The 92,610-nt window shown below is 44.2% G+C and carries 81 protein-coding genes, 5 pseudogenes and 1 riboswitch; of the genes and pseudogenes, 57 read left to right on the forward strand and 29 right to left on the reverse strand.

Translation table 11 applies throughout. The features are described 5' to 3' along the window. Positions 1 to 55 precede the first annotated feature (55 nt). The 3 genes from AB4307_RS19140 to AB4307_RS19150 form a co-directional block, all read right to left on the reverse strand. On the reverse strand, positions 56 to 790 hold the full coding sequence (locus AB4307_RS19140; RefSeq protein WP_102320729.1) for an RNA methyltransferase: 735 nt from the start codon (positions 788 to 790) through the stop codon (positions 56 to 58). Positions 791 to 965: 175 nt separating this feature from the next. Beyond that, on the reverse strand, positions 966 to 2,018 hold the full coding sequence (locus AB4307_RS19145) for an aldo/keto reductase (protein WP_032545660.1): 1,053 nt from the start codon (positions 2,016 to 2,018) through the stop codon (positions 966 to 968). A 372-nt stretch (positions 2,019 to 2,390) separates the two neighbouring features. Further along, complete coding sequence (locus AB4307_RS19150) at positions 2,391 to 2,537, reverse strand: hypothetical protein (RefSeq protein ID WP_017059486.1); 147 nt, start codon at positions 2,535 to 2,537, stop codon at positions 2,391 to 2,393. A gap of 348 nt (positions 2,538 to 2,885) precedes the next feature. Between AB4307_RS19150 and pepT the strand changes: the two genes are divergently transcribed. The 3 genes from pepT (at position 2,886) to AB4307_RS19165 (ending at position 5,625) form a co-directional block, all read left to right on the forward strand. Further along, on the forward strand, positions 2,886 to 4,118 hold the full coding sequence (pepT, locus tag AB4307_RS19155; protein WP_017059487.1) for a peptidase T: 1,233 nt from the start codon (positions 2,886 to 2,888) through the stop codon (positions 4,116 to 4,118). Between the two features lie 76 nt (positions 4,119 to 4,194). Beyond that, positions 4,195 to 4,662 carry a DM13 domain-containing protein gene (locus AB4307_RS19160; RefSeq protein ID WP_017064357.1) on the forward strand — a complete coding sequence of 156 codons (468 nt, stop codon included), beginning with the start codon at positions 4,195 to 4,197 and terminating at the stop codon, positions 4,660 to 4,662. A gap of 120 nt (positions 4,663 to 4,782) precedes the next feature. Continuing rightward, the gene (locus AB4307_RS19165) at positions 4,783 to 5,625 is read left to right on the forward strand and encodes a mechanosensitive ion channel family protein (protein ID WP_372133027.1); all 843 of its coding nucleotides are present in this window, start codon (positions 4,783 to 4,785) and stop codon (positions 5,623 to 5,625) included. 86 nt (positions 5,626 to 5,711) lie between these two features. On the opposite strand, the gene AB4307_RS19170 is transcribed toward AB4307_RS19165, so the two are convergent. Continuing rightward, positions 5,712 to 6,155, reverse strand: coding sequence for a dCMP deaminase family protein (locus AB4307_RS19170; protein WP_017059490.1), 444 nt, complete (start codon positions 6,153 to 6,155; stop codon positions 5,712 to 5,714). Positions 6,156 to 6,414: 259 nt separating this feature from the next. On the opposite strand from AB4307_RS19170, the gene AB4307_RS19175 reads away from it, so the two are divergent. The 3 genes from AB4307_RS19175 to AB4307_RS19185 all read left to right on the forward strand — a co-directional run bounded on the left by AB4307_RS19175 (position 6,415) and on the right by AB4307_RS19185 (position 11,736). Further along, the gene (locus tag AB4307_RS19175) at positions 6,415 to 7,551 is read left to right on the forward strand and encodes an efflux RND transporter periplasmic adaptor subunit (protein ID WP_372133030.1); all 1,137 of its coding nucleotides are present in this window, start codon (positions 6,415 to 6,417) and stop codon (positions 7,549 to 7,551) included. A gap of 11 nt (positions 7,552 to 7,562) precedes the next feature. Then, the gene (locus tag AB4307_RS19180; RefSeq protein ID WP_372058158.1) at positions 7,563 to 10,715 is read left to right on the forward strand and encodes an efflux RND transporter permease subunit; all 3,153 of its coding nucleotides are present in this window, start codon (positions 7,563 to 7,565) and stop codon (positions 10,713 to 10,715) included. A 334-nt stretch (positions 10,716 to 11,049) separates the two neighbouring features. Beyond that, positions 11,050 to 11,736 carry a MaoC family dehydratase gene (locus AB4307_RS19185; RefSeq protein WP_017059493.1) on the forward strand — a complete coding sequence of 229 codons (687 nt, stop codon included), beginning with the start codon at positions 11,050 to 11,052 and terminating at the stop codon, positions 11,734 to 11,736. A 91-nt stretch (positions 11,737 to 11,827) separates the two neighbouring features. Here AB4307_RS19185 and AB4307_RS19190 read toward each other — a convergent pair whose 3' ends face one another. Further along, complete coding sequence (locus AB4307_RS19190) at positions 11,828 to 12,643, reverse strand: phosphate ABC transporter substrate-binding protein (protein WP_017068410.1); 816 nt, start codon at positions 12,641 to 12,643, stop codon at positions 11,828 to 11,830. 253 nt (positions 12,644 to 12,896) lie between these two features. Between AB4307_RS19190 and AB4307_RS19195 the strand changes: the two genes are divergently transcribed. After that, entirely contained in the window at positions 12,897 to 13,259 is a 363-nt protein-coding gene (locus tag AB4307_RS19195) for a DUF3024 domain-containing protein (protein WP_017059495.1), read from the forward strand. 184 nt (positions 13,260 to 13,443) lie between these two features. Here the strand turns inward: AB4307_RS19195 and AB4307_RS19200 are convergent, their stop codons facing one another. Continuing rightward, entirely contained in the window at positions 13,444 to 14,274 is an 831-nt protein-coding gene (locus AB4307_RS19200) for a helix-turn-helix domain-containing protein (protein WP_017064362.1), read from the reverse strand. Between the two features lie 173 nt (positions 14,275 to 14,447). Then, the gene (gene rnb, locus AB4307_RS19205) at positions 14,448 to 16,454 is read right to left on the reverse strand and encodes an exoribonuclease II (protein ID WP_017059497.1); all 2,007 of its coding nucleotides are present in this window, start codon (positions 16,452 to 16,454) and stop codon (positions 14,448 to 14,450) included. A gap of 393 nt (positions 16,455 to 16,847) precedes the next feature. Between rnb and AB4307_RS19210 the strand changes: the two genes are divergently transcribed. Then, entirely contained in the window at positions 16,848 to 18,833 is a 1,986-nt protein-coding gene (locus AB4307_RS19210; RefSeq protein WP_017059498.1) for a DEAD/DEAH box helicase, read from the forward strand. A gap of 743 nt (positions 18,834 to 19,576) precedes the next feature. Next, positions 19,577 to 20,770: an acetate/propionate family kinase gene (locus tag AB4307_RS19215; RefSeq protein ID WP_104216294.1), complete on the forward strand. Its 1,194-nt coding sequence runs from the start codon at positions 19,577 to 19,579 to the stop codon at positions 20,768 to 20,770. Between the two features lie 181 nt (positions 20,771 to 20,951). Here AB4307_RS19215 and AB4307_RS19220 read toward each other — a convergent pair whose 3' ends face one another. Then, on the reverse strand, positions 20,952 to 21,119 hold the full coding sequence (locus AB4307_RS19220) for a hypothetical protein (RefSeq protein ID WP_017062447.1): 168 nt from the start codon (positions 21,117 to 21,119) through the stop codon (positions 20,952 to 20,954). A 217-nt stretch (positions 21,120 to 21,336) separates the two neighbouring features. On the opposite strand from AB4307_RS19220, the gene AB4307_RS19225 reads away from it, so the two are divergent. Continuing rightward, positions 21,337 to 22,386, forward strand: a complete 1,050-nt coding sequence (locus AB4307_RS19225) for a cysteine synthase A (protein ID WP_372113130.1) — start codon at positions 21,337 to 21,339, stop codon at positions 22,384 to 22,386. Between the two features lie 113 nt (positions 22,387 to 22,499). Here the strand turns inward: AB4307_RS19225 and AB4307_RS19230 are convergent, their stop codons facing one another. After that, on the reverse strand, positions 22,500 to 23,066 hold the full coding sequence (locus AB4307_RS19230; protein ID WP_372133033.1) for a helix-turn-helix domain-containing protein: 567 nt from the start codon (positions 23,064 to 23,066) through the stop codon (positions 22,500 to 22,502). 97 nt (positions 23,067 to 23,163) lie between these two features. Between AB4307_RS19230 and AB4307_RS19235 the strand changes: the two genes are divergently transcribed. Beyond that, on the forward strand, positions 23,164 to 24,357 hold the full coding sequence (locus AB4307_RS19235; protein ID WP_372133036.1) for a benzoate/H(+) symporter BenE family transporter: 1,194 nt from the start codon (positions 23,164 to 23,166) through the stop codon (positions 24,355 to 24,357). Positions 24,358 to 24,470: 113 nt separating this feature from the next. On the opposite strand, the gene AB4307_RS19240 is transcribed toward AB4307_RS19235, so the two are convergent. Then, a complete protein-coding gene (locus tag AB4307_RS19240; RefSeq protein WP_372133039.1) occupies positions 24,471 to 25,454 on the reverse strand; it encodes a hypothetical protein in 984 nt (327 codons plus the stop codon). 416 nt (positions 25,455 to 25,870) lie between these two features. Between AB4307_RS19240 and AB4307_RS19245 the strand changes: the two genes are divergently transcribed. Next, positions 25,871 to 26,257 (forward strand): hypothetical protein, encoded by a 387-nt coding sequence (locus tag AB4307_RS19245; RefSeq protein WP_102333936.1) that lies wholly within the window; start codon positions 25,871 to 25,873, stop codon positions 26,255 to 26,257. A gap of 147 nt (positions 26,258 to 26,404) precedes the next feature. Here the strand turns inward: AB4307_RS19245 and AB4307_RS19250 are convergent, their stop codons facing one another. Next, complete coding sequence (locus AB4307_RS19250) at positions 26,405 to 27,337, reverse strand: LysR family transcriptional regulator (protein WP_102428016.1); 933 nt, start codon at positions 27,335 to 27,337, stop codon at positions 26,405 to 26,407. A gap of 268 nt (positions 27,338 to 27,605) precedes the next feature. Between AB4307_RS19250 and AB4307_RS19255 the strand changes: the two genes are divergently transcribed. Together AB4307_RS19255 and AB4307_RS19260 are read left to right on the forward strand one after the other, a co-directional pair. Further along, positions 27,606 to 28,373 (forward strand): glycine betaine ABC transporter substrate-binding protein, encoded by a 768-nt coding sequence (locus tag AB4307_RS19255; RefSeq protein WP_372133082.1) that lies wholly within the window; start codon positions 27,606 to 27,608, stop codon positions 28,371 to 28,373. A gap of 155 nt (positions 28,374 to 28,528) precedes the next feature. Further along, the gene (locus AB4307_RS19260) at positions 28,529 to 29,554 is read left to right on the forward strand and encodes a zinc-binding alcohol dehydrogenase family protein (protein ID WP_102394463.1); all 1,026 of its coding nucleotides are present in this window, start codon (positions 28,529 to 28,531) and stop codon (positions 29,552 to 29,554) included. Between the two features lie 113 nt (positions 29,555 to 29,667). Here AB4307_RS19260 and AB4307_RS19265 read toward each other — a convergent pair whose 3' ends face one another. Further along, entirely contained in the window at positions 29,668 to 30,279 is a 612-nt protein-coding gene (locus AB4307_RS19265) for a CIA30 family protein (RefSeq protein ID WP_372133042.1), read from the reverse strand. A gap of 48 nt (positions 30,280 to 30,327) precedes the next feature. Beyond that, the gene (locus AB4307_RS19270) at positions 30,328 to 30,594 is read right to left on the reverse strand and encodes a DUF3081 domain-containing protein (protein ID WP_017068432.1); all 267 of its coding nucleotides are present in this window, start codon (positions 30,592 to 30,594) and stop codon (positions 30,328 to 30,330) included. A 345-nt stretch (positions 30,595 to 30,939) separates the two neighbouring features. On the opposite strand from AB4307_RS19270, the gene AB4307_RS19275 reads away from it, so the two are divergent. Then, positions 30,940 to 31,920, forward strand: coding sequence for a bile acid:sodium symporter family protein (locus tag AB4307_RS19275; protein WP_032545880.1), 981 nt, complete (start codon positions 30,940 to 30,942; stop codon positions 31,918 to 31,920). 71 nt (positions 31,921 to 31,991) lie between these two features. On the opposite strand, the gene AB4307_RS19280 is transcribed toward AB4307_RS19275, so the two are convergent. After that, on the reverse strand, positions 31,992 to 32,612 hold the full coding sequence (locus tag AB4307_RS19280) for a heme-binding beta-barrel domain-containing protein (RefSeq protein WP_017062436.1): 621 nt from the start codon (positions 32,610 to 32,612) through the stop codon (positions 31,992 to 31,994). Between the two features lie 299 nt (positions 32,613 to 32,911). Between AB4307_RS19280 and AB4307_RS19285 the strand changes: the two genes are divergently transcribed. Further along, positions 32,912 to 33,805: a DMT family transporter gene (locus AB4307_RS19285; RefSeq protein WP_372113140.1), complete on the forward strand. Its 894-nt coding sequence runs from the start codon at positions 32,912 to 32,914 to the stop codon at positions 33,803 to 33,805. A 205-nt stretch (positions 33,806 to 34,010) separates the two neighbouring features. After that, on the forward strand, positions 34,011 to 34,430 hold the full coding sequence (locus tag AB4307_RS19290) for a VOC family protein (protein WP_017065925.1): 420 nt from the start codon (positions 34,011 to 34,013) through the stop codon (positions 34,428 to 34,430). A gap of 158 nt (positions 34,431 to 34,588) precedes the next feature. On the opposite strand, the gene AB4307_RS19295 is transcribed toward AB4307_RS19290, so the two are convergent. Together AB4307_RS19295 and AB4307_RS19300 are read right to left on the reverse strand one after the other, a co-directional pair. Then, positions 34,589 to 35,488, reverse strand: coding sequence for a DMT family transporter (locus AB4307_RS19295; RefSeq protein ID WP_017068434.1), 900 nt, complete (start codon positions 35,486 to 35,488; stop codon positions 34,589 to 34,591). Between the two features lie 42 nt (positions 35,489 to 35,530). Beyond that, the gene (locus AB4307_RS19300; RefSeq protein WP_372113142.1) at positions 35,531 to 36,505 is read right to left on the reverse strand and encodes a LysR family transcriptional regulator; all 975 of its coding nucleotides are present in this window, start codon (positions 36,503 to 36,505) and stop codon (positions 35,531 to 35,533) included. Between the two features lie 100 nt (positions 36,506 to 36,605). Between AB4307_RS19300 and AB4307_RS19305 the strand changes: the two genes are divergently transcribed. The 7 genes and pseudogenes from AB4307_RS19305 (at position 36,606) to AB4307_RS19335 (ending at position 42,725) form a co-directional block, all read left to right on the forward strand. Then, positions 36,606 to 37,958 carry an MATE family efflux transporter gene (locus tag AB4307_RS19305; protein WP_372127552.1) on the forward strand — a complete coding sequence of 451 codons (1,353 nt, stop codon included), beginning with the start codon at positions 36,606 to 36,608 and terminating at the stop codon, positions 37,956 to 37,958. Between the two features lie 200 nt (positions 37,959 to 38,158). Further along, positions 38,159 to 38,404 carry a hypothetical protein gene (locus AB4307_RS19310; RefSeq protein ID WP_372133045.1) on the forward strand — a complete coding sequence of 82 codons (246 nt, stop codon included), beginning with the start codon at positions 38,159 to 38,161 and terminating at the stop codon, positions 38,402 to 38,404. 319 nt (positions 38,405 to 38,723) lie between these two features. Then, positions 38,724 to 39,728 carry a response regulator gene (locus AB4307_RS19315; RefSeq protein ID WP_372133048.1) on the forward strand — a complete coding sequence of 335 codons (1,005 nt, stop codon included), beginning with the start codon at positions 38,724 to 38,726 and terminating at the stop codon, positions 39,726 to 39,728. 1 nt (position 39,729) lies between these two features. Further along, complete coding sequence (locus tag AB4307_RS19320) at positions 39,730 to 40,170, forward strand: PAS domain-containing protein (RefSeq protein ID WP_017062430.1); 441 nt, start codon at positions 39,730 to 39,732, stop codon at positions 40,168 to 40,170. A gap of 778 nt (positions 40,171 to 40,948) precedes the next feature. Further along, complete coding sequence (locus tag AB4307_RS19325; RefSeq protein ID WP_372133085.1) at positions 40,949 to 41,992, forward strand: GMP reductase; 1,044 nt, start codon at positions 40,949 to 40,951, stop codon at positions 41,990 to 41,992. A 116-nt stretch (positions 41,993 to 42,108) separates the two neighbouring features. Next, positions 42,109 to 42,525, forward strand: a pseudogene (locus AB4307_RS19330) (hypothetical protein); the annotation flags it as partial. A 2-nt stretch (positions 42,526 to 42,527) separates the two neighbouring features. Continuing rightward, complete coding sequence (locus AB4307_RS19335) at positions 42,528 to 42,725, forward strand: hypothetical protein (protein ID WP_372133051.1); 198 nt, start codon at positions 42,528 to 42,530, stop codon at positions 42,723 to 42,725. Here AB4307_RS19335 and AB4307_RS19340 read toward each other — a convergent pair. Both AB4307_RS19340 and AB4307_RS19345 read right to left on the reverse strand, forming a co-directional pair. After that, the gene (locus AB4307_RS19340; RefSeq protein ID WP_372074275.1) at positions 42,718 to 43,917 is read right to left on the reverse strand and encodes a hypothetical protein; all 1,200 of its coding nucleotides are present in this window, start codon (positions 43,915 to 43,917) and stop codon (positions 42,718 to 42,720) included. The genes AB4307_RS19335 and AB4307_RS19340 overlap by 8 nt on opposite strands. 121 nt (positions 43,918 to 44,038) lie before the next feature. Then, complete coding sequence (locus tag AB4307_RS19345) at positions 44,039 to 44,476, reverse strand: hypothetical protein (protein ID WP_372074277.1); 438 nt, start codon at positions 44,474 to 44,476, stop codon at positions 44,039 to 44,041. A 177-nt stretch (positions 44,477 to 44,653) separates the two neighbouring features. Here AB4307_RS19345 and AB4307_RS19350 point away from each other — a divergent pair. Further along, positions 44,654 to 44,941, forward strand: a pseudogene (locus tag AB4307_RS19350) (KilA-N domain-containing protein); the annotation flags it as partial. Between the two features lie 169 nt (positions 44,942 to 45,110). Here the strand turns inward: AB4307_RS19350 and AB4307_RS19355 are convergent. Then, entirely contained in the window at positions 45,111 to 45,785 is a 675-nt protein-coding gene (locus AB4307_RS19355; protein WP_372133054.1) for a glutathione S-transferase family protein, read from the reverse strand. A gap of 496 nt (positions 45,786 to 46,281) precedes the next feature. Between AB4307_RS19355 and AB4307_RS19360 the strand changes: the two genes are divergently transcribed. The 11 genes and pseudogenes from AB4307_RS19360 to thiM all read left to right on the forward strand — a co-directional run bounded on the left by AB4307_RS19360 (position 46,282) and on the right by thiM (position 56,376). After that, positions 46,282 to 47,379 (forward strand): YdcF family protein, encoded by a 1,098-nt coding sequence (locus AB4307_RS19360; protein WP_132981824.1) that lies wholly within the window; start codon positions 46,282 to 46,284, stop codon positions 47,377 to 47,379. Between the two features lie 128 nt (positions 47,380 to 47,507). Next, positions 47,508 to 47,759 carry a DUF2999 family protein gene (locus AB4307_RS19365; protein ID WP_004731647.1) on the forward strand — a complete coding sequence of 84 codons (252 nt, stop codon included), beginning with the start codon at positions 47,508 to 47,510 and terminating at the stop codon, positions 47,757 to 47,759. A 421-nt stretch (positions 47,760 to 48,180) separates the two neighbouring features. Then, positions 48,181 to 49,206, forward strand: a complete 1,026-nt coding sequence (locus AB4307_RS19370) for a DUF4382 domain-containing protein (protein WP_372133057.1) — start codon at positions 48,181 to 48,183, stop codon at positions 49,204 to 49,206. Positions 49,207 to 49,379: 173 nt separating this feature from the next. Continuing rightward, entirely contained in the window at positions 49,380 to 50,120 is a 741-nt protein-coding gene (locus AB4307_RS19375) for a helix-turn-helix domain-containing protein (RefSeq protein WP_017061918.1), read from the forward strand. A 77-nt stretch (positions 50,121 to 50,197) separates the two neighbouring features. Next, entirely contained in the window at positions 50,198 to 51,115 is a 918-nt protein-coding gene (locus AB4307_RS19380) for a DMT family transporter (RefSeq protein WP_017061917.1), read from the forward strand. A gap of 98 nt (positions 51,116 to 51,213) precedes the next feature. After that, a riboswitch (TPP riboswitch) is annotated at positions 51,214 to 51,325 on the forward strand. A 98-nt stretch (positions 51,326 to 51,423) separates the two neighbouring features. Next, on the forward strand, positions 51,424 to 52,308 hold the full coding sequence (gene thiD, locus AB4307_RS19385) for a bifunctional hydroxymethylpyrimidine kinase/phosphomethylpyrimidine kinase (protein ID WP_017064402.1): 885 nt from the start codon (positions 51,424 to 51,426) through the stop codon (positions 52,306 to 52,308). Beyond that, a complete protein-coding gene (locus AB4307_RS19390; RefSeq protein ID WP_372133060.1) occupies positions 52,298 to 53,062 on the forward strand; it encodes an ABC transporter ATP-binding protein in 765 nt (254 codons plus the stop codon). Before thiD ends, AB4307_RS19390 begins: the two co-directional genes overlap by 11 nt. A gap of 73 nt (positions 53,063 to 53,135) precedes the next feature. Then, a pseudogene (locus AB4307_RS19395) lies at positions 53,136 to 53,870 on the forward strand (ABC transporter permease); the annotation flags it as partial. 46 nt (positions 53,871 to 53,916) lie between these two features. Further along, on the forward strand, positions 53,917 to 54,873 hold the full coding sequence (locus AB4307_RS19400) for an ABC transporter substrate-binding protein (protein ID WP_108203193.1): 957 nt from the start codon (positions 53,917 to 53,919) through the stop codon (positions 54,871 to 54,873). Positions 54,874 to 54,881: 8 nt separating this feature from the next. Further along, positions 54,882 to 55,562, forward strand: a complete 681-nt coding sequence (gene tenA / locus AB4307_RS19405; RefSeq protein ID WP_372133063.1) for a thiaminase II — start codon at positions 54,882 to 54,884, stop codon at positions 55,560 to 55,562. A gap of 28 nt (positions 55,563 to 55,590) precedes the next feature. Continuing rightward, complete coding sequence (gene thiM / locus AB4307_RS19410) at positions 55,591 to 56,376, forward strand: hydroxyethylthiazole kinase (protein WP_136982617.1); 786 nt, start codon at positions 55,591 to 55,593, stop codon at positions 56,374 to 56,376. Between the two features lie 129 nt (positions 56,377 to 56,505). Here the strand turns inward: thiM and AB4307_RS19415 are convergent, their stop codons facing one another. After that, on the reverse strand, positions 56,506 to 58,449 hold the full coding sequence (locus tag AB4307_RS19415; protein WP_102333923.1) for a methyl-accepting chemotaxis protein: 1,944 nt from the start codon (positions 58,447 to 58,449) through the stop codon (positions 56,506 to 56,508). Positions 58,450 to 58,710: 261 nt separating this feature from the next. Between AB4307_RS19415 and thiE the strand changes: the two genes are divergently transcribed. Further along, entirely contained in the window at positions 58,711 to 59,328 is a 618-nt protein-coding gene (gene thiE / locus AB4307_RS19420; protein WP_017061909.1) for a thiamine phosphate synthase, read from the forward strand. Between the two features lie 100 nt (positions 59,329 to 59,428). On the opposite strand, the gene AB4307_RS19425 is transcribed toward thiE, so the two are convergent. Both AB4307_RS19425 and AB4307_RS19430 read right to left on the reverse strand, forming a co-directional pair. After that, positions 59,429 to 59,773 (reverse strand): thiamine-phosphate diphosphorylase, encoded by a 345-nt coding sequence (locus AB4307_RS19425; RefSeq protein WP_372133088.1) that lies wholly within the window; start codon positions 59,771 to 59,773, stop codon positions 59,429 to 59,431. A 423-nt stretch (positions 59,774 to 60,196) separates the two neighbouring features. After that, entirely contained in the window at positions 60,197 to 61,099 is a 903-nt protein-coding gene (locus tag AB4307_RS19430; protein WP_372113161.1) for a LysR family transcriptional regulator, read from the reverse strand. A gap of 137 nt (positions 61,100 to 61,236) precedes the next feature. Between AB4307_RS19430 and AB4307_RS19435 the strand changes: the two genes are divergently transcribed. The 5 genes from AB4307_RS19435 (at position 61,237) to AB4307_RS19455 (ending at position 66,501) form a co-directional block, all read left to right on the forward strand. Then, the gene (locus AB4307_RS19435) at positions 61,237 to 61,665 is read left to right on the forward strand and encodes a PACE efflux transporter (RefSeq protein ID WP_372133066.1); all 429 of its coding nucleotides are present in this window, start codon (positions 61,237 to 61,239) and stop codon (positions 61,663 to 61,665) included. 182 nt (positions 61,666 to 61,847) lie between these two features. Beyond that, positions 61,848 to 62,828, forward strand: a complete 981-nt coding sequence (locus tag AB4307_RS19440; protein ID WP_372133090.1) for a helix-turn-helix domain-containing protein — start codon at positions 61,848 to 61,850, stop codon at positions 62,826 to 62,828. 237 nt (positions 62,829 to 63,065) lie between these two features. Beyond that, positions 63,066 to 64,445 carry a metal-dependent hydrolase family protein gene (locus AB4307_RS19445; protein ID WP_050619673.1) on the forward strand — a complete coding sequence of 460 codons (1,380 nt, stop codon included), beginning with the start codon at positions 63,066 to 63,068 and terminating at the stop codon, positions 64,443 to 64,445. Positions 64,446 to 64,526: 81 nt separating this feature from the next. Next, positions 64,527 to 65,186 carry a DUF3299 domain-containing protein gene (locus tag AB4307_RS19450; protein WP_102393604.1) on the forward strand — a complete coding sequence of 220 codons (660 nt, stop codon included), beginning with the start codon at positions 64,527 to 64,529 and terminating at the stop codon, positions 65,184 to 65,186. A gap of 115 nt (positions 65,187 to 65,301) precedes the next feature. Then, positions 65,302 to 66,501 carry a carbohydrate porin gene (locus AB4307_RS19455; protein WP_372133093.1) on the forward strand — a complete coding sequence of 400 codons (1,200 nt, stop codon included), beginning with the start codon at positions 65,302 to 65,304 and terminating at the stop codon, positions 66,499 to 66,501. 96 nt (positions 66,502 to 66,597) lie between these two features. On the opposite strand, the gene AB4307_RS19460 is transcribed toward AB4307_RS19455, so the two are convergent. Further along, complete coding sequence (locus AB4307_RS19460) at positions 66,598 to 67,065, reverse strand: hypothetical protein (protein ID WP_019821783.1); 468 nt, start codon at positions 67,063 to 67,065, stop codon at positions 66,598 to 66,600. Positions 67,066 to 67,408: 343 nt separating this feature from the next. Between AB4307_RS19460 and AB4307_RS19465 the strand changes: the two genes are divergently transcribed. Both AB4307_RS19465 and AB4307_RS19470 read left to right on the forward strand, forming a co-directional pair. Continuing rightward, entirely contained in the window at positions 67,409 to 68,413 is a 1,005-nt protein-coding gene (locus AB4307_RS19465) for a Solitary outer membrane autotransporter beta-barrel domain (protein WP_102393605.1), read from the forward strand. A gap of 118 nt (positions 68,414 to 68,531) precedes the next feature. Continuing rightward, on the forward strand, positions 68,532 to 69,593 hold the full coding sequence (locus AB4307_RS19470; protein ID WP_372133070.1) for a sensor domain-containing diguanylate cyclase: 1,062 nt from the start codon (positions 68,532 to 68,534) through the stop codon (positions 69,591 to 69,593). 36 nt (positions 69,594 to 69,629) lie between these two features. Here AB4307_RS19470 and AB4307_RS19475 read toward each other — a convergent pair whose 3' ends face one another. Beyond that, positions 69,630 to 70,625, reverse strand: coding sequence for a helix-turn-helix domain-containing protein (locus AB4307_RS19475; RefSeq protein WP_372133073.1), 996 nt, complete (start codon positions 70,623 to 70,625; stop codon positions 69,630 to 69,632). Positions 70,626 to 70,782: 157 nt separating this feature from the next. Between AB4307_RS19475 and AB4307_RS19480 the strand changes: the two genes are divergently transcribed. From AB4307_RS19480 to AB4307_RS19495, 4 genes are read left to right on the forward strand one after another with little or no spacing between them, the layout of a single operon-like run. After that, positions 70,783 to 71,904, forward strand: a complete 1,122-nt coding sequence (locus AB4307_RS19480; protein WP_372133076.1) for an HlyD family secretion protein — start codon at positions 70,783 to 70,785, stop codon at positions 71,902 to 71,904. Beyond that, positions 71,894 to 72,913 carry a DUF2955 domain-containing protein gene (locus tag AB4307_RS19485; RefSeq protein WP_048606138.1) on the forward strand — a complete coding sequence of 340 codons (1,020 nt, stop codon included), beginning with the start codon at positions 71,894 to 71,896 and terminating at the stop codon, positions 72,911 to 72,913. Before AB4307_RS19480 ends, AB4307_RS19485 begins: the two co-directional genes overlap by 11 nt. Before the next feature lie 22 nt (positions 72,914 to 72,935). Next, on the forward strand, positions 72,936 to 74,036 hold the full coding sequence (locus tag AB4307_RS19490; protein ID WP_017068458.1) for an AI-2E family transporter: 1,101 nt from the start codon (positions 72,936 to 72,938) through the stop codon (positions 74,034 to 74,036). Then, positions 74,037 to 74,696: a potassium channel family protein gene (locus AB4307_RS19495; protein ID WP_017061900.1), complete on the forward strand. Its 660-nt coding sequence runs from the start codon at positions 74,037 to 74,039 to the stop codon at positions 74,694 to 74,696. Positions 74,697 to 74,808: 112 nt separating this feature from the next. Here AB4307_RS19495 and AB4307_RS19500 read toward each other — a convergent pair whose 3' ends face one another. Next, a complete protein-coding gene (locus AB4307_RS19500) occupies positions 74,809 to 75,348 on the reverse strand; it encodes a DUF3332 domain-containing protein (protein ID WP_017061899.1) in 540 nt (179 codons plus the stop codon). 225 nt (positions 75,349 to 75,573) lie between these two features. Beyond that, positions 75,574 to 75,735, reverse strand: coding sequence for a hypothetical protein (locus AB4307_RS19505; RefSeq protein WP_170962358.1), 162 nt, complete (start codon positions 75,733 to 75,735; stop codon positions 75,574 to 75,576). Positions 75,736 to 76,000: 265 nt separating this feature from the next. On the opposite strand from AB4307_RS19505, the gene AB4307_RS19510 reads away from it, so the two are divergent. Next, positions 76,001 to 76,594 carry a hypothetical protein gene (locus AB4307_RS19510; RefSeq protein ID WP_017061898.1) on the forward strand — a complete coding sequence of 198 codons (594 nt, stop codon included), beginning with the start codon at positions 76,001 to 76,003 and terminating at the stop codon, positions 76,592 to 76,594. 230 nt (positions 76,595 to 76,824) lie between these two features. Here AB4307_RS19510 and AB4307_RS19515 read toward each other — a convergent pair whose 3' ends face one another. Next, the gene (locus AB4307_RS19515; protein WP_004731601.1) at positions 76,825 to 77,034 is read right to left on the reverse strand and encodes a hypothetical protein; all 210 of its coding nucleotides are present in this window, start codon (positions 77,032 to 77,034) and stop codon (positions 76,825 to 76,827) included. A gap of 928 nt (positions 77,035 to 77,962) precedes the next feature. Between AB4307_RS19515 and AB4307_RS19520 the strand changes: the two genes are divergently transcribed. The 6 genes from AB4307_RS19520 (at position 77,963) to AB4307_RS19545 (ending at position 87,971) form a co-directional block, all read left to right on the forward strand. Then, the gene (locus AB4307_RS19520; RefSeq protein ID WP_017061897.1) at positions 77,963 to 78,895 is read left to right on the forward strand and encodes a siderophore ABC transporter substrate-binding protein; all 933 of its coding nucleotides are present in this window, start codon (positions 77,963 to 77,965) and stop codon (positions 78,893 to 78,895) included. A 100-nt stretch (positions 78,896 to 78,995) separates the two neighbouring features. Continuing rightward, positions 78,996 to 79,949 (forward strand): ABC transporter permease, encoded by a 954-nt coding sequence (locus AB4307_RS19525; RefSeq protein ID WP_017061896.1) that lies wholly within the window; start codon positions 78,996 to 78,998, stop codon positions 79,947 to 79,949. Next, positions 79,942 to 80,892 (forward strand): iron chelate uptake ABC transporter family permease subunit, encoded by a 951-nt coding sequence (locus AB4307_RS19530; protein ID WP_017068462.1) that lies wholly within the window; start codon positions 79,942 to 79,944, stop codon positions 80,890 to 80,892. Before AB4307_RS19525 ends, AB4307_RS19530 begins: the two co-directional genes overlap by 8 nt. A 12-nt stretch (positions 80,893 to 80,904) precedes the next feature. Then, positions 80,905 to 81,669, forward strand: coding sequence for an iron ABC transporter ATP-binding protein (locus AB4307_RS19535; RefSeq protein ID WP_017066723.1), 765 nt, complete (start codon positions 80,905 to 80,907; stop codon positions 81,667 to 81,669). A gap of 310 nt (positions 81,670 to 81,979) precedes the next feature. After that, positions 81,980 to 83,005, forward strand: coding sequence for an HD-GYP domain-containing protein (locus tag AB4307_RS19540; protein WP_029235511.1), 1,026 nt, complete (start codon positions 81,980 to 81,982; stop codon positions 83,003 to 83,005). A 70-nt stretch (positions 83,006 to 83,075) separates the two neighbouring features. Next, positions 83,076 to 87,971 (forward strand): ATP-binding protein, encoded by a 4,896-nt coding sequence (locus AB4307_RS19545; protein ID WP_372133096.1) that lies wholly within the window; start codon positions 83,076 to 83,078, stop codon positions 87,969 to 87,971. A gap of 94 nt (positions 87,972 to 88,065) precedes the next feature. Here AB4307_RS19545 and AB4307_RS19550 read toward each other — a convergent pair whose 3' ends face one another. Further along, positions 88,066 to 88,956 carry a LysR family transcriptional regulator gene (locus tag AB4307_RS19550; RefSeq protein ID WP_017061891.1) on the reverse strand — a complete coding sequence of 297 codons (891 nt, stop codon included), beginning with the start codon at positions 88,954 to 88,956 and terminating at the stop codon, positions 88,066 to 88,068. A 251-nt stretch (positions 88,957 to 89,207) separates the two neighbouring features. Between AB4307_RS19550 and AB4307_RS19555 the strand changes: the two genes are divergently transcribed. Then, a complete protein-coding gene (locus AB4307_RS19555) occupies positions 89,208 to 90,383 on the forward strand; it encodes an MFS transporter (protein WP_372133080.1) in 1,176 nt (391 codons plus the stop codon). 267 nt (positions 90,384 to 90,650) lie between these two features. Here the strand turns inward: AB4307_RS19555 and AB4307_RS19560 are convergent. After that, positions 90,651 to 92,357: pseudogene (locus AB4307_RS19560) on the reverse strand (PKD domain-containing protein); the annotation flags it as partial. A 95-nt stretch (positions 92,358 to 92,452) separates the two neighbouring features. Here AB4307_RS19560 and AB4307_RS19565 point away from each other — a divergent pair. Beyond that, positions 92,453 to 92,610 (forward strand): annotated as a pseudogene (locus AB4307_RS19565) (IS4 family transposase); the annotation flags it as partial.

A 92,610-nucleotide genomic window follows, 5' to 3' on the forward strand; every position in this document is an offset into this window, starting at 1 on the left:
CGTATTTTAGGACGAGACATCTGAACACTGTCGATTGGCTAGTTAGCTTAGAGGTCTAGCAGTGCTGACGACGCATGTTGTCGAGAATAATGCCTGTCGCCATTGCAACGTTCAAAGACTCTGCGCCACCGAATGCTGGAATCGTAATCTTATCAGTCACGTATTTAGCCGCGTGTTCACGGATGCCGTGAGACTCACTGCCCATCAATAAAATGCCGTTAGCAGTAAACTCAGTCTTATGAACACTTTCGCCTTCTAAGAAAGCACCGTAAACCGGTAGGTTCGCTTGCTCTAAGTAAGCTGGTAAGTCTGTTTGGCTTACGTGTACGCGGCCAAAGCTGCCCATAGTCGCGCTGATCGTTTTAGGGTTGTATGGGTCTGCGCAATCGCTGCTCGCAACGATATGCTTGATGCCGTACCAGTCTGCTACGCGAATAATCGTACCTAGGTTGCCAGGGTCTGAAACGCCATCAAGCGCAATCATCAGTCCTGTTGCTTCTGGTAGTTCAAACGTTGGGATCTCAACAACCGCAATCGCTGCGTTGTTACTGACCAAAGTGCTCGCTTTGGTTAGATCATCCAGCGAGGCTTCAACACAATCAAACTCAATCAGTGAAGCATGATTTTCAGATAAGAAATCAGCGGTAGCAAAGACATTCTTCACCACTAAGTCACTATTGAACAGCTCAAGAACGTTCTTTTCACCTTGAACTAGAAACAGGCCGTGGGCTTTACGTTGTTTCTTTTGACCCAAAGCACGAAGGAGTTTTAATTGGTTTTTTGAAATCATGTTTTTATCCTAGATATAAGCCCGCGCATTATAGAGCAAAGGTTAGCGAACCAAAAGCGTGATAGCTCAATGCGATCCATATAAAAAGCAAAAGCGATCCACTTAAAAAAGAAAAGCGCACTAAATAGCGCGCTCTTATGGGATTTACTTACTTAAGTTAAGCTGAACTGACAGCCTAATACGGAGCAGGGTAGCGCTTAAAGACTGTGTTGATATCAGTCAGGATCTCTTCTGATAACGGTTTACTGAAAGCGGCTACGTTCTCTTTTAGCTGCTCCATGGTCGTTGCACCAATGATAGTGGACGTCACCCCATCAACTTGATTACACCAAGCCAATGCCAGTTGGCTTGGAGTGAACCCGTGAGCATTCGCCACTTCAACATAGCCTTTAACCGCTTCATTGGCAGATTCAGTATCACGAAAAATGCCTTTACGTTGCATGTAAGTCCAACGGCTGCCTTCCGGTCTTGCGCCATCGATGTACTTTCCACTCAACATGCCTGCAGCTAAAGGTGACCATGGCAGGTAAGCGACATCTTCATGCACACAGTTCTCAATCAGATATGGCCAGTCTTTTGCGTGCAGCAAGCTAAATTCATTCTGAATCGAAACCATACGTGGCAAATCGTGTTTCTCGCTCAGCTTGAGGTATGTGTTAATGCCCCAAGTAGAATCATCTGAAAGCCCGACATGGCGAATTTTCCCCGCCTTAATGCAGCTTGCCAGTGCTTGTAGGATTTCCAACATCTCAGCTTCATGCTGCTTTCGGTCAATATCACTGAATCGAATGTGATTCGGGAAATGCTTACCAAAGTGAGGCGTTGTACGATTTGGCCAATGAAGTTGGTAAAGGTCGATATAGTCTGTTTGTAGGCGTTTTAATGATGCGTCAACGGCTGCGATCACCGCTTCACCCGTTATCGGGCCGCCATCTCGAACCCAAGGAAGCCCTGGCCCGGCAATTTTGCTCGCAATGATCAACTCTTGTCGACGCTGTGGGTTACGCGATAACCAGTTACCAATGATCGCTTCTGTTTTTCCGTAGGTATCTGGAGAAGGTGGAACCGCGTACATCTCTGCAGTATCGATAAAGTTAATACCTTGGCTTAATGCGTATTCGATCTGTTGGTCGGCTTGCTGCTGCGTATTTTGTAGCCCCCAAGTCATGCTGCCAAGACAGATACGGGAAACGGGAATTTGACTACTTCCTAGCTTTGAATATTCCATTGAATTCGGGGTTCCTGTGGTTAGGTTCTCTGGTACTCGCATTATAGTTTTGAAAAGAGGGCGAGTGAGGAATGAAAACGAATATGAATTATTAGCACAAAATGACACGACAAGGTATGGCATCGGGGAGTTTAGTGAGTCATTTCTCAGCGCTGCAAGCTAGTGTGTGCAATGCGTGAAAATACATTCGCGAGAAACTATGAGCCAATTGGTGATCGAGAAGTGAAGAACAACAAGCAATGAGCGAAGGTTTAATGTTCAGCTTGTTTGGGAGTGGGGGAGAGGAGAACAGATCAAAAATAAAAAAAGCTCTACCGGATAGAGCGTAGAGCTTTTTTATAGGGGTCTTAATAGTGCTAGGTATTCATTGAGTTACGAGGTCGCGTTTGTGTCTAATCCACCCTGGATCTGCGCCTGTCTTAGAGCTTCCTGCCTTTGAACTTCTTTCTCAGTTAATACTGGTCGAAGCGTTTCCTCAGAGGCTTGAGGAGAGAAAATGAAATATTTATTAATCGTCATAACTGTGTCTCCGTGTAACGTATGACAGATTCTGCATCAAGGATAAATTGTGATCATCATCCACTTTGTACTTTTGTTAGGCTGAGAGCGGAGGGCGTAGAATGCGTACAAAGCGATCTCTTATCATCCGTATGCAATGTTGAACTGACGAAACCCTCTGTTTTCAAGTATAGGAAGCGCATCTAATTTCGCACAATAATGATTTAGAGCAATTACATACATGGTCAGGGGCGTAAGATGAAAACCCTCGCTACTGACTCTGTGCTCGTATTTATTTAACGATGTATCACTTATCGACATAATAATTAAGTCAGTAAATCAATTACTTAATCCATGGTGAGATGAATTATGGAAAAGCTTGTAGAACGTTTTCTGAATTACGTTACTTTTGATACCAAATCCGATCCTTCTAATCAGCAATGCCCAAGTTCACCGGGTCAAATTACCTTTGCTGAAGCCTTAAAGTTAGAATTGGTGGCATTAGACTTAGTTGATGTGTCTTTAGATGACAATGGATACTTGATGGCGAAACTGCCGTCGAATGTCGATTACGATGTGCCTGCGATTGGCTTTGTGGCGCACATGGATACCGCTCCTGACGCATCAGGCGCCAACGTGAAACCACAAGTGATTAAAGATTACCGAGGTGGAACGATTGAATTAGGGGAAAGTGGCGAGAGTTTGAACCCAAGCCAGTATCCAGATCTTGATTCTTTACATGGTCACGACCTGATTACGACTGACGGCACAACTCTGCTTGGTGCCGACAACAAAGCGGGCATCGCTGAAATCATCAGTGCAATTGCTTACCTGAAAGCGAATCCAGACATCAAACACGGCGACATCTGCATTGGTTTCACGCCGGATGAAGAGATTGGTCGCGGTGCGAACCTGTTTGACGTTGAAAAATTTGGCGCCGAGTGGGCGTACACCATCGATGGTGGCCCAGTAGGGGAGTTGGAATTTGAGAACTTCAATGCCACGAGCGCCGATGTTATCTGTCATGGCGTGAACGTTCACCCGGGCACCGCAAAAGATAAAATGGTGAACTCGATGAACATTGCAGCGCAATTCCAATTGATGATGCCTGCGCAAGAAACACCAGAGTGCACAGAAGGTTATGAAGGCTTCTACCACCTGAAATCGGCGGAAATGGGTGTGGCTCGCTCTGAACTGGGATACATCATCCGTGATTTTGAACGTGAGGGTGTAGAAGCGCGTAAAGCATTCATGCAGCAGAAAGTCGATGAGCTGAATGAGCGCCTTGAGAAAGGCCGTGTTGAGCTGGTGCTAACCGATAGCTACTTCAACATGAAAGAGATGGTTGAACCGCATCAACATATTATTGAATTGGCCAAGCAGGCGATGATTGAGTGCAATGTCGAGCCAATGGTTAAACCAATCCGAGGTGGTACAGACGGTGCTCGCTTATCTTTCATGGGGCTACCATGTCCGAATATCTTTACTGGCGGTTACAACTTCCACGGTATTCATGAGTTCATTACCATTCAAGGCATGGAGCAAGCGGTAAAAGTGATTGTCGAATTGTCTCAACGTACAGCAACGCATTACCAAAAATAGAACATCAGAGCGTTATATCTCTTTGTATTTTTGAGAGTATTCAATAATACTCTCTTTAAGCATAAGGGAGTACGCGATGAAAAAGTTAGTTTTACTTTGCACCCACTTAGCCGTGGGTGCTGTTGGTTTTGGGCTAGGTGTTTACGCATTGCCTATCTTGATTGAGCCTGATTCTCCTTCCTCAAGTTCTGTTGAAGCGATCAGTGAGCAGGCTATCTACACGGGCGAGTTCACTAAAGATCGACAAGACAGTGACTTCTTGCACTGGGGAGAAGGCATCGTCTCAGTATCCGAAAGTGCGATCGCTTTTGAAGGTGAATTGGCGCCGGGACCTGATTACAAGGTTTATCTCTCGCCTAAGTTCATTGAAACCGAGCACGCTTTCAATGACAGCAAGAACGAGTTATTGAGAGTCGGAGATGTGAAAACATTCGACCGCTTTATGGTTGAGCTTCCCGAAGGTACTGATCTTAATCGATTTAATACGGTTGTGATTTGGTGTGAAACTTTTGGCCAATTTATTACTTCTGCCAAGATAAAATGATAGCCTTACCAATAGCTGATTTAGGCACGTAAAAAAGCGCTCTATTTTTGAGCGCTTTTTCATAGCGAAGTCTCCGCTAATCGTTGTAAAGCTCGTCGTTGTAATGCTAAGGAATAAGTAATGGAAAAAGTGTGGCAAGTAATTGATTTTCTACTCGCTCATAAGTTTATTTTTAGTGCGTTGATTATCACTATTATTTTAATCATTCGCCGAATCACCTTATCTCAAATAAGAGGTGATGTTGCTTTCCTTAGTGAAGACCAACGTAACTGGATGTCACGAACCAAAAACGGCACATTCGCGATTATTGTTGTGACGTTATTTGTGCTGTGGAAATCCGAAATCAGCGAGTTTGCGCTATCTGTCACGGCCATTGCTGTTGCGATAGTAGTGGCTTCAAAAGAGATCATTTTGTGTTTCACCGGTTCTATTCAGCGTGCGAGTTCTCGCTCATTTAGAATCGGCGACTGGATCGAAGTGGGTAAAATAAGCGGTGAGGTGATTGAGCACAATTTGATGGCGACTGTGATTCAAGAAATCGATTTGTATCATGGGCAATATCACTTCACTGGTAAGACAGCCACGCTGCCTAATAGTATGTTCTTCACCTATCCGGTAAAGAACCTCAACTTTATGAAGCGCTATGTTTATCATAACTTTTTTGTGACGGTGAAAGACTTTGTAAACCTATACCCTATGGTGCCGGGTCTTATTGTGAAAATTGAAGAGCATTGCGAAGAGTTTATCGATGTTGCTCGCCGTTACAACGGTGTGATCGAAAAGCACGCTGGTGTTGACCTTCCGGGTTCTGAGCCTCACATCCATATCACAAGCAGTTCGACAGGTGAGCAAGAAGTCCATTTTATGATTTTCTGTCCAACCGAGAAGGCGGTTCATCTAGAGCAAGAGATTCGTAAAGATTTCATGGAAGCATACGCTGAAGCATTTCCTGTCAGTGCTTAATCCTGCAGTCCGCTGAGCCCCAAACAAAAGAAAGCCGAGAGCGATAATATCGACTCTCGGCTTTTTTGTTCTAACTATCTGTTCGTTTAATCTAGGTCAGCCAGTGGCAACCAATCGACTTTTACGCCTGCTTGTTCAAACATATCTTGGCTCACTTTGATTTTGTCTCCCCAGCGAGAAAGAAAGTCTTCACTTTGCTCTGGGCAGTGAACCGCAGAAATACCGGTTTGGATGATTTTCGCTGCACAGTTCGGACAAGGGAAGTGGGTTACCCATATTTCACAACTGTCCAAATCACGCTTAGCGAATAGAATCGCATTTTCTTCAGCGTGAAGTGTCTTTAGGTACTTCATCTCTCTGTCATCAGTATCCGCACTATCAGACACGCCATGTGGGTAGCCATTAAAGCCAACGGAAACAATACGGTTGTGCTTAGTGATTACGGCGCCGACTTGAGTTGAAGGATCTTTACTCCAAGAACCGACCAATTCCGCCATTTGATAGAAACGTTTAGCCCATTTTGAAATCATGAGAATTCCTTAACAATTAAATGTGAATGCTTATCTGTCTGACAATACATTATGTTAGACAATATCCATAGAGAACAAAAGCTGAGAGGTTGATTTACTTAGGAATTGTAGCGTGTTTGTAATCACTTTATAAGCACTTGGTTTCAATTAACATATTGATACACTTTGACTAGTTATAATTGATATTCCTCGGACAATGGTAACGAGTGTGTTACGTAAATTTTATGCTGTTCAAATACTAATAAGTGACGGTATAACCATGCGTAAAAAGTTGATCCTTACGGCTCTTGCAAGCTCTCTTATTCTTGCTGGATGTGGGCAAGATGCTCAAAATGCTAAGCAAGCGCCTTTACCTCTCGTAGCTGTACAGGATGTTAGCGTTGTTTCTCACCAGCAAAGTAAGTCGTACATCGGTCGTATTGAAGCCGTTGAAGACACGGCTATCACAGCGCAAGTTTCTGGCTACCTACAAAGCCGTCATTTCAATGAAGGTCAAATGGTCGAAAAGGGCCAGCTGCTATATTCCATTGAGCCATCTTCGTTTGAAGCTGAAGTTGCAAGCGCAAAAGCGTCTGTTGCTCAAGCAAACGCGAACCTTAAGAAAGCCGAGCTTGATTTTAATCGTGGTAAAAACCTACTTCCGAAAGGCAGTATTTCTCAATCAGAATTCGATGCATTAACGGCAAACTTATTAGGCTCTCAAGCACAGCTTGAAGCCAGCCAAGCTCAGTTAAACGCCGCGAATGTCCAACTTTCTCATACCAAAATTATCGCGCCTTTCTCTGGAAGAATCAGTGACACTAAAGTAAGTAAAGGTGATCTGGTTTCACCGTCTTCAGGTGTATTGACGACTTTGGTTAGCCTAGATCCAATTCATGCATCGTTCAGCATTAGTGAGCGTGAGCGTATTGAGCTGGGTATGGACCGTATTGAAGGTGACGGCAGCAGCGACTCTGCAGGTGTTGAAGTTCAGATTATGCTTGAGAATGGCGAAGCATTCGAACATCTAGGTCAGCTTGACTTCTTGGGCAACCGTATCAACCTAAACACTGGTACGATCGCGATGCGCGCTATTGCCGATAACCCAGACCAGCAATTGCTTCCTGGTCAGCACGTTCGTGTTGATCTGCGTGAGAAGCAATCTATTGATGTCGTAACCATTCCTCGCCGCGCGGTTCAAACCGACCTTGAAGGCGACTTTGTTATGGTGTTAGTTGAAGGCGAAGCTGCTCCTGTGGCTGAGCGTAGAAACATCGAAATGGGTCGTCAGGTTGAAGGTGGTGTAATTGTTCATTCTGGATTAGAGAAGAACGACTCAGTCATCACTCAAGGCTTACAGCGTGTCCGTAATGGTATGTCCGTTCGCATTCAACCTTCTGCTGAACAAGCTGAGTAAGGGGGCTATTTATGTTGAGTCGTTTCTTTATTCAAAGGCCTAAGTTTGCCCTTGTTATATCCATCATATTAACGCTGGCGGGTGCGATTTCTCTCGCTATCTTGCCGGTGGCTGAATATCCAAAAATTAGCCCACCGTCGGTCAGTGTGTCGGCATTCTACACGGGCGCAAGTGCTGAAGTGGTGGAACAGGCGATAGCCGACCCCATAGAAACGTCGGTTAACGGCGTTGAAGATATGATCTACATGTCTTCTAAAAGCGCTAACGATGGTTCATACAACCTTAATGTGACCTTTGATGTTGGTACTGACCCAGATATGGCTCAGGTCAACGTTCAGAACCGAGTTGCTCAAATCGAATCGAAGCTTCCGCAAGAAGTTCGAATGGTGGGTGTCACCGTTAAAAAGCGTTCACCAGACCTTTTGATGGTATTGAACTTCTATTCGCCAAACGGTGAGTACAACGACCAATTCTTGATCAACTACGTTAACCTAAACATTAAAGACCAACTGGCTCGTGTGAAGGGCATCAGTGAAGTTAACGTGTTGGGTGGTGGTGAATACGCGATGCGTGTTTGGTTAGATCCTGAGAAAATGGCTAACCTCAATATCACCACTTCAGACGTGAATCGCGCGTTGGCAGAGCAGAACGTTCAAGTTGCTGCAGGCCGTATTGGTGCTGCACCTTATAACAACGCACAAGAAGTGCAGTTCAACTTGGTAACAAAAGGCCGATTAGAAACAGCTGATGAGTTTGAAAATGTTGTTCTTCGTGCAACTCAAGACGGTTCAACGGTTTACTTAAAAGACATTGCACGTGTTGAGCTTGGTAAAAAGTTCTACGACGGTAATGGTAAATACCGTGGTCAAGATGCGTCGATCGTAACGCTGTCACTTCAATCAGACGCTAACGCGCTGGAAAGTGGCAAAGCTGTGATGGCGATGCTGGAAAACTTAAGCAAGAACTTCCCAGAAGGCGTGGCGTATGAAGCAAGTTACGACACTACACTGTTTGTTGCTGAGTCGATCAAAGGGGTAGTAAAGACCTTAATCGAAGCCATCTTGCTGGTTATTGCGGTAACGTACCTGTTCTTGGGTAGTGCGCGTGCAACCTTGATTCCTGTAGTTGCGATTCCGGTATCTTTGATTGGTACGTTTGCCATCATGCAGATGACGGGTTTCACCATCAATACGGTAACCCTGTTTGGTTTGATACTAGCGATTGGTATCGTAGTAGATGATGCGATCTTGGTTATCGAGAACGTTGATACCACAATGGCTAAAGACCCAACCATTTCACCGCGTAAAGCCACGCTTATTGCGATGAAAGAAGTAACGGGGCCGATCATTACGTCGACCTTGGTTCTACTTGCGGTATTCATCCCTGTTGCAATGCTTCCTGGTATTACTGGCATCATGTACCGTCAGTTCGCTCTGACTATCTGTATCGCGGTTGTTATCTCTTCAATTAACGCATTAACGCTATCACCTGCATTGTGTTCACTGGTTCTTAAGCAGGGTGGTGGTAACACGGCGCGTTGGTACCAAGCATTTAACCGTGGTCTAGAGTCTGTTACTAACAAATACGGTCAAGTGGCTGGCTTCTTAGTTAAGAAAGGCGTTCTGCTGTTCACTTTCTTCTTTGTGGCTTTGGCGGCTGTGACTTATTTTGCGAAGACAACGTCTACGGCGTTTGTACCTCAAGAAGATAAAGGCATTTTGCTGGTTAACGTTCAGCTTCCTGACGCGGCATCCTTGTCTCGAACCGAAGAAGTGACTAAGCAGCTGCTTGAAATGGTTGAACAAGAGCCGGGTGTTGATGGCGTAACACTGGTTAACGGCTACGCATTTATGACGGGCGCTTCTGCGTCGAATGGTGCGTCAATGTTCATCAAGCTTCACGATTGGGACATGCGTAATGCACTGGATGGTCAACACTCTGCTCAGGCTATCTCACAGCGTATTAATGGTCGTGCTGCGACTGAACTTCCTCAAGCTGTCGTGTTTGCGATGGGGCCTCCTGCAGTTCCGGGCATGGGGGCCGCGTCTGGTTTCGAGTTTGTACTTGAAGATACGCTAGGCCGAAGCCGTACTGATCTTGCTATGGTGATGAATGACGTGATAGCTGAGGCGAGCAAACAGCCTGAGATTTCACACACATTCAGTACTTTCCGTGCGAACGTACCTCACTACTATGTCGATATTGACCGTGAGAAAGCGCAGCAATTAGGTATTCCGTTGTCGGAAATTTTCCAAACACTACAAGGTAACCTTGGTTCGTTGTACGTGAACGACTTCACCATGTTTGGTAAGAACTTCCGCGTAACCATGCAAGCTGACAGTGAACACCGTAGCAGCATGGACGACCTACAACGATTCCACGTTCGTTCGTCTAATGGCGAGATGATCCCGTTAAGCACATTGGTGACTTACGACCAGATCTTTGAACCAGATGTAGCATGGCGTTACAACATGTACCGCAGTGCCGTGATTCAAGGTCAACCTGCAGAAGGTTACTCAAGTGGTGATGCGATTGCGGCAATGGAACGCGTAGCTGCAGAAGTATTGCCTCAGGGGTATCAGTACGAATGGACAGGCATGGCTTACCAAGAAGTACTAGCAGGTAACCAAGCGATCTTTGCTTTCGCACTGGCTCTGATCTTCATCTACCTGTTTATGGTGGCTCAATACGAGAGTTGGACAATTCCGATTGCGATTATCCTCGTGGTACCTGTCGCAACCTTAGGCTCCTTCTTGGCATTGAATCTAACGGGCACTCCGCTGAACCTTTATGCACAAATAGGTTTGGTTCTCTTGATAGCCTTGGCCGCGAAGAACGCAATCTTGATTGTGGAATTCGCAAAGGTAGAGCGTGAAGAGAAAGACGCACCGATTGAAGATGCGGCGGTGAAGGGCGGTACTTTACGTTTCCGTGCTGTGAACATGACGTCTTGGTCGTTCATCTTAGGTATCTTCCCGCTTATCTTTGCTGCGGGCGCAGGTCACGTGAGTCAGAACTCTTTGGGTATTTCACTGATCGGCGGCCTGTTATGTGTGTTACTGGCGGGTACGTTCCTAATCCCTGGCTTCTACGCATTCGTGCAACGTAAGCGTGAGAAAGCACACGGTGGTAATACCAAGCTGGTTCCGCTTGATGACGAATAGGGGATTGAGTGTCTTGTAAGATTCGTCTCTTACAAGACCAACCCTCGGAAAACTAATTCCTTGTAAAAACTAAGGTTTAGCATTGCGCTAAGCCTTTTTTTATTCCACTTATGAATAAAAACGCCTTTTATATAAACAAATGTTTGTCATGTGATAGAGCTAACACTCTAATTTGGGTTTTGTAATAAAATGATGTTTTATTGGTAAGTATATGTTTAATATGATTTTAACAAGGTTCAGCTAACGGTTGTATGCTCGAAAACATTTGCACAATAGTGTGAAGTGTTTCAAAATTACGAAGTTATATTGAAATTTTTTGTGCATTGAGGTTCTTATGAAAGTCATTGATTTATTTAAACACCGAGGCGATAGCATGTCTTCGCAACACTCAGAGTTTATGCAATGGATGTCTCCAGCTCTTAGAGATTACTGGGGCGACTTTCTTAATCGTACGCAAAATAGCCATTTCTTTGCGTGGGTTCGTGATCACCACAAACCTGCTGTCAATGAAGATGCACCAGAGATGCCGGTGGAACAGCCGATCGTACTTAAGCCAGAAGCACAACTTGTGTTTGATGAGCTTAATCAACAGATCGGTGAAGTCATCCATACTGGCGACTGGATCAATGTAAGTCAAGACCGTATTAACCAGTTCGGCCTTGTTACTGAAGATATGCAGTGGATTCACACTGAGCCTGAAAAAGCGGAAACAGACTCTCCGTTCAAAACAACCATCGCACATGGTTTTTTAACTTTATCTCTGCTTCCTCGATTGACTGACAGTGTTGACCCTGACAAGTCTCAATTCCCAACAGCGAAGATGGTCGTAAACATTGGTCTTAACCAAGTACGTTTCCCATACCCTGTTAAATCGGGCAGTAATGTTCGTGCTAAAAGTACGCTAACAAAAGTAACGCCAATTAAGAAAGGCCTAGAGATTGAACGCGAAATTCGCGTCGAAATCGAAGGTATTCGTCGTCCTGGCGCTGTGATCGTTTCAGTGATTCAACTTCACTTCTAAGTGGTTTGTAAAGAAGCGATTTATAAAGATTCAAAAAAAGAGAGAGCATAGTGCTCTCTCTTTTTGTTTACATTAGATAAAACTATCCCACTTATTTAATGCGAGTGTAGCCGTACTCTTCGATAAGTTCTTGCCCTTGCTTTGACTTCACGAACTTGATGAAGTCTTTGCTCTCGTCAGAAACTGAGTCTGTCTTGTGCAGCAACAAGAATGGGCGAGCCAATTCATAGCTGTGGTTAGCAATGTTCTTAGATGTTGGCTCTACGCCTTCAAATGTAATTGCTTTAATCGAACGGTCGATTGAACCAACAGAGATAAAACCAATCGCGTGTGGGTTATGGTTAACAATCGTTTTAACCATGCTGTTGCTGTTTACAACCAAGTTATTTGGGTTGATGTCAGACACTAGACGGTCATTAATGATCTTCGTTAAACCAAGCAAGCTTTCGAAGCTATAGCGTGAGCCAGAAGATGCTTCGCGAGTGACAACTGCGATAGGCTGATCTGCGCCACCCACAGCTTTCCAGTTCGTGATTTTGCCTTTGTAGATATCGAACAGCTGCTCACGTGTAACGTTGCTTACAGCGTTTGAGCGGTTAGTTACTACAGCTAGGCCGTCAAAGGCAATTGGAAATACCTTCAACTTCTCGTCTTGTTCGCGGTCGGTTAAATAACGCGAGCTCATACCGATGTCAGAGACACCTTTATTAACCATGGTAATACCTGCTGTAGAACCAATGCCCTGAACCGCAATATAGTTATCAGGGTGAGTCTTGTTGTACTCCTCAGCTAATACATCCATCACTCGTGATACTGAAGTGGAGCCCGAAATAGTGGTTTCTTGTGCTAAAGCAGCATGAGAAGACAGGGCTAAGGATAAAAGAGAGGCAAGCGCGACTCGTAACATAAACAACTCCTAGTTAATAACATTTGTCGCATATGATAGGTCGGTTATATGACACTTTTGTGAAATTCCATACTCTCGATGTATAGCTGTTCGCTTGATGAGTCGTAGCTTTCTGGGTTTCCGAAAGCAAGATTCGTTTCTGGGAGCAGGGCAGGTATTTTGATTACGCTTGTTCGCTAAAATGTTTGTTGAGTCCTAAGCTAAGTAGAGGAATTCACTACTTAGAAGTTTCTATGAAGTTACAAGGGGTGTTATGTCCGTCATTCATATCGAGCTGAATCGTCTTTTAATTGGGGCCGAGAGGCTCTGTACATCTCGAAATCGAAGTTTACCTGTCGAGCTAGGCAAATCCCTATATGAAGAGTGTGAGGGTGGTGTGCTGTTTTCTCAGGCGCATTATCTACTCGACTCATCTCACAGTGATTATACAAACGAGATCGTCTGCGTGACTTTTGATGAGTCGCTGTCTTGTTGGTTAGTGATGGTGCCGCTTGAAGGGGATGTCGAAACCGACTCTGTGAATTGGGGGCCGTATCCGTACCTTCCTAAATCGAAGGATCTTGATGCTATTTTGGCGGAAATAGAAAAAGACCCTAAATCGTACTTCTGGTCATAGTCACTCTGTTTTCACGTTTGCTGGTGGCCTGCTCGCAAAGCTGAATCAATGAGTATCAAAACTCAACCACTGAATCCCAAAGCCAAATCATCTCATCCCACACCCAAGTGGCTTAATATTGAAGCCACTTGGTTTACACCAGTTCCCAACTAAGACGTCCACATCAATCTATCGCTTTGTTTCTTTAAACTTGCGGCTTTACGCTCTGCAGTTGTGCTTGTGCCACTAGCGATCGGAAGTCTTTTGGTGTTTTTCCGTGATACGTTTTAAAGGCCGTGCTGAAGTGAGCGGCACTTTTAAAGCCTGACTCATACGCGATTTGAGTGATCGACTTATCCGATGTTCTTAGCTGAGTGGCTGCATGAGCAATACGTTTTATCTTTAATAAGTTTGAGAACGACAGATCTTCAGCCGATAAGCGACGTTTAAGTGTAGCCGGTGACATTCCCATGTAACTGGCGAGCGTATCCAAAGAGATATTGTTTTCAATGTTTTGCTCGATGTAATGAATGACTCTTTGGGTCACGGTTAACCTTGAAGCTCGAGCAATAATAGCCAATAGAGCTGGGTACTGTTCCACCATCAAAGACAGCAAACTTAAGCCTAATTGAGTGAGTGCGTAGTCATTCTGAGAAGAAGAGTTGGCCAGTGACATGATGAGATCTTTCAACTGACAGAGCTCAGTATCCGTTTGATTGAACTTAATGTACTTGTCTGGGATTCGAGCGGACTCTAAATCGCTGAACTGATTAATGAACTTTTGAAAGATAGCCAAATCAAAATCTAAGCAGGTTGCGCTGAATTCGCCATTTTCAGTGTTAACCGTGATGTCTTTAATCTGACCAGAATTGTAAAGGGTGAAATCTCCCGCTTGCAACGAGGCTTGAGTACCATTGGGCAACACAAAAGAAATGCTGCCTTTCGACACTATAAAGATACCGTTTTTAGAGGCAGGATAACGTTCTCGTCTCCTGGGAATGAAGTTTCTGAACTGAGTAACTGTGATTGATGACATAGTGAGCTTCTTTGACGTTGTAAATTGATTGCTTATTGATTGTTTTTTTTAAGTATTGTTTAAGCATGAGACATTTACAAAAAAGGCGCTAATAATTAGCGCCTTTAGAAGTGAACCTTTGAAGCTTTTGACCTTGATAGCTTTGACCTTGAAAGCTGTAGCTGTTAAAGCCTTTAAGCTTCGGTTTCGTTTGTCGTTTCAGGCTCGCTAGGCAAGTCCGCAAATACTTGAGTAGGTTTTGCTACTAAGTTACGGTTTTCCTGATTAACTTCAGAGAGAACTACTTCTAAAACGTCTCCCAGTTTGTATACCATTTCTTTATCGATAGATACAGTACCCATATCACCGTTGCACTCTATTCTTTCTTTATTATTAAGAATGAGAGATCCAGGGATAAATGCAGCAGCACCATTTTCAAGTAAACGTACACGCATACCTGCACGGTTAATATCGAAAATCTCAGCTTGGAAACGAGTTTCTTCTGCTGGAGCATTGGCTAGAGTGCGAGCATACAACCAATCGCCAACATTACGCTCAGCCATGCCGTGGTGACGGCGGTGCAGGGCAAGTTCATCACCGATAGTTTCATCTGGTGTTTGAATTGGCGCTTTACCTAAGATGTGTGCTTTAAGCATACGGTGGTTAATCATGTCGCCATATTTACGAATTGGAGAAGTCCAAGTTGCGTAAATATCTAATCCCATCGCGTAGTGCGGTGCAGGCTCATTGCTGATCTCGCTATACGCTTGGAATTTACGAATACGGTTGTCGTAGTAGCTGTTATCTAAAGAACCTAACCAACGACGTAGAGTAGCAAAACCTTCTAGAGAAATGATTTGCTCTTCAGTGAACGGCGTTTCCGCTTGCGGGTTTACCAGTTCAAGAACGTCGGAGATTTTCTCAGCCTTGAAACCAGAATGGCAGTTAAACACACCTTGGTTGAAGCTCTCTTTTAGTACTCGGCCCGCACAGATGTTCGCGCTGATCATTGATTCTTCAACCAGCTTGTTTGCGCTACGACGCATGTCAGCGTGGATAGCGACAACATCGTTATCTTCGCTCAGTTCAAAGCGGTAGTCAGGGCGATCTGGGAACACAACAGCGTTTGCTGAGCGCCATGCTGAACGTGCTTGAGCAAATTGGTGAAGATCAGAAACAATTGCAGCAATCTCTTCTGATGGTTGCCATTTCTCTGATGCACCTGTTTCTAGCCAGTCTGATACGTTGTCGTAAGCAAGACGAGCATGAGATTTGATGTTTGCAGCGAAGAAGTTAATGTCATCACCGATAACGCCATCTTTAGATACCGTTACTGTGCAGCAAAGTGCAGGACGAACTTCGTTCTCGATCAGTGAACATAGGTTGTCAGCAAGATCACGAGGCAACATTGGGATGTTGCGACCAGGAAGGTAGATAGTGAAACCGCGCTCGCGTGCCACTTTATCCATCGCATCATCTGGAGAGATGTAAGCCGTTGGATCAGCAATTGCGATAGTCAGTTCAAAATCACCGTTCTCTTTCTTCTTCGCGTAAAGCGCGTCATCCATATCTTTTGTGCTTTCGCCATCGATAGTCACAAAAGGGACGTGCGTCATGTCTACACGTTCAAGATCGGCGTCATCGTTGATTAGCCAGTTGTCGATGCCTTCAGGCTCACTGTTTGGTAGATCGTTTTGTGCCAGCGTTACCCACCAAGGTGCAATCTTGTCGTCAGCGTCTGTGATTTTCTCAGAGATCTGAGCCAAGAATCCGTTGTCACCTTTTAATGGGTGTTGAACGATATGAGCAACAACCCAGTCACCTTCTTTAAGCGTTTCAGGGTTTAGACCCTTCATTGCTTTCGCTTTAAGTTGCAGTTTTTTGAGCTGCGGGTGATCAGGAACAACGTTCAATCGGCCTTTGAAAAGCTTAACTCGTGCAATAAAGCGAGTAAGACCTTGTTCAACCAATTCCTCAGGCTCTGCTACTTCGCGCTCTTTCTCTGTGCGAATGATGGCAATCACCTTGTCACCGTGCACACATTTCTTCATGTACGGAGGCGGGATAAAGAAGCTTGTTTTGCTATCAACTTCGAGAAAACCAAAACCTTTTTCAGTGGCTTTGATGGTACCTTCCTTTTTAGGGAGGGTTTCTTGGATTTGCTGCTTGAGCTGAGCGAGTAGAGGATTATCTTGAAACATTTTGACTTTTATCTATCGAGGACAATTGAGCACACTATAATCATTGCGAGGCTTGATTACTACTTAAAGGCGAAGTGAGCGTTAATTAATTGCCCTCTTATTTAACTAGGTCAATTTGCTAGGAGATGGGTGCTGTGACGAGATATTCATCAAGTTTTGACGATATGATAACCAGTATTGATGTAAAAGCGAAAAATATGTGATGTATTTCAATTTTTTCTGGATTTTTTTATGCATTTAGGGAATAATCCGCCTCCCTTAGACGTCCCTAATGGCTTGAAGTGTTTTATTACTGCTTCGTAACTCTGAATGGAATCAGTATCTGATTGGATCAGTATTGGAATTGATAGAGCTCCCGGGACCTTTTGTTTACTTATATATAGTGGGATCCCAATGTCCGAATCTGTAATTCAATTTAATGAATTAGCCCTAAACGATAACATTCTTTCAGCTCTTGATAGCATGGGTTTCGTTTCTCCGACTCCAATCCAAGCAGCAGCTATTCCTCTTCTTCTTGAAGGCCGTGACGCACTAGGTAAAGCACAGACTGGTACTGGTAAAACAGCAGCATTCTCTCTGCCTTTACTTAACAAAATCAACCTGAACCAACACAAACCACAAGCAATCATCATGGCTCCTACTCGTGAGCTAGCGATTCAAGTTGCTGCGGAAATCAAAAACCTTGGCCGTGATATCAAAGGTCTTAAAGTTATTGAAATCTACGGTGGTGCTTCAATTGTTGACCAAATGCGTGCTCTAAGCCGCGGTGCTCACATTGTTGTTGGTACTCCAGGTCGTGTTAAAGACTTACTAACTCGTGACCGTCTACACCTAGATGAAGCACACACATTTGTTCTTGATGAAGCAGATGAAATGCTGAAAATGGGCTTCGTAGATGACGTTACTTGGATCCTAGAGCAAGCTCCAGAATCTGCACAACGTGTACTTTTCTCTGCAACTATGCCTCCAATGGTTAAGACTATTGTTGACCGTTACCTACGTAACCCGGCTAAAGTTGACGTTGCTGGTACTAACCACACAGTTGATAAAGTAGCGCAGAACTTCTGGGTTGTTAAAGGCGTAGAAAAAGACGAAGCAATGTCTCGTCTTCTAGAAACCGAAGAAACTGACGCGTCAATCGTATTCGTACGTACTCGTCAAGACACTGAGCGTCTAGCTGATTGGCTATCTGCACGTGGCTTCAAAGCTGCTGCACTGCACGGTGATATTCCTCAGTCTCTACGTGAGCGTACTGTTGATCACATCAAACAAGGTGTTATCGACATCCTAGTTGCAACTGACGTTGTAGCTCGTGGTCTTGATGTTCCACGTATCACTCACGTATTCAACTACGACATCCCATTCGATGTTGAATCTTACATCCACCGTATTGGTCGTACTGGCCGTGCTGGACGTAAAGGTAAAGCGATCCTACTAGTTCGCACTAACCAAATTCGCATGCTTCGCACAATCGAGCGTGTAACTAAGTCTCAAATGGAAGAAATCCAACTTCCTCTACGTGACCAAGTTGCTGCTGCACGTGTTGCTAAGCTTGGCGCTGAACTTGAAACTGAGAAAGAAAGCAAAGCACTAGAAAACTTTGCAGGTCTTATCTCTACTCTTCAAGAGTCTCTAGAAGTTGATGCTGCTACTCTAGCTGCAATGCTTCTTAAGCGTCAGCAAGGTAAGAGCCCACTATTCTACGTTGGCGAAGACCCAATGATCGCTGCTATTGAGCGTGATAAGAACCGTCGCAAAGAGCGTCGTGAAGATCGTGACAACGGCCGTGACGGTGGTGGTCGCAACTTCAATACTCAAGATTGGGATACTTACCAACTACAAGTTGGCCGTGAGCAAGGCGTTCAGGTTAAAGACATCGTTGGCGCACTAGCAAACGAACTTGGCCTAACTAAAGGTTCTATCGGTGCTATCAAGCTAGACCAAGGTTCTACTTACGTTCAACTGCCAAAAGCAATGAACTCTGAAACTGCTGGTAAGCTAAGCAAACTTCGCATTCGTCAAAAAGAAGCTGGCGCTGTAGTTGTTGATTTCAATGACTTCCGTGAGCCTCGTCGTGGCGGCGGCGGTCGTGATGGCAACCGTGGTGGCAACCGTGGCGGTCGTGATGGTGGCGGCTACCGTGGTAACCGTGAAGGCGGCAACCGCGAAGGTGGTAACCGTGAAGGCGGTCGTGGTGGATACCGTGGCAACCGTGATGGTGCTCGCGATGGTAACTCTGCTGGCGGACGTGATGGCGAACGTCGTTTCGACCGTAACCGTGGTGGCGATCACCGTGGTAACTTCCGTGGCGAACGTGGCCATGGTAACGGCAATGGCGGTGGTAACCGTGGTCGTCGTCCAGAGCGCAACGAAGGTTAATCAACCTGTCGCTTAGACGCTTTAGGTCTAGACACTGAATTTAAAAGCCGAGCGTAATGCTCGGCTTTTTTGTGCCTGCTATTTGAACTTAAGCTTTGGTTGGCTCGATATTCGTAGCTAACTTACTTTAATCAAGCTTCGTTCCTGAAACTATGCTTCGTCCATGAAACTAAGCATCGCGCCTAGAACGAATGTTAGTGCCAAAACTTAGCTGTATCGCGTTCTAAGCCTATACCAAAAGAACGTGCTACAAGATGCTGAAACAAAGAGTGAAGGCTATCTAAGCGTCGTTACAGTGCATCTATTCGTAGAGTTGTGCTCGAAGGCAATCAAAATAAGATCAGATCACTATTCTCAACTTCAGTGAGCTTTTTGATGCAAACACTGAGCAATTGAGAAATCGAGCAAAAAGTTATCGGTAATGATAAGCAGACGAAAGGAAAGGGTGGTTGTTTTTCAAGCGGATCACCTGCATTTGTTCGAGTCGCTTTAATTAACTGAATCAAGTTAAAAATAACGTGAGCACTCGTTTGCGTCACCTGTTCATTAATTTTCTTATTCAACTATTTTTTAATTCCGCTCTCGAAATAAATAATTTAATGACCAAGATCAACTTAATTGTGTTCATTTAGTGATTTTTTCAAAACAAAAGTTGAAAGATTCAAAAATTATTGAATAATGGACTTAACTAAAATTGAAGTAAACACTTCATCCAATTCGTACTGAAACAGGATCCATATCCAATGTCTAATTCGTTTGTTCTGGTTATTAACTCGGGTAGTTCATCCCTAAAATTTGCTGTAATCGATTCTGTTTCTGGTGAAGCAGTATTAAGTGGCCTAGGGGAGTGTTTTGGTCTTGAAGATGCTCGTATGAGCTGGAAATTCCAAGGCGAGAAAACTGAAATTGCCATTCAAGGTGAAGATAACCACCACAAAATTGCCATTGGCAAATTGGTTGGCCTGATGGAAGACCTAGGCTTCACGGCTGATATCGTGGCTATCGGTCACCGTATCGTTCACGGCGGTGAGAAGTTCACTCAAACGGTTCGCATTACTGAAGAAGTAACGAACGAAATTGAAAGCCTATCTGACCTAGCTCCACTTCATAACCCAGCAGGTGCTATCGGTATCCGTGCTGCAATTGAAGCTTTCCCTTCTCTACCTCAGTTCGCTGTATTTGATACTGCTTTCCACCAAACAATGCCTCAACGTGCATTCACTGGTGCAATCGCAAAAGAGCTATACACAGACTTCGGCGTACGTCGCTACGGTTTCCACGGCACTAGCCACTACTTCGTTAGCCGTGAAGCTGCGAAGATGGTTAACAAGCCAATCGAAAAATCGAGCTTCATCTCTGTTCACCTAGGTAACGGCGCATCTGTATGTGCTATTAAAGATGGTAACAGTGTTGATACTTCTATGGGCTTCACACCACTTTCAGGCCTAATGATGGGCACACGTTGTGGTGACCTAGACCCAGGCATCATCGAATACCTACTTAAGAAAGGCTGGTCACAAGAGCAAGTATTTAACTCTCTAAACAAGGAGTCTGGCTTCCTTGGCGTGTCTGGTCTTACGAGCGATGCTCGTGGCATCTTAGAAGCAATGGAAGAGGGCCATGAAGGCGCTAAGCTTGCGTTTGAGGTGTTTACTTACCGCGTATCAAAATACATTGCTTCTTACCTTGCAACGCTAGATTCTTTAGACGGCATCATCTTCACTGGTGGTATCGGTGAGAACTCTCTACCAATTCGTCGTGAAATCCTAAACAACCTTAAGATTCTAGGTTTCGTTGAAGATGTAGCAGGTAACGAATCTGCTCGCTTTGGTGCTGAAGGCATCATCGGTAAGTCTGAAATGCTAAACGCATTAGCAATGGTTATCCCAACCAACGAAGAATTCGTGATTGCTCAACAGTCGGTAGAACTTCTGTAATCTGAACTGAAGTCTAAGCAAGAAAAAGACAATCAAAAGCGAGCCCAAGTGGCTCGCTTTTTGTGTCTAGTAAAGATGCGTCTGAATGTTTTAACAGGGGGATAGCCTACAAGGCGATCGTGAAACAGTTTTAGAACAGAGCTTAAATTGCGACTCATCGGGTGATCTGGAAGCGCTAAGGTTATTTAGTCCCTGAGCGGTAGTTTGGATCTGTCCAGCATCGAGGTAACTCTTCCCCTGACATAAACATCAGTTCGGACTTTTTAAACATCTCAGGGTCTTGCTGTTCTTCGCCTGCTTGAAACCGACCTTCGATACTGTCTTGAAATAAGTTGGTTAATTTGGTCATTTCAGTTACATCAACGAGGTCACCGGTTTTTTCTCTTTTAGAAACATTTTTTTGCCCTCAATCTAATCGGTCACCCCTAATTATAATTGCTATTTGGAAAATGAGAGTCTTTTCAATTCCGGCACTTCTTGACTAAGCAGACCCCAGAGCTACGCTTATGATCATCGACAACCCAATCGATGAACAAACTTATCCTCAACAAATAAATGGAGTCGCGATGTCATCTGCCCATATTGCAAACAATCTCAGTGAACTGATTGGCGATACCGATCTTGTTAGAATCAACAGTCTTTCAGAGATATCAGGTTGTGAGATTCTTATTAAGTGCGAACACCAGAACCCGGGTGGTTCGATTAAAGATAGAGCGGCACTTCAGTTGGTTATGGATGCAATAGAAGCCGGTAAGCTTAAGCCGGGAATGACAATCGTTGAAGGTACTGCTGGTAATACGGGAATAGGACTTGCTCTGGTCGCTAAATCCCTTGGTTACAAAATGTTGGTGGTGATGCCAAAAGGGCAGGCACAAGAGAAAGAGCGCATGATCTCGCTTTATAATGCTGAACTGTTATTGGTCGACCCTTGTCCTTTTGCAAACCCTGAACATTTTTACCACACGGCTAAGCGGATTGGTGTCGAAAATGAGAGTTATTGGTGGGCAGATCAGTTTGAAAATCTCAGTAATTATCGAGCGCACTATTTAAATACTGGACCTGAGATCTGGCAGCAAACACAGGGGAATATTGATGCTCTAGTTTCAGTGGTGGGGACGGGTGGAACCATTGCCGGAAACTCACACTATCTATCTGAGCAGCAACCCAATCTCGAAACTTGGTTAGTTGACCCAAATGGGTCCGGCATTTATTCGTTTCTACGTAATGGACACTATCAATCAACGGGAAGTTCGTTCACGGAAGGCATAGGGATCATGCGAACGGTTGAAAATTTCAGGCAGGCAAAAATCAATCGTGCAATCACGCTTCCCGATCAGGATTTGGTGACGATATCCCGCCTTGTTGCGGAACATGACGGTATTCTTCTAGGAAGCAGTTCGTCGTTAAACGTAGCAGGCGCGCTATACGCTGCGGCTAGAATGGGGAAAGGGAAAACCATCGTTACATTCAGCTGTGACCTTGCTGAGCGCTCGTATTCGAAGCTGCACAACGAAGCGTTTCTGAAAGAAAAAGAGATACAGCTTAATAAAGAAAACCTTTCTCAACTATGGGCGCGTTATCAAGCAGAAGATGGCAGCATGGTCGTCAACGTATAGTCGTTCTAAGTGAATACTGGCCAGTGGTCTGCCAGCTCTTTCGTTAGCGCTGAATATCCGTTAGCGTTAAGCATCCGGTTAGAGCTAAACATCTGTTAGCGCCAGAACCGGCACTATTGCTTGTTATTAGAGTAGTGAATCACATTATGAAATACGGCGTTTCCTTCACCGATATTTTTGTAGGCATGGGTCTGGTTAGCATTAAAGCGAACAGCTTGTCCTGCGCGTAACGTATGCCACTCATCATCAAACATCACGGCCATCTCTCCTGAAATGCATAAGATGTGCTCAGTGACGCCTGCGTTATGTGGGGCGGATTCATGCTGGTAATCGGGTGCTAGGGTGAGTTCGAATATTTCAAATCCTAGTGCTTCCTCAAAAGGAAACAACAAACTGACGAAAAAGCCAATGTTGTATTCCTCATGTCTTAGTTCGTTTGCGTCTCTGAATAAACTCGTCAGTTCACTGTTTGGGCTAGCAGTGATAAAGCTTGAAAGTGACACCTCGAACCCAGAAGCTATTTGCCAGAGCTTAGCGACTGTCGGGCTGGATTCTCCACGTTCAATTTGTCCTAGCATTGCTTTGCTTACGCCAGTTTCTTTCGCTGTTTTGTCTAAGCTCCAGCCTTTTTGTTGGCGAAGGCGTTTCAAATTAACACCAACTTTAATTTCTGTTTGCATATTTTCTCTAAAAGTTTTTACAAATAAGTTGTGCGTTATAGCGCACAGTGCTAGGTTTGGTCTATGGACGTTATAACGCACGCAAGAAGAGATTAACATGACTAAGCTAAAATTTTCTCACGTCAGTACCGGCTTTATCGCTGTTTTCATTGGTTATGCGAGCGCTGCGGCGATTATTTTCCAAGCGGCAATGAGTGCTGGAGCAACCGAAGAACAAGTGGCGTCATGGTTTTGGGCGTTGGGAATTGGCATGGGCGTAACCACAATACTGCTCTCGTTTCATTACAAGAAGCCTGTGGTTACAGCGTGGTCGACGCCTGGAGCGGCGTTGTTAATCACATCGCTTGAAGGGCTGACAATGAATCAGGCTGTAGCCGTGTTTTTGTTCAGTTCGATGTTGATCACGTTAGTTGGATTAGCGGGGATATTTGAGAAAGTCCTAAAACAGATCCCAACATCGATTGCCTCTGCGATGCTCGCGGGGATTCTATTGCAATTCGGTTTGGGTTTGTTCACGTCGCTAATGGAAGAGGCACAAGTCGTAGCGGTCATGCTCGCTGTATTTATTCTGGCGAAAGCGCGGTTAGGAAATTTACTGATCCCAAGCATTTTCATCATCGCACTGGTCATGTGTGTGGGTTTTGGCAAACTCGATGTTAGTCAGGTAACTATGGGATTAACGACCCCGGTGTTCATTACGCCCGATTTTGAGTTCTTTTCGTTGTTCAGTGTCGGTATCCCATTGTTTATAGTGACGATGGCTTCACAGAACTTACCGGGATTTGCGGTTCTAAAAGCGAACGGATACCAAGTCGATTCATCGAAGATCATTACTACCACTGGGGTGACAGGTTTGATCTTCGCACCATTTGGCGGTTTTGCGTATAACCTTGCAGCGATTACGGGCGCTATTTGTATGGGCCCGAATGCGGATAGTAATCCAAAGACACGTTACATGGCGGGGATCTGTATGGGCGGGTTTTACTTGTTAGCTGGCGTGATGGGTATGTCATTTGTGTCGCTGTTTAGCGCTGTGCCCTCCGAGATTGTCATTGCGGTTGCTGGCTTAGCGGTGATGCCGACCTTGATGAATTGTTTAGCTGTTTCGATGGCAGACAACCACTATCGAGAGCCTGCACTGCTTACTTTCTTATTCACTGCTTCTGGCACCAATCTACTGGGGATCGGCAGTGCATTTTGGGGGTTGTGCATCGGGTTGTTTTGTTGCTGGTTGCACAATTACAAAGCTAAGTCACGTGGAGCAAACAAGGCTTCGCAAACTTCGTCGTAATCAAACGACCCAAGATTAGGATCAGGTTCGCTGTGAATTAGAAACATCAGCAAGCTGTTTGAGTAGTAAGCCCAGTCATACTCGTGACTGGGCTTGCTTACAAAGGAATAAAGCTACTTAACTTCGTATCTCAGTAGCACTTCATTATCGAGAACGACATTTGTCGACCAGATAAAGCTTGCGCCAGCACCACTGAATTTTTCGATAAAGTTCATGTACGCTTTTTTATTGTTCACGCCAATATCGTCTTCTGAATATACCGATGCTTGAGGCCAAGATGTTGAATCGAACTCTTGGTTCATCCAGTTGGTTGGTGTTTCCCAATGAGCGGCGTAGGCATCTTGACCTTGGTCAGTTCCTTCCGTGGTGCAGCTTTCAGAAAGACGCTTCCCGTCCACTTCACTCAAACAAGTCAGGTCATAAATCGGTGAGGTATAAAAGGTTTGTGCTTGCCATTCTGGTCCTGTCACGGTTCCGTCACTAAAGCTCGCGATAAAGCCACCATCACCAGCGTGGTATGCCTTTCCGCGGTTATCTTCGCTGCCAAGACCTAGGTTTTCTTCCCAATCAATCACTTTCACGGCAATCGTGTAAGGCTTCTTCACCTTAAATTTTACGATGTTTGAGTTAAACGGTGTGAAAGGAACGGTATCTACCGCGATTAACTTGCCGTTGATATAAAGTTCGAAATAGTTATCGGCAAAAATATAACCTGTTATTTCCTCACCGTCTTGATCCACTATCGCTACAGGTACAGAGCTTTGATCGACTTCGGCTAGGCTACTTGGCGTGGTGTTTGAGCACTCTTCATAAAGATCAAAGGCTTTTGGCCCTGTCGCAAAGTTGTTCTTGGCTGGAACCGTCCAAACCTTTCCTTCGGAGTCCGTAATTTCCCCGACGCCCGCCACTCGGCTACGTCCGTTTGCACACTCAAAGAGATTCGATTCAACGGTGGTCGCCACACCCTGAGTAATACTCGCTGAGCCTTGGTAATCACTGATGTTGCTGACCGAAGGCGTATCTGATGATGGTGAGCAGCCTGTAGCGAGCAAAGCAACCGATGAAAGGGCAAGGGCTTGATATTTTGTGATGAGCATTGATTGGGTATCCGAGAAGGGCTGATTTAAATAAGCGTGGTTCAAAATAAGCGAAGTGCAAGTAAATTAATTGAAAACAAAGCTATTTCAAACAAATCCGAGCTAAGTAGCTAAGTAGTTAAGTAAGCCGTGAACTCATAGCTGATAGCTGGAACGACGAAACTAAGCAAGAGCCAAAGCAATTGTGAGGTACCACGCTTATTATTTGATGAGGCATATATTACCCGTACAAATGTAAACAAGCGTAAAGCTGAGTAAGCATGCGCAAAACAGCGCTTTTATAGGATGATCACATCAGCTTGCGCGGAGCTTGAAAAAATACTTAGAACGAAGCGGTTTCAGGTTGTGATTGAGATAGTATTTTGCTACAAAACGCGCATAATCTCGCTATACAACATTTAAAGAAGAATTTACCTATGACTACCTTTCAATACTACTTTCACCAACTGCCTTGCTTCGACTGTAAAAAAACGACAGTAAGTACTGATCTTGGTTGGTTAACGCCTGCGATGAAAGACGATGCTATCGCACAAGTGACAGCAACACTTGCACAAGGCGAGGTCACTCCTGATCTTTCAGCGGACGTGGTTTGTACGAAAGATGAAGCGCGTGAGTATTTACTACTGAACTTCTTCGGTTATTCAGAAGAAGAGCTAGCAAGCGGAATCGAAGCGGATGATGAAAAAGAAGTGGTAGACGAAATCGCAGAGCTAGTAGAAGAAGGTAAAGACACCATCACCTTCGAACATGAGATTGCTCTTCAGTGCTGTGCAGACTGCGATGTTGAAGACGAGTCAAACTAAGCTCTTGTATTAAGAGTATTAAACTAAGTACTCTTATTAAGGTTCATCATGAAGCTATGATGTTCTAATGATGAAAGGCGTTAGCGAATTGAGTTCGCTAACGCCTTTTTTGTCTCTCTGTTTCTTATCTTTAAGCGGCATTCAATCTTAAGATGTTGTGCTTTCTATGATGCCTTGTTTGCTCAGTTGCGAAAGGATCTCAGCGGTCTTCTCTCTGAATAAATCTCTCAGTAGACGCACAGTCGGGGTGATGGATTGACGACTTGGACACACTAACCACAGCTCGGTAGGGGTCGGCTTAAACTCAGGCATAACTTTAACCACTTCGCCTGAAAGCAGATGAGGTGACATGTCTAAACAAGATTTTATTGCCACTCCTTTACCCGCGATACACCAACGTCTTACAAGGTCTGCGTCGTTCGAAGCGCGATTTCCTTTTAGTTTCACTTTATGATCTTGAGTACCATCGTTAAACACCCACTCGTCTTGCAACATGTCATGGAGTTGGTAAAGCAAACCATTGTGCTGCGCTAAGTCACTCGGGTGTTTTGGTGTTCCCATTTCAGCCAAGTAGTCAGGAGCCGCACACAATATCCTCGGCACATCGCATATCTTAAAACCATACATATTGGCATCGGTCGGGGAGCCGTAACGCAGCGCCATATCGACGGAATCTCGGTAGAAGTCGATATTGCTATCGCTGATGCTAGTACGAAGCGTCGCCTTTGGGTATTCAAGCAAGAACTCATCTAACCAAGGTGTGATTAGGTTGCGTCCTAGATCCGATGAAAGCGCAATTCGAATTTCACCATCAAGAATCCCGAGCTCTTCGCGCATGTTGAGCTTCGCTTGCTCCAACATCTTTAAGGCTTGTTCGCATTCCGGTAAATAACGCTCGCCAGCTGAAGAGAGCCTTAGGTGGCGCGTGGTTCTTACAAATAACTCCGCACCTAGTGCCGCTTCAACACGTTTTACCGCTGCACTTGCTGTGGCAGTGCGCATATCAAGGTTGGTGGCTGCAGCGGTGATACTGCGAAACTCCGCCACTTTCAAAATGACCTGTAAATCTTCAAGAAGCATGTTATCTACCTGTATTGAATTATGTTCTAAACATGGCGTTGGGATATTTCCCCATCACAATCTGCAAATGGGTTATCTCTACTTATCGCTTCTAAGTTAGCTTCAAATACTTAATTGTCAAAACTAATTTGATAATAATTCAAATATGAGGCTGTTTTTCATTAGTAATTTTCTCACTATCATTTCCCCATATCGACAACGTAGCGCAGTACACATCGTATGGACGAAGCCTACGATCTAGGGGGATAAGATGACTAAGAAAATCACAATGGGTGTAACGGATTTGTCGTTCCACCGTACGACCGCATCATTGGTTGCCAATGTATTGAAATCCATGGGTTTTGAGGTAGAGCGTATTTTCTCTCCACATCAGGAGAACTTTGAAAAGCTGAAAGCAGGCCAAGTGGATATGCTTTCTTCTGCGTGGTTGCCATCAAGTCACGGTATCTACAAAGCGGGCGTTGAAGAAGTTGAGCCACTTATCGAGCTTGGGCTTCATTATGAACCTTATGCTTTGTGGGGCGTACCAGACTATGTGCCTGAAGAGGCGGTTTCTGAAGTCTCTGATTTATTAAAAGCTGAAGTGATCGAGAAAATGAACTCGACCATTCAAGGCATCAACCCCGGCGCTGGTATCACACGCTTCTCTATCCAGATGATGAAAGATTATGGCCTGAGCGATGCCGGCTACCAGTTCTTTCCTGGCAGTGAAGACGATTGTTTCAGTGCCTTTGAAAGTGCAGTCGCAAACAAAGAGTGGGTGGTAGTGCCACTGTGGAAACCTCAGTTTTTGCACTATCGTTACGATATTCGTGAGCTCAAAGAGCCAAAAGGCCTACTCGGAATAGTGGACAGAGCAGTGCTTCTTTTAAGAGACGACAAGAAGCATCTGTTCAGCGAACAACAGATTCAGAAGTTGGATTCCCTATGCTTCTCGAATGACATCATCGCAGAGCTGGATTACAAAGTTTGCCGTGAAGATAAGACACAAGATCAAGTGACACATGATTGGTTGATTGAGAAAGGCCTGATTTAACCTTTCAGCCGTGGTAGTGCAGTTAGATGTCTGCATTACCCAGATAGCGGTAACACCATTATCAAAAATTATTTGAGAATTATTCAAATATTAGGCGGTTTATCTAGAGTGAGAATTGACTAAGATTAACTCGTCTAATTCAAGGAGAAAGCACAATGTCACTACCATCAAAAATGAAAGCTATCGGATTTACTCAATCACTTGCGATTACAGAGCAAGACAGTTTATTTGAGTTTGAAACGAGTCTGCCAGAACTAAAAAATAATGACTTGCTGGTAAAAGTGAGCGCGACTTCTATCAACCCTGCTGACGCAAAAATTCGTATTCGTAATGCTAAAGACAAAACTCTTGAGCAGCCAAAAGTGCTGGGCTATGACGCCGTCGGTGAAGTTGTTGGCAAAGGTGCTGACGTTGAAGGCTTCAAAGTCGGTGACCGTGTGTACTATGCGGGTGACGTAACACGCATGGGTGCTAACGCAGAATACCAAGCTGTGGACTACCGTATTACCGCTAAAGCGCCGAAGAGCCTTTCTGATGAAGCTGCAGCCGTTATGCCACTAGCGACGCTTACGGCATGGGAAGCGTTGTTTGACCGCCTACGTGTTCGTCCTGAAGAGAAAAAGTCTATCCTGATCATTGGTGGAGCGGGCGGCGTTGGTTCAATTACGATTCAACTGGCTAAGCAACTGACCAACCTAAATGTTATCGCAACAGCTTCAAGACCTGAAACTGAGCAGTGGGTAAGAGATATGGGAGCGGACTATGTGGTGAACCACCGTAACCTTGTTGAGTCTGTCCGAGAGCAAGGCATTCAACATGTCGACTACATCTTCAATGTTGCTGATACAAAAGGGCACTGGGATGCGATGGTTGAGTTGATCGCACCGCAAGGCATGATCAGTTCGATTGTTGAATTTGATGGTGGTATTGACTTATCAGCGCTGCAAGGAAAATCAGCAGGCTTTGTTTGGGAGCTGATGTTCACGCGTTCATTGTTTAACACCGAAGATATCCAGAAGCAGCAAGACATCCTATTCCAAGCCGCGAATCTGATTGATTCGGGCCGTATTAAAACGACTCTAACCACGACCCTAAATGGCTTTAGTGTGGATACAATCAAAGATGCACACCAACGCATTGAGAGCAGTGCCTCGATTGGTAAAACTGCCATCAAATACTAATTGCTGATGTTTTAATCCGTCGTTGTTTTGAGTCGTTGACGGTTTAAATAGAAGAAGCCCCTGATATCTGATTGCTAGTCAAAAGGTTTCAGGGGCTTTTGTTTGTTTTCAGTTTAGTCAGCTTCTGGTGATGTGATAGGTTTCGATGTTCTGAAGTGAAGCTGTATTAGGTCTAGCTCAAAAGGCGAGGGCTGTTTGTCCGCAATCAAAAAAACTATTTGTTTGATGTCTCGTGCCTTAAGTTCCGGCGCATCGCTCAGTAGCCGACCTCTGAACACCGCTTGAAAATCATTGAAGTGGAACACCTTGTTAAGCCGCACTCCCTTTATCGTAACGAGATCGTGTTTGTATTGAACTCGATTACCATCTTTCGATGTTGTGAGCCTCAGTTGGTAGGTGCGACCATCACCAACGAAAACTAGCTCTGCGCTATCTATTTCATGGGCTGGTGATTCAATGGAGCGCTTTACAGAACTGAAACCACCATTGTTTTCTAACGATAGCTCGCCCCTAAATCGGCTCATATCATCAAGATAAATGAGCCCGCCCGTTGAGATGCCACCCATTACATCGTCGTTGGTCGCTGTCCAATTCTTGTGTTCGTTCGGTTGTATAAAATCAATCATACCTATGCCTGCTACAGATACTTGAGACCATAACAAGGAGAGGCTGAGTACTAGCCAAAAAGGGTGTCTTCGCTTAAGCAATGAAGCCGTTTCGTTCATGATTGTCTCCGTTAGCCGTTAGCCGCTAGCCGTTAGTCTGTTCGCGTTTTATGGAGAAGGTTCAGTGGCAAGCATACCCATACAATGCTCAATAAATTCAGAGTAATTTGAAGCGTTGTCGTACTCAATTTTTAGCGAACCGTGAAACATCAGCGTCACCGTGACGTCTTTATAGCTTAGCCAACAGGTGTAACCGTCGTAATCATGCCAAGCCGTCATTTCGCCAACTAGATATTTGTTGTCCCGTTGCTCACCGGAAGAGCGAATAAACTCAAATACTCTGAGAAATTCAATAATGGTGATTCTGTTGTCCATCTGTTACTCCCGCTGCGTCATCTTTGAGAATAGGCTGATCTTTGGTGATTAGATTGCCTACGTCTTTCTTTCATATCCTTACGGCTTACCTCTGTGCCCCGATCACTGAAAGGGTCTTACCTTCTCGATAAACCGCTGTTTTCTAATATTTCATCATCATTCCATACATCTGTTCAATCCAGAGCGAAGCGTGCGTAACAAACTCGAATAACAACGTTAACCCTCAAGATAAAGACGAGCTTAATTTGCGTTTATGGTGGTTAATTAAAATTAGAGTCGATAGGATAAATAGCATCGGAGCCTTGTTATTGGCTGAAATGGAATCTACAGAAAGTGCGTGTCAACATGATAGAAAAACTGAAAAAGGAATGGTTTCTTGTAGGGATGGTGGTGGCTATGGTCGTTGCTGTTTTTACGCCGGATTGGGGCAAATCGGGTGGGGTACTTCATCTCGATACGGTGACTGTTCTCGGCATCGCTTTGGTGTTTTTCTTACACGGTTTGGGTTTGTCTCCCAAAGCCATTCTTGAGGGGCTTTCGAATTGGAAGCTGCATGTTTTTGTACAAAGCGCGACATTCTTAGTTTACCCACTGCTTTGGGTGATATTCGGGCAAGGCTTTGTCGCTTATATGCCAGCAGCTCTGGCCTTTGGTTTCTGTTACCTCTTCGTATTACCGAGTACGATTTCGTCTTCGGTCGCGATGACGGTGATTGGAAAAGGAAACCTACCGGGTGCGATATTCAATGCATCACTTTCTAGTATTTTAGGCGTGTTCATTACGCCTCTACTGATCCAGCTCTTTATGGGGTTGGAAGGTGCAGAGCTAAACCTGATGGAATCGGTGATCTCTATATCTAAAATGCTGCTATTGCCAATGATTGTCGGCCAGTTGATGCGCCCGTTACTGTTTGAATGGACTCAGAAACACAAGTCAGTGGTCAATAAGTTAGATAAATACGTGATACTCCTGATCGTCTACAGTGCTTTCTGTGACTCTATTGAACACGGTATTTGGAGCGACTTTTCACCAATGCTGTTGTTGCTGTCAGCGGTGATTTGTTTAGTGGTATTGATGGTGATGGTACACGGCATTCAATGGAGTGCCCGAAAGGTTGGATTCAATCATCAAGATGAAGTCGCGGCAGTATTCTGTGGTACTAAGAAGACCTTAGCGGCAGGTATTCCTATGGCTAAGGTGATCTTTGCTCACAACCCTAATCTAGGGATGATATTACTACCAATCATGCTTTATCACCCGATTCAGATCTTTTACTGTGCAGTGCTAGCCAACCGTTACGCCAAGGTTGATACACAATCTAGTTAAACTTGTTTGTTGTTACAAGTACAACAGAAAAACGCCTTTCACTTCGCTGTGAAAGGCGTTTGTATTTGAATCTACTTCACTTTAATTAGAGTGCTTGAATCTGTATGAGCAAATGCGTTGTCGTAGATCTCTAAGCCTGTTGTTTGAGAGTACGTCAGCGTATCGTCTGAAATGCTAATGTTCATCGTGAAGCCCGTGGTGGTTGCGTTGTCCGTCATGTATTCGGACTCAGCGATGCCACGCTTAGACGCAACTAACGTCATTGTATCGCCAGCAGGGCCTTCTGCGGTGACACATGTGGTGCGTGGTACGCAGTAAGAGTTGTAGACGACCTGATTTTTTTGGTCGTAGATGAAGTAGCCACGTTGATCGTGGAACTTAGAGTCGTCGGCCTTTCTGAATACTTCTTGTTTGTAGTACAGAGCAACCAGATATTGATCGCTGGCATTGGTTGCATCTGCCGCAACCTCAAACGTCATTACTTCATAGAATGGTGTAACCGCGGGACCACCTGCACCCACTTCTGTGCCTTCTTGGCCTGGAGAAATATCAACGCCGCCAGTTTCGACTGATTTCCATGTGCCGACTAACTTTGCGAGTGGACCAAAATCCATACCATTGATTGTGTTGTGGTCGGCTACTGCTGGAGCCGAGATTACCGCTGCGATACCAAGTGCTAATAATTTTTTCACTTTAACTTCCTTTTTTGTAATTATCTGACCACATTAAAAGTAAGGTTATTGTGAAGCCAATTTATTAACCCAGATCAGTGTTCTTGGTTAATATGAAAGCGATTTGTAACTTGATGTATCAGTCAATAAGAGAATATTAATGCGGCTAAATATTGAACGAATAGCTGTGATTTGTTCATCGAGGTTTAATTCAAAATTGCATTAGTCTGAGCCTTATTAATTTTGCTATTACACATTTCAAATTCTCATGTATGATGTGCGCCCATAATTGTATGACAAATGTGTAATCTTACTTCTGTATGAATAAAGCTGTTAACCACGCCATTTTGCTTTTGGTGCTCGCAAACCTACTTGCGTCTTTTTCAGACGTATCATTGAAGATACTGAATGGCGAAGTCCCTACGTTCCAGTACGTGTTTATCCGTCAGCTATTGAGCGTGATCTTGTTGCTTCCATTTTGGTTAAAGTTACCGAGAGGGACGCGTATGAAAGGCGGTTGCCGAATCAACTTCTTAAGGGCTCAATTTATCTTAGTGGGGAGTGGCTGCGCGATGATCGCCATTACACACCTTACTTTGGCGACAGCAAACGCGATGTTCTACGTTGGACCAATCCTTATGCTGCCTTTGTCGATCGTGCTGTTGAAAGAAAGGCCGACATCTTCAAAAGTGATCGCGACCCTGATTGGTTTTGTGGGCGTATTAATCGTGTTACGCCCTGAACAATTTCATTGGGCGGCGATTGCTGGGCTAGGCAGTGCGCTTGCGATGGGCGTGGGTAATATCTTGATTAAACGCTTGAATGCAGAGCAACACATCATCTCAACTCTGTTCTGGACCAGCATTATGACTCTGCCACTTGCACTGGCATTAGCGCTGCCAACTTGGTCTGCGCTCGAATGGCGTCATGTTGGTTGGATCATGGCAATCAACTTGTTCGTACTTGGATACCATGCGCTTGTGGTGGTGGCTTACAAAAAAGCACCGGCCAACCAGATTGCGCTCGCCGAATATTCTGGGTTGGTGTTCGTAACATTGTTTGGTGTTATGTGGTTCGATGAGATTCCAGACATCCTGACGCTGGTGGGCATTAGTCTCATCGTTATTCCAATGATGCCGATTAAATGGAAGAAGGTTTTCAAGTGGAGAGACCGAGCCGCTTTAGAAGTTGAGGTTACTCCGCCTAAACCATAGCGGCTTGTCTCTCAGTCATTCTGGATTCCAAATAAACCACATCAGGGAAGGTCGTCTAAACTTATGGTTTGTATCGCTTCAAAATACGACAATTTGGGCTCTAAAAACGTTCTCGAAATAAATGCAAATTAGTGCTTTACCTCAACTTAACTTGAGGTATTAGGATGTGCAACGTTGCTTACGAGAATACTTTAAGGAGAGAAGAATGATCCAACTTGAACATGTGAATTTAGTCGTCAAGGACATCCCTGAAATGCTGACTTTCTATAAAGCGGCGTTTCCACACTGGTACGTTCGTGATGAAGGAAAAGGCGAATGGTCAGGCAAGCCACGTAACTGGCTGCATTTTGGCGACGAGTACCAATACATCGCATTGAGTGATCACGGTGAGGGTGAAAACAGAGATTTGGCAGGGCACTCTGTTGGCCTCGCGCACTTCGCTTATGTGACCAATAATATCGAAAGCGTCACTCAACGTCTTATCGATGCGGGTTTCCCGATTGCTAAACCTGGCGCTGAAGAACCTTATCGAAAAAATGTCTACTTTGTGGATCCGGCAGGCTTTGAAATCGAGTTCGTTGAATACCTAAGTGATGACCCTAAGTTACGAAATGCCACGAGTTAGTTACGTAATACGCCGCTTTGTTAAAGTTGGTTAGCTGAATGAAAGCGCGCTAGAGAGCATTTATAGAAAAGGGCATTGTGGAATAATCCGCAATGCCCTTTTTAGGTCTATGCAATAGCTGATTATTTAGCTGATGTTTAGCTCAGTTGTTGGGTTGTTTATTTAGCCTTAAAAGGCACCAACAGTTGTTTGCCAAACACATTAATCAGCGCGCCAGTCACAATCAGGCCACCGCCTAGATAAGTCCAAACCGATGGAATTTCATTAAAGATCCACACGCCTAACAGTGCCGAGAAGACTATCTGGACGTATGAGTAAGCCGAAGCTTTACCCGCCGCTTGAGTCTGCATCGCTTTGGTCAAACCGTATTGGCCTATCTGAGTGAAAATACCGACTAACACGAGCATCACGGTTAAGAATAGACTTGGCCATACAAAGTCGTTCCAAATAAGGACTGTCGATATTGGCAGAGCAACCAGTGGGAAGTAGAAGATGATGACAGAGCTGTCTTCCGTCTGGCTCAGCTTTCTCACAATCACATAAGCAATTGAGCTACCAAACGCACCACATAACGCCACCATAATGCTGAATAGCGGTAACTCGCTGCTCGCGCCGCTGTTCATGCTTGGTTGAACCATCACCAATAATCCCGCTAGGCAGAATGCAATGCAGATCATGGTCGATTTCTGGACGCGTTCTTTCAGGAACAACACACCGAGCAACGCGGTAAAGACCGGATGTACGTATTGTAGAATGGTCGCTTCTGCTAACGGAAGAGTGGTTACCGCGTAGTAAACACACATCAGTGCTGCAGTACCTACTGCGCCACGAACAAACAACAAAGGTTTGTTATTACCCCAGATCGAAATGCCTTTTCGTTTTACGTCGATGTAGCTGATGATCAAAGACACCAAAGCCCTTGCTGCAACGATTTCGAATACAGGAATGCCATAATTGCTGATGTATTTCACACAAGCTGACATCAGTGCGAATCCAAAAGCGGAGAGGATCATGAATCGAACCCCAACAGGGATTTGTGAAAAAGAGAAAGAAGACATAAAAATATCAATCGGTTGAGGGAACAGGAATCATAACTTAGTTTAGAAGAGCCGACCAAAGTCTTTGTCCCGTTCTATTACACCAAACCATTGATATTGCTGTGCGAGTACTTTCAGCAACTCGATCTCTTTTGTTGTCTCTTCTCTAAGCCATTCAATAAGGTCGTTGATGATAGGCGTGTGACTACGCTGGTGCATGAAGTAAGTCCAAGCACTGTGTTGGATTTTTGCATTTCTAGGGCAGTACAAGAAGCCTCGTTGGAGATCTTGTTGAACTAACAACAGATCCGTGACCGTAACCCCTTCACCGGATAGACAGGCACTGAGCGCCATATCTAAAGACAAGAAGCTGGTATTTCTGACAGGTTTCTTTGGTGGGAATTCAACATCGGCCAGCCACACTTTCCAGTCGTGATGATCTAAGGTTGGATGCAGCCTTGGCAAGGTTAAGATTGAATCAAGGTCGGTGTCTTTGGTGGTTAAACTAGTAGAGCAAACCGGCGCCATGAACTCTTCACGCAAGAAGGTAATGTCAGGTGCCTTGTCATAGCGTTTTTTGAAACGCGTGTGGAAGATCAGTAGATCATACTCACTACTATTAATCGATTCGTCTTCCTCAATCACAGGAACAATGACTATCTCATGATCTTGATAACGCTCGTTTAATTCCCGAACTTTGGAGATCAATACTCGCGTCGCGAAACTCAGAGTCGCTTTGATCACGATACGCTTCTGCTTGGGCTCACTCCAAGAGGCGATAACAGCTTCGATATTACCGTAGCTTTCTCGCAAAGCCACATACAAATCATGACCTTGTACCGTTAATTCTATGGCTCGATGCTTACGAATAACCAGTGATGCGTTTAACTCATCTTCAAGCTGTTTGATCTGTCGGCTGATCGCACTTTGTGTCACATGCAGCTCTTCGGCAGCCAGCGTAAAGCTCATCAGCCTTGCGGCAGCTTCAAAGGCTTTTAAGCCATTATGTGATGATGGCAAGCTAGGATATGGGGTCATAATTCGTTCGCATGAGTTTATGGAATGTTAGAGTCGCAAATTTATCAATTGAACGCTAGCCTCATCGATCGTATTTTGGGCGAAATTACCTGAGGCGCTCATGAAAAAAATACTCACTCTTGCATTCCCTTTGATCATTTCACAGCTGATCTCTATGGCTTTAGTCCTTACTGATGTTTGGATGATGTCGCGTATCAGTGTGTCAGCCCTTGCGGCTGGTGGCTTAGGTGCCTCAATCTACTTTTTCATCTTCATTATTGCGAGCAGCACCGTGGGTTGTGTCGCGAACTTGATTGCGATTGCTTATGGTCAGCGCGTAGCTCGCCCTGAGTTTGGTAATACACAAATCAGATTGGCGGTGAAAGGTGCAACCATGTTGGCATTCGTGCTCAGCGTGACCTTAATGGTGAGTTTCTGGTTTGCTCCGCTGGTGTTGGAAGCGGCGAAACAACCTCAAGAAGTGATCACTTTAGCCATGGAATATGTCCATGCTCTAAAATGGGTGATGTTACCTTCGCTTATCTTATTGGTGTTGCGTGGCTTAACCAGTGCGTTTGGTAATGTGCGTTCTATTCTGGTGATGTCGATTATCACCGTAATTCTGAATGTGCCAGTGAGCTACTTTCTCACCTTCCAATTAGACATGGGCTTAACAGGTTTAGGGCTTGGTACGGCTATCGCGGCATTTATCGTGATGGTTGGATATACGGTTTGGGTATTTAAGCGTGACGAGTTTAAGCAGTTCGCCCCTTGGCTAAATACAGAAGAGTATTCAATCAAGTTGATGAGCCCATTGTTGTTGATGGGTCTACCTATCGGCTTGGCTGCTTTACTTGAGCATGGCTTGATTTACGGTGGCACCTTGATGGCGGGCACGATCAGTATTGCTTCGTTAGCCTTGCACCAAATCTTGCTGCAATGTTTAAGCTTTACTTGGAACTTCAATTTTGGTTTCTCACAAGCTGCGGCGATTTTGGTTGGCCGTGATTTTGGCGCGGGTAACTACGAAGGAATAAAAAGAACCTCGATTCAAAGCTTCATATTGGTGTCGGTGTTGAGTGTGGCGTTGTCGGCCGTGTTCATTATATGGCCTGAGATGATCGCTTCTATCTTCAAGTTAGACGATGGCACGGGTGCTATGACTTCACTACTGGCTTCTGTGATTTGGGTCGTTGCTTTGTGCTTTATTGTTGATGCTTGGCAGCTACTGGCGATTAACCTGCTAAGAGGCATGAAGATTGTCTCTATGCCAACCGTGATGACTGCCATCGGTTACTGGGTATTTGGCTTGCCTGCGGCTTGGTATTTGATGCCTAAGTTCGAATTGGCAGGGATTTGGGGCGGAATCGGTGTTGGCTTAGGCGTGACAGGTATTCTGCTGCTTATCCAATTGATGCGTGTCATTCAAAAGAACAACCAATCTCCAGATTTGTCGAATCATGCTTATACGTGATTTGCTTGTGATGCTCGCCTTTACCATGGAACCTTGAACGATAAACGTTGTATTGCTGACCGAGAACTATCAATTACCAACAATGACCTATAAGCCCTGAATTGCGTACTTCGTAATTTAGACCTTGGTCTTACAGAAACCGAGCTAAAAGGTGACTAGAATGATTTGAGTTGCTCACCGTTTTATCAAGGAATACACAAATGGAAGTTGGATTGTTCTGGGCTGAAAAAGGAATGTTAGTGCTTGGCGCACTGTTTGTTTTGGCGAGCATGATGCAGTACGGAAGACGCAGTAGCGATTGGAAAGGCGTGATTACGATGTTCTACAAGCGTATCCCAATGAACATCGCCGAATACAAATGGTATCGCCTGGGGATCGCGTTGTTGGTATTTGCTGTGATCATACGTTTCGCATTACTGATTTTATGGCCTTCATATCAGTTCTAGTTCTCTTGCATTAGCTTTGTTGGATAGCTCTCTATCATGGCTACATAAAGCCGTTCAATGAATGAGTCAGTCGAGCCTTAATAAACCCGCTTGTTAAGGCTGCTGTTAAATATAATAGTGCTATTACTCAACAGCAAGGATTGGCTATTACCTTTGTAGCATATTGTTTTTCATGAAGAATAATGCGAAATAATAGCTTACCCACCTGTTTCATCATTCTTACTAATAATCTGCACATAAATCCATTCACCCCGTACCTGATACCATAATGTTCTGTTACACTCGGTCGAATTAGCTTTAATTTGTCAGTGGTGCATTTATGTCGTTCCCAGTTCTTATATGTGATGATTCTGCGTTAGCAAGGAAGCAGATGGCTCGGTCACTGCCTAGTTCTCTAAATGCAGATATAACTTTTGCTGTTCATGGGCTTAATGCACTTGAAGAGCTCGCTAAAAACCAATTCAAATTGATGTTCCTCGACCTAACCATGCCGGAATTAGACGGCTATGGCACATTGGAAGAGATGCAACGTTTAGGCGATACCACGCCAGTTGTCGTTGTTTCTGGTGACATACAACCAAAAGCACAACAGAAGGTGCTGGATCTTGGCGCCAAAGCATTTTTGCAAAAGCCGATCGATAAAGAAGTGCTAAAAGCCATTTTACGTGAGCATGTCGAGCCGCCAAAACAACCTCAAATCATTACCCCAACCGCTTTAGAACTGCCAATACTTCGCAGACGCGATATCTATATGGAAGTCGCGAACGTAGCGATAGGCCGTGCCGCTGATGCACTGGCTCGTCACTTTAATGTGTTTGTTCACCTACCGCTGCCGAACGTTAACATCTTCGAAGTGAGTGAATTGCACATGGCACTTCGTGACCTAGCGGATAACGACCAAGTGTCGGGTGTTTGCCAAGGCTTTAGTGGAGAAGGCATTGCAGGTGAAGCGCTAGTTTTGTTGAGTGATTCCAGTGTGAGCGATCTTAAGAAGCTCATGAAGGTGCCAACAGAAAGCGAGCAGCTAGAAGAATTAGAGTTGTTGATGGATGTATCGAACATCTTAGTCGGCTCTTTCTTGAATGGGTTAGGGGAGCAATCAGAAGTTCGTTTCTTCCAGAGCTCTCCTGTGCTGCTAGGTCAACACATCTCGATTGATTCGGTGATTGAAAATACCAGCGGCTCATTTAAAAAGACCATGACGTTCGAAGTCAGCTACAACATCGACGGCACGTCCATCCGTTGTGACCTTCTATTTATGTTTGTTGATGAGTCTCTGCCTCTTCTAGATAACAAATTGGCCTACCTAATGGAGGAGTTTTAATATGTTGAATCTTCCTGCTGAATTTGAACAGTTCCACTGGATGGTCGACATGGTTCAAAACGTCGATATGGGGCTGGTGGTTATTAACCGTGATTTTCAGGTACAAGTCTGGAATGGTTTCATGACGCACCATAGTGGTAAGCAATCGCATGATGCGATCGGTAAGTCGATCTTTGAGTTATTCCCTGAAATTCCTGAAGAGTGGTTTAGGCTGAAAACCAAGCCAGTCTACGATCTAGGCTGCCGTAGCTTCATTACATGGCAACAAAGGCCTTATCTGTTTAAGTGCCGCAACGTGAGGCCAGTAACTCAGCAAGCCGACTTTATGTATCAGAACGTCACGCTTAACCCGATGCGTTCTCCAACGGGGCAAGTGACATCCTTGTTCTTGTCGATTCAAGATGCGACTGCTGAAGCTCTGATGTCTCAGAAAAAGGCTTGACGTACCTTAAGGTGAAAATTGAATCGCCTTATAAGAGCACTCTGAAAACCAAATAAAAATGGCCAAGGTTAATCCCCTTGGCCATTTTTGTATCTGATCCTGTAGTAATAAGTTCGAACTAAAGAAAGGCGTTCCGTGTTCGTTAACTTTAGTCGAGTTGTTGTTAGGCTCTATCAACAGCGGCTTGTATCCGCTGGGTTCTCATAAATAAGCGCATCTAACCTGCCATATTTTGTGGACTTTACCCCGCTCATCCAAGTTTCGAACGTGCTAATCGATCTTGCCTTTGTACTTTATAAATTTCAGGGCTAATGAAAGAGGGCTGAGATCGGCACTCGAAGCGAAAAAAGTCAGAAAAAAATGAAATTATTTAAGAAAAAACGCATTTTTTGATTCAAGAAAAGTGTGATTTTTATGTGATTAAAGGGCACTTTTTTCACAAATTTGCCTTATCGAAGATTTTTTCGCCGAATTTGCAAGGGAAACGTTTGCGCAATAAACCGACAGCGTTTGCGTGAATATGTTGTTAAGTTATTAATTAATATGAATTTAGTAGGAAATGACGGGCGGGAAGCTTTTACCAGATATGGAATCTTCGAGAGGATAGCACAAAAAAAAATGAAATATCAGACTTGCTGTTAGTAAATCACAGCCTATAATGCTGAAAACCGGAGCGTCTGCCAACGCTCCGGTTTTTTTGTGTCCGAAACTCAGTAAAGCGTCTGCCAACGCTTACCGAAAACGCACGACACGTAATATGATTACAGGACAAATTATCATGCGTATCGAACAAGAACTTAAGTTAGGTTTCAAAGATGTACTCTTCCGTCCGAAGCGTTCTACCCTTAAAAGCCGTTCTCAAGTTGAATTAACCCGCGATTTTACATTCAAGCATAGCGGTCGTCAATGGTCTGGTACTCCAGTAATTGCAGCGAACATGGATTCGGTAGCAAGCTTTGAAATGGCAGCGGCTCTAGCAGAGCACGGTGTTATGACTGCAGTACACAAGCACTACACAGTAGAGCAGTGGGCTGAGTTCGCAAAAACAGCAGACAAGAAAACGCTGAACAACGTATTTGTTTCAACAGGTACTTCTGAAGCTGAGTTTGAGAAAACTAAGCAAATCATGGCGCTTAGCGACGAATTCGTATTTATCTGTATTGATATCGCTAACGGCTACTCAGAGCACCTAGTTGAGTACGTACAAAAAGTACGTGCAGAATTCCCTAACAAAGTTATCTCTGCTGGTAACGTTGTAACAGGTGACATGGTTGAAGAGCTAATCCTAGCGGGCGCAGACATCGTTAAGGTTGGTATCGGCCCTGGTTCTGTTTGTACTACACGTGTTAAAACAGGCGTAGGTTACCCTCAACTTTCTGCAATCATCGAGTGTGGCGACGCAGCACACGGCCTTGGCGGCATGATCATCGGTGACGGTGGCTGTTCATGTGCGGGTGACGTATCTAAAGCGTTCGGCGGCGGTGCTGACTTCGTAATGCTAGGCGGCATGCTAGCAGGTCACTCTGAGTCAGGCGGTGAAGTAGTAGAGCAAGACGGTAAGCAATACATGAAATTTTATGGAATGTCGTCTCAGTCGGCTATGGACAAGCACTCTGGTGGTGTTGCTAAGTACCGTGCTGCGGAAGGTAAAACTGTTTTACTTCCATACCGTGGTTCTGTTCACAACACGATTTCTGACATCCTTGGTGGTGTACGTTCAACTTGTACATACGTAGGCGCAGCAAAGCTTAAAGAGCTAACTAAGCGTACGACTTTCATCCGTGTACAAGAGCAAGAGAACAACGTATTCGGTAAAGAGTAATCTGAACGAGTTCGAATAGTTTGAAGATCAAGAGCCGCTTTTTAGCGGCTCTTTTTTTTGTCTAGGGACAAAAGCTACGATTGTTGTGCTACTAGAGTTGCTGGAAATCGGTAGTATTGTTTGAACTCGGCTTTATGTTTGGCCAACCGGATAAGCCTTTTATTCGTTGCGTGCTGCCACTTGGTTTCAAGCTACCAGGTATCAAAGAAGGTGAAAGCCGATACCAACAACGCAAAGGCGTTTATCAGTTGGTCGACCAGAAAGGCAACTTTGAACGTAAGACAGACCAAGCTGACAAGCTTGAATGCCTAACTCAACAAATCAAAGAGCTAGAAAATCGAATCGCTGAAATTGATGGGAACCACACCGAAACCGTCAAAGGCAATAGAACCATAAAAGCTAAGAATATTACCGAAGACGCTGGCACCATCAAGTCCAATGGCGGAAAAGGCGTTTGCACTGGCACAGGCATTTGCCCCTTCATGGGAAAACCGCATGTCGATGTATCATCCACAGTTTATGCAGGGAAGTAACAATGGCAATAAGCAAAGTATCATTAAAGCAAAAGATAGAAACAGAATTGAAAGCCCAGGGCTTTGTGCTCGATGGTCAATTCGCAATGGCTGGCATGATGGCTGAAGCCATAGCAAATGCAGTAGTCGATGAAATAACTGCAAATGCGATGGTTGTTGTTGATAAGAGGTGTTCAGCTGGTAGTTATAAAGTTATTTGACAACTCGTGGTTGGAATGTGATTTGTTTAAAGTGAGGTATTTCAAAATACTTACCGCTTTGCTGTTTTACAACCCCTTCACTAACTAACCAGTATTGTTTTTTTTTGAATGTGTTAAAAGATAGCTTATCTCCCGCAGCCTTCAAATTTCCTTCTAATAGTAAATGTGAAAATAATATTGGAGAGATTTCATCAAGTCTAAATAAGCGCTCTTCATTAATAATGCATGTTGACTTTATTAAATCAATCTCTGTTTTAAGATTATGATAGTCATCTAGTTGACATTCCTTAGATAAAAGAATGGAGAGTGTTTTATAGATGACATCAGATTCAACTTTATAATGCGAGCAACCATAAGTGGCGTGTTTTATCGCTCTAAAAATATCGGTTTGAGGTCGAACAAATTCGTACCAACATGCAGATAACTGAGTCGTACAACCCTCTACGCTATTATGCCATTTGAAATTGATTTTCTTATTTTTTGGGATATTTGCAGTGAATAAATCGAAGAAGGTAATTCTCTGACAAAATTCATACAATGTATCAGATAGTTCGTTATGAGCTACTTGAGCTGCAGCTTTATGATGTGCAGATGTGATTTCATTCTGAAGTATGTATATACTATCATATGTGGTTCTAATACTTTTAAAAATCAAGCTATTATTCACATTTTCAGCTGATAGGGATGTGTTAATTTTATCTATGAGTCTTTGTGTAATATGCTCGTACTTTGTATAGGCAATTTCAGAGTGCTTATCTTCTTTGTCTTTACGATTGCTTTTTATATTTTGAAAAATTAAAAACGCTAATGTTAAAACCGTGCCGAGAGCAGCAAACACACTTGCACCAGCGTTTACTGTTTCTGATGATAGAAGATTATCTTGTGTTTTAATTAATTCGTTAGATGGTAAAACTAATTTATTTACGATGGTAATGGCAGCACCTGAGATAGGTAAAGATGGTTTAGCTAGAGCATCTGTAATATCCTTAGTAAGCATGCTAGGATTTACTTCTGGAAAACTTGAATCTTTTGTTGAGTTTGTTTTTATTCCAAGGAAAATAATAATCAAAATACCGACGATAAATATTGAGATAGATGAACGTTGAGAGTTATCATCTTTTTTTTGGTTTGATAAATATTGAAAGGTTGTTAGTAGCAAAGCCGCTAATGCAATAATTGCAGCGAACCACATAGCCCAATTTCCAAATTCAGTCGAATTGAATGAATAGATATTTCCGGATAATAATAAAGTAAGAATACTGAGAACTGCGATACTTATGGAACCACAAATCAGTGATATGGCCTTAGAGCTTCTATTCATGAGCTAGTTTTCTATGTTTTAGGATAGCAGATTTTAATTGTGTGTTTTGAATAAGTATTTCATCGGCTCTTACTCGTTCTTCGTGGTTTTTCAGTTGTTCACGCTTTAATTCCGATGATAAAAAATCTATTTGTTGTTGTTGAATTAGTATTTTATTTTGAGCATTGTTCAACAAAGTAGATACTTGCGTATCAAATTTTGTTTCGAGAGTTGAAATATTTATTTTTGACTTAGAGGTGCATGTACCTAACTGAAGCTTTAAATTTTGTATTTCTAGATCTTGTTTTTTAGCTTGGTGTTGTGTGTATGGTTTGATTATAAAGTACGCAATCATTACACTAAATAAAATCCCGATAAGGATAGTGCCGATAGCCAAGAAAGCTAATTCTTTAGTGGTATCAGTAGTAGAGTATCTGTCTGTGTTTTCCATGTTTTTCGCTCAATCAAAATTACATGCGCATTCTACACGATATGCAACGTTATTAAACGTTTGACACCGATCTTCTACATCGTTGACCTGTAACGGCACTGGCAAAATCCAGTGTCGGGATTGAGACCCCGCTTTATTCTTCCGGCGCATAGACGCCAGCATTTTGCTGGTTTTTTTATGTGCGGCTTCGGCACGCTGTTTCGTAAGTGCGGTAGTACTAACCTTGTTCAGTTCATCACCCGAAGATTAGTACCTTTGTGTGGTGATATAAAAATCACGTACGGAGGCCGTCATGCTAATCTTACAATCCTTTCTAAAGACATTCGCACACTCGATAATTTGTATTCTCTAAACGATCTGCACAAAGCGAGTGGTGGACACAATCGACATCGTCCAGGTATTTTTATTAAGAATCAGCAAACTCAAGAACTGGTAAATGAAATTGAGCAAAGCAGTAATTCCTGCTCAGAAATGTGTTTGAGAGGTGTGGCTAGTTACGAATATCGAACTTTTGTACCAAAATATCAACAACTTATGATTTTTTAACATAATTTCAACATAAAGAGCCGCTTTTTAGCGGCTCTTTATGTTTAATTCTAGCTATTACTCAGTAGAGCGTTAACTTTCAATTTTTCTACTTCGCATAATTCGAAGGAAACAGTGCTCGTTTCGCTTCTTCATCACGTTCGGTTTTAAATTGAACGTCTTTACCAGTTTCGCGAGCGCGAATTGCGGCAGGGCGGGCGTTGATTGCATCGAACCAGCGCTTTAAGTTCGGGTAAGGTGCTAGGCCTTCTTCACCAAGCACGAAAGGTGCTTTATCAATCCAACCCCATGCAGCAACATCGACAATGGTGTACTCATTTCCGACGAAAAACTCACGACCTTCCATGTGCTTTTCTAACACTTCGTAGTGACGTTGTGCTTCGCGTAGATAACGATTTACTGCGTAATCTAAGCCTGCTGGCGCAGCATGACGGAAGTGTACCGATTGACCAGAATAAGGGCCAAGGCCGCTCGCAATAAACATCATCCAAGAGAGCAGTTCAGCTCTGTCTTCTGGTTGTCCCCCAAGCTCGCCAGTCTTCTCTGATAGGTACAAAAGGATGGCATTAGAATCGAACACGCGTTGCCCATCGTCTTCAATGGCTGGTGTTTTACCGTTAGGGTTAATCAAACGATATTCCGGAGTGTGCTGCTCACCCTTTAAGGTATCAACAGGAAAGAGTTCAAAATCTAGACCTGTCTCTTCTAGAAACAGAGCGATCTTCATTGGGTTGGGTGTTTGGTGAAAATAGAACTTAAGCATGGGGTAACTCCTTGTATTGGTGATTCATTAAAGCACCGCTTGAACGATCGTTCAATAATTGATTTTGAATTATTTGAAAATCTGTTGATTCGTATTCCAAGTCTATGTGTTTAAAACTTCGTTATTTGAGTGAGGATTACCATCGAACAATTCGGTGTGTTGGATTTTAAGTTGTTGAAAAAATGAGCTTTAAGTTGCTGTTTGGCGTGTTGTTTTCTGCGGAGTTCGGGTTTGTGATGGGTGGTTTTCGGTGGAATAGGGCGTATTAAATCCGCAGTCAGATATTCCAACAAAAACGTTGAGCACTGGTTCAAACCAGAATTATCTGGATACACAGGCTTATTGGTAAGTTCAAAATCGTGATCTGTTGCCACACCTTATGCAACAAATGAATATTAACCTCGGAGATTCTGGTGTGGTTCACAGTTTTTTAATCTTAGGGACTTACATTGGTGAGCAAATCTGATGTGAACACTTAACGACACAGGATCTTTCCATGAAAAAGAACATTATCGCCTTAGCTCTTGGTGGCATGCTCGCTTTTGGCGCAACACCTTATTCTTTTGCTGCTAACGATGGCGCAGTACAGGCTTCAGCAGATTACGCGCAGTTGGTGACTAAGCGACAAGTTGTCGACCAACTACTTCTTGATGCGTTGCAGGCGTTTAAGTCTCCGGCAAGAATTTCACACGCGGGCTTCACGGCTAAAATGCCAAGCAACATGGAAATTGTGACTAACCGATTGTTAGAAGCGTACCAGCTAGAACCTTACCGTACTGACTTGTTGATCTCGGCAGCGAACGCTCAGATCTACAACAAGAATGCGGAGCGCGCTATTGAGTTGTTTGAACAAGCACTGACGGTTGCGCCAGACGATGTTGATCTTCACGCTTACCTTGCGGTTTGGCAGAGATTTGAAGGCAATGATAGTGAATCCAACAAGCACATGGAGAAACTGGAAAGCCTGAATAAGGGCAAAGCAGAAGACATCAAACGTATTTTTGCAACGGTCGACCGCGTGTTAGAAACACCGCTGAAAGAGTCTGCAGATAAGGGGCTGTTGAGCGACCACGGTGCCATAGTCACTTTGGGCTACGCACTTAACCCTGATGGTTCTATGCATCAAATCTTGATCGAACGTCTTGAGACAACGTTGGCGATGTCTAAAGCGAACCCAGATGCGATGATCGTGTTAACGGGTGGCGTGCCGAAGAACCATAAGACTGAAGGCAAGTTAATGGCGGATTGGCTTATCTCAAAAGGGGTAAGTAAAGATCGCATCATTGAAGAGAACTACGCGACCAGCACGGTAGGCAATGCCTTATTCAGTAGCTATGCGCTTGCTCGTCATGATATTAAGCACGCGACCATTATCAGCTCGGCAAGCCATGTTCGTCGTGGTCAAACTCTGTTTGAAATCGCGAGCTGGCAAACGGGTCCTCAAGGTATCACCTTCGATACGGTTTCTTATCCCGACAAGCCGCTAGAAGATCTTAAGAAAGCGAGTGATGGTGAGCTGTTAGGCATTTACCGTGACGCATTGAGAACTTATGGCATGTGGAGCTACCGTTCTTACCCGCTGGAATCTCGTTAAGCCTAAACATTGTTTTTGTTAGGGCAGAGTAAGTCTCGTAAGAGCAAAGCCTAAGTTGTTAGTACAATCGAGCACAGCTAGATGGTATGCTGTGCTCCTACTTAATTTAGTGTTTCAAAGGCAAAAAAATGAACCCGATTTTAGCAATGTTGAAAGAGAACAATATTAGCGACGAGCAGATCAGTGAGCTATTCAAAACGCTGACAGAGAACCCTCTTGCAGCAATGGCGACGATCAGCCAACTTGGTTTACCTCAAGACAAACTTCAAATGCTGATGGGTCAGGTAATGCAAAACCCTGCGCTAATCAAAGAAGCAGTTGAAGAGCTTGGCCTAGATTTTTCTAAGGTTGAAGCGGCTAAAGAGCAACTACAAAAATAAGAGAGTTTGAATGAGCTGATATCGTCTTAGCTTATTCACATTCAATGAAAAGGTCGTTTAAGTTCAGCAACAGGCTGTCTTAACGGCCTTTTTTGATCTTGGTGACGATTATTACCTTCGATCACGTTGCTTTCAGTCCCAGCCTCCCATTTTCTACTCAACAATTATTTGAACATAATTGACAGTACTCTTGCCATATCTGCATTGCTACTGACAAATTGCTTACTAGACTTAATTAATCTGTGTGCGACCTGATATGTGCACCTTGATGAACAGAGTTTTTGGATGAAGAAAGCCTTAAGTAATAGGGCTAACCGATTTTGGCCATAAGCGCGGTTTATCTATGAGCCACATTAAGGAAATGAATAAGAGGGCAACAAACTAAGCCCTTTATTGAGCAGTGATTTATAGGAAGCTAGTTATGAAGTATTTAAAGGAAACCGCTTTAGCGAGCCTTGTGCTGGCTGGGCTTGTTGGTTGTGGCGGTGATTCAGGTTCATCAAGCAGCACGACACCCATTACCTTAAGCGTGAGTGATGCGCCCATTGATGATGTTAAAGACGTCACCGTGACATTCAGTAAGGTCGCTTTACTTCCTCAAGGGGGAGGTTCGCCACTGATATATGATGTGTATAAAACGGACGAAAACGGTGATTACGTTGATGAAAATGGCGATCCATTGCCAGATGGTGAGGATCCGATTCCATTAAGTGTGAATTTGCTGGATTATCAAGGCAGCGATGCGCTTCCTTTGATTGAAAATGAGGTGGTGCCAGTAGGTAGCTATAAGTTGTGTGTGTTTGCCAATGATGGCGATCACCCGAAGCATCCATCTTATGTTGTAGATGATCAGAATGTGGAACAAAAGTTAACAGTGAAAGGTGAAGGCGCGTGCCCGCAAGGTGTGGGTAAAGAAGATAACGCTGGCGTACTTTACTTTAATAACTCATTTAATGTGAACCAACAAAGTAACGACTTTGTTGTCGAGTTCGATCTTCGACGTGGCCTAAAGAACAGTTCAAGTCTCCCTGATTACACCATTCAAAGAACATCTGTGAGCCTTATCAATACGGTTGAGACAGGAAATATTGAAGGCACTGTTGCTCTTTCTACTTATGACACTTGTAACGGTGGTGACAATACATTTGTTCAGTCGGTGTACTTGTATGAAGGTAATGTTGAACAAGCTAACATGGCTCCGATTGGCGGCAGTGATGAAGTGAAACCGATTACTTCAGCGTCAGTGGCAATGAATGAAGCACAGACTAACTATGAGTTCTCTCTGGGCTTCATTGATCCAGGTACTTACTCATTAGGTTATACCTGTACTGCGCAATATGACAGTGATGAAGAAAATGTTGATCCGGTTGCTGATGGGTTCGAAATATATGAAGCTCAAAATGGCGTGCAAGTAACCGTTGGTCAAGACAGCCAAGTGTCATTCTAACCTTAATGTAAATGACGATTTTTTATAAAAACGGCCTCTCATTTGGAGGCCGTGTTTGATTATGTCACGTAGCTAGCATGAATTTGATGAGCATTGAGTGTGACTCTAGGGAAGTGATAATGTAACGTTGTATCTCTTACTCTAACCTAGCGAAATATACTCCGGCGTTGCTCATGAAATCTAGCCTAAGCATTCGATCTTACACCAAGCAATTTAATACTCATGCCCATGATGGCTACCATCAACTCGTGCTGCCTATTCAAGGGAGTATTAGTATTGAAATGGTGGGATATGTCGGCAAGGTGGCCGTGGGCGAATGCGTGGTGATTCCGGTAACCACAGCGCATGCGTTTAAGGCGGATGAAGCAGCGCGGTTTATTGTCGCAGATATGGCAGAGTTACCGCAGCACTTGTTAGAGCATGAGCTCTCGGTGTTTACTATCACGCCACCCTTAATGAGCTTCTTGCTGTTTGTTGAAAAGCAGTTGGAATACCAAGTGGACAGTGGCATTGAATCATCCATCTTGGATGTGTTTTCACTGTTATTAGAGCAACAAAAAGTCAGCAAGAGCATCGACCCTCGTATTCGAGCGGTCCAAAGGCTCATTGCGGATAATTACGCCCAGCCTCTCTCTATTTCTCAGCTTGCAGAAACGGCTTGCTTGAGCCCCACTCAATTTAAGAAGCGCTTTAAAGAGTGCATTGGAATCAGTGCGCTTAAGTACATCACTCGCTATCGTATGGAGAAAGCTCAAGCCTTGCTTAGCCATACCGATTTACCCGTTCAATTGGTCGCAGAAAATGTGGGTTATAGTGACTTGTCTGCATTCAGTCGACGCTTCTCTCAGCACTTTGGCATGTCTCCAAGGGCGTTTTTGGGCTCGATGAAAGAGAGTCTTCCAAAACAAGAATAGCGTCCTTTTGGCAAACTCAACTTAGTATATGTTCACTATTATCTATTTCAGAAATGAAAATAGACTAGGTAATAGAAATGAATCTTGCCATCAATCGCGTTAACGAATTCCAAACGGGCACTTTAGCCATCGTGTTTGCTTCTGTTTTATGGGGCACGACAGGCACCGCCGCAAGCTTTGCGCCTGATCTCAGCCCATTAGCGATTGGTGCTTTTTCAATGGGCGTCGGCGGCTTAATGCAAGCAGTCTTGGCGTATCGAAAGATCTTATCTTCACTTGATAAGCTTTTGCTCAACAAAAAGTTGTTAGCGGCGAGTGCGCTGGCTTTGGCGATCTATCCTCTGGCTTTTTACTCTTCGATGAAGTTATCGGGTGTCGCAATGGGCACAGTGGTGTCGATAGCTACTGCTCCTTTCTTTTCTGCACTTTTAGAGTGTCTTATTAGCAAAAAGAATAATATCAACAAACGTTGGTTAACGAGCTTTGCCATTGGCGTGGTTGGTATTGGGCTACTGGTATTTTCAGAATCATCATCAGCGAATGATTCTGGTGACGATCTGAAGCTTTTGGGCATTGGATTAGGGTTGATTGCTGGGTTGTGTTACGCCATTTATTCATGGGCGACAAAAGCTCTGATAGACGAAGGCATTAAGTCGCAAGCAGCGATGGGCAGCATATTTGGGCTAGGAGCGATGTTGCTACTGCCAACGCTTTGGTTTACGGGGGATAACTTGTTCGCATCGAATACCAATATATTGGTGGTGAGTTACTTGGTGCTACTTCCTCAATGTTTAGGCTATATCGCTTTCAGTTTTGGGCTACGCCATGTCACAGCGAGTAGCGCCAACTTGATTACCTTACTTGAGCCAGTCGTTGCCGCCGTGTTGGCCGTGTGTATTGTGGGTGAGCTTATTCCATTGGTTGGATGGCTAGGTATGTTCTTGATAGTGATGTGTTTATTCATCCAATCTCAGCCAACTAAAAAGCCATTATAAGTATTTGTTAAAACGGGATTAATTGAATTAAATTCATGCGTGATTCTTATAATTGAATAAAATGAGTATCTCAGTTGCGAGAGTGCTGTTACTATCGTTATCAATAGTCGGGGGGCATATACCTTAGTTGGTGTTTGCTGAGATCGTTATTCGAGACCCGTTGAACCTGATTCAGTTAACACTGGCGTAGGGAACTATGATTACTTTGCCTACGTGGTTCAACAATGATCTCTCATTGCTTTCACCTCCACACTCTCTTTGCGGCCAAAGTTCGGTTCTCTTACGTCTTTTAGACAGTAGGAGCGACCATGACACAGCATTCCAATTCTCAAGTATCACCTAACAGCACTCAAACACCAGAAAACCAATCTTCTTCGATCAATACTCCGATTGTTTTGACCATTGCGGGTTCTGACAGTGGTGGTGGCGCGGGCATTCAAGCTGATATTAAAGCCATGTCTGCAACGGGTAGCTTCGCTTGTTCGGTAATTACCGCGATTACATCTCAGAACACCCAAGGCGTGTCCGCTATATTTCCAATCCCACTAGAGCATGTCGCTAGTCAGTTAGATGCAGTGTTTACCGATTTGAATATCGTGGCGGTAAAAGTCGGCATGTTGGCGGATTCGCAAATCATCAAAGTCGTCGCGGACAAAATCAAACAATACCAACCTAAACACCTAGTGATTGACCCTGTCATGGTGGCGACAAGTGGCGACCTTCTTTTAGAAAACTCGGCGATCACCACGCTAAAACAAGAACTGATTCCGCTCGCAGACATCATTACGCCTAACTTGCCGGAAGGCGCAGCACTAACGGGCAAAGCTGTGCCTGAAAGCGAAGCCGAAATGCAGGATATGATTGAAGACCTGCGTGCACTAGGTGCTAAAGCCGTTCTTCTCAAAGGCGGTCATTTAGAGAAGGATGAGAACAGTAACGACTTACTGATTCTGCCAACCACGTCTGCTTTGATTAGTGCGAAGCGTTTTCCTACCAAAAACACCCACGGTACGGGTTGTACGCTTTCATCTGCTATTGCTTCTTTCTTAGCGCAAGGCAACACGCTGTCAGAGGCTGTTGAGCTAGGCAAACAATACATTTCGCGCGCGATTGCTCATGCTGATGAGTTGCAAGTCGGCCAAGGTCATGGGCCCGTAAATCACTTCTTCGCTGGGCACGGGAATGTCCGTTAATACGGTGGGTGTTCAGCTCAGCAATGCCTCTTTACGTTATAACGACAGTGAGCACGCAACCTTATCGGGATTGTCGCTTAGCTTAAACGCAGGTAAGTGGACGGTATTGCTAGGTCGAAGTGGCTGCGGGAAAACCACGGTATTGCGTTATCTGGCAGGCTTGTTGGACGACAAGGTGGAGTGGCAGGGAACATTGACAACCTCTGATGAATTGCCTTTAACGGATCGCATCGCTTACATGGCGCAGCAAGATTTGTTACTGCCATGGCTATCGGTTATCGACAACGTGTGTTTGAGCCATCGCTTTCAAAATTCCGCAGATAAGCATAAAAATATCGAGCATAAAAATCAGGCGTTAGAGCTACTGATTTCTGTTGGTCTGGCTGATTACGCGGATGCTATGCCGGATCAATTGTCTGGTGGTATGCGTCAGCGTGTTGCTTTGGCTCGAACCTTAATGCAAGACAAGCCAGTCGTGCTGATGGATGAGCCTTTCTCTGCGCTGGATGCGGTAACGAGACACAAGCTGCAAAGTTTAGCGTGTGAACTGTTAAGGGGTAAAACCGTTGTGTTGATCACTCATGATCCACAAGAAGCGGTGCGTCTGGCGGATAACTTGTATGTGTTGCAAGGCACACCGGCGAACGCTCAGTCTTTATCTGTGCCTCTCACTGCCACACCAAGAGTGTTAGATGGTGAATGTGCTGAGTTACAACAAGCGATCTTAGATCAGTTGGAGCGTGATTATGCATGATCTAACGCGAAGCGAAACTGTGGCTCATTCAACTAACGCACAGACTACCACTGCACGCCCTCGTCAGATGAATCCTGTTGTTCGTTTGCTTATCAGCAGTGCTGTGATTCTCGGTTTATGGCAGTTAGTTGTGGTTGTCTTCGAGATGCCGAGCTTCATTTTGCCAGCGCCTGCAGAAGTCTTTTTAAAGCTGATTGAACGTTACGATGTGTTACTCAAACACACATGGGTGACTGCGCAAGAGGTCCTACTTGGCTTGTTACTCGGATTGTCTATGGGGCTATTTTTCGCTCTGCAGATGTTGATGTTTGATCCGTTAAAACGTTGGTTATTGCCTATCTTAATTGCCAGCCAAGCTATCCCTGTATTTGCGATCGCGCCAGTATTGATGCTGTGGCTTGGTTATGGCATCGCCTCAAAAGTGGTGATGGCGGCGATCATTATCTTCTTCCCAGTAACCACTTGTTGTTACGACGGTCTGCGCAATACACCGACAGGCTATCTCGATCTTGCCAAAACGATGGGTGCATCGAAATGGCAACTGCTCCGCCATATCCAACTTCCTGCTGCACTGCCAACCTTAGCGTCTGGCATTCGTGTAGCGGTGGTGATTGCGCCAATTGGTGCCGTAGTCGGGGAATGGGTTGGTTCGAGTGAAGGGTTAGGTTACCTAATGCTGCAGGCCAACGCGCGCATGATCATCGATGAGATGTTTGCTGCCTTGTTCATCTTGGCGGTGCTGTCTATCTCGCTCTACTTCGTTACAGATAAATTACTCAAAAAAGCTATCCCTTGGGAAAACCAATGATGGCTTCGCTCAACATAAGAATGATATTCAAAAGGAAAGGTTAACCGTGAAAAATACAAAATTGATAGGTGCAGTGGCACTGCTTGCTTCATTGGTTTCAGGTCATGCTCTAGCGGACTCTGAACAGAAGAAACTGACGCTGATGTTGGATTGGTTTGTGAACCCGAACCATGGTCCGATTGTGATCGCTCAAGAGCGTGGCTACTTTGCTGACCAAGGCTTAGACATTGAAATTCAAGAACCAGCAGACCCAAGCACACCTGCAAAACTGGTTGCTGCAGGTAAGGTTGATTTAGCGGTAACTTACCAACCAAGCTTAACCATGGATGTGGCAGCGGGTCTTCCTTTAGTTCGTGCATCAACCCTTATCGCGACGCCACTGAACACACTAATGGTACTGGATAACGGCAAGAACGATTCGCTAGCGGATCTGAAAGGCAAGAAGATCGGTATTGCGATTGCGGGTAACGAAGAAGCGACTATCGGCACTATGTTAGCGCAAGAAAATGTTGCATTTACAGATGTGCAAACCATCAATGTCGGTTGGGCACTTTCATCTTCATTGGCATCGGGCAAGGTAGACGCAATCTGGGGTGGCTTACGGAACTTCGAAACCAACCAGTTAGCACTTGAAGGTTTTAAAGCGAAAGCATTCTTCCCAGAAGAGCACGGCGTACCCGCTTACGACGAGCTTATCTTTGTTGCGAACGCAAAGAAACACGATGATGAAGCGATCAAAGCGTTCAACAAAGCATTGGAACAAGCAACGACTTACATTGTGAACCACCCCCAAGAGTCATGGAGTGAGTTTGTGGCGTATTCACCAGATACGTTGAATAACGAGCTTAACCAACGCGCATGGAACGACACATTGACTCGCTTTGCACTTCGCCCTTCTGCTGTAGATATGAAGCGTTACGACGATTACGCACAGTTCATGTTCGACAAAGGCATCATCAAATCACTACCAAAAGCCGCTGATTACGTACCGACTTTTGACTAAGGAATCTCATGAAATATCAAGACTTAATCCAAGCCTGTCAGCAAGATTGGCAAGACTACACCGAGCATGATTTTGTTAAAACGCTAGCAAACGGCACCCTCGCTCAGCCGTGTTTTCTGCATTATTTGAAGCAAGATTTTTTGTTTTTAAAGCAGTATGCCCGTGCTTATGCATTGGCAATTTACAAGGCTAAAACCTTGGCTGATATGCGTCGTGCACTGCCTAGTGTTCATGCTCTGTTAGATTCTGAAATTTCACACCACGTGACTTACTGTGGTCAGTGGGGTTTAACCGAATCGGATTTAGAAAACGAGCCTGAAGATTTCGGCACTGTTGCCTACACGCGCTACGTTCTAGATGCGGGTATGACGGGTGATCTTGTCGACTTATATGCGGCACTGGCTCCGTGTTCAATCGGTTATGCCGTGATTGGTAAAGCGCTGTTAGAAAGCAGTGATACTGTATTAGAAGGCAACTCGTACGCAAGCTGGCTGCAACTATACGGTGGTGAAGAGTTCCAGTCTGGTGTGGCAACGGGTGCAGAGTATTTCAATCAGCTACTGGCTGAAATTGATATTAACAGCGAGCGCGGTCAGAACATCGTTCATATCTTCAAAACGGCAACACGCATGGAAGTGGCTTTCTGGCAGCAAGGTCTAAATGCACTGAATGACTCAACAACGGCTTAAAGCAACTTTGACGAATAAGGATTACCCCATGCTAACTGAACAAATCATCCAATCGTTGCGCGCAGTACGAGAGCAAAAACCACTGGTTGTGAACATCACCAACTATGTAGTGATGAACAACACGGCCAATGCGTTATTAGCGATTGGCGCTTCGCCTATTATGGCGCACTCACAACAAGAACTGGCAGAGATGATGTCATTTTCTGGCGCTTTGGTGATCAACATCGGCACGCTCGACAGCGTTTGGACGCCAAGAATGTGTTTTGCGGTTGAACAAGCTAACGCGAACAACAAGGTTGTGGTGCTTGACCCAGTGGGTTGTGGCGCAAGTACTCTGCGTACCGAAACTTCTCGTGAAATCGCACGTTTAGCGGATAAGTTGATCATTCGTGGTAACGCGTCTGAGATTATCGCGTTAGCGGGCGAACAAGCGCAGAGCAAAGGCGTTGATGCGTTGGATAGCAGTGATGCTGCATTAGGCGCTGCGCAATGCTTAGTGGCTGAATACGGCGCGAATGTAGTTATTTCTGGTGAGACGGATTACGTTGTCACGAAAGACAGTGTTGTGACGTTAAACAATGGTCATCCAATGATGCCGTATGTGACAGGCATGGGCTGTACTTTAACAGCATTGACGGGCGCATTTGCTGCTATTGGTGATGACAGTGGTTTGGCGGCAGCAGCGGTATTAGGTGTGGTTGGTGAAATCGCAGCTGAAAACTCACGTGGCCCGGGTAGCCTGCAAATGAACTTGCTTGATGAGTTGTACCAGTTAGATGAAGAGACTCTGATTCAACGATTGAAGATTCAGTAGGGTTAACCGAACTCTAAGCCACAAGCCTAACTTAAATCTCTTTAGATAAAGAAAAGCCCCCGACACTTATGTGCTGGGGGCTTTTTATTATTGCTTTGGAACTGTGCCAGCTGTGTATAGACTGGCTGGCTAGGTTCTAAATCGATTCACTTGGCTCTCTAGGTGGTGAGCAACCTCAGTTAAGTCGCTGGCTGCACCTGAAATGCTGCTGACTGATTCTTGGTTACTTTGCGCGATGGTGTTTGCACCTTGCGCGTTCTCACCGAGTGATTTAGTGAGACGATCCTGCTCATCAACTGACACTGCGATTTGGCTGTTGGCTTGGTTCAGGTCTTGGATGTGTTGATTAATCACATGTAAATTCTGAGAAGCTTGCTGCGCCTGCGTTGAAGCGTCTGAAACCGTGCTGTGGCTCTCTTTGATAGACTCTAACGCATCTTTAGCGCCACGTTGTAGTGAGGTGATGAGCTCATCAATCTGGCTAGCAGAGTCTTGGGTACGTTTAGCGAGCGTTCTCACTTCATCGGCTACGACAGCAAACCCACGACCTTGTTCACCCGCACGAGCGGCTTCAATGGCAGCGTTCAATGCCAGTAGGTTGGTTTGCTCAGATACACCTTTAATTACTTCAAGAATGGCACCAATGTTCATCGACTCTTTGTGTAAGTCAGTCACTTTTTGGCTGCTGACCTGCATGCTTTCATCGGCGCTGCCAATTTCGTGCAGTGTTTTATCTACTTCTTTGAGTCCCATCGCCACATTCTCAGTTGCTTGGTTAGCAACTTGAGACGCGTGGTTAGCACTTGCAGCAATTTCAGATGTGCTGGAAGCCAATTGATCAACGGCAGAAGAGATATTGATCATTTCGCTGTTCAATTGTGTTGCGTTGGTCGAGCTGTTGTTTGTCACCTGATTGAGTGACTCCGACATCTCACCAATACGCACGCTAGAACGGTTCACTTGACCAACAATATCGCGCAGAGATTCAATGGTGATCTCCATATTAGTCAGCAGTTCGCCAATCTCATTTTTGCTCTCAATGTTCACTTCCACATTCAGGTTGCCCTGAGAAAGCTCGTTGGTGATCTGTTTAACCTGTGCAATGCCTTTGGTAATAGAACGAGTCACTAATACGGCGCTCGTCATACCAATAACTAAAGCCACACCCGTCAGCAATATGATGATTTGAATCGAACGCTTTTCACTGGCTTGCAGTACTGGCGTGAGCGCTTGTTTCTGTTGCTCGAGAATACTTTGAGCATCCGCGACTGCAATCGCTAAGCTGTCACCAATAGAGGCGAGGGTAGCGGTTCTTTGCGTGTTCTCAATCATCTGTTGATGAACTTGCTCAAAGCCTTTCGCGTACGCTTCCCGTTGGTTAGAGAAATCTTCAATCAATTCACTTTGATAAGGAGATGATTTAAGAGATTCAATATCGCCTTCTATACCTGGCAGAGCATATTCAAAAATGTCTTTACCAGCTTCATAGGTTTTGAGGTCGTTGTTGTTTGAGTAACTCAGCACTGTGATCTTGGCTGCGAGGAAGTTCTCCATCAACATGCCTGCGTATAAGCTCGCGTTTGGATCATTGTTATTGTAAGACTCATACAATAAGCTCTGAGCCGCTTTCAGTGCGTTGGTTTCTCGTGTGACCATCTCCACGTTCACTAACTGGTCAATGAGCAGTTGGCTCTGTTTCATTGATCCATAAGCCGCATCAAAAGCTGCAACGCTGTCTTGCACTAATTGCAGGCTCGACAAGCTATCAGTATTGGTGGTGGTTTGGATTAAGTTGTTCAGCAGTTCATCAATCGCAAGTTTGCTCGATTGATAATTCGCTTCGTATTGATCATCCAATGACTCTAAGTAACGTTCAGAAGCTAAACGCATCTGAAGAAAGTGCACTTGAATGTTGCCTGACAATGTCGCCTTGTGGCTGAGGTCACTGTACTGGCTAAAGCCGTTCGACAAGGTTTGAATACCTTTGTAACTCACAAGGCCTGAAATGACGAAAAAGAGCAAGCAGATGGCATAACCCAGCTTGATCTTGAGCGCTATAGAAAGGTGGCGCATAACTATCCCTATATTTACCTGATTCCTTCATAGGGGAGTATTTCATAAAACAGCATTCTGGGCATGCTAAAGCGAATAGTTTGTGTAATAAGTAACGCTTTTGTTAGAAAAATCGGGTTTTTCGACATGCTTTCAACGAGTTGCGTATTTGAATTCAACCGCCTAACTTAAGGAATTAAGTGCTAACTTCCATGCATAGGATGTGATTTGTCGGTAAAATGGCAGAAAACCAATTTTAGAAATCGACTTCAAAGGTACGCGATGAACCCTTATAAACTTTATCTGGTGACTGACGACCAACAAGATCTAGAAACGCTTAAATTCGTGGTTGAACAAGCGGTTGCTGGTGGCGTCACTATGGTTCAAGTAAGAGAAAAACATGGGGACGTAAGAGCCTTCATTGAACGAGCACAAGCGGTTAAGTCGATTCTGGCTGGCTCAGGTGTTCCGCTGATCATCAATGACCGAGTGGACGTAGCATTGGCTGTCGACGCCGATGGTTTGCATCTGGGTCAATCGGATATGCCTGCAGAGTTAGCACGTAAGCTGATTGGTTCAGACAAGATTCTTGGGTTATCAATTGAAACTGAACAGCAGCTACAACAAGCAGATAGTTTGCCGATCGATTACATTGGTCTCAGTGCGATTTTTGCCACACCGACTAAGACGAATCTAAAGAAACATTGGGGTTATGAAGGCATTCAAATGGCTTTGAAAACAACGAAATTGCCGATTGTTGGTATCGGTGGAATCAACGAATCGAACATTCCGCAGTTGGTTCAGACAGGTATTCACGGCCTGGCGTTGGTATCAGCGATATGTCACGCAGAAGACCCGAAACAAGCGACCCAAGATTTGTTGTTTTTGATGGGAGAGTGAGTTTGTGGTGGCTAGAAAACAAATGAGACTCGTCATTTGTTTTCTAGTTAGAGCGCATTAAAGCGCTCGATGCAGTAGCCAGTAAAATTTGTGGTCTAACTTACTGAATACACAGAGCAACCGTGCCGATGACCATAAGAACGATCGCAGCGTACCAACCGTATTGTGCTGTTTTATCAGCCACAAACACCTTAATGTAGTTGATCTCTTCATGCGCCATTGCGATGAAGTCCATGTAGTTAATCGATAACTCACGGCTAGCTTCTTTTAGGTCTTGTTGAAGCTTGTTGAAAGACTCATCGATGAAGCCCTTTGTTTCCGAAGCAGACGGAGTAGCAGTTAACGCTAAGCTATTCCAAACCGCCATACGCGATTCATATTCGCTTTCACTGACACAATTAAGTACGCGTAAATCATACTCTCGTTTGTTACGCTCTTTACCCATTTTCTCAGGGCAAATATTTCTTAAAACGTTCACGACAAATTTTCCAAAAGGTTCATTTAGATATAAAAAAGCACTCAAAGAGCGCTCATAAATTGGGTGCGAATTAATATTCAAAAAGTGATCTATTTGAAACCGATATAAGCAACGGCAAGGCTGAGCGCTTATCTGGGAGATTTGAAGTTGGGTCAGTGGTGTTAAAGAGCGATTTGGGCCTGTCTATATTCGTTTGAAAAGACAAACCCGTTGGGATCGCATAGTAGTTATGTCACTTTGGGACATCAACTAGGGTGTTTTATCCACACGACAAAGATATTTATCGGCAAGATAAGCAGAAATGAGGTAGCGGTGGTGTGTTCCATGCCGATATTGAATCTCTGAATTGACGATGTTTTGAAAATAGAGATGTTTTGTAAACAGGGGAGGCTAGTTGGCTTGCCATTGATTGTACTGCAGTGAGTGCCCCTTAAGCTGCTCAATAAGGCTGGTGAGAACTGGGCCGTTGATGTGGCTGCGAGACACCAAACATCCCACTGGAGTAATCCAACCACCATGCTCGTGCGAAACAGGCAACGCCACAAGGTCGCCTTTTTGAATGCCTTCCATCACCATCATCTCGGGCACATTAGCCCAACCCACGTTCTGTTCAACGAGATCAACAATGGTCTTGTGGTTGTTGGCGTACCAAAGCATCGAGCTAATACCGTAGGTGAACCACAGTTCGCGTTGTTTTGAGCTGCGATGCACACATTGGCGATAGCGCTTTAGGTCTGAGTCTTGTACAACGGACATGCGACTCAGTTCGTGAGTGGCAGAGCTAACAGTTAGGAAACGCGCTTGGCCCAGCAAAAAGAAATCCATATCGACCTTCAGTTCGCCATCCGCGTAGATGATGCCAATCTGTGCTTTTCCTCGTCTTACTAGGTCTTCAACATCAAAGGTTGAGGTGGTAATGATATCGAAGTGTGTGATTGGAAATTGATCGGCGAGTGAGCTGATTATCTTAATGAAGCTCTTATCTATGATGCTTTCATCAACCGCAATGATCAGTTCGTGCTCATCTTCTTGGGTCAGCGATTCTACTTTTTGATCGAAGTACTTTTGCTGGTCAAGAATGGACTTAGCCACAGGCAATAACGCTTTACCTTTGCTGGTTAAAACGGGGATGTTTTTCTCTCGGTTAAACAGCTCTTGGTCAATGGCAATTTCGAGGTTGGCTATCGATTGGCTTACCCCAGACTGAGCTCGTTTCAGTTTGCGAGCGGCGGCAGAGAAAGAGCCACTTTCACACACCGTGACGAAGACTTTTAGTTGCTCAAAACTGTACATGTTATCTCTCGCTCAATACAAAATGGGGTACTTATACTTAAGCTATCACTAAACGTGATGGCTGTTAACTTTCTCTTATTGTTTTCGGTGACATAATTTCGGTAAGTCCACCATGTTATAAATTGCTATAGGAATGTATGAGTACGTTAGAGAGAGTTTTCCACTCGGTGTTGTTTGAAGTATTGGCCGTCACACTGTCAATTATAGGTTTAGCGATATTTACTGATCACGATGTGAATGCCTTATCAGGAACCATGATAGTTGTTGCGACTATCGCGATGATTTGGAACTACTGTTTTAACCGTATTTTTGATCGTTATTTCACGGGTGAAAAATCAAAGCGGACGCTCAAATTACGTGTTTTTCATGTCGTGCTATTTGAGGCTGGCTTGTTGATCGCGACGATCCCTGTGATGGCATACTTACTTAACGTGGGGTTATGGCAAGCATTTTTAATGGATATCGGCGTGACCATTTTTATTACCATTTACGCGTTTGTGTTTAATCTGATTTATGATCATATACGAGCATTCTGGGTACGCAGAGGGGAGCTAGCCGTTCAGTAATCTACCAAGTCAGTAAACACGAGCTTGGCCACTAACCGTTTGTTTATTCGTTATTTTGACGGAGATATTCGGTTAGTAGGCCTAGGTAACCCATCGTTTGTTCTGCTATCTTAAATAAGGTGATAATTTGAGTGCTTGAAAGAACAGATTAAGAGGAAAGGATGCCAGATACCTCTCAGATAATGACAGTGGTAGATAAGAAGGAAGTCGAGCTGTTCGCGGAACTGTTCAAACATATTGATGGTGAAATCTACACCTTACTACGCAGTGCCCAAATCCCTAATGATATTCTCACCAGTAATGACCATTACGATTATCTCCCTGAGACAACGGTTAAGAACGTGGTCAAGATTATGGGGGAATCTGCGTCGAGAGAAGAGTTTTCGCTGTTTATGTGGAGTTTTTGCAAGCAAACCTATGTACCAAGGTTTGTGGCTAAGCTAAGTCAGCAGGATTCATTGAAAAGCGCGCTAGACCAATTTGGTGAGCAGCTGAAGCTCGTATCCAATGGTGCGAATGTCTATACCAAGCAATCAGGAGGCAAGTGGTGGTTGGTTCGCGAGAAGCCGTTTACTAACGCGCCTTGGTTTAAGTTCGCTGAGCTGTTCTCTGTCATTTTCATCAACGAGCTACTTTTAGTATTAACGCAAGGGCGTTGGAAGCCGTCTGAGGTTGGCATTCAGAATGGCGATCTCGAATGCTTTCAATCTCTACCACAAATGGGCAGTGCTCAGTTTTATACGCATAGGCCGGTCACTGCCTTTGAGATCCCTGAAGATATCATGCTTGCACCGATTGTTTTACCCAAAATTGCTCAAGTACCAGATCTCACTAAGCCTTTACCTAGCTCATTCTTGAGCGCTTTTAAGCTTGTTATTAAACCTTATCTCACGATGGGGAAACTCCCAATTAGCTTAGCTTCTGAGATTCTGAATATTCATGTCAGAACGATCCAGCGTCGGTTGGAAAGTGAAGGGGTGGTCTACAAAACCTTGATTGAAGAGATGGTTCTTGAGCAGGTTTTAAAATTGCTTAAGCAGTCCGATTTATCGATCACACAAGTAGGCGCGAAGATGGGCTATTCCGATTCTTCCCACTTTACCCGAGCCTTTAAACGACAGATGAACATGACGCCAAGACAGTACCGAAAAGAGCACAGCTAAAACCAGTAAGTAAAAACAGGAGCCTGCACGCAGAATTATTTATTGTCACCAAATGGCCATTTATCAACCTTGAATACTGGCAATATCACTACTAAGTTATTGAATGTGGATGAGTTGTTTTTTTTAGCGAGTTTCGCGACCAATAAAAACATCTTTGAAACCTCATGACACTCATTAGTAGTTACGGAATCGTTATGGGAAGTGGACGCCACTAACAAACGGAATCAAGGTGTAAAAATGAAAAATGCAGGCTTAAAGCTCTCTGTTGTTGCTCTTTCGTGTTCATTTGCTCTTTCTGCAAATGCAGCATCAACGCTATTTACTAACGTCGATGTGTTCAATGGTACTGAAAACAAATTGTACGAAGACCATCATGTATTAGTCGAAGACAATCTTATCAAACAAATCTCTGCGAGCCCGATAGAGGCTGGTGACGCTGTAGTGATTGACGGCGAAGGCAAAACGTTAATGCCAGGTTTAATCGAAGGCCACGGACACTTATTGCTTAACGGCGGTAACCTAAGCGACCACGAAAACAACCGAACGATCGAAGAGTTAGCCGCGCGAGCGACAGTCAACGCGAACGCCGCGTTTCAATCGGGTTTCACCACGTGGCGTGATGCTGGTGGCTTGAATACTGGCTTACGTAAGACTATCGATTCAGGCATGTTGCCGGGCCCACGACTTTACACATCAGGCGCATTTATTGGCCCGACGGGTTCGCATGCCGATTTCAGTAACCTAACCACGGCTAACCAACACTTCTTTGGTTCATCGACCAGTATGGCGCGAAATAGCGTCAGCTTTAATGCCGACGGTATTACCGAAATCAAAGCGGCTGCTCGCCAAAACTTCAAGCAAGGCAATACGCAAATTAAGATCATGTCATCAGGTGGTGTGGCATCATCATTTGACCCTTGGCAGCTGAATGCGATGTCTGCGGAAGAAATTGAAGCCGCCGTTGAAATTGCTGATGCGTATGGCTCTTACGTGATGTCTCACGCTTACAGCAAAAAAGCGATCATGCGTAACTTGGATGCGGGTGTTAAAACGATCGAGCACGGTTTCATGTTCGATGGCGATATCGCCGACAAGATGGAAGATAAAGACGCCTACATCACAACTAACATGACCGCGTTTTCACCTTACCTGACACAGATCGAAGCGATTAACTCGAACCCAGCCTCTAAGCGTAAAGCGGAGTCGGCAACCAAAGCATTCAAAGACTACATCTCGAATGTAAACAAGTACCAACCGAAATGGGGTTTCCACACAGACTGTGTCGGTGACGTGGTTTCTTGTATCAAACAAACCGACCACACGATCTTCCTTGCAGGTAAAGAGTTAGGCAACTTCTTCACTTTGAAAGGGATGACATCGGTAAACGGTGAGATCGTTAAGTTATCTGGCGTGATGGACCCATACCCAGAGGGTAAGTTAGGCGTGATTGAAGCGGGCGCATACGCCGATATCATTATTGTTGAAGGCAACCCACTTGAAGACTTGTCAGTGATTGGGGCAAACGAAAAATGGTTTGATGCAGAGCCGCGCAGCCCTGAAATCGATACCATCAAAGTCATCATGAAAGACGGCAAAGTCTACAAAAACACGCTGTAACTCAGTTCGACAACTCAGTTAAAAATTAAGCTTTAATGGGTGACCTATTTGGGTAGGTCACCCCTCTTCAAGGTGTTCTATATGCAAAAAATGCTTTCTCTTATCCTGTCGGTGGCATCACTTACGGCCGTTGCTTTACCTACTTTTGCTGAAACAGCGATGAATCTTGAGTGGCAAGATCTGAACTCAGAGTCTCACGAAATGAAAGTAGAAATGCCGGATCTAACCGATCAACAAATGCGTCTATTACAAGGTGTGATAGCAATGAGTGCATCAGAGGAAGAGCAAGCTCAACAACAGGCTTTATTATTTAAACAAACGCTAAAAGAGCAAGGCGTGGACGCAGACGAAATGATCGCACTGCGTGATGAATACATGCAAACCATGAAAGCAAACGCCGAAGCTATTACGACAGAGTTTGATGGCAAGAAAGTACGAGTTCCCGGTTTCATCGTTCCACTGGAATTCTCAGAGGGAATGACAGCAACAGAGTTTCTGTTAGTGCCTGTGGCGGGTGCGTGCATCCACATGCCACCGCCTCCTGCAAACCAGATTGTGCGCGTGTCTTTTCCTGAAGGCTTTCAGGTACAGAACGTTCAGTATCCAGTGTGGGTAGAAGGTGACTTTAGCTCCAACAAAGTGACTGAAGAGGTCTTCCTAGTCGATGGTAAAAGTAACCTCACCATGGGTTATGAAATGAAAGCTTCGATGATCGAAGACTATTATGAAAAAGAAAATTAATGGTTGTCATCAAATGACAATTTTCAATGTGAGTAATAACTAAAATAAAACTAACTTAAAAAGCACTGGTGACATGATGAACTCAAGATTTTCTAAAGTAAGTATCGCAATTGTGATGGCGGCTAGCCCAATGAGCGGCGTTGTTTACGGCGCTAACTTTGAAGGCCCAGATTCTGTTGAAAATACAATTGCAGAGCAGAAAGCACAAAAGAAATCTTGGAGGGAGTCATTAGCTGAGGATGGTTTTACATTTGGTGCAGATTACTTTGCTTTGGGGCTGACCTCAGGAGATGGGGTTGGCGGCGATAGCGTTGATGCATCGTCGGGTGTGGCTCGATTATACGGTTCATGGCATCTATACGGAAAGGACACACAGAACTCAGGTAGCTTAGTTTGGAAGGTGGAACATAGACATGCCTATGGTGATACTGCGCCAAAAGACTATTCATTCGGCCCACTTGGCTATGTCGGTTCAATTGGCCCTGCATACAGTGACCAAGGGTTTCGTGTTACGGACTTAAATTGGAAGCAAAAAATTAACGATGGCAAAGGCACTATTGTTGTCGGTTGGCAGGATGTAACTAACTATGCGGATGTTTACGCTCTAGCAAGCCCATGGTCTGGCTTTACTAATTTGGCATTCTCGACAGGCTCTGGTGCGATGGGCTTACCTGATGATGGTGTACTTGCGCTTTCTGCTGGTCATATGTTGGGTGAGAATTTTTATGTGGTCGGTGGTATCGCGGACGCAAAGGGTAAATCAGATGACATTTTTGATGGCTTTGATACCGCTTTTGGCAGCGATGCCTCTTACTTCACCACACTGGAGTTAGGCTGGACGGCTTCGCAAGAGCAGATCTACACCGATAACTTCCATGTGACTTTCTGGGACTTTGGTGACGATACTCGTCATAGTAATAGCCTTGCTGCGGAAGGTGGCTCGGGCGTTAACTTCTCATGGAGCCAGTTCATGACTGATCAAGTGATGCCGTTTGTGCGAGGTGGTTTCTCTGAAGGGGATGTTGCCCTTTACGATAAGTCGATTTCTGTTGGTATGGGGTACTTTGGATTAGGAAAACCAACCAACAATTTAGGCGTGGCACTTAATTGGGCAGAAGTGAATGGTGATTCTTTTGCAGCTGATGCGAAAGCAATAAGTGGTAATACAGAGCAATGGACGGCTGAAATTTACTACAACATGCAACTCAACGATTTCATCCAAGTCACACCTGATATTCAATACATTAAAGATCCTGCGTTCTCCAATGAAAGTAGCGCTTGGGTGTTTGGTGTTAGAGCGAGAGTCTTTATCTAACTTCTCTGTTTGTTAATCGCTGAAACGTAAAGAATAGATGTAAAAAGTGAGCCTGTTCGGCTCACTTTTTTTGTCTTAGGTCTGTATCAAAAGCGGCTATGCTTTTTCGGCTTTGGGCGTATCATCGAGTGCGAAGTAGATCTTTGAAACAACAATCTCTGCGACCAAAATCGTGAATACCACAGCGAAGAACGCTACCACACCATTCCATGGGCCTGTGAAATCTACCTTGTCTCCAAATAAGATATTGATGGCTTCCAACATCACAAACTTAGAGCCCACCAAAATCACGTAACTGGATAAACCGCGATAAATCTTAGGTGCAGTCCCCGGTTTAGATTTGAAGTAATCCGCCAGCTTATGTTCTAAGCCTATAGACAATTTGAGTAATAGCTGCAGCAAAATCGCAGCTGCAAATGAGATGGTGAATGACTCGATATTGACGAAGTCCCAGTATTCATCAAAAAAATTAAGAACGGTTAAATCGACGAGTACCGCAAGGGTGTATCCGACAAAGAGTCGTTGGGGCGTATTAAATCCATATACTTTTTCTATATTGCTCATCTACTTCTTCCTGAGTAAAGGGTTATAAAAAACTTAGGAGTTAATCTTATAATTTTCAAACGCTTATTGTTTTATATGCGAAACAGGTCTTAAAGTCGGCTTGGCGTATTATGGTAAGTAAGGGTTTTAAGAATGATCCAAGATAAGACTCCAATTTAGACAGAGGCACATATGATTATTCATTTTAGAATCCAAGACGTAGAAGAGCTTTGGGGAGCCATCGATTTGGCAACGCTCTTGCAGTTGGAACTGAGAGCAGTATCAACCACACCGTTAACTCTCTGATTGAAATAGTTAAGTTACCAATTACACTTGAAGCATAAGTTTGAATGGAGTCAACTTAATGCTTTCACCCCAATCGCTGTATTCCTCTTCTATTGCTCTGATCTTAACTGGCCTTTTTTCATCCTCGGCCTATGCCTCAAATGAAGCGATTCAAAATCGTTTAGAGAAGATATTCGCGGCTTCTATAGCGTTGACTGACAGTGATGCGGTTTCTATTGGCTTTGTTGATTTTGACCCAAATTCATTTATCAATTTGAACGACAATGGTTTTGGCTCCGATAAAACCATCGATACTCGAAGCCAAGTGAGTGTGGGCTCCATTCCTTATTCTTCGGTGATTAACACCGATGATCCTGATCTTGACCTTATTTGGTCTGTGCGAGGGTCTTATGCGCTTTCTGAACAGGATATTGAAATCTCACCGGAAGTGACCTCTGACCGTCGTGTGAATCCGAATAAAGACTCAGTATTGGGCCTGTATGGCTTTTTCGGGGTTCAAAACCATTTAACCCAACGTTGGTCTATCGCGTATGGCTTAGGCACTCACTTGCTCTATTACCGCAATAAATATAAATACAACAACAGCTACTCTCAAGCATTTCAGTCTCAGCTAGACGGCTACGCGCTAAATACCTCAGCATGGGCATTGGTAGGTGAGCCGTCGGTCAAACTCAAGTATTTAAAGCAGCAAGAGTGGGGAAGCTGGAATGTCTCTTCTAGAGTGCGTTATTTCTATGGGGCTGGATGGGGTGAAGCGAACGATGGTGATATCGGTAACCCTGAAGGGATGCGATTTATTAATGAACTAGAGTTTAGGCAAAATGTCGCGCTCGATGCTTGGTCGTTAAACAACCCTCAGGTCCACTATAACTTTAGAAGAATCGATATAGCGGGGGATTTAACGGATCCTTTAGACACACACTATTACTATGAATTCGGCGCTGGGTTGGTGTTCGATGTCCCTTACGACTCTTACTTCTTTGATAACTTCGGTGTCGGGATTAACTTCAATTATGGCAGCTCACTCAGCGGTGGTAGTTTGCTCTTCTTACTCAATAATTAGCATAAGTTTTTGATCTTCAAAGTACCCATATAATTTGAATTTGTATGTGTCGTAAAATGGTAAATATCTTAGTGGAAACTTAGCCATCATAGTCATTCGCCCATCACTAGAGCAGACTATGAATAAGTTAAGTTTTGACCGAAAAATGCCGCTATACGTGGTGTCTACACTTGCCCTTAATATGGCAGTTAGCTTGTGGTTATTGAGTATGGCTTCTTCGGCAGTCATGGATTTTTCTGTGTGCGCGTTGTTTTTGCTCAGCACCCTCATTACTGCACGCCTATATCGACATGAAATGGCTCAAAGCAAGAATAACTTGTCGGAAGCGATCATTGATGGTGTCGCAGGTTTTATTGTCCTCGATAGTCAATTGAGGGTCATACAAGTGAATCAACAATTCTCTCGGGTTTCAGGTTATGCCTTTGACCAAGTCGAATCTCGTCCGATTTCTGAACTCTGTTTTATGAATAACAGCAGCCTAATCACGACCATTACTCGCTCACTCAAGGAAAACCAGAGATGGAAGGGTGAGTTGAGTGGAGTCAGTCGACTTGGTGAACATTTTACTGTGAATGTGGTTGTCGAAAAGTTAGTTGAAATACTGTCGCACAATAATAAATATGTGGTGACCTTTACCGATATTAGTCGACGCAAAGTATTAGAACGTCGATTAAGAATGTTGGTGGACACAGATTCTCTCACAGGGTGCTGGAACCGCCGCCGTTTTGATAAAGATCTTAACCATTATTCAAACTTAGCGGAGCGTTATGGTTACACGCATTCCTGTTTGGCGTTGATCGATTTAGATCATTTCAAGGCCATCAATGATAATCATGGTCATGACCAAGGTGATTCAGCGCTGAAAGAGGTCGCTGAACTGTTGAGAAACAACAGCCGAGACACTGATATCGTCGCGCGAGTAGGCGGAGAAGAGTTCGCTATCTTGATGCCTGAAACCAATTTGGCAGAAGCGTTTGAGGCGATGTATCGACTGAAAGAAGTGATTACCAAAGGGACAACATTGAACCTGACCGTGAGCAGTGGTGTGTCTGAAATACAGGCGCAAGCCGAAGCGACCTATCGCAGTGCAGATAAGGCACTTTACCGCGCTAAAGGTAACGGGCGAAATAGAGTGTGTAGCTCTAGCCCAGGCTGTGCTACTCCAATTGCCCTTGGTTAGATGTAGGCCATGCTTGGTTAATCAATCGAGCGAAGCCTAAGCCGAGATTGAGCGTTGGTAAATCTTCGGCGTAAGGCCAGACACACGCTTAAATGCACGAGAAAAATGAGAGATGTTGGTGTAACCGAGTTGGCTAGAAATGTAGGTCAGCGTGTGGCCTTCTTCCATCAGCTCGCAAGCTACAGAAAACATCAGGTTCTCTTTGATCTTTCGATAAGTGGTGTTTTCATTCTTGAGTTTGCGTTGGAACGTTCGCACTGAAAAGTTGAGCAGCTCTGCCGCCTCTTCAAGAGAGAGGTCTTGTTCTTTCATGTACGGTTTTAGAAGCTCATAAATACTATCGGTAAAGCTGGTATGCCACTCAATAAGTGTCGGTTTTGTACTGAGGTCTTTAGACGTAAGACGGATTGGGAGTTGTAAGATCTCATCAGGAATCTGCACAGCAGTCGACGAATGATCAACAAACAGTTGGCAGTTACTTGATACCAGTGTTTTGACGACATCGATGTCATGCCCTTGCAAGCGAACTTTAGTCGGTAACCATGGTGATTGCGATAAAATGGTTATTAACTCGATGATATAAATAACAGCGAAAGCTTCGCCCCATTGAAACATAGGGGAGTTGTCTTCCGGGGCTGTCCGGCAAAACCAGTTCTGACCGTGTTCTTGGATAAACTCGACTTTACTCCCCGGAGAGTCGTAGGAAAAAATCTTATCGATATGTTTGAGCGAATCTCCAATAGTTTCAAACTCGGTAAATTGATGCAAGACATGTGGGATTATTCGACGTCTAAATGCGAGACCAAGGACATCGGTAAACCGAGAGACACCCAGTTGAGATGAGGTCAAATAAATCAAACGCTTAATCGATTCTGATGGTACGAAATCGCTTTCCGACTCGATCAGATCTGGTGGTAAGCCGGAGTCTTTAAGCAATTCATGCAAGTTGAGTCCATAGTCAGTGAAGATTTGAACTAAGATCTTGGCATAACTTGTTTGTATTACTGGGACTTGGTACGGGTTAGCAGCCATGCTCAAATATCCTTGTGCATTGATATATTATTGGACGTGCATATCATTTACGATGTTTTGTTCAGTAAATCTAACCCTATTTACTTGAGTTTTCCATCGCCGGGTTTATTTTTAAAGTATTAATTTTATTGATGTTAGTTATCTAGAAGGGAGTCCCATGTCAGAAGTCAACGGGAATAAGCAAGAAGCCAATGAAGAAGTTGGTCAGCAAGAAAATGGAAAAGACAAAGTAAGAAAGGTCACAAACTACTTATTGTTATTCGTGGCGTTCATGTTGATCTTCAGTGTCATTTCAGACCGCATCATCCCTATTACTGATAATGCTCGTGTAAAAGGTTATATCGTTCCGATTAAGCCTGAGGTGTCGGGTAAAGTACTCGATATTCTGGTTCAACCTAACCAACTAGTTAATCAAGGCGATAAGCTAGCGATTCTCGATGAGTCTGACTACCTCATTGCAGTACAACAAGCTGAGCAAAACTTAGAGATCGCAGGTCAAAATGTTGGCGCTCAAACCGCGAGCATTGCTTCAGCACAAGCGAAACTCACCTCAGCCATTGTTGAAAGACAAAATACCAAACTGCAAGCTAAGCGTGTTTTAGAGATGGCCGATAAAGGTGTCGTTTCTAAATCAGATGCAGATAAAGCGCGAGCAGCACTAGCGACCTCTAGTGCGGCGGTTGTGAATGCAGAAGCTGACCTTGACCGTGCTAAGAAACAAATGGGTAAAGAAGGCGAAGAAAATAGCCAAGTGAAAGCGGCGTTACTGGCACTTGAACAAGCTCAATTGAATCTAGAGCGCACCGTGATTACTGCACCGACACAAGGTGGTGTCTCTAACTTTAGCCTGTCTGAAGGTTTCTATGCATCAGCAGGGCAAGCAATCATGACCTTTGTTTCAACCGAAGATATTTGGATTGAAGCTTATTATCGAGAGAACAGCCTAGGTAATGTAACGGTCGGTGATGAAGTTGAAGTGGCGTTAGATTTCGCACCGGGCAAAGTGGTAAAAGGGCGCGTAAGTAGTATCGATTGGGGTGTTGATTGGGGGCAAAATGACCATGCAGGTAAGCTTGCTCAAGCTAGCCAACAAACGGGTTGGTTGCGCCAAACACAGATGCTTCCCATAACCATTGAATTTGATAATGAAGAAGTGACAGGCATGCTCCGAGTGGGTGGCCAAGCGGATGTGATTGTTTATAGCGGCGATAACTTTGTATTCAACGCGATAGGCAAAGTATGGATTCGTTTGATTAGCGTATTGTCTTATGTCCGATAAGCCGATTCCTGACCAACAAACACAGCAACGGATCCTGCGATTTACGGTCGGGGTCACGTTGGCTGTTTTCTTGGCGGCGTGGATAAACTGGCCGCTTGCGTTTGTGGCGCCAGTGTTCACAGCTAAGTTCTTAATTGATAAACCAAATCTCCATAAAGAAACGGTCTACGAATTGCTCTTGGCCGTTGTGGTGACAATGGGGTTAGGTTTATTACTGTCGCGAGGAATTACCCATTATCCAATCCCATTGCTGATTTTAGTGGGGCTAATGATGCTTTGGGGCTACTACTTGTTTGTCGACCCAAAATGGAACCTGTTCGCCACCATACTGTTGATTGCGGTCTTGATGTTGCCATTCATGGCGATTGATAACCCTGGCGTTTCAGTCATGCTGGCCTCTGGCTTAGCGACCTCTGGTGTGGTTTCAGTAATGCTTTTTGCGTTAGTGCATGTGTTTTTCCCTGAGCCTAAATCGGCGTTTTCTGGCTTCGCTGCTGCGCCACTCGAAAAGAAACAGCGTTGGTATGCAGCCTTTAGGGCGATGATCATCTCCTATCCAGTGGTTTGTTTTTTCTTTATCTTTCAAATATCTGAAGCTTTACTGACAATGATGTTCATCGCGTTGTTATCGTTGATGATTACGTCAGAGAAGTCGATAAAGTTGAGCGCTTTTCTGGTGATAAGTAACGGTATCGGAGGATTGCTGGCGATTGCTGCTTTTTCAATTCTTTCCATAGTACCCAACATTGTCTTCTATTCTTTGTTTATAGGACTTATTGCCATTCTTATGGCTACCAAGATCTACACGGTTCCCGAAAAAGCACCTATTTTCGCCACTGCATTTAGTACGTTGCTCGTACTTGTTGGTAGCACATTGATGAGCTCCGGTGACATCGATAGCAACACCCTTATACGCATATTCCAATTAGTGTTAATTGGCATATATATGATTTTGGCTTCTCTATTCCTAGAAACACGGAATTGGAAGTTCCTACAAAATCAGCCTTAATTTTGTTTAACAAGGACGTCTCATGAAGTTAACCGATGATTTTTCAAAACAGGCGATAGACGCTGCCATCAAGATCGCAGCGATTGCCATGCTCGTGTATTGGTGTTTTTCGATTTTGCGCCCATTCATTCTTTTGGTGATATGGGGGGCGATCATTGCGACTGCGTTGTATCCAGTGGCGGTCGCAATTTCAAATAAAACCGGGATGTCGAAAGGTAAAGCCAGTGCATTGCTGAGCTTTATTGGTGTGATTCTTCTATTTATTCCTTTGGCGGCGCTTTCTTCTGGTATCTACACCAGCGCGACTGACCTGATGACAGGGCTTCAAGATGGCACATTGTCATTGCCTAAACCGAAAGAGTCCTTACAAGATATTCCATTCATAGGTGAGAAGGTTTATTCAACCTTGGTTGCCGCCTCCAACAATATTGAAGGCACTTTCATAAAGTATGCGGATGAACTTAAACAGTTTGCGACGAAAGCGGCTTCTGTTCTTGGCTCGTTAGGTGGCGGCTTTATTCAGTTCATCATCTCTACCATCATTGCGGGTGCATTCATGAGTAATGCCGATAAATGCAAAACCGGCGTGACTCACTTAGTGGCGCGTTTAACGGGCGGTAAAGGTGAAGAGTTGGTAGAGCTCTCTAAATCGACCGTGCGAAGCGTTGTGCAAGGTGTGATTGGTGTGGCTGTGATTCAATCCATGATGTCGGCAATCGGTTTGGTGATTGCAGGCGTTCCAGCAGCTGCGTTTTGGGCGCTAGCTGTGCTGCTCATTGCGATAATCCAACTTCCACCGATTCTCGCTCTATTACCGGCGATCATCTACATGTTCAGCGTTGAATCGACACTGGCGGCGAGCTTGTTCTTAGTGTGGTGTATTTTGGTGAGCGGCAGTGACGCTATCTTAAAGCCAGTATTGCTGAGCCGTGGCTCTCACATTCCAATGTTGGTAATTCTATTGGGTGCACTGGGCGGAATGGCGATGTCAGGCATCGTCGGTCTGTTTGTCGGTGCTGTGATACTGAGTTTAAGCTATGAGCTGATGATGGCGTGGCTTGGACTTGAAGAGAAAAACCAACAAGAAACTGAGAAAAAACCTGCAGAGGTCGAGGGAAAATAGATGAAGCCAGTCTCTAAAGACGACAACTTCTACTTCTTATTCTATGCACTGTTGGTGTTGTTTCTTGGTTGCGCGGTGATGCAGCAGTTTTATCCGCAAGGCCAGAAAACAATCCTATTTCTTATCATTATTACGTTGGCGAGTTCAATTGCCGGTATTCATAAAGAGCGAGCCTTGTATCGCTCTTGGTATGGGCTTTTATTGATTACGGCGCTCGTGTCTGGCGTGTTTTCATTTTTGGAAGGCTATAACCTGTCGATAGTGACGCTATCGGCGTTGGCTGTGTTCTTGTTTTCACACATTTACTCGGCGTTGAAGCAGGTGATGAAAGCCAAAACGGTGACACCCAATCACATCATCGGCTCCATCTGTATTTACTTGTTGCTAGGGTTTGCTTGGTCGACCATCTACTTGTTAATTTTAGAGATCTTTCCTAATGCCTTTAACGGGTTAGAAGAGCAAGTCTGGCTGACGAACTTGTTTAATGCGATGTACTTTAGCTTTATCACCTTGACTACGGTTGGTTACGGCGACATATCACCAGCTCTGCCTATTGCTCAATTCTTTGTGTTTATGGAATCCATTATCGGCAGCTTTTACTTAGCTATCATGGTGGCGAGTTTGGTGAGCATTCGACTTGCACAGTCTCAGTCCCAATAGAGCATTTACAAATAATAGAGCACATACAAACAAGCCCGGCAATCGCCGGGCTTGTTCTATTTTATGAGCTCAAAAGTCTCTTTAAGTTTGAACTCTGTGTGGGCGATGAACCTTAAGCTTCAGTGCCTTGAATCTTCTCTAATTCAGCGATAGTTGTTTGCGATACAAGCTGACCATCCATGTAATAGGTAACGTTTTGACCGTCTTTGATGCCCGTTAGAGTCGCTGTTTCACCAGATGTATAGACGATGTCCATTTGAATCGTGTTTTCGTCGATCTTAATCATCTCACCCGTTTCAATGGTGCGATTGTTAGAAATTGGGCCGACAGGGGCTTCTTTCAGGCTTGGGTCCAGCTCATCGTTCACTTTGAAGTGCGTGTCTGTTTTTGTATCAAATACGTGTGGTGAACCGCTGATAGGGTTTTTACCTGTCCAGAATTCAAGTGAGTTGAATACCACATAGTCTGCTGCGGTAGTAATACCGTATACAGGCGCTAATAAGAAGTTTACACCTGCACGGGCATAGCGGTTATCGACAACTTCAACGTTAAATTTCATCACTTTCCCTGTTACGGCGTTGCTGCCGATACAACCAGTTAGCGCAGAAGCCAAAACCGTTAGTCCTACAATTTTAAGTGCAATCTTTTTCATTTTAGTACCTGTATAAGTTAGAAGTCTGTTTCGTTGGAACAGGTGTAGTATGGTTTTTATTCGATGGTCAGTTTTACCATTTAGCGCCACTGACGATATAAAATGCACTCGGACTTTTGGCATCAAGCTAGGTATAAAACTGGGCACAAAAAAAGCGCGACCTAATAGGGCGCGCTTTGGGGTATTTAGATAAGTCGTAATGAAAACAACGACTCCCATATAGAATTACTTCATCACGTAGGTATAAGCCGATACGACAAGCCAGCGGAAAAATCGAAATAAAAGGGTAGTGGCTTTAAAGGCAAACTTGGCAATGGATACCATTGCTTCTGAACCAATGCTCACGCACTTATGCAAATCGGATTCTTTGTATTCTGAATAGGTCATCTGTTTTCTCATTTCTCGCGCTTGTCTTTCATATGTAAGTAACGACTCCTGTCTGGCGATATCCCCTGAGCGCGTAATGTACGAACTTTCGCCGATAGAGATTTACCATTTTATGCCAAGTGGGTTAATAACTAGCCAAAAGAGAAAGGGCTGAGAGAATTTAACGGCATAGCGAGGTGTAACTGATCAAGTTACCGAAAAAACGAGGGTAATAATGGTATGATCGCGAGCTCAGCACCATAAGTGATAAAGAATAGGAAACAGAATGACTCACCTTACCGAACAGCAAGAAGCTGCAATGGCGACGTTTAAAGAAAACTTACACCTTCCAAATGGTGGTTTTCATAAACTGATTATCGAGCTAAGTAAGGAGTATCAGCTGCCTTTCCAAAAGGTGCGTGCGGTTTTAAAGAAAGCTCAAAAAGATGTTGAACGACAAATACGAGAAGATTTTACCAGCGTTGATGACACAGTACTGAGCCAAGCGAATTGGGTAAACATCATTAAGTCGAAGCTTGTTGACTTAGCGGAAGAAAACCAAACGGTCATGGATAAGCTGCAACAAAACCTGAAGTATCAAAAAGTGTTGTCGGCAACCGAGGGTTCAATCGCAAGTGAAGACGAACGTGACGAGTTGATTGAAGAGTTGATTCAAGCTTATGAGAAAGAGGTATTCAAACCTTTACTGGCGATGCTGCATACAACAAAGCTGTATTGGAAGTTAATGCTGGTGGATGAGACATGTAAGATGAATGAAGAGAATCGTGAGAAATTCAGTGATTACCCTCAACACATGCAAGCTGCAGAACACTTATATACTCTTGATCAGAAGTTAAGGTCGATGCCGTTAACTTATTAGTCCATGAATGCACTGATAATGACTCAATGGTGATTTAGAGTTTGATATAAGTTGGTTTCAATAGAAGTACGATAACCTAGCTAGCGTTAGCCGCGTGTGAAATGCAAAAAGGGCTAGGTTTCAGATCTGTTTTACTTCTACTCTATTTTGTTCTGCTAGAGCGAATTGAGGGTGACATCTTTTACATCTTTGGGACTAGATGGTGTTTCTTTTGTAGCCTTTGGGAAATGCTATAGGAGTGTGAAATGTCCTAGGGTGTTTCCGTTGCCTGAAACGATAGTTCCGATGCTTTCTCGTTCATTAAATTCAAAGTCGATGAGATAGCTGTGATGTTGTAGCTTGGGCAATATGTGGCGGTGGAGTATATCGCTATTGAGCTGTCGAATCTCGGTGACCCATGAAATCTCTTCTTTGTGTAAATCTATTTTAATCTTGAGCATTTATTACCTTTTAGTTTATTGACTGTTTTTTCGCGTGATAGTTGGTACCAATGGGTTTGTCGTGTTGTTCTGCGTGACATAACTGTGCCTTGTGTTTATTACATTTGTATTTAAGTGCTCGATCTATTCTGACTTCGCTGACAAAAGAGCAAATGACGATAGATCGGTAGTAGGATCGAATTTAAAAGCTATTGAATGACTATCTGGGTGAAAGCTGACGCAGAGATGGTGTAACGAGGGAATCGAGAACTGTCTATGTGGAACTTGGACTTACTTTAGCATTAACAGCTCTATAGATTAGAGCCAGGTGGCGAACTATACGCCTAGTTTTCAAAATTACAACCCTATTTTCAATTAAATTCAAAAATATCTTTGGGTGATTTACCATCGGTTACTGAAGGTTAAATGAGCGAAGGTCAGGGATTTGACCATGATATCTCACTGAGTCTTGGCTTTTCAGCTGTTCGTATTCGTTGTCATTAGTGGGTTTAATTGATCAGCTAATTTGGTGATGATTAAGTCTCTGTTGTATATGATCTTTACATTGTAAATTACAATCCATGATTTTGGGGTTCAGCGTTGTAATTACAGGGTTTTTGGGTGCTTTCCCCATCTGTTTTTTTCTTCAGGTTGATGAGTATTTTCCTCTTCGCGTCTTTTTGATATTTCTGATTCCTAATACCTCTCCTGACTACGCAAAATATGAATACTCACTTTTACGTTTCTGAATAATAAAGTTGTTGTATCGCCAATTTAGTGCAAATATAATTGATAATAGTTCTCACTTGCGTTACAAGTTTGTTGTCAATCCAATGACAGACTTTAAATTATCGTTATTTAGCAGTTGTGTACGCCCCATGCTCGTCTATGAGTAATGTGACTTTCATTGTCATGAGTGGTGGTTTGTATCAATGGCAAAGGAAGAAACATGAAGAAAACAATCAATTCAGTTCGCCAGTTATTGAGCGGGCTTGCCATCGTTCTAGCATCATCATTCATGATGACCGCGCATGCGGAAACCGTCACCATTGAGCATGTGAAAGGCACAGCGCAGTTTACTGAAGTACCACAGCGAGTGGTGGTTCTAGGCCACGGTAGCTTAGACGTGCTCGATAAAATTGGTGTACAGCCAGTTGGCGCGCCTCATAGCTTGCTGCCTGATTACCTAGCTTCGTACAAAGATACGACGGCAAATACAGGCTCTTTAAGCGAACCTGATTTTGAAGCTATCTACATGTTGAAGCCTGACATCATCATCGCGGAAAACCGCATGCTTAAGGTTTACGACAAACTGGCACAAATTGCTCCTACTGTCATGTTTTCTATTGAAGGCGACAAGTACTGGGCTGATGCTCAGCAAAACTGGCGTGTGCTAGGCGACATCTTTGGTAAGCAAGCTGAAGTCGAAGCGATCATTAAAGAGACTCAAGCTTCTATCACAGCGGTAAACGACAAAGTAGCGTCTGACGAAACTTCAGCAATGATGCTAATGAACAACGGCAACAACATTGCGATGTTCAACAAAGGCAGCCGTTTCTCTATCATCTTTGATGACTTTGGTTTCGTGGAATCAAAGAGTGCAACCGTGGCTCCGATTAAAGGAACACACGGCAACCTAATCTCTTTTGAATACATAGCTGATGCAAAACCTGAAGTGCTTTACGTGCTTGACCGCGAAAAAGCGATTGGTAAATCAGAAGGACGCGCACAACAACTGTTTGATAACCCACTGGTTGCGGCAACACCTGCAGCGCAGCACGGCAATATCGTTTACCTTGATTCAAGTGCTTGGTATTTGGCTGGTGGCGGTGTGACAGCGATTCATAGAATGCTTAGTGACATTGAACGTACGATTCAATAGTTACTAACCATCAGATTTTCGGGCTTATAAGAGTGTTCTTATAAGCCCTTTTTCACTTTTTTATACGGGCTACCCGAGACCTATCTTTAGTATTATTCCTATGTTGAAACCCATTGCAGCTGCTGTATTTCTTGTTGTGTTATGCGTTGCGTCATTGATGATTGGAGTCGCTGAAATCAGTTTTAGTGACTTCTTCAATGGCAACCAACACGCCAATTCTATTTATATTGTTAGTCGGATTCCTCGACTACTCGCGATCGTGCTTGCCGGAGCGGGATTGAGTGTTTCTGGCTTGATCATGCAGCAAATCGTACAGAACAAGTTTGCCGCGCCTTCGACGATGGGCACCATTGACTGTGCGATGTTGGGTTACATTGTCGGCATTCTAGTGCTAGGCAATGCTGCGCAATGGAGCTACTTAGGCTTTATCTTCGCGTTTGCAGTGTTTGGCACCATGCTATTGGTTCGCTTCCTACAACACCTCAAGTTTAAGAACGCGGTATTGGTGCCTTTGATTGGCATTATGTATGGCAACGTTGTTTCGTCTCTAACAACCTTTATTGCTTATAAGTACGACTTAGTACAAACCATGTCGGCATGGACTATGGCGAACTTTGCGAGCGTGTTGCAGGGCAGCTATGAAATCCTTTATCTCGCGGTGCCTGCTTGTGTATTGGCTTACTATTTCGCGAGCCAGTTCAGTGCGGCGAGCATCGGTGAGAGCTTCGCGAAAAACATCGGTTTGAATTATCAGAAGATCGTCTTCATTGGTGTTGCGTTAGTGGCTATCAGTGCCTCCTCTGTGGTGATGATCGTTGGTGTTATCCCATTCCTTGGCCTTATCGTGCCGAATATCGTGTCGCTGATGATGGGCGATAACATGAAGAAGATTCTGCCTTGGACTGCCTACTGGGGGGTGATCTTGGTGTTGGCTTGTGACCTGCTAGCTCGAATCGTCATCTTCCCTTATGAGATTCCAATCTCGATGGTAATCAGCATCTTTGGTGGCATGATTTTTATTTACCTAATCATGAGAGACAAGTCGAATGCGTGATTCAGTAAAAATTGCGATTCTGGCTATCGCGTCTTTGGGTATGACAGCGCTATTCATCGGGCAGGGGCTGACGTGGGATAACTACGAGTTCTTCTTGTCTCTGCGCCTACCAAAATTGCTGTCGATTGTGTTGGCGGCGGTAGCGATCTCGGCGTCGTCATTGGTTTTCCAAACCATTACTAATAACCGAATTCTAACCCCCTCCATCTTGGGCTTTGACAGCTTGTATATGCTGGTACAAACGGTACTTCTGTTTGTGTTTGGCAGTGCTAGCTTCTGGGTGATTGACTCGATCGCAAACTTTTCGATGTCTGTGACTGTGATGATCTTGTTCTCGTTTGCTCTGTTCCATTTCTACTTTAAGAGCAAGCGAAACAACGTATTCACACTGCTGTTGATAGGCATCGTATGTGGCAGCGTATTCTCGAGTTTGTCTAACTTCTTGGCGATGTTGATTGACCCGAACGAGTTCGCGGTGCTGCAGAATGTGATGTTCGCAAGTTTCAATAACGTGAAAGGCGAGTTGGTTTACCTCAGCCTTATTCCTTTGGGTTTGAGCTTGCTTGGCCTTTGGTTGTTAGCGCCTAAGCTTGATGTACTTTGGCTTGGTGTTGATAACGCAACAAGCTTGGGTGTGAACACCAAACGACTGACTCAGATTACCTTGGTGATTGTGTCAGTGATGGTCGCGGTATCGACTGCTTTGGTTGGCCCAGTGCTGTTCTTTGGTTTGATCACCGTGAGCTTAGCTCGTCAGATATTCAAATCTTATCAACATCGTGTGCTTATCATCGCAAGCAGTTTGTTAGCGGTCGTTCTATTGGTTTCAGGCCAATGGTTTATCGAAAAAGTAATGGCGTTTGAAACCACAGTGAGTGTGATCATTAACTTGGTCGGTGGTTTGTATTTTATGTTCTTGTTGTTACGCACCAGAATTCAGTAAAGGTAGTAAGTAGTGATTAAATTAACAGGTTTAACTAAGAAGTATGGCAAGTCACTCGTGGTTGATGATGCCAGTGCTATGTTCCCGAAAGGCGAAGTGACTTCTATCATTGGCCCAAATGGTGCGGGTAAAAGTACACTGCTTTCAATGGCGAGCCGCTTAACAGACAGCGACGCGGGTGAAGTGGTCATTGGCGATAAGTTACTGGCTGAGTGGGATACCAAAGAGCTAGCGAAGCACCTTGCCGTGTTAAGACAATCAAATAACATCAACATGCGATTTACGATTCGTGAATTGGTCTGTTTTGGTCGTTTCCCACACTCTCAAGGTCGCTTGAAAGACGAAGATCATAAGATCGTCGATACAGCACTAGAACACCTTGGCATTACTGACATCCAAAACAAATACCTTGATGAGTTGAGTGGCGGTCAGCGTCAAATGGCGTTTATCGCGATGGTTGTGGCGCAAGATACGGATTATGTGTTCTTAGATGAGCCTCTGAACAATCTTGATATTAAACACTCGGTCGAAATTATGCAGACGTTGCGTCGTTTAGCGCATGAGTTCAATAAAGCGGTCGTTATCGTGATTCATGACATCAACTTCGCTTCTTGTTACTCAGATAACATTGTTGCGATGAAGAAAGGCAAAGTGGTTAAGTCGGGTAAGGTTTCGGAAGTGGTTGAAAAATCAGTGATGGAGTCTATCTACGAGATCCCATTTGAGATTCGTGAGTTCGATGGTGTTCGAATCTGTATGTATTATTCTGGTCGTTAGATTACTGAATAACTCGGTTGTTTTGCTTTCTAGCCGTTGAACGAAAAGAGCTCCCATATGAGGAGCTCTTTTTGTTTTCGGATAGTATCTGTGTTGTTAGTGAAATGTTGCAATGCAAAGGTAATTCCCCTTGTATAATAATAACTTAACTGACGTAATATTGACTGGTCGTACTTCTAATAACGCCAGTTTGAAGTCACTCACAGATCTACTCTTCATTTTTGAAAATCAATTGCTTTTTTTTCTACTTAACCTCTGGAAACCGTTCTACACTAGGGCTATAACTGTTTGATTTGTATACGAGGTATCAATGAGTCGGAAACCCATAGTGTTAGTCGTGGATGACACCCCAAGTAACTTGGATGTGTTAACGGCAATACTCAAAGATACTTATCAAGTGAAAGTAGCGATTAACGGCACAATTGGTATCAAAATTGCGAAGATGGTGCCGCAGCCAGACCTTATCCTCCTTGATATCATGATGCCTGACATCGATGGTTACGAGGTGTGCCGCCAACTTAAAGCTCAGCCGAATACGGCTCACATTCCTATCATTTTCGTGACCGCCACAATTGGTCCAGAAGCCGAAGTAAAAGGGCTCTCCTTGGGGGCTGTCGATTACCTAACCAAGCCGATAACCCCTGCAATTGCACTCCAGCGTGTGAAAACGCATATCGCACTTTATGACCAACAACGCGCGTTGTTTAGTCAGGTAAAAGAGAAAACTCAAGAGATCAATCTCGGTAAGCTAGAAACACTGAACATACTGGGTAGAGCTGCTGAATTTAAAGACAATGAAACAGGCATGCACGTTAAGCGTATGAGTCACTACTGTGAAGTGCTAGCTAAAGCCTTGGGAATGACTGACGAAGATGCCGAGACGTTGCGTGATGCAGCACCAATGCATGATATTGGCAAGATCGGTATTCCTGATAGCGTATTACTCAAGCCGGGTAAATTGGACGCCGACGAGTGGACAATTATGCAAAAGCATGTCGAATATGGTGTTGATATACTTGGTAGGCAGAGTGATTCCAAACTGATGCGTATGGCTATTCAGGTGGCGCAATATCATCACGAAAAATGGGATGGCAGTGGTTATCCAAACCAGATAGCTGGTGAAGGTATCCCATTGGTTGGAAGAATTGCGGCTGTTGCTGATGTGTTTGATGCCCTGACCGCAGAGCGCCCTTATAAAAAAGCTTGGAGTATTGATGAGGCGCTGAACTTGTTTGAAGAACAGAAAGGCAAACATTTTGATCCAACTATCGTTGATGTGTTTTTTCTGAAGTTACCTGAGATTCTAGCAATTAAAGAGAAATTTAGAGATGAGTGATGGCTTGATGTTGTCGCTAAATCGTTTGGTTGTTTTTCTGGTCATTACACTTGTGGTGTGGTCGCTGCTAATGCGATCTACGAATGCTGCTGAGGTAACAGATACTGAGTTAAATCAGTGGTTGGGAAACCAACCTACGGTAACTTTTGTTGTCTTGGCCAACCATTATCCTTACTCATTCATCGATGATGATGGGCAGGTTTCTGGGATCATCAAAGATTGGACATTAGATCTTGAACAGCGTTTTGGTGTTCATGTTCGGTTTGTCACAGTTAACTCGCGTGTCGAGGCTAAAGCCGCGTTAGTCGACGGGCGAGGCGATGTATTTCCATTCCAACAGTTCGACCCAAGTGAAGGTGGCCGTTTTCTTGCGAGTGCTCCCTATATTCCTTATCAGGTCGCAGTGATTGTTCCCATCGACAACAAACTCGATGGAAACCTAGATCAAAATAATAAACGCCGTATTGCGATGGTTAACGAAAATATCGATTTGGAGCGAGCCGGTGTCAAATTGAGTTCTATTGAGCGAGTGAATTTTGATAACGTTATTGATGCAGTACGTGCGTTAGGGGCCGGGGATGTCGAAGGCATGGTCGGTGAACCTATCACCACTATGGATCTTGCGAAAAAGATTGGCGTTCATGATTTAGCGGTAAACTATGTTCTGGAGCATTGGAAAAGGTTTGAAGCATCAATGGTGATTCGAACCGATGAACCAGAACTGCTGACGCTAATCAACAAACAGATTGAAACCTTCGACGTTGATAACAAGAACCAGATTTTATCGAAGTGGCTAGACAGTTCCCCCTATCGAGTGCCGCTAAAAGGCGTGTTTGGCTTTGGTAACCCTCCGTATATTTACCCAGACAGCACCGCAGTCGGGCTACAGTACGACATTCTTCAGCGTGCACTGAATGACATGGGATATAAACTAGGTGACGTTGTCACACTTCCACCTAGCGCCGCTAAAAAAGCCATCGATAACAATAATTCTATAGCCTTTTTTTCTGGTGTTCAGTTTGATGATCCTAATGCGCACTTTTTAAGTGATAACGTTTTTAATGTTGAGTTTGTTCCTGTTTCACTAACTCGCCGCAAACTCCAACTTCAATCCCCAAAAGACCTATCATTAGGGGCGTTATTGTTCGACGAAACATCCACAATTAAAAACTCTGTTGAAGTTCTGAAGAGTAAGTTAGACATTGATCGTATTGAAGATTACGAAGATCTTGAATCAGCATTCTCGCAGTTGAGGGCTCAAAATGTTGACCTGCTAATGGTTGAACGAAGAGTGCTAGAGTGGTTTATCACCAACACTCGTTTTATTGAAATGGCAGAGCTAACGCTACATGACGAGTATAAAGTTGAGTATCCGATCTATGTGGACTTTAAGAGTGAAGAAATCAGAGATAGCTTCAATGCCGCAATTAAAAGGCTTAAACAGGAGGATGACGGCTTAAACCAAATTATCGAGATGCAGGTTCAGAGTGATTTAAGCCTAGTCCTTAAAAAAGCGAATATTATCGCGCAAATATCTGCGTATTTTATCGTCAACGACCGCTTTGAAGAGTTGACGGAAGTGTTTGAAATTTTCGACACGGACAGTTCTTTTCAGGTGATCACCGCACAAGCGGATAACAATAGTCGCCCGATCAAATCTTGGTACATAGGCAACCTAGTTGATCAATATGGAGAGAAGAAAAATACCTCTCACTTTTCATCAGTCACCAAGGTGGCGAATTATAGGACCAAGGGAGGGAGTATCAACTCTGGTTCGATGACTTTCTACTTTGATGTTAATTCGTTAGAGCGGAACTATGTTTATTTTCCATCTGTCGAACAATTTAGTTCATTCGGAGATGCGGCGAAACGCTATATTGCGGATGTTTATCAAGCGAGTAACTTGACTGGAGAGATCCTAAATCTAAGCCAAAAAGAGAGGGCGTGGATTAAAGATAATCCGGATGTACGTATAGGTATCGATCCGAATTCGTTACCTTATGAAGCGGTATCCAATACCGGTGAATACATCGGGATGATTGATGATTATCTAACGCTGATTGAACAAAAAACAGGGCTAAGTATTCAGCATGTTGACGTGGCGAATTGGTCTGAGACCCGAAGCTTGGTTGATCATCATGAAGTGGAACTGGTCTCAGCAGCTCAAGAGAATCGTTCGTTAGGAGATAACGTCAAAGCAGCTAAAAGCTTGTTTTCAAGTCGTTTGGCCATTGCATCGAGAAGAGACGTTAGTAGCTTGGTACTTGAAGAAGCTGATGGTTGGAAAATCGGTATATTGAAGAATGCGGCAAATACTAACGCGATTTTATATAAGTACCCGAACGTTGAGTGGGTAGAGGTAGAATCCACGGCCGATGGGCTCAACCGATTGGATGATAAAACCTTAGACGGCATGGTCGACACTGTTGATGTCCTCAATTACCTCATTGATTCATTTGGTCATCGAGAGATTGGAATTGTCGGACGACTTGATTTTTTCCTTTCACCCACCTTACATGTCATCAAATCTGAGCCTTTGCTTTATTCGATTGTGAATAAGGCGATTGAGAGTATTTCTGCTGAAGAACATCAAAAGATATCGGCGAAGTGGGCGGCGCCAAAAGCGATAGAAAGAGTTAATTATCAATTGGTTTACACCATTTCGGTTTTTTCTCTGGTGATCCTTCTTCTTATTATTTTCTGGAATCGTAAATTAACTAAGCAGATCAGTATTGCTAAGGAAGCAACCGAAGCTCTGGAAAAGGCGCAGAACCAACTCTACAACATGCTAAATAGCTCTCCAATTGCAGCCAGCGTGGTATTTGAAGAAGAGGTTCGTTACGCGAACGATACGGCAAAACGTTTGTTTGGCGTGGAAAATCAGGCGTTGTCTTCTATCGACGTCGCTGCTATCCATGACTCGCTGAGCGTTCGTGATGGCGTGCATAAAGAGCTCGACCTTAACGGTAAAGTTGAAAATAGGGAGTTGGTACTCAGAAAATCTGATGGAACCCGATTTGTTGCTTTGGTCAGTTACTATCTTTTTGAGATTGATGGGGAAGTCGCCACACTATTTTGGGCATTCGATATTTCAGAAATGAAGCGCCTTAACGAACAATTGGAAGAAGAAAAACAGAGAGCCGATTTGGCGAGCCAAGCTAAATCGGAATTCTTAGCCAATATGAGCCATGAGATAAGAACCCCAATGAATGCCATTATTGGCTTGTCTTATCTGGCGATCGGCGAAATATCTAATCCTGTCGCTCGAAATTACATTGAGAAAGTGCACCGTTCTGGCCATTCGTTACTCGGTATCATCAATGACATCCTTGATTTTTCAAAGATAGAAGCAGGGCAACTTGTTATTGATAACGTCCCGTTTGATCCCGTAACGACCTTTAAAGATGTGATTGAACTAATGGAGTCGAAAGCAGCTGAGAAACAACTCAATTTGTCGATGGTCATCGATCCAGAGTTAGACACGCCACTACAAGGCGATCCATTGAGGTTGTTCCAAGTCATACTCAACCTTGTGGGCAACGCGATTAAGTTTACGGAACAAGGCAGCGTAGCATTAACGGTGGAGCATGTTGACTCGAACGACAGCAGCCTAACCATGAGAGTGAGTGTGATGGATACCGGGATAGGCATTTCGGATGAGAACCGTCACAAGCTGTTTGAAGCCTTTAGCCAAGCGGATACCACAACGACACGTCGGTTTGGCGGTACAGGGCTTGGGCTCAACATTAGCCAGAAATTAGTTCATGCGATGGGCAGTCAAATTACGGTAGAGAGTGTTTACGGGCAAGGCAGTGAGTTCTCCTTTGTACTGACATTGCCACGCTCAAGCTCGGATGCGTTAGCCGACTTCAAAGCTCAAGAGTTGCAACTGGATTATCAGATAGAGTTCAAAGGGCAAAGAGTGCTATTGGTTGAAGACAATGAGCTGAACCAAGATCTCGCCTTAGCATTTTTCAGTCGCTCTAAATTAAATGCCGATCTTGCTGAAAACGGAAAGGAAGCGCTGGAGTTAGCTAAAAACAACGACTACGAAATAATCTTCATGGATCTTCAAATGCCGATTATGGACGGCTTTGAAGCTACCCGTTTGATTCGTGAATTCGATATAGATGTACCGATTATTGCAATGTCAGCCAATGTTTTTGCTGATGCGAAACAACGAGCGAGGGCGTCGGGCATCACGGACTTCTTGGATAAGCCTATTGTTATTGATAAAGCGATGTCTTTGATTACTCGATACATTGTTCCTGAGGTCTTAGTTGAAGGTCGAGCGCCATCAGACACCTCTTCAGATACGATACTGGCCAGTGATTCTGATAATAGTTCGGAATTACACTCCGATACTCAAACAGAGCAGCCTGTTTTCTCTCAGTCGAGGTTTGAGCACCTGACTTATCATGATGTGAAGCTGCAAGCCCAAATGCTTGATAGGTTCTGCCAAGGATCGCCAGACATTATGTCGGATGCTTTTGATAACTTAGTACAAGGCGATTGGGAAACGTTAGAGCGTAATCTACATACCTTAAAAAGCATGGCAGCTTCGATTGGTGGATTGCGATTGGCAGAGTTACTCAGTGATTTAGAAAGCAAAGCGCATAACAAGGCGTGTGATGAAGCAGATCTTAAGCAAGGCGAACTTGGGTTAATCGAACTGATTAAAGCAGTTGAGATCAGCTTTGATGTGTCTGGTGTTGGGGGATTCAATACGACAAGTACTGAAGAAGCCGATGCGAGTCTTGCTGATACCTCTGATTCACCGAGCATCACGTCAGAACAGCATGCTCAGTTGCTATCACTGCTGGATGCTTATGATAACGATGCAACTCAATATGTGACTGAGTTACTGGCACAGTATCCACATTCTGTTGTTCTCAAAGATGTTCGAAGTGCGTTAGATAATTATGACTTTGAACGAGCAAAAGAGGGGCTTGGCGCTTCTGAGTAGTTGTCTTTTATAAATATCACTTCAACATTAAAGCCTTTAGCTCTTATAGCGAAATAACTAGCTAGCTAAAGGCTTTAAATCTATCTATACCGAACTAACGACTCACGTTCTGTTTGATTAGCTCAACAACCGTATCGTATCGGTGCGGCAGTTTTCGGTTTCGTTTTTGAACCAGATACAGCGTTTCCTCTACTTCTACCTTTGGCGGCACAACGTGTAGCTTGTCTCTATCTGGGAAGTGTTCAACCGCGCCAGCCGGTAACACGGTAAAACCTAATCCTTTTGATACGGGTAGCAAGATCTGGTGAAGCTGATTGATGTAGCCAGATCTTGGTATCTCATTAACGTTGATGTTCGCTAAGTCTTTATCTCCGCAAAGGTCGAAATACAAAGACAGATAATGTGCAGAATCTGGGTGGGCAATCAGGCCAATGTCATTCAATACTTGCGGCGTTATCTCTAAATCAGCAAGGCTGTGGTGAACAATAAGACACAGTGCTTCTTTGCCGATGACTTGGCTTTGGTAGTAGCTGTCGTTCGGGGAATGCCTAACAATGCCGATATCGGTAGTGCCTTCGCTTAGGTCATTCAATATCTTTTTGTTTGGAGCGGCTTCTAAGTTAATGCTGAGCTCTTGGTGTTGCTGTTGAAGTTCAAGAAGCTTGGGATACAGACGCAAAGAGAGTGAGCCAGAGCAAGACAAGTGACATTGTCCAGCATAAGGGTTATCAAAACTCAGAGACTCAAAAAGATCTTCTTGGTCTTTCTCTAGTTTGATCGCATAGCGATACATAATCCGACCCTGTTCGGTCAGTTCGAAGCTCTTGTTTTCTCGAGATAGCAGGTCACAATTACAAGCTTGTTCAAGCTTCTTGATGTGTTGGCTGACTCCAGGTTGTGTCATATACAACTTTTCTGCCGTTTGGGTGAAATGGCCAACTTCAACCAGAGTCTTAAACGTATTGAGCCAAAGTGGATTAATCATACTCACCTTCAAATACTAAAGCCTATAAATAACAAAGCCAATAAATAACAGAAAATTATTATTATCTTAAGTAATGATAATTTCAACTCTAGCGTCTTAAGTAACGCTAATCAAAGTCATGTGGTGGTAGCACTTTATATTGGTCTATTGGTCTATTGGTCGCTTTGTAGAGTTGCTATGAGTAACAAAGTGTTGCGACTTTGTTGAATTTTTGGTCTATTGACCAACTGTGCTCATATTTAGGAACGAAGATGAATAGAAATGTTTGGCTGCTTTCACTGTGTCAGGCCTTGTTGATGACGGGTAACATATTACTGATCTCTGTGATTGGTTTGATCGGTAAGCAGATTGCACCCAGTGTCAGCATGATCACCTTGCCGGTTGCACTGCAGTTTTTGGGTTTAATGGCAGCCACTATTCCAGCATCTTTAATTTCAGGCAAGTTAGGGAGAAAGCGAGGATTTAGCATTGGTAATGTGGTTGGCATTACAGGAGCTAGTCTTGCCACCTACGCACTGTCTCAACAACATTTCTATTTGTTTTGTTTCGCTACGTTCTTACTTGGGATAGGCATAGGTTTTGGCACGCTTTATCGTTTTGCTGCAATCGAGGTGTGTGATGAAAATGCCCGTCACCGAGCGATCTCTATCTCTATGGCTGGTGGCGTTTTAGCCGCGGTATTAGGACCAAATTTGGCGATTATGTCGCAACAGTGGTCGCAAGATGGCTTGTACATTGGTGCTTTTGCTTCTTTGATTGGATTGAACATTCTTGCGTTACTCATCTTACAAACAATTCAGTTTCCTAAAGTCTCTTTTAATAGTCAGGCTCCCAAAGCCGATCCTTTAGGTGTGATCGTTAAAGCGCCGAACTTTATTGGTGCGGTCTTTGCGGCCATGGTTGCTTACGCCGTAATGAACATTTTGATGACTGCAACACCATTGGCGATGATTGGTTGCGGATTCGATTTTACTAAAGCTGCTGGTGTGATTGAGTGGCACGTGTTGGGCATGTTTGTACCTGCATTTTTTACCGGATCACTTATCGAGAGGTTTGGCTCAAGAATGATGATCTTGGCAGGCGGGATTCTGTTTGTCGTCTGTATCGCGATTAACATTCATGGCGAATCTATTTGGCACTTCAGAGCGGCCTTGGTTGTGCTTGGTGTGGGTTGGAACTTCATGTTTATCGCGGCAACAGGTTTGTTTAGTCAGTCCTACCAATCGCAGAATAAAGCTAAGGCACAAGCGTTTAATGAATTTATTGTCTTTGGCTGTGTGACTATTACAGCGATGCTCTCTGGTTGGCTAGAATCGACAGCAGGGTGGCAGAACCTCAATATCTACGTATTGCCATTCGTGTTAGCTGTTATCTTGCTGTTCGCATTTAGTGCTCGTAAATCGCGTATTCAAAAGCAGCCTGTGTAATGGCTCATCGAATGGTGGTTCAGTAAATTCGTTACTGTGATTAGAACCCTAGTATCTCGAACTACGACCAATAAAAAGCCCTACCAAATCGGTAGGGCTTTTGCTTACGGCTTAAATAATAACGTTTCCTTAAAACTGCTGTCTTGGCTCATGCTCGAAGACAACAGTGCTTAAGCTTGCTTGTAAGTACGTGTGATAGAGCCGCGTACTTATTTTGATGGTCTATCGTTTAAGACCTAAGACCTAAGACCTAAGACCCAAGATGAGCTACAGGTCGACCAAAATTGTCTTAGTTGTAATCCCACCTTGGTCATCGATTATCTTCAGTGTCACCTCGTGCTCTCCGTATGAAGGGAAGATTGAAGTGAATGTGCGACCTCGTTTCACCTTTCCGTTTGGAAGTGTCCACTCGGTATCAACAATACGACCATCGCTGTCTGAACTCGTAGACCACATGGTTACCCAGCGACCCAAGTGAATGTACTTTGCACTCGCTTCTGGAAGGGCGTTTGGAGATTCAACACTCACTACGGAGCTAAATGAATCGGTAGCGCCTTTGTCGTCAACAACAGTCAAGTTCACCGTGTATTCACCGGCTTGCTCGTAAGACCAAGTTGGTGCCACTTCGTTACTTGTTGTGCCGTTGCCAAAGTCCCATAGATAACTGACGATCTCACCGTCTTGATCAGAACTGAAGTTACGTGCAGAAACGTTCAGGCCAGTGACATTGAGCTCGAAGTTCGCACTAGGGGCGACGTTGTGTTGGCTTACTTTCGATAAGCGAACCACGCCGTATTCGTTGTTGTCACTCTGATTCACAATATCAACGGCTAAGCCAAACTCCGTTAGGATACGTCCTGAATCAGGCGCTTGAGGCGATGTGTAATCTTGGTCATCCGAGAAGCTAGCATTGCCAACCAAACGGGTATCTTCGAGTACATCGTTATCGCTGTTTACAAGACGCATTGGAGTATGATCTTTGAGTGAAAACGCTGCGTCTCGAACTTGGTAGCGTGTTTGAGCCGCTTCACCAGAGTTTGCCCACACCATGGCATTTTGGTCTGCATCGACCACGCCTAACCAACCTTCACCAGGGTGTTTACCTACCCAGTTGTCGGTTAGTGATTCGTCGAAGTACCAAATGATCAAGCCAGGGTCGAATGACATCAGTTGTCCCATGCGTTTGATGTTCGCTAGGCCTTCATCAACATCCATGTGGCTGCGCCATTGCAATAGATAGTAGTGCTGCGCTTGATGGAATCCATTACTCAGCTTGTAACCATTAAGGGCGAAGGTGGAGTTGCTTTCACCATCGTCTATTGAGGTCACTTCACCATCGACAACAACAGCAAGGTTATCTAAATAGAAGCCTTCCATTGCTAAGCCGCCATCGGTGATGTATTCAAAAGACAGTTCCACTTCTTGGCCTGCCCATTGTGAAACGTCGAACTCAGCGTCGACCCATCCGCCAGATTCGCCGCCAATAGCAGGAACGAGGTCCGTGTTGTATGGATCGTCCATTGAGGTAATGTTTCCTGCAATGGCTTGTCCGTTGATTAGCACGCGCGCAAAGTCGTAGTCTTTTTCAATCTCATACCAAGTTTTGAAAGACAGCAGTGCAGAATCACCCGCTGGGATCATCAACTTGCGAGTCATACTGTTTTTCAGATCATCGCCTTTTTGAGAGTGGAATGAATACTCGCCCTCAAAGGGTTTCAGACTTTCAATCTGCTTTTCAGGAAGATCCACTTTGATCATGTTAGGACGACTGTTATCCGTTGTTTGGAACAGCGTATACACTTGTGGATTGTCTTCTAGGTCATCAATCGAGAGCTGATCATCGTTAACCCAACGTCCGCCAATCGATTTCTGTAGGAAGTGTTTTGCCCAAGAGCTGAATGCCGTTGGTTGTGTACCACCAATTTGACCAGCCCAACTGCCCGAAGACATGATTGACCAGTCATAGACAGGATCTTAAGAGCTAACTTGTTTATTTAGATAGAAAAAAGGCTTCATTTATGATCAGATAATCGTCGCCAAACAAACTACCTACATCAATAGTGAAGCCGATGACGATTATCTCCTTACAGAAGCAATTTAAGCAATTCTTTAATGCTGACACCCTCCAAAAAATGGCGAAAAGTACAGGCCTGATGAAACGGTGTCGGGCGATATTACCCGAGCAGCTAGTCATTAGCTTAGTGGCCGCGTTAAGCAAAGGAAACTG

The organism is Vibrio sp. 10N.261.52.C2 (genome assembly GCF_041471425.1).
Classification (GTDB): Bacteria; Pseudomonadota; Gammaproteobacteria; order Enterobacterales; family Vibrionaceae; genus Vibrio; species Vibrio crassostreae_C.

Excerpts from the sequence above, each read along its gene's own strand:
- AB4307_RS19145 (WP_032545660.1), bottom strand. The coding sequence starts at position 2,018 with ATGGAATATTCAAAGCTAGGAAGTAGTCAAATTCCCGTTTCCCGTATC.
- AB4307_RS19270 (WP_017068432.1), bottom strand. The coding sequence starts at position 30,594 with ATGGACAACAGAATCACCATTATTGAATTTCTCAGAGTATTTGAGTTT.
- AB4307_RS19305 (WP_372127552.1), top strand. The coding sequence starts at position 36,606 with ATGAAAAAAATACTCACTCTTGCATTCCCTTTGATCATTTCACAGCTG.
- AB4307_RS19175 (WP_372133030.1), top strand. The coding sequence starts at position 6,415 with ATGCGTAAAAAGTTGATCCTTACGGCTCTTGCAAGCTCTCTTATTCTT.
- AB4307_RS19475 (WP_372133073.1), bottom strand. The coding sequence starts at position 70,625 with ATGGCTGCTAACCCGTACCAAGTCCCAGTAATACAAACAAGTTATGCC.
- AB4307_RS19520 (WP_017061897.1), top strand. The coding sequence starts at position 77,963 with ATGAAGAAAACAATCAATTCAGTTCGCCAGTTATTGAGCGGGCTTGCC.
- AB4307_RS19200 (WP_017064362.1), bottom strand. The coding sequence starts at position 14,274 with ATGTCATCAATCACAGTTACTCAGTTCAGAAACTTCATTCCCAGGAGA.
- AB4307_RS19260 (WP_102394463.1), top strand. The coding sequence starts at position 28,529 with ATGTCACTACCATCAAAAATGAAAGCTATCGGATTTACTCAATCACTT.
- AB4307_RS19435 (WP_372133066.1), top strand. The coding sequence starts at position 61,237 with ATGAGTACGTTAGAGAGAGTTTTCCACTCGGTGTTGTTTGAAGTATTG.
- AB4307_RS19195 (WP_017059495.1), top strand. The coding sequence starts at position 12,897 with ATGTCCGTCATTCATATCGAGCTGAATCGTCTTTTAATTGGGGCCGAG.
- AB4307_RS19295 (WP_017068434.1), bottom strand. The coding sequence starts at position 35,488 with ATGTCTTCTTTCTCTTTTTCACAAATCCCTGTTGGGGTTCGATTCATG.
- tenA (WP_372133063.1), top strand. The coding sequence starts at position 54,882 with ATGAAATATCAAGACTTAATCCAAGCCTGTCAGCAAGATTGGCAAGAC.
- AB4307_RS19440 (WP_372133090.1), top strand. The coding sequence starts at position 61,848 with ATGACAGTGGTAGATAAGAAGGAAGTCGAGCTGTTCGCGGAACTGTTC.
- AB4307_RS19190 (WP_017068410.1), bottom strand. The coding sequence starts at position 12,643 with ATGTTACGAGTCGCGCTTGCCTCTCTTTTATCCTTAGCCCTGTCTTCT.
- AB4307_RS19210 (WP_017059498.1), top strand. The coding sequence starts at position 16,848 with ATGTCCGAATCTGTAATTCAATTTAATGAATTAGCCCTAAACGATAAC.
- AB4307_RS19165 (WP_372133027.1), top strand. The coding sequence starts at position 4,783 with ATGGAAAAAGTGTGGCAAGTAATTGATTTTCTACTCGCTCATAAGTTT.
- AB4307_RS19445 (WP_050619673.1), top strand. The coding sequence starts at position 63,066 with ATGAAAAATGCAGGCTTAAAGCTCTCTGTTGTTGCTCTTTCGTGTTCA.
- AB4307_RS19540 (WP_029235511.1), top strand. The coding sequence starts at position 81,980 with ATGAGTCGGAAACCCATAGTGTTAGTCGTGGATGACACCCCAAGTAAC.
- AB4307_RS19530 (WP_017068462.1), top strand. The coding sequence starts at position 79,942 with ATGCGTGATTCAGTAAAAATTGCGATTCTGGCTATCGCGTCTTTGGGT.
- thiM (WP_136982617.1), top strand. The coding sequence starts at position 55,591 with ATGCTAACTGAACAAATCATCCAATCGTTGCGCGCAGTACGAGAGCAA.
- AB4307_RS19285 (WP_372113140.1), top strand. The coding sequence starts at position 32,912 with ATGAATAAAGCTGTTAACCACGCCATTTTGCTTTTGGTGCTCGCAAAC.
- AB4307_RS19230 (WP_372133033.1), bottom strand. The coding sequence starts at position 23,066 with ATGCAAACAGAAATTAAAGTTGGTGTTAATTTGAAACGCCTTCGCCAA.
- AB4307_RS19180 (WP_372058158.1), top strand. The coding sequence starts at position 7,563 with ATGTTGAGTCGTTTCTTTATTCAAAGGCCTAAGTTTGCCCTTGTTATA.
- AB4307_RS19355 (WP_372133054.1), bottom strand. The coding sequence starts at position 45,785 with ATGCTTAAGTTCTATTTTCACCAAACACCCAACCCAATGAAGATCGCT.
- AB4307_RS19555 (WP_372133080.1), top strand. The coding sequence starts at position 89,208 with ATGAATAGAAATGTTTGGCTGCTTTCACTGTGTCAGGCCTTGTTGATG.
- AB4307_RS19300 (WP_372113142.1), bottom strand. The coding sequence starts at position 36,505 with ATGACCCCATATCCTAGCTTGCCATCATCACATAATGGCTTAAAAGCC.
- AB4307_RS19460 (WP_019821783.1), bottom strand. The coding sequence starts at position 67,065 with ATGAGCAATATAGAAAAAGTATATGGATTTAATACGCCCCAACGACTC.
- AB4307_RS19160 (WP_017064357.1), top strand. The coding sequence starts at position 4,195 with ATGAAAAAGTTAGTTTTACTTTGCACCCACTTAGCCGTGGGTGCTGTT.
- AB4307_RS19415 (WP_102333923.1), bottom strand. The coding sequence starts at position 58,449 with ATGCGCCACCTTTCTATAGCGCTCAAGATCAAGCTGGGTTATGCCATC.
- AB4307_RS19380 (WP_017061917.1), top strand. The coding sequence starts at position 50,198 with ATGAATCTTGCCATCAATCGCGTTAACGAATTCCAAACGGGCACTTTA.
- AB4307_RS19510 (WP_017061898.1), top strand. The coding sequence starts at position 76,001 with ATGACTCACCTTACCGAACAGCAAGAAGCTGCAATGGCGACGTTTAAA.
- AB4307_RS19360 (WP_132981824.1), top strand. The coding sequence starts at position 46,282 with ATGAAAAAGAACATTATCGCCTTAGCTCTTGGTGGCATGCTCGCTTTT.
- AB4307_RS19430 (WP_372113161.1), bottom strand. The coding sequence starts at position 61,099 with ATGTACAGTTTTGAGCAACTAAAAGTCTTCGTCACGGTGTGTGAAAGT.
- AB4307_RS19495 (WP_017061900.1), top strand. The coding sequence starts at position 74,037 with ATGAAGCCAGTCTCTAAAGACGACAACTTCTACTTCTTATTCTATGCA.
- AB4307_RS19340 (WP_372074275.1), bottom strand. The coding sequence starts at position 43,917 with ATGTGGTTCGCTGCAATTATTGCATTAGCGGCTTTGCTACTAACAACC.
- AB4307_RS19315 (WP_372133048.1), top strand. The coding sequence starts at position 38,724 with ATGTCGTTCCCAGTTCTTATATGTGATGATTCTGCGTTAGCAAGGAAG.
- AB4307_RS19220 (WP_017062447.1), bottom strand. The coding sequence starts at position 21,119 with ATGACCAAATTAACCAACTTATTTCAAGACAGTATCGAAGGTCGGTTT.
- AB4307_RS19170 (WP_017059490.1), bottom strand. The coding sequence starts at position 6,155 with ATGATTTCAAAATGGGCTAAACGTTTCTATCAAATGGCGGAATTGGTC.
- AB4307_RS19485 (WP_048606138.1), top strand. The coding sequence starts at position 71,894 with ATGTCCGATAAGCCGATTCCTGACCAACAAACACAGCAACGGATCCTG.
- AB4307_RS19335 (WP_372133051.1), top strand. The coding sequence starts at position 42,528 with ATGGCAATAAGCAAAGTATCATTAAAGCAAAAGATAGAAACAGAATTG.
- thiD (WP_017064402.1), top strand. The coding sequence starts at position 51,424 with ATGACACAGCATTCCAATTCTCAAGTATCACCTAACAGCACTCAAACA.
- AB4307_RS19375 (WP_017061918.1), top strand. The coding sequence starts at position 49,380 with ATGAAATCTAGCCTAAGCATTCGATCTTACACCAAGCAATTTAATACT.
- AB4307_RS19265 (WP_372133042.1), bottom strand. The coding sequence starts at position 30,279 with ATGAACGAAACGGCTTCATTGCTTAAGCGAAGACACCCTTTTTGGCTA.
- AB4307_RS19320 (WP_017062430.1), top strand. The coding sequence starts at position 39,730 with ATGTTGAATCTTCCTGCTGAATTTGAACAGTTCCACTGGATGGTCGAC.
- AB4307_RS19345 (WP_372074277.1), bottom strand. The coding sequence starts at position 44,476 with ATGGAAAACACAGACAGATACTCTACTACTGATACCACTAAAGAATTA.
- AB4307_RS19235 (WP_372133036.1), top strand. The coding sequence starts at position 23,164 with ATGACTAAGCTAAAATTTTCTCACGTCAGTACCGGCTTTATCGCTGTT.
- AB4307_RS19465 (WP_102393605.1), top strand. The coding sequence starts at position 67,409 with ATGCTTTCACCCCAATCGCTGTATTCCTCTTCTATTGCTCTGATCTTA.
- AB4307_RS19455 (WP_372133093.1), top strand. The coding sequence starts at position 65,302 with ATGGCGGCTAGCCCAATGAGCGGCGTTGTTTACGGCGCTAACTTTGAA.
- AB4307_RS19525 (WP_017061896.1), top strand. The coding sequence starts at position 78,996 with ATGTTGAAACCCATTGCAGCTGCTGTATTTCTTGTTGTGTTATGCGTT.
- rnb (WP_017059497.1), bottom strand. The coding sequence starts at position 16,454 with ATGTTTCAAGATAATCCTCTACTCGCTCAGCTCAAGCAGCAAATCCAA.
- AB4307_RS19290 (WP_017065925.1), top strand. The coding sequence starts at position 34,011 with ATGATCCAACTTGAACATGTGAATTTAGTCGTCAAGGACATCCCTGAA.
- AB4307_RS19370 (WP_372133057.1), top strand. The coding sequence starts at position 48,181 with ATGAAGTATTTAAAGGAAACCGCTTTAGCGAGCCTTGTGCTGGCTGGG.
- AB4307_RS19325 (WP_372133085.1), top strand. The coding sequence starts at position 40,949 with ATGCGTATCGAACAAGAACTTAAGTTAGGTTTCAAAGATGTACTCTTC.
- pepT (WP_017059487.1), top strand. The coding sequence starts at position 2,886 with ATGGAAAAGCTTGTAGAACGTTTTCTGAATTACGTTACTTTTGATACC.
- AB4307_RS19140 (WP_102320729.1), bottom strand. The coding sequence starts at position 790 with ATGATTTCAAAAAACCAATTAAAACTCCTTCGTGCTTTGGGTCAAAAG.
- AB4307_RS19500 (WP_017061899.1), bottom strand. The coding sequence starts at position 75,348 with ATGAAAAAGATTGCACTTAAAATTGTAGGACTAACGGTTTTGGCTTCT.
- AB4307_RS19275 (WP_032545880.1), top strand. The coding sequence starts at position 30,940 with ATGATAGAAAAACTGAAAAAGGAATGGTTTCTTGTAGGGATGGTGGTG.
- AB4307_RS19505 (WP_170962358.1), bottom strand. The coding sequence starts at position 75,735 with ATGACCTATTCAGAATACAAAGAATCCGATTTGCATAAGTGCGTGAGC.
- AB4307_RS19250 (WP_102428016.1), bottom strand. The coding sequence starts at position 27,337 with ATGCTTCTTGAAGATTTACAGGTCATTTTGAAAGTGGCGGAGTTTCGC.
- thiE (WP_017061909.1), top strand. The coding sequence starts at position 58,711 with ATGAACCCTTATAAACTTTATCTGGTGACTGACGACCAACAAGATCTA.
- AB4307_RS19545 (WP_372133096.1), top strand. The coding sequence starts at position 83,076 with ATGCGATCTACGAATGCTGCTGAGGTAACAGATACTGAGTTAAATCAG.
- AB4307_RS19240 (WP_372133039.1), bottom strand. The coding sequence starts at position 25,454 with ATGCTCATCACAAAATATCAAGCCCTTGCCCTTTCATCGGTTGCTTTG.
- AB4307_RS19185 (WP_017059493.1), top strand. The coding sequence starts at position 11,050 with ATGAAAGTCATTGATTTATTTAAACACCGAGGCGATAGCATGTCTTCG.
- AB4307_RS19225 (WP_372113130.1), top strand. The coding sequence starts at position 21,337 with ATGTCATCTGCCCATATTGCAAACAATCTCAGTGAACTGATTGGCGAT.
- AB4307_RS19470 (WP_372133070.1), top strand. The coding sequence starts at position 68,532 with ATGAATAAGTTAAGTTTTGACCGAAAAATGCCGCTATACGTGGTGTCT.
- AB4307_RS19310 (WP_372133045.1), top strand. The coding sequence starts at position 38,159 with ATGGAAGTTGGATTGTTCTGGGCTGAAAAAGGAATGTTAGTGCTTGGC.
- AB4307_RS19150 (WP_017059486.1), bottom strand. The coding sequence starts at position 2,537 with ATGACGATTAATAAATATTTCATTTTCTCTCCTCAAGCCTCTGAGGAA.
- AB4307_RS19365 (WP_004731647.1), top strand. The coding sequence starts at position 47,508 with ATGAACCCGATTTTAGCAATGTTGAAAGAGAACAATATTAGCGACGAG.
- AB4307_RS19480 (WP_372133076.1), top strand. The coding sequence starts at position 70,783 with ATGTCAGAAGTCAACGGGAATAAGCAAGAAGCCAATGAAGAAGTTGGT.
- AB4307_RS19245 (WP_102333936.1), top strand. The coding sequence starts at position 25,871 with ATGACTACCTTTCAATACTACTTTCACCAACTGCCTTGCTTCGACTGT.
- AB4307_RS19255 (WP_372133082.1), top strand. The coding sequence starts at position 27,606 with ATGGGTGTAACGGATTTGTCGTTCCACCGTACGACCGCATCATTGGTT.
- AB4307_RS19390 (WP_372133060.1), top strand. The coding sequence starts at position 52,298 with ATGTCCGTTAATACGGTGGGTGTTCAGCTCAGCAATGCCTCTTTACGT.
- AB4307_RS19425 (WP_372133088.1), bottom strand. The coding sequence starts at position 59,773 with ATGGGTAAAGAGCGTAACAAACGAGAGTATGATTTACGCGTACTTAAT.
- AB4307_RS19550 (WP_017061891.1), bottom strand. The coding sequence starts at position 88,956 with ATGATTAATCCACTTTGGCTCAATACGTTTAAGACTCTGGTTGAAGTT.
- AB4307_RS19490 (WP_017068458.1), top strand. The coding sequence starts at position 72,936 with ATGAAGTTAACCGATGATTTTTCAAAACAGGCGATAGACGCTGCCATC.
- AB4307_RS19450 (WP_102393604.1), top strand. The coding sequence starts at position 64,527 with ATGCAAAAAATGCTTTCTCTTATCCTGTCGGTGGCATCACTTACGGCC.
- AB4307_RS19215 (WP_104216294.1), top strand. The coding sequence starts at position 19,577 with ATGTCTAATTCGTTTGTTCTGGTTATTAACTCGGGTAGTTCATCCCTA.
- AB4307_RS19515 (WP_004731601.1), bottom strand. The coding sequence starts at position 77,034 with ATGCTCAAGATTAAAATAGATTTACACAAAGAAGAGATTTCATGGGTC.